Genomic DNA, 93,479 nt, shown 5'->3' on the forward strand with positions numbered 1-93,479 from the left:
GCTGTTGCACTTCGTTTACGGCGTGCTCAAGTCGGGTCAACCCTTTGACCCGAAACTTGCGCTTGCCCGGTGAGGCTCAAGACGGTATCTACGGGGATGATCGGGTTAGGGATTGAAGATTGTTATCACGCGGAGCGGGGACGATCAGGTTAGGGGTTGAAGATTGTTATCACGCGGAGTGGGAACGATCACGGGAGGGGGGGAGATCGTTCCGTGTGGGGTGTGGGAATGATCAATCAGCCGGGGGAGAGGGCGTGACTTGGTGGTCATCGTGCTTAAAAAGCGCTTCATCTTCTGCTAACGCTGTGCAACGGTGGCGTTCTGGGTTTAAGCCGCTACACTGCGCCAGCGTTCATTTTTCTTTTGGGGCTTGAGCATGAAATTTCGTTTTCTTCTCTGGATGATGGGCTTGCTGATGCGCAAGGCCAGTCGGACCAATCCGGCGTTTCAGCAGCAGTTGGGTGATAAAGAACTGGTGTTCCAGTTGCAGACGCTGGACGGCAAGGTGGCGCGGCACTTCGTGGTGAAGGATCAGCGCATTAGCAGCAAGGCGGGGGTGTATGCGGAGCCGGCGTTTGCGATTGCCTTTAAAGATGCCGCTTACGGCTTTGCCACGATGCAGGCGAAGAACAAGCAGTTGGCGTTCATGACCGGGATTCAGGACAAGTCGATTCAGATCAAGGGCAACCCGGCGCTGGTGATGTGGTTCCAGGGGCTGACCAAGTATTTGAGGCCGAGGAAGGCTAAGGCTTGAGGTTGGTCAGGTAGACCGAGGTGGGTTCATCGCGGGCAAGCCTTGCTCCTACGGATCACACAATCCTGTAGGAGCAAGGCTTGCCCGCGATGCTTTTTAGGGCTGGGTGAACTGCGAGGCGAGTTCGCGTAGCAGGACTTCGGCTTCGAGGACTTTGCTGACGACGTCTTCGGCTTTGGCGCGGCTCAGGCCGAGGCGCTCCAGCAGGGCGTCGGGGATTTCTTCGTCGGGGCCGGAGCCGATGCCGCGGCTGCGAAGCAGGCGTACGGCCAGGCAGACGAGGTTCGGGTACTCGGCGTAGGCGCCGTCGTAGCTCGGGTCGTGCTGGAAGCGCAGGGCGGTGGCCAGTTCGTCGGGCATGTCCCAGTAGCGCATCAGCCACGCGCCGATCTGTTCACGGCTGATGCCCAGCAGGTGTTGCTCGACAAAGCTGTGGCACAGGTGCGGGTTGACCTCCAGGTGCCGGCAGATCAGCGAGAAGTGCGGCGGGAAGACGTGGGCCAGCAGCAAGTAGCCAAAGTTGTGCAGCAGGCCGGCGAGGTAGGTCAGGCCGGCTTCCGGGCGCTGGGTGCGCGGCATGGCGCGGGTCAGGCCTTCGATGACGGCGGCGGTGTAGATCGATTGCTGCCAGTACGGCGTGGTGTGTTGCGGGTGGTCCTTGGGCAGGCTCAGGGTTTTGCCCAGGGCCAGGCCCAGCGCCAGGTTGATCACCAGATCAAAGCCCAGCACGCGGACGATCGCGTCTTCCACTGAACGAATCTTGCCCGGCGAGGCGTAGTACGGCGACGCCGCCCAGCTGACGACTTGCGCGGCCAGGGCCGGGTCGGTTTCAACGACGCCGGTGATGTCGTCGATGGTGGCGTTGGGGTCGACCCGCAGTTTGATGATTTTTTGCGCGGTTTCGGCCAGTGGCGGAATCTCGATGGTCGCTTCCAGGCGCTGCTGGATGCGTCGCGCCGTGAAGGCCTGCACCGCTTGGGTGATTTCCTCGCGGTCATCGTCGGGGCGATCGAGGTTCGGGCGGATGAGGCTCAGGGCTTCGCCGAAGTTCGCGGCGCTGGCCTTGGTCAGCATGCTTTTGAAGTCTTCGCTGGAAATTTCCAGCAGCACGCCGGGCTCACCGGAGTTGATCAGCAACTGCGGTTCGCGCAGAAGGCTTTCTTCGTACAGGCATGGCGAGCTGGTGAGCGCCGGCAGGCCGGGCAGAAAGCTCAGGTTGTGTTTGCCGAGCATGCGCTCCAGGCGTTCGGTCGGCACGGCGGTGAGCCGGCGGCCGGTGAGTTCGGCGAGGCGGTTGAGGTCCAGCAACTGGCTCTGCGGGAACAGCACCATGAGCGCGCCGACGGCGTCGTCGAGCAACACCGCTTGCACCTTGCGTGCGGGGTTGAGGCCCGGGCGATCGAGCACTTCGGCGTAGCTGATGCCCAGCTTGCCGAGCAGCAGCCGGATAACAGACGGGGCGTGCGGGGCTTCGGGTGCGAGGGCAACTTCGGTCATGGCCTGTATCCGTTTTCAAACAATTGCAGGAGTATAACCAGCTTGTTTAAAACCATCGCCCAGAAACTGAGACGGTGCTCACACTTGGCCGTATTGCTGCCCATGACGTAGCCAGCGGTCGAGCAACGGGCTGACGTGATGCGGCCACCGCTCCAGCAATGCCTGGGCCGCGTCGCGCACCGCTGGCAGCAGGTCGGCGTCGCGCATCAGGTCGGCGACCTTGAATTGCAGCAGGCCGGTTTGCCGGGTGCCGAGCATCTCGCCGGGGCCGCGCAGTTCGAGGTCTTTTTCGGCGATCACGAAGCCGTCGTTGGTCTCGCGCATGATGCCCAGGCGCTGCCGACCGATCTGCGACAGCGGCGGATGGTAGAGCAGCACGCAGTGACTGGCGGCGCTGCCCCGGCCCACTCGACCGCGTAACTGGTGCAGTTGCGCCAGGCCCAGGCGTTCCGGGTTTTCGATGATCATCAGGCTGGCGTTGGGCACGTCGACGCCGACTTCGATCACTGTGGTCGCCACCAGCAGTTGCAGCGCGCCGGCCTTGAACTGCGCCATGACGTCGGCTTTCTCGGCGGGCTTCATGCGGCCGTGGATCAGGCCAACCTTCAGTTCGCCGAGGGCGGCGGTGAGGTCTTCATAGGTGGTTTCGGCGGCCTGGCAGGTGAGCTCTTCCGACTCTTCGATCAGCGTGCACACCCAATACGCCTGACGCCCTTCGGCGCACGCGGCGCGAACCCGTTCGATCACTTCAACCCGGCGCGTGTCGGTAACCAGCACGGTGTTCACCGGAGTTCGGCCGGGCGGTAGTTCGTCGAGGATCGAGGTATCGAGGTCGGCGTAGGCGCTCATGGCCAGGGTTCGTGGAATCGGCGTGGCGGTCATGATCAGTTGGTGCGGACACATCCGTCCGCCAACGCCTTTCTGCCGCAGCGCCAGCCGTTGCTGTACACCGAAGCGGTGTTGTTCGTCGATGATCACCAGTGCGAGGTTCTTGAACTGCACTTCGTCCTGAAACAAGGCGTGAGTGCCGACCACCATCGGCGTGCCGCTGGCGATTTGTTCCAGTGCGGCGACACGGTTTTTGCCCTTGAGCTTGCCGGCCAACCAGGCGACCTCCAGGCCCAGCGGTTCGAGCCAGCGCTTGAAGGTGATGAAGTGCTGCTCGGCGAGGATTTCGGTCGGTGCCATTAGCGCGACTTGATAGCCGGCCTCCAGCGCCTGCAATGCTGCGAGGGCAGCGACCACGGTTTTACCGGCGCCCACGTCGCCCTGAATCAGCCGCAGCATCGGCTCGTGCTGGCTCATGTCGTAGGCGATTTCATTGCCCACCCGTTGCTGCGCGCCAGTCGGCGGGAAGCCGAGGTTGGCCAGATACTGGGCCGGCAGCTTGGTGGCTTTGGGCATGGCCGGCGCCCGCAGCGCGCGCATGCTTTCGCGCAGGCGTTGCTGCGACAGCTGATGGGTCAGCAGTTCTTCAAAGGCCAGACGGTGCTGCGCCCAGTGATGGCCGAGGGCGAGTTCGTCGACATCGGCATCGGCGGGCGGGTGATGCAAGTAGCGGATTGCGTCGGCCAATGGCGCGAGTTGGTAGTCCCGCGCCAACTCTTGTGGCAGCCAGTCAGGCAGGCTGCTGGGGCCGAGCAGCGTCAGGGTTTGCATGCACAGTTGGCGCAGACGTTGTTGGGTCAGGCCTTCGGTGAGCGGGTAGACCGGCGTCAGGGTTTCATCCACCGGCGGCGGTTCGTCGCCGGTGATGGCGCGGTATTCCGGGTGGTAGATTTCCAGTCCCGAAGCACCGGGCCGGGCCTCGCCGTAGCAGCGCACGCGGGTGCCGCGTTTCAGGCCTTCCTTTTGCGCGTTGCTGAAATGGTAGAAGCGCAGGCTGAGCCCGCCGGTACCGTCCTGCAGGCGTACGACCAGACTGCGGCGCCTGCCCATGACCACATCGGCGCCGCTGACGGTGCCTTCGATTACCGCGTCCTGACCCGGTCGCAAGTGGCCGATCGGCACCACGCGGGTGCGATCCTGGTAACGCAGCGGCAGGTGGAACAGCACGTCCTGGAGGTTTTCCAGGCCGACCTTGGCGAGTTTTTCGGCCATGGCTTCGCCGACACCCTTGAGTGCCGTGACCGACACCTGCGACAGCTCAGTCATTGCGAACGCTTAACCCGCAACCGCTGGCGACTTGGCCACCGAGCACAGGCGGATCGAGTCAGCGAGGATTTCAATCGCTTTCGGCCGTGGGAAGCTGGCGCGCCAGGCGATGGCCACGGTGCGGAACGGCACCGGCGGCGACAGTGGGCGCACTTCGATCACGCCGGGCGCGTAGTGGTGGCTGTCGACGGCCGAGAGCGGCAGGATCGAGATGCCGAGGCCGGAGGCGACCATGTGCCGAATGGTTTCCAGGGAGCTGGATTCGACCGTGGTGTGCTTGGCGCCGTCGTTGCCCTTGGCGAGGGTCGGGCAGGCTTCGAGCACCTGATCGCGGAAGCAGTGGCCTTCGCCGAGCAGCAGCAGGCTCTTGTCGTTAAGCAGGCTGGCGTCGATGGATTCTTTCTCGGTCCACGGGTGCTGGGCCGGCATCAGGACGTAGAACGGCTCGTCGTAGAGTTGCAGGGTCAGCACGTCGGCTTCGTTGAACGGCAGGGCGATGATGATCGCGTCCAGCTCGCCGTTGCGCAGTTTGTCGCGCAGCACGTGGGTGAAGTTTTCTTCGATGTACAACGGCATCTGCGGGGCGACCCGGTGCAGTTGTGGAATCAGGTGGGGGAACAGGTATGGGCCGACGGTGTAGATCGCGCCGACTTTCAGCGGGGCGGTCAGCTGGTTTTTGCCGGCCTGGGCCAGTTCGCGAATGCCTTGGGCCTGTTCGAGGACTTTCTGGGCCTGGGCGACGATGCCTTCGCCGACCGGGGTCAGGCGCACCGCGCTTTTGCTGCGCTCGAAAATCAGCACACCGAGTTCGTCTTCAAGCTTTTTCACGCCCACCGACAGGGTCGGCTGGCTGACGTGGCAACGCTCGGCCGCGTGGCCGAAGTGCTGCTCTTGGGCGAGGGTAACGATGTAGCGTAATTCTGTGAGGGTCATAGCGGGCGTCCATGATGATGCGGCCAAGCATACCGGCTGCAATCGATAGACGCACGTTATCAGACAGAGGGAGGAGAGCGACACTGGGCAATGCCTGTTTGGCGCTGGCAGATATGCAAAAGGCACCTTTTGGTGCCTTCCGGGAGGATCAGCGACGCCGTTTCCGGTCGATCACGTAGTTGAAAGGGGCAGTGATTTCGATGCTGCCATTGGAGAGTATGTCTGCCGGTGGTTTTGGCAGGGGCTGGGCCTCACGGATCAAATCCAGGGTAGCCTGGTCAAGCAACGTATTGCCGGAACGGCTCACCATTTCATAGGACAACACCATGCCTTGTGCGTTGATAGCGAAGCGCAGGGTATTGATGCCCGCCTTGTTACGGCGTTCAGCCTCTTCCGGATAGCGCATGTGTTTCGCCAGGTGGGCTTTCAGCTCGCCTAGCCAGTTGGCCTTGGCGGCGATTTGCGCCGGCGTCGGGCCTGGGGCAGGTTGTGCAGATTTCTCTGTCGGAGCGTTGGTCGGCGGCGCGTCGCTGGGTTTTTCCTCGGCCGGTTTTTCTTTCGGCGGCTCGGGCTTCTTCTCCACAGGCTTGGGCGGTTGAGGCTTGGGCTTGGGTTTGACCGGCTTGGGCACCGAGATCGTCGGTTTTGGCGCTTCGGCGAGTTTCGGCAATGGCAGCTCTTCCACCGGAGCCGGTGGCGGCGGCGTTACGACCTTGGGCGGTGCGGGAGGCGGTGGGGCCGGAACCGGCGCTAACTCAACCATCATCGCCATTGGCGGCAGCTTGACAGGCGGTGAGGACTTCCAGTTGAGCGCGAGCAGAATCGCGACCGCATGGACGCCCAGCACCACGGCCAGGCTAGCGCCGTAACGCGTCAGCTTTTGGCGCGTCGTGATCATTTCTTGGCTGCCGTCTCAAGTCCGACCAGGCCGACTTTCAGGTAGCCGGCGGCCCGCAGGGCATCCATCACGTGCATCAGGTCGCCGTAGTCCACGCCTTTATCGGCCTGGAAGAAGATGGTCGTGTCCTTCTTGCCGTGGGTTCGCGCATCGAGGGTCGCGCCGAGGGTTTCGGCGTTGACTTCGTCTTCGCCCAGGTACAGGCGTTGGTCGGCCTTGACGCTGAGGAACACCGGCTTCTCTGGCCGCGGCGCCGGTTTGGCGGTCGAGGCAGGGAGGTCAACCTTGATGTCCACGGTGGCCAGCGGGGCGGCCACCATGAAGATGATCAGCAGTACCAGCATCACGTCGATGAACGGCGTGACGTTGATTTCGTGGTTCTCGGCGAGATCGTCGTCCACGCCTTCCTTTAAATGCAAGCCCATGGCGGATTACCCTACTTTGACCATGTGCGGTTGCGAGGCGGTGCGCTCGGGCGGCAGGTGATCGAGGTCGCGGCTGACCAGCAGCAGCACTTCTGCCGACGCGTCGGAGACTTGAGCCTTGTAACCGGCGATGGAGCGAGCGAAGACGTTGTAGATCACGACCGCAGGAATCGCGGCCACCAGGCCCAGCGCGGTGGCCAGCAGGGCTTCGGCGATGCCGGGAGCGACGACGGCGAGGTTGGTGGTCTGGGTTTTGGCGATGCCGATGAAGCTGTTCATGATGCCCCACACGGTGCCGAACAGGCCGACGAACGGTGCAGTGGAACCGATGGTGGCGAGCACGCCGGTGCCGCTGCTCATGTTGCGACCACAGGCTGCCACCAAACGCTCAAGACGGAAACTGACGCGTTCCTTGATGCCTTCTTTTTCACGGCTGTTGGCCGACAGGCGCATTTCTTCCAGGGCATCGTGGACCAGCAGGTTGGCGAGGGTGCCTTCCTTGGCCGCGCTGACGCTGGCTTCTTTAAGGGTGGTGGCTTTTTTCAGGTTGGCGATTTCGCCGCGCAGACGACGTTTGGCGCCCAGCAACTCAAGACCCTTGGCGATCCAGAGGGTCCAGGTGATGATCGACGCGATGGCCAGGCCGATCATCACGATTTTCACGATGATGTCGGCGTTCTGGTACATGCCCCACGGCGACAGGTCATGGGCCATGCCCAGGGTGTTGTCGGCTTCGAGGACTTCAGGTGCGTCAGCGGCAGCGTCTTCGGTGGCGACGGGCGTCACGACCGGGGCAGCGTGGTCGGCGTTTGCATGAACGGCTGGCGCGGAGGCTGTTGCAGCCGGTGCGGTGGCAGTAGTCGGCTCATCGGCGAGCGCGGTCGGGGGCAGTAGCAGGCTGAACAACAGCGCGGCGACGGCGCTCAGGGCGCGAGTTGGACGAGCAAGCGTGGTTGGCGAAGCGGAGAGAGGATTACGTGTCATGCTGGCCGGACCTGAGAGAAAAAGAGGGTTTAATGTCCTTCCAGGCCTCGTAGGCCGAGAACAAAAGTGGCAGGCATTATTGCAAGTAATTCTTGTTAACAAAAGTAATAGAGTCTCTTTTTTTCTTCGATTGCTAGCCGCACGTCCTATGCCGAGGCTAGCCTGTACCTTTCTGATGGGAGAATTTTGATGTCCACGCCTTCTGTTTTGATCGCCGGTTGTGGTGATGTCGGCGGCCGTCTGGCCACTCAATTGCTGGCCTCGGGGTGGGAGGTTCATGGCTTGCGGCGTGACATTTCACGTCTGCCCGAGGGCGTTATTGGCGTTGCCGGCGACTTGTTCAATGAAGACTGCCCGGCAACCTGGCCCGTCGGTGCGGTGGATTACCTGGTGTATTGCGCGACCGCCACCGATCACGATGAAGCCGGCTACCGCGCCGCTTATGTCCAGGGCTTGCAGCATGTGCTGGAGTGGCTGAACGACTACGGTCAGGCGCCCAAGCGCTTGCTGTTCGTTTCCAGCAGTAGCGTTTACGGGCAGCAGAATGGTGAATGGATCGATGAAACTTCGCCGACTCAAGCGGACGGCTATTCCGGGCGAGTGATGCTGGAAGCTGAGCAGGTTGCTTTAAACAGCGGCATCGCTGCCAGTCTGGTGCGCTTGACCGGGATTTACGGCCCGGGCCGCGAGCGGCTGCTGACGCAGGTGCGCGGAGGTTATCGCGTGGCCATCGACCCGCCGCTGTATGCCAATCGTATTCATGCCGACGATGCGGCAGGCTTGCTGGCGTTTTTGCTCAAGGCGGATTGGCAGGGTGCCGTACTGGATGACTGCTATATCGGCGTCGACGATGCACCCGCGCCACTGGCGGACGTGGTGGGCTGGTTGCGTGAGTACCTTGGAGTGACCGAATGGTCCGAGGACGCCAGCGTGCGCCGTACTGGCAGCAAGCGTTGCAGCAACGCCCGCGCTAAAGCGCTGGGCTGGACACCGCGCTATCCGAGCTACCGCGAAGGGTATGTGGCGATTCTTGAAGACCGCTGCTGACAGCCAAACACCGCGATAAAAATGTGGGAGCGGGCTTGCTCGCGAAGAGGCCATCACATCCAACATCCATGTTGACTGATACACCGCCTTCGCGAGCAAGCCCGCTCCCACATTGGATCTTCGTTGCAATTAGAGCGGAATCACTGTTTTTCCAGTGTCCATTGGTGATTGCCAGGGGAGAACGAAGGCACTTCGTCCGCCTGGGATCCGTTGACCGCCTGGAAGATCTCCATCTGTTTGCCGTTGCGGGTGAAGATCCACGGGTTGCCCTGTCCGCTCAGTTGCAGCCAGACAGTGTCGTGGCCGCCGCTCATCGAGGCGCAGTCGCCGGCCAGGCACAGCGCGTAACGGTCAGCGCCGGGCAGGCCCTGAACGGCACCATCGGCCTGGAACTGAACGGTGCTGCCTTCGCCTGGGCCGTTGACGATCTTCCAGCTGCCACCCAGGTACGCGGAGTACAGCGCCCGCTCGAAGCTGGCACCCAGTGGCGCGCCTTCAGGAGCGGCGTCTTTGGCGCGGTCAAACAGTTGCTCTGGCTCGTTGTCGTTGGCCACTTGCTGCAGTTGTTTGCCGTCGCGCTTCAATACGGTGGCAGGGCTGCCATAAATTTCGACGTTCCAGGCGCCGGACTGCTCGCCCAGTACCTTGCCTTCGATTTTCTCGAAGCCATTGCTGTAGCGCGCCTGGCCGGCCTTGGTGTTGACGTCCCACTCCAGGTTCGGGCCATAGGCTTGCAGTGCTTCACGCAACGGGCCGCCCTTGGACGCAGCATCGATTGCTGACTGGTTGATCCAGATGCCACTGATGTCGCGGTCGGCAGGGTTGCTGGCACAGCCACCGAGAAACACCGCGAGCAACGAGAGAGCTAGCGCTTTGCGCATGAGGAGATCCTTACAGAACGAAGTCGGCGCAACCCGAGGGGCTGCGCCGTGCGTATTACTCGATGACCAGAATGGCATCCATTTCAACCTGCGAACCCTTTGGCAGGGCAGCCACGCCGATGGCGGCGCGAGCCGGGTACGGCTGGTCGAAGTACTTGCCCATGATCTCGTTGACCTTGGCGAAGTGGCTCAGGTCGGTGAGGAAGATGTTCAGTTTGACGATGTCCTTGAACGAACCGCCAGCGGCTTCGGCCACGGCTTTCAGGTTCTCGAACACCTGGACGGTCTGGGCTTCGAAGCCTTCGACCAGTTCCATGGTTTTTGGATCAAGCGGGATCTGACCGGACATGTAAACGGTGTTGCCAGCCTTGATCGCCTGGGAGTAAGTACCGATGGCGGCCGGGGCCTTGTCGCTGGTTATAACAGTCTTGGTCATGAATGACTCCTTGTTATGGGGGGGCTATATGGACGAGCTATGCGCGCATGCGGGTGATGCGAATCACCCCGGTCAAGGCACGCAGTTTCTTGATCACGCGGGCCAGGTGTACACGGTCGTGCACGCTGACCACCAGTTGGACCACGCTGATACGACCGTCGCGTTCGTCCATGCTGATTTTTTCGATGTTGCCGTCGGCGGCGTTGACGCTGCTGGCCAGCAGGGCAATCAGGCCGCGCTGATGTTCCAGCTCGACGCGCAGTTCGACATTGAATTCGCCGGTGACATCCTTGGCCCACGAGAGCTGGATGCATTTTTCCGGATTGTGACGGATTTCGCTGATGTTGCGGCAGTTGTCCAGGTGCACGACCATGCCTTTGCCCGCGGACAGGTGGCCGACAATCGGGTCTCCAGGAATCGGCGTGCAACACTTGGCGTAGCTGAGCACCAGGCCTTCGGTGCCGCGAATGGCCAGCGGACCTTCCGGGCTTGGTAGCTGTTCGCCTTCGCCGAGCAGGCGGCGCGCCACGACGTAGGCCATGCGATTGCCCAGGCCGATGTCTTCGAGCAGGTCTTCGATCAGTTCGAGGCGGTATTCGTTGAGCATCACCTTGATGCGCTCGGCCGGGACTTTTTCCAGCGAGCTGGCGAAACCGTTGAGTACCTTGTTCAGCAGGCGTTCGCCCAGGCTGATGGACTCGGAGCGGCGCTGCAGTTTAAGCGCGTGACGAATGTGCGTGCGGGCCTTGCCGGTGACCACGAAGTTGAGCCACGCCGGGTTCGGCCGTGCGCCCGGGGCGCTGACGATCTCGACCGTCGAGCCGCTTTGCAGCGGTTCGGACAGCGGCGCCAGTCGACGATTGATCCGGCAGGCGATGCAGCTGTTGCCGACGTCGGTGTGTACCGCGTAAGCGAAGTCGACCGCTGTGGAGCCTTTTGGCAGCTCCATGATCCGGCCTTTCGGCGTGAACACGTAGACCTCGTCCGGGAACAGGTCGATCTTCACGCTTTCAATGAATTCCAGCGAGTTGCCGGCGCGTTGCTGCATTTCCAGTACGCCTTTGACCCACTGGCGGGCGCGGGCGTGAGTGCCTTTTGGCTGCTCGTCGCCGCTGGATTTGTACAGCCAATGGGCGGCGATGCCGTTGTTGGCCATCTCTTCCATTTCACGGGTGCGGATCTGGATTTCGATCGGTACGCCGTGCATGCCGAAGAGCGTGGTGTGCAGTGACTGATAGCCGTTGGCCTTGGGAATTGCGATGTAATCCTTGAAGCGCCCCGGCAATGGTTTGTACAAATTATGCACAGCACCCAGCACGCGGTAGCAGGTATCGACCTTGTCGACGATGATCCGGAAGGCGTAGACGTCCATGATCTCGTTGAAGGCCCGACGCTTGCCGCGCATCTTCGTGTAGATGCCGTAGAGGTGTTTCTGGCGACCGCTGACCTCGCCCTGAATGCCGTCGATGGCCAGGCAGTGGCTGAGGGATTCTTCGATCTTGTTGACGATCTCCTTGCGGTTGCCCCGGGCGCGTTTGACCGCCTGGTAGATCCGCGCGGAACGCATCGGGTGCATGGCCTTGAAGCCCAGGTCTTCGAATTCTATGCGGATGGCGTGCATGCCCAGCCGGTTGGCGATGGGCGCATAGATTTCCAGGGTTTCCTTGGCGATCCGCCGGCGCTTTTCACCGGACAGGACTTCCAGCGTGCGCATGTTGTGCAGGCGGTCGGCCAGTTTGACCAGGATCACGCGAATGTCGCGCGCCATGGCCATGGCCATTTTCTGGAAGTTTTCGGCTTGGGCTTCGGCTTTGGTCTCGAAGTTCATCTGGGTCAGTTTGCTGACCCCGTCGACCAGTTCGGCCACGGTTTCGCCAAACTGCGCAGAGAGCGCTTCCTTGGCAATACCGGTATCTTCGATCACGTCATGCAGCATCGCGGCCATCAGGCTCTGATGGTCCATGTGCATGTCGGCAAGAATGTTCGCGACCGCTAACGGGTGCGTGACGTACGCCTCACCGCTGCGACGGCGTTGGCCGTCGTGTGCTTGTTCGGCGTAGAAGTACGCTCGGCGGACCAGGTTGACCTGGTCAGTGCCGAGGTAGGTCGATAAGCGATCGGCGAGGGCGTCTATGCTCGGCATGATGACTCCTGCCGATGGCTGTGACCCCGCGCCGTGCTACGTCGACCAGGCATGGATTAGACCGCCTCGTTGGACTCGTCCTCGAACGCTGCGAACAGCGGTTCGTCTTCGACGATTTCAGCATTGGCAATGAACTCGTAGCTCATCAGGCCTTCAGCGATTTCACGCAGGGCTACAACGGTAGGCTTGTCGTTTTCCCACTGGACCAGCGGCTCTTTGCCACCGGTGGCCAGTTGACGGGCACGCTTGGTAGAGAGCATGACCAACAAAAAGACGTAATACACGAGTTCTAAACATTCTTCAACGGTTACGCGGGCCATGGTATTCCTCGGAGCGAATGCAAAATGCGCGCTGCCCGGTTGGGCGAGCGGACTCAACAGTTTAAAAAATCACCAGCGATTAGGGAAGCGCTGATTTTTTAACCAAGCCCTTCAACGCGCTGCAAGTACCAATGTAAAGCCCTTGCAGCGGTTTTGGGAAGAGCTGTTTAGCCGAGCAATTCGGCCAAAAGTTTTCCGTGAAGCTGCTGCTGACGCTTCTGGTGCAGCTGATTGGCACGGAAAATCGCCTTCAAATCGTGCAGCGCATGGGCGAAATCGTCGTTGATGATCAGGTAGTCGTAGTCGACGTAATGGCTCATCTCGCTGACGGCTTCACGCATACGGCCTTCAATGATCTCGTCGCTGTCCTGGCCGCGATTGGTCAGGCGCTGGTGCAAGGCCTGCAGGGACGGCGGCAGAATGAAGATCGAGCGGGCCTTGGGCATCAGTTGACGCACTTGCTCGGCACCCTGCCAGTCGATTTCCAGAATCAGGTCGTGGCCTTCGTCCAGGGTCTGCTGCAGGTGGCTTTGCGAGGTGCCGTAGAGATTGCCGAACACTTCGGCGCGCTCGAGGAAATCCCCGTGCTCGATCATCTTCACGAACTCGCTGCGTTCGACGAAGTGATAGTTCACGCCGTTCACTTCACCGGGGCGCATGGCACGGGTGGTGTGGGAGACCGAGACGCGGATCTTTTGATCAGCGTCGGTCAGGGCCTTGACCAGGCTGCTCTTGCCCGCGCCCGAAGGGGCAGAAATGATGTACAGGGTGCCGGTGCTGTGGGTCATGTCGGGGTAGCCTTACTCAATGTTCTGCACTTGTTCGCGCATCTGCTCGATCAACACTTTGAGGTTGACCGCAGCCTGGGTGCTGCGCGGGTCGAAGGCTTTGGAGCCCAGTGTATTGGCTTCGCGGTTGAGTTCCTGCATCAGGAAGTCGAGGCGCCGACCGGCAGCGCCACCGGACTTGAGCACGCGGCGAACTTCAATGATGTGGGTGCTCAGGCGGTCCAGTTCTTCGGCGACGTCGCTCTTTTGCGCGAGCATGACCATTTCCTGTTCCAGGCGCTGCGGGTCGAGCTCGGCCTTCATGTCGGCAAAGCGGTCGAGCACCTTCTGGCGCTGGGTGGCAAGCATCTGCGGAACCAGTTCGCGCAGGGTCACTACGTCTTCTTCAATGGAGGTCAGGCGTTCGTTGATCAGTCGGGCCAGCTCCGCGCCTTCGCGCTCGCGGCCAGCCTTGAGTTCTTTGAGACCTTCATTGAACAGTGCCAGTGCCTCGGCATTGAGCGCTTGCGGGTCGCTCGCGTCGGCGACCAGCACGCCCGGCCAGGCCAGCACTTCCAGCGGGTTGAGGGCTGAGGGATTTTTGATCAGGCTGGCGACGGTTTCGGCGGCGGCGACCAGTTGCGCGGCGCGTTCACGATCAACTTGCAGTGGTTTGCCGGTGGTTTCTTCGGTGAAGCGCAGCGTGCATTCAAGCTTACCGCGCGACAGGCCCTGGCGCAGCGCTTCGCGCACGTTGCCTTCGAGGTCGCGAAAGGACTCTGGCAGGCGCAGGTGCGGTTCCAGGTAGCGGCTGTTGACCGAGCGCAGCTCCCAGCTCAGGGTGCCCTGGCTGCCGGCTTTTTCGGCGCGGGCGAAGGCGGTCATGCTGTGCACCATGGAGGTACCTCGCGATTCAGGCCGGTGCCGAACCCTGCGGGCTCAACGGACCTGATTAGATGAATTAAAGCCCACAGGCTGTAAAGGCGCAGGATTGTAGCGCAGTGCGGCGGATGCTCCCAAATGGCGCGTGTGACAAAGCGCTGCAAGTCGTCGCGGAGCGCTGTTCAGAGCCCTCGCTCGTCGCCCGGGTTTTTTAGAAGTGCCCAGTCGCGCCCGGTCGCCCTATAATGCTCGGCAGATTTCCGTCCTCCGTACAGGTGTTCCTCTATGAAACGTCCAAGTGGTCGCGCTGCCGATCAGCTCCGCTCGATCCGCATCACCCGCAACTACACCAAACACGCCGAGGGATCTGTACTGGTCGAGTTCGGTGATACCAAGGTGATTTGCACCGTCAGCGTCGAAAACGGTGTGCCGCGCTTCCTCAAGGGGCAGGGCCAAGGCTGGTTGACCGCCGAATACGGCATGCTGCCGCGCGCCACTGGCGAGCGTAACCAGCGTGAAGCGAGCCGTGGCAAGCAAGGCGGTCGCACCCTGGAAATCCAGCGCCTGATCGGCCGTTCCCTGCGCGCTGCGCTGGACATGTCCAAGCTGGGCGACATCACCCTGTACGTCGACTGCGACGTGATTCAGGCCGATGGCGGTACGCGTACTGCCTCGATCACCGGCGCCATGGTTGCGCTGGTTGACGCCTTGAAAGTGATCAAGAAGCGCGGCGGCCTGAAAGGTGGTGACCCGCTCAAGCAGATGATTGCTGCAGTGTCCGTGGGCATGTATCAGGGTGAGCCAGTGCTTGATCTGGACTACCTGGAAGACTCGGCTGCCGAGACCGACCTGAACGTAGTGATGACCAGCACCGGTGGTTTCATTGAAGTGCAGGGCACCGCTGAAGGCGCGCCGTTCCAGCCTGAAGAGCTGAACGCGATGCTGGAGCTGGCGAAAAAAGGCATGAACGAAATTTTCGACCTGCAAAAAGCTGCGTTGGCTGACTGATTGCTCCAACATCCAGGTTCCGATGTCCAGCAAGGAGAGCGTCATGAGTGATGAGCAACTACCGCTGCCAGTGCCGAGCCGAGAGGTTCGTCAGTGGGCAATGTTCTGTCATCTCTCGGCCTTGCTGGGGATCTGGGTGCCGTTCGGTTCGTTGATCGGGCCGCTGATCCTCTGGCAACTGAAGCGCGAGATGGACCCGTTCATCGATGACCAGGGCAAGGAGGCGCTGAACTTTCAGATCAGCGTGGCCATTGCTTCGGCGATCTGCCTGCTGCTGATGGTGGTGGTGATCGGCTTCTTCCTGTTTGGCCTTGTGGCCATCGGTGCGCTGGTGCTGACGATCATCGCCGGGGTAAAGGCCAATGAAGGGCAGCTGTATCGCTATCCGTTCACCTGGCGGTTGATCAAGTAACACCCGCGACCCGTAGGAGCTGCCGCAGGCTGCGATCTTTGACGGTGGTCGAATACATCAGCAAACATCAAAAGATCGCAGCCTGCGGCAGCTCCTACGGGGCAGCGCACACAAAAAAGCCGACAGTGATGTCGGCTTTTTTGTGGCTGAGAAAAGCGCTTAGATCGTCAGCGTCCAGTCGTAGTCCACGATCAACGGCGCGTGTTGCGAGAACCGCGGCTGACGCGGCAGGCGAGCGCTGCGTACAAAGCGGCGCAGGCCCGGGGTCAGCAGTTGGTAGTCGAAACGCCAGCCCAGGTTGAGCATCTCGGCCTGTTCGTTGTCCGGCCACCAGCTGTACTGATCGCCTTCGCGGCTGACTTCACGCAGGGCATCGACATAACCCATGTTGCCGACAATCTCGTCCATCCAGGCGCGCTCTGGCGCCAGGAAGCCCGGGGATTGCTGGCTGTCGCGCCAGTTCTTGATATCCAGCTTCTGTTGCGCCACGTACAGCGAGCCACAATAAATGTACTCACGACGTTTGCGCCGCTGTTTATCCAGATAACGGGCGAAGTCGTCCATTAGCTTGAACTTCTGGTTCAAGTCTTCATCGCCATTCTGCCCCGAAGGGAGCAGCAAGGTCGCGATGCTGACCTTGTCGAAATCGGCTTGCAGGTAGCGCCCGTAGCGGTCGGCCGTCTCGAAGCCGAGACCGCTGATGACAGCCTTCGGTTGCAACCGCGAGTACAAAGCCACGCCACCTTGGGCGGGAACTTCGGCATCGCAGGCATAAAGGAAGTAGCCATCCAGTTGGAAGGCTGGATCGTCCAGTTCAAAGGCGGAGGCGCGGGTGTCCTGCAGGCAGATGACGTCGGCATTCTGTGCTTGCAGCCAACTGAGCAAACCACGCTCGACTGCAGCCTGAATACCATTGACGTTCACACTGATGATCCGCATAAATGGCCCCAAAAATCGCGTGCGTGTATGATACACGGCGTCTACCTAATTAGCTAAATCCGTGGTATTTGGGGTTTTTTTCATGCAAGCGTATCAGCGCGACTTCATTCGTTTTGCCATCGATCGCGGCGTTTTGCGCTTCGGTGAGTTCACCCTGAAGTCCGGGCGTACCAGTCCTTACTTCTTCAATGCCGGCCTTTTCAACTCAGGTTCTGCGCTGGCGCAGCTGGGTCGTTTTTATGCGGCGGCCATCGTCGAGAGCGGAATTGCGTTCGACGTGCTCTTTGGCCCTGCGTACAAAGGCATTCCTTTGGCAGCGACCACTGCGGTGGCTTTGGCCGAGCACCACAACCGCGATCTGCCATGGTGCTTCAACCGTAAGGAAGCCAAGGCTCACGGCGAAGGCGGTAGCCTGGTCGGCGCGCCGCTGACTGGCGAAGTGCTGATCATCGACGACGTGATCACCGCCGGTACCGCGATCCGTGAAGTGATGCAGATCATCGCTTCCCAGGACGGCGCCAAGGCGGCCGGCGTGCTGATCGCGCTGAACCGTCAGGAGCGCGGCAACGGTGAGCTGTCGGCAATCCAGGAAGTGGAACGCGACTTCGGTATCCCGGTGGTCAGCATTGTTTCGTTGAATCAGGTGCTGGAATTTCTCGCCGATGATCCGCAGCTCAAGCAGCATTTGCCGGCGGTAGAAGCCTACCGCGCCCAGTTCGGCGTCTAACGCCATCCCTTTGTGGGAGCGGGCTTGCTCGCGAAGGCGTCGTGTCAGATAGCATCAATGTGAATGACACACCGCTTTCGCGAGCAAGCCCGCTCCCACAGGATCGGTGAAAAAAAAAGACCCCGCTCAGCCAGGCTGAGCGGGGTCTTTTTGTTTGTGCTGTTTAAGAACGCTTGCGATTGCTGATCAAAGTGCCCACACCGGTGTCGGTGAAGATTTCCAGCAGAATCGCGTTCGGAACCCGGCCATCGATGATCAGCGAGCTTCCCACGCCGCCTTGCACCGCTTCCAGCGCGCAACGGATCTTCGGCAGCATGCCGCCGTAGATGGTGCCGTCGGCGATCAGCTCGTCGACCTGTTGGGTGCTCAGGCCGGTCAAGACCTTGCCGGATTTGTCCATCAGGCCGGCGATATTGGTCAGCAGCATCAGCTTTTCGGCTTTCAGCGCTTCGGCCACTTTACCGGCCACCAGATCGGCGTTGATGTTGTACGACTCGCCGTTGGCGCCGACGCCGATTGGCGCGATCACCGGGATGAAATCGCCTTTAACCAGCAGGTTCAGCAGGTCGGTGTTGATGCCGACCACTTCGCCGACCTGGCCGATGTCGATGATTTCCGGTTGGGTCATCTCCGGCGTCTGACGGGTCACGGTGAGCTTCTTCGCGCGAATCAGCTCGGCGTCTTTGCCGGTCAGGCCGATGGCGCTGCCGCCATGGCGGTTGATCAGGTTGACGATGTCCTTGTTCACCTGGCCGCCGAGGACCATTTCCACCACGTCCATGGTCTGGGCATCGGTGACACGCATGCCGTCGATGAAGTGGCTCTCGATCGACAGACGCTTGAGCAGATCGCCGATTTGCGGGCCGCCACCGTGAACCACCACCGGGTTAATACCGACGGCTTTCATCAGCACGATGTCGCGGGCGAAGCCGGTTTTCAGCTCCTCGCTTTCCATTGCATTGCCGCCGTATTTGATCACCAGCGTCTTGCCGACATAGCGGCGAATGTAAGGCAGCGCTTCGGACAGGACCTTGGCGGTGTTGGCGGCGGCTTCGCGTTCGAGGGTCATTCAGGGCTCCGGCACTTCAGAAAAAGGCGCTTCAAAAAATCAAAACGGTAGTTGGAGGTCAGGTGCAACACGTTTCAGTTGGGTGTGGAACACGTCCTTGATGCGCTGCAGTTCGGCGTCGTTATCGGCCTCGAAACGCAGGACCAGCACCGGTGTGGTGTTGGACGCGCGCACCAGGCCCCAGCCTTTGGCGTAATCGACTCGCACACCGTCGATGGTGGTCAGTTCGGCACCGATGCCCCAGCGGGCATCGTGCAGTGCATCAATGATGCTGAATTTGCTCTCTTCGGTCACATGGATATTGATTTCTGGCGTAGAAATATCGTTCGGGAAGGTCTCGAACAGCTCTTGCGCACTGGTTTTTTCCCTGCTGAGGATCTCCAGCAGTCGCGCAGCGCTGTAAATACCGTCGTCGAAACCGAACCAGCGTTCCTTGAAGAAGATGTGCCCGCTCATTTCGCCTGCGAGCAGGGAGCCGGTTTGCTTCATCTTCTTTTTGATCAACGAATGACCGGTTTTCCACATGAGCGGACGGCCACCGTATTCCTTGATCAGCGGGGTCAGGCGCCGGGTGCATTTGACGTCGAAGATGATTTCCGCGTCGGGGTTACGCGCCAGTACGTCCTTGGCAAACAGCATCAGCAGGCGGTCTGGAAAGACAATGCTGCCGGTGTTGGTCACTACGCCCACGCGGTCGCCGTCGCCGTCGAAGGCCAGGCCCAGGTCGGCCTTGGTTTCCTTGACCTTGGCGATCAGGTCCACCAGGTTCTCAGGCTTGCCCGGATCCGGATGGTGGTTCGGGAAGTTGCCGTCGACTTCGCAGAACAGCGGGATGACCTCGCAGTTCAGCGCTTCGATCAGCTGTGGTGCGATAACGCCGGCGGCGCCGTTACCGCAGTCGACCACCACTTTCAGGCGGCGGGCGAGTTTGATGTCCTGGACGATTTCGGTGGTGTAGCGGTCGAGGATTTCGACTTTGGTGATGCTGCCCTTGCCGCTGCTCAGGTTGTTGGTCTTGAGGCGTTCATGCAGGGCCTGAATCTGTTCGTTGGCCAGGGTGTCGCCGGCAATAACGATTTTGAAGCCGTTGTAGTTCGACGGGTTGTGGCTGCCGGTGAGCATCACGCCGGACTTGCCGGCCAGCACGTTGGCCGCGTAATAGAGCGCCGGGGTTGGCACCAGTCCGACATCGCTGACGTGGCAGCCGCTGTCGTGCAGGCCCTGGATCAACTGCTCGACCAACTCCGGGCCAGATAGGCGTCCGTCACGACCAACAGAAATGTTTGGCTCGTCCTTGGCCAGTGTTTCGGAGCCAATGGCGCGACCGATCCAATAAGCGGTTTCAGCGGTGAGGGTTTCCGGGACGACACCACGAATATCGTAGGCGCGAAAGATGCTGTCGGGGAACGTGGGGGCGACTCGGGCTGCGTTGCTCATCACTGGGGCTGCTCCAACTCAAAGGTTGCTGGACGGGCCGACGAACGGGTCATCGGCGGGCTCAACTGAAGGGTATGACGGCGCTTTTGGCAGAGAGTTCGTGGTGCGCAAGTGCCATGCTTGGGGCTTTAGCCTGCGCGGGGTCATCTAGTGCCTTGATTTCGACCGGTAAACCTTAAAGTAGAGGTCTGCGCAATATTCATCCTGAAATGCAAAGCGTTGTGCTCGGGCCGGGCTGGGCGCCCGGCCTGAAAGGGTGCAATCAGTGGCTGCCGGAGTGACCGAAACCACCGGTGCCGCGTTGGGTTTCGTCGAACTCTTCGACCAACTCGAAGTGCGCTTGAACCACCGGCACCAGCACCAGTTGGGCAAGGCGTTCGCCAACCACGATGTTGAAGTCGGTCTGTCCACGGTTCCAGCAGGAGACCATCAGCGGCCCCTGGTAATCGGAGTCGATCAGCCCGACCAGGTTGCCCAGCACGATGCCGTGCTTATGGCCCAGGCCCGAGCGCGGCAGGATCAGTGCGGCAAGGCCCGGGTCGCCGATGTACACCGACAGACCGGTCGGGATCAGCAGGGTTTCACCCGGTTTGATGACGGTGTCCTGTTCCAGCATCGCCCGCAGGTCGAGGCCGGCGGAGCCTGGTGTGGCGTATAGCGGCAGCGGGAATTCGCTGCCAATGCGTGGGTCGAGGATCTTGGCTTGTAAAGCGTGCATGCGAATTAAACCTGGTTCAGACGTTCGGCGATAAAAGTGATCAGCTGGCGGGCGATTTTGCCCTTGCTGGTCTGGGCGAAGAGCGTTGCGTGCAACTCACGGTCGATCACGCTGCAAGCGTTTTCCTCGCTGTTGAAGCCAATGCTCGGGTTGGCCACGTCGTTGGCGACGATCAGGTCGAGGTTTTTGTCTTTCAGTTTGCGTGCAGCGTAGTCGAGCAAGTGTTCGGTTTCAGCGGCGAAACCGACACTGAACGGACGGTCGGGGCGTGTGGCAATGGTCGCCAGAATGTCTGGGTTACGGACCATTTGCAGCAACAAACCGTCGCCGTTCGTAGGGTCTTTCTTGAGTTTTTGTGGGGCGACGACTTCCGGGCGATAGTCCGCAACCGCAGCAGAAGCGATGAACAGGTCGCAAGGGATCGCGGCTTCGCAGGCGGCGAGCATGTCGCGGGCACTGACCACGTCGATCCGGGTGACGCGATCCGGGGTCGGCAGGTGTACAGGGCCGGTGATCAAGGTCACTCGAGCGCCGGCTTCAACCGCGGCTTCGGCCAGGGCAAAGCCCATTTTTCCGGAGCTGTGGTTGGTGATGTAGCGCACCGGGTCGATGTTTTCCTGGGTCGGGCCGGCGGTGATCAGCACGTGTTTGCCGGTCAGTGCCTGGCGCTGGAAGCAATCGGCGGCGCACTGTGCCAGATCGTCGGCTTCGAGCATGCGGCCCATGCCGACGTCGCCGCAGGCCTGGCTGCCGGAGGCCGGGCCAAAGACCTGGAAGCCACGGCTTTCGAGCAACTGGGTGTTGGCCTGGGTGGCCGGGTCGCGCCACATGGCCTGGTTCATCGCCGGGGCCAGCGCAACGGTGGCGTCGGTGGCCAGCACCAGGGTGGTCAGCAGGTCGTTGGCGATGCCTTGGGCCAGGCGTGCGATCAAGTCGGCGGTGGCCGGGGCGATCAGCACCAGGTCAGCCCACTTGGCCAGCTCGATGTGGCCCATCGCGGCTTCAGCCGCCGGGTCCAGCAGGTCCAGGTGGACCGGGTGCCCGGAGAGTGCCTGCATGGTCAGCGGGGTGATGAACTCGCTGCCGCCGCGGGTCATGACCACGCGCACTTCGGCGCCCTGGTCGATGAGTCGGCGAACCAGCTCGGCGCTCTTGTAGGCGGCGATGCCACCGCCGACGCCGAGAACGATGCGTTTCCGATACAGCCGCTGCATAGGCCTGCCTTTCAATTCGTTGATGACTACGTGGCGAAACCCCCTCCCCAGGGTGAAATCGCCCGCAAAATAGATGGGCTACGATATCACAGCGACCGCTACGGAACAGCGGCGCCCACACACATGGAGGTGCTATGAGTATTCGCGATTGGCCGGCGGCGGAGCGCCCGCGGGAGAAGCTTCTGGAACAGGGTTCGGCGAGTCTTTCGGACGCCGAATTGCTGGCCATCTTTCTACGCACCGGGGTGACCGGCAAAAGCGCGGTAGATCTGGCGCGACACCTGTTGCATCAATTCGGCAGCCTGCGCGCGTTGCTGGAGGCAGACCAGCAGACGTTCGGCAGTCAGCTTGGGCTGGGACCAGCGAAGTTTGCCCAGTTGCAGGCCGTGCTGGAGATGGCGCGGCGGCATCTGGCGGAACGCTTGCGTCGCGACTCGGTGCTCAAGAGCCCGATCGAAGTGCGCAATTACCTGAAGGCGATGTTGCGCCATGAGCCTCATGAGGTGTTCGGCTGCCTGTTTCTGGACTCCCGGCATCGGGTGCTGGCATTCGAGATACTGTTTCGCGGCTCGATCGACAGCGCCAGCGTTTACCCGCGTCAGGTGGTCAAGCGTGCACTGGCGCACAACGCCGCGGCACTGATCCTGTGCCACAACCATCCGTCAGGGAGTGCCGAGCCCAGTCAGGCGGATCGAGCGCTGACCAAGCGCCTGCAAGAGGCGCTGGACCTGGTCGATGTGCGGGTACTCGACCATTTCATCGTCGGCGACGGCGATCCGCTATCGATGGCCGAGTACGGGTGGATGTAGAGGGGCAGCTGCAAGTTTCAAGCTTCAAGCGGCAAGCTCAAAACAGTATGCGTACCGCTCTGGCTTGCCGCTTGAAGCTTATGGCTTAAAGCTGACTTTAGAATAATCCTGGCGGCCGAATGGGCTGACCTGGTAGCCCTGAACTTCCTTGCGCGTCAGCGCGTAGGCGGTCGGGTGTGCCAGTGGCAGCCACAGCGCCTGCTGCTGGATCTGCGTCTGGGCCTGTTCGTAGAGCTTGCTGCGCACACCTTGTTCGGTGGTGGTCTTGCCGGCGCTGATGACCTTGTCCAGGCCCTGGTCGCAGTAGCGGGCGAAGTTGGTCCCGGACTTGACCGCCGCGCAGGAGAACTGCGGCGTGAGGAAGTTATCGGGATCGCCGTTGTCGCCGGCCCAGCCCATGAACAGCAGGTCGTGTTCGCCGGCCTTGGCGCGGCGGATCAGCTCGCCCCATTCAATCACCCGGATTTCCGCCTGAATCCCGACTTCAGCCAGGTCCGCCTGCAACAGCTGGGCGCCAAGGCTTGGGTTTGGATTGAGCAGGCTGCCGGAAGGGCGGGTCCAGATGGTGGTTTTAAAACCCTCCTTGAGCCCGACCTTGGCCAGCAGCGCGCGCGCTTTGGCGAGGTCTTTTGGATAGCCTGGCAGATCCTTGGCGTAGCTCCAGGTGGTGGGTGGGTACGGGCCGTTGGCGGCTTGCGCGGTGTCTTCGAAGACCGCCTTCAGATAGCTGGCCTTGTCGAAGGCGAGGTTGATCGCCTGGCGCACTTCGGGTCTATCCAGCGGTGGGTGCTGACTGTTGATGGCCACGAAGGCGGTCATGAACGCCGGCGTGCTCTCGATCCTGAGGGCCGGTTCCTGGGCGGCGGCCTGTACGTCCAGTGGTTTGGGCGACAGGGCGATCTGGCACTCGTTGCGCCGTAGTTTTTGCAAGCGCACGTTGGCGTCCGGAGTGATGGCGAACACCAGGCTGTCCACCGCCGGTTTGCCGGCAAAATAATCGCGGTTGGCCTTGTAGCGAATCGACGCATCTTTCTGGAAGCGCCCGAAGATGAACGGGCCGCTGCCGATTGGCTGGCTGTTGAGCTTCTCGGGTGTGCCGGCCTTGAGCAACTGGTCGGCATACTCCACCGAGTAGATCGAGGCAAAACCCATGGTCAGGGTGGCAAGGAAGGTCGAGTCGGGGTGGTCCAGTGTGAAGCGCACTGTCAGCGGATCCAGCGCATCGATCTTCTTGATCAGTGCGGGCAACTGCATCGATTGAGCGTGCGGGAAGCCGCTTTGGGCAACCTGGTGCCAAGGGTTGGCCGGGTCGAGCATGCGGTCGAAGCTGAACTTCACGTCTTCTGCACTCAGGTCGCGAGTGGGGCTGAAGTACTCGGTGTGGTGAAATTTCACCTGCGGGTGCAGCTTGAAGACGTAAGTCAGGCCGTCGGTCGAGACTTCCCAGCTGTCGGCCAGGCTGGCGACCACTTTGCCACTGGCGGTGTCGAAGTCCACCAGGCGGTTCATCAGCACGTCGGCCGAGGCGTTGGTGGTCGTCAGCGAGTTGTATTGAACGACATCGAACCCTTCCGGGCTGGCCTCGGTGCAGACGCTTAAAGCGGCAGCCTGGGCCAATGGGCTCAGCAAAAGTGGGGCGAGCAACAACGGTAGGGCAGCGAGGCGCATGTGTGAATTCCTGTGCAGATCGAAGGCCCATCTGCAAGTGCAGTCTGGAAAAGGCTTACCCTAGTGGGCTCTTTTACAAATGACTATCCCCTTTTTCATTTTAAGGGGACTATGTGCGATTGTTTTCGGTGAGTGCTGCCCGAGGAAAACCCTGGATTGGCCTGTTGGCCGATTCTCTGCGACGAGCGGTCGCCATCGACGACAGCCTTTGTTCAAGGCGCTCGGAGCCCGAAAAATAGGGGTTTTGTTAATTCAATGCACACCGATTGTTGTTGCTCTCTAGTCTTTCTGGTATAAAGCAGCGCTCTTTTCTAGGGGCCCGGTTCCTTCGTTTGTAGGTGTAGCCGGTAAGACCCCTAAAGAAACGCGGCGCCTGGCGCCAAATGACTGAGAGATTAAGCGGCCAACCCATGCCGGGTTGGGCATGTGGTTTTAGAGGGCTGAGGCATGTCGAGAGTCTGTCAAGTTACCGGTAAGGGTCCGGTGACTGGGAATAACATTTCCCACGCAAACAACAAAACCCGTCGTCGTTTCCTGCCGAACCTGCAGCATCACCGCTTCTGGGTTGAAGAAGAGAAACGTTTCGTGCGTCTGCGCGTATCTGCCAAAGGCATGCGTATCATCGACAAGCGTGGCATCACTGTCGTGCTGGCCGAAATCCGCAAAGCTGGCAAGATCTAAGGGAGCTAATCATGCGTGAATTGATTCGTTTGATTTCGAGCGCCGGTACTGGTCACTTCTACACTACCGACAAGAACAAGCGCACTACTCCGGACAAAATCGAGATCAAGAAATTTGATCCGGTTGTTCGCAAGCACGTGATCTACAAAGAAGGCAAAATCAAGTAATTGATTTTTCCCTCTTAAGAAAAAGGCCCATATCGCGAGATACGGGCCTTTTTCGTTGTGGCTCGGAAAAGCCTCAGGCCTTCTGTTCAAACGCCACATAGATCTTGCGGCACGGCTCCAGCACTTCCCAGGTGCCCCGGAAGCCGGCCGGGATGACAAAGCGATCGCCAGCGCGCAGCGTTTTGGCATTGCCGTCGTGGTCGCGCAGCACCGAAACCCCCTGCACGATTTCGCAGTATTCGTGTTCAGTGAAGTTCACCATCCATTGCCCGACTTCACCTTCCCACACGCCAGCGTTCAACTGACCGCAAGGGCTGTTGTAGTGGTTGTAGACGGCCTGCTCAGGGTCGCCTTTGAGGACTTTTGCGGCGTCCGGGCGGTAACGCTCGGCGGGTGTGGTGGCCTGGCTGAAGTCGACGATGTCCTGGATGCTCATTCTTGTAATCCCCCGTGATTGCGGCGCGAGTGGCTGGAAAGCCCAAAGTCTATGTTTATTAAAATGAACATCGCAAGGCCGTTTACCGCTCTTGTGTCAAATATATTGAAACATGAGGGGTCGCTGGTTTAGGGTGGCAGTTGCCTTGGGCCGATTTGTAGGCTGGCGGGCAGAATTCCTGAAAGTGCCTGCGTAGATCGCGTGGCGCTCGTATTCAATAAGAGGAGGACACTCGTATGACCACCCTGACTCGTGCCGACTGGGAACAACGCGCCCGCGACCTGAAAATCGAAGGCCGTGCCTACATCAATGGCGAATACACCGCAGCCGTCTCCGGCGAGACCTTCGACTGCATCAGCCCTGTCGATGGCCGTCTGCTGGGCAAGATTGCCAGCTGTGATGCCGCCGACGCCAAGCATGCCGTCGACAACGCCCGCGCCACGTTCAACTCGGGCGTCTGGTCGCGTCTGGCGCCGGCCAAGCGCAAAGCCACCATGATTCGTTTCGCCGGCCTGCTCAAGCAGCACGCCGAAGAGCTGGCGCTGCTTGAAACCCTGGACATGGGCAAGCCGATCAGCGACTCCCTGTACATCGACGTTCCGGGCGCGGCGCAAGCGCTGAGCTGGAGCGGTGAAGCCATCGACAAGATCTACGACGAAGTGGCCGCTACCCCGCATGACCAACTAGGTCTGGTGACCCGTGAGCCAGTCGGTGTGGTGGGCGCCATCGTGCCATGGAACTTCCCGCTGATGATGGCGTGCTGGAAACTCGGTCCGGCGCTGTCCACCGGTAACTCGGTGATCCTCAAGCCGTCCGAAAAATCCCCGCTGACCGCCATCCGCCTTGCGGCGTTGGCCGTTGAAGCCGGTATCCCGAAAGGCGTGCTGAACGTGCTGCCAGGCTACGGCCACACCGTTGGCAAGGCGCTGGCCTTGCACATGGACGTCGACACGCTGGTGTTCACCGGTTCGACCAAGATCGCCAAGCAACTGATGATTTATTCCGGCGAATCGAACATGAAGCGCGTCTGGCTCGAAGCCGGCGGCAAGAGCCCGAACATCGTGTTTGCCGATGCGCCGGACCTGCAAGCCGCAGCCGAATCGGCGGCCAGTGCCATCGCGTTCAACCAGGGCGAAGTCTGCACCGCCGGTTCGCGTCTGCTGGTCGAGCGTTCGATCAAGGACAAGTTCCTGCCACTGGTGATCGAGGCCCTGAAAACCTGGAAGCCGGGCAATCCGCTGGATCCGGCCACCAACGTCGGCGCGCTGGTCGACACGCAACAGATGAACACCGTGCTGTCCTACATCGAATCCGGTCACTCTGATGGCGCCAAACTGGTGGCTGGCGGCAAGCGTATCCTTCAGGAAACCGGTGGCACCTACGTTGAACCGACGATTTTCGATGGTGTGAGCAATGCCATGAAGATCGCCCAGGAAGAGATCTTTGGCCCGGTGCTGTCGGTCATCACCTTCGACAGCGTCGAGGAAGCGATTCAGATCGCCAACGACACGCCGTATGGTCTGGCTGCTGCAGTCTGGACCTCGGATATCTCCAAGGGTCATCTGACCGCCAAGGCCCTGCGCGCCGGTAGCGTGTGGATCAACCAGTACGATGGCGGCGATATGACCGCACCGTTTGGTGGTTTCAAACAGTCGGGCAACGGTCGTGACAAGTCGCTGCATGCGTTCGACAAGTACACCGAGCTGAAGGCGACCTGGATCAAGCTGTAAACCTGTGAAGGGCCCCGGTAGTAAATCGGGCTCCTGAACGAAGCAGATCCCCTGTGGGAGCGGGCTTGCTCGCGAAGGCGGTGTAACAGTCAACATTGATGTTGAATGTGCCGGCCTCTTCGCGAGCAAGCCCGCTCCCACATTTGTTTTGTGCCGTTTGTAAAAAATAATTATCCACAGGAGCGTGGAAATGCGTTGGGCGACTTACTTCGCCGTTTTGGCGTCTGTCCTGAGTGTCGGCCTGGCCCTGGGCGTCAGCATGCCGCTGGTATCGTTGCGTCTGGAAAGCTGGGGTTACGGCTCGTTTGCGATTGGCGTGATGGCGGCGATGCCGGCGATTGGCGTGCTGCTGGGGGCCAAGGTCTCAAGCCATTTGGCGGCACGTTTCGGCACTGCCAATTTGATGCGCCTATGCCTGTGGGCCGGGGCGTTTTCCATCGGCTTGCTGGCGCTGTTGCCGAGCTACCCGATCTGGTTGGTGCTGCGGCTGATGATCGGGGTGATCCTGACTCTCGTGTTCATTCTCGGCGAGAGTTGGATCAACCAATTGGTGGTCGAGCAATGGCGTGGGCGACTGGTGGCGCTATATGGCAGCAGTTATGCCCTGAGTCAGCTCTCCGGGCCGTTGCTGCTGGGTGCGCTGGGCACCGACAACGATTTCGGTTTCTGGGTCGGTGTCGGCTTGCTGGTGACGTCGCCGCTGTTGCTGTTGGGACGTAGCGGCGCGCCGAGCAGCGAAGCCTGCAGCGTGACGTTCAGCGACTTGCTGAGCTTTTGCCGTGGCTTGCCAGCGATTGCCTGGGCGGTGTCGTTGTTTGCGGCCTTCGAGGCAATGATCCTGACCTTGCTACCGGTTTACTGCCTGCGCCAGGGCTTTACCGCGGAAATCGCCCTGGCGATGGTCAGCACCGTGGTGGTTGGCGATGCGTTGCTGCAATTGCCGATTGGCGCGCTGGCGGATCGGCTGTCGCGGCGCACCTTGTTTGCCGGTTGCGCGGTGATCCTGATGCTCTCGAGCCTGGCGATTCCACTGTTGATCGAGACTTTGCTGATCTGGCCGTTGTGGGTGCTGTTCGGTGCCAGTGCCGGCGGCTTGTTCACCTTGTCGCTGATTTTGATCGGCGAGCGTTACCGCGACGATGCCCTCGTTCGGGCCAATGCCCACATCGCGCAATTGTGGGGCATCGGTTGCCTGATCGGTCCACTGGCGGCCGGTGCCGGCAGCCAATGGATCAGCGGGCACGCCTTGCCGTTGCTGATGGCGGCGGGGGCGTTTGGGCTAGTGATCCTGCTGATGCGCCAAGGGGCGTTTGGCACGGTACAGCCGGCATAGTGGTTTGGCGATGCTCAGTGAATGCTCAGGCGTCGGTTGATAACGTCATTTGTCCCGTTGAGTGCTGTTGTGATGCTCGGCCAGCAGCTTGATTGCCGCCGCGCCAACCTTGCGTACGGCCTCTTCAATCTGCGGTGTCGGCTTGGTCGAGTAGTTCATGCGCAGGCAATTGCGGTACTTGCCCGAGGCGGAAAAAATGCTGCCGACGGCAATCTGTACGCCTTGGTCGATCAGCGCACGATTCAGTTTCAGCGTGTCGAAACCTTCCGGTAACTCTACCCAGAGCATGAAGCTGCCTTGCGGACGGCTGGCGCGAGTACCGGCGGGGAAGTAGTGGCTGACCCAGTCGAGCATCAGGTCGCGATTACGCTGGTATTGCGTACGCATTCTCCGCAAATGCGGTTCGAAGTGGCCGTCTTTGAGAAACTCGGCAATCGCGATTTGCGGTTGTGGCGCGGTAGAGCCGGTGCTGATGTATTTCATGTGCAGCACTCGTTCCAGATACCGGCCCGGCGCGACCCAGCCGATGCGAAGTCCTGGGGCCAGCGTCTTGGAGAACGAGCTGCACAACAGGACGCGGCCGTCTTCGTCGAAGGATTTGATCGTGCGGGGGCGTGGGTAGGTGTAAGCCAGTTCGCCATACACATCGTCTTCGATGATTGCCACGTCGAAGCGCTGTGCCAGGGTCAGCAGCGCCCGTTTGCGCGCCTCCGGCATGATGTAGCCCAGTGGATTGTTGCAGTTGGGGGTCAACTGTATGGCTTTGATCGGCCACTGTTCCAGGGCCAGTTCCAGCGCATCGAGGCTGATCCCGGTGAGCGGATCGGTGGGAATCTCCAGGGCTTTCATGCCCAACCCTTTGAGTGTCTGCATGGCGCCGTGAAAGCTCGGTGAGTCGACGGCAACGATGTCGCCCGGCTCGCAGATCGCACGAATGCTGGTGGACAGCGCTTCGTGGCAACCGGTGGTGATCACCAGGTCGTTGGCGCTCAGTTGACAGCCGGAGTCGAGCATCAGGCGGGCAATCTGTTCGCGCAGTTCGAGGATGCCGTAGATGTTGTCGTAATACAGGCCGCGCATGTCCTGCCGCCGGCTGATCTGCGCCAGCCCGCGCAGCAGAGGCTTCATGGTCGGCGTGGTGACGTCAGGCATGCCGCGACCGAGCTGCACGACGTCTTTACGCGGGACGGCGCGAATCAGCTCCAGCACCTGATCCCACTGGGAAATGTCCACCGGACGCTGGGCTGGACGGCCAACGACCGGCAGCTCCGGCAACTCGCGCCCGGCCGGGACGAAGTAGCCGGACTTCGGCTTCGGCATCGCCAGCCCGCTGTCTTCCAGCACCCGATAAGCCTGCTGCACCGTGCTTAGGCTGACCCCGTGCTCGACGCTTAATGCCCGCACCGACGGCAGTCGGTCACCCGGACGGTAAAAGCCCTGTTCGATACGTGTGCCGAGCAATTCGGCGAGGTTGACGTAAAGAGTCATGGTGCAGCCTCGGTGAGGAGATTCAGGGAACCAGTACAGATTGGGAAAAAATACAGGATTCAGTCGGTAAAACGGAAAATCTGTATGTAATTAATACAGCTCTGTTGGATCTGTAACGGTTTTGCTCGCCCGCGCATCATGGAATCTCTGGCTACCCAAGTAAACAGGAGCAATCAAAATGAACGGCTTGAGCGATGTGCGGCTGACGTTACACAGTCAGGAACTGGTGGCAGGGCAGGAAAAGGGCATGCGTGCGGCAACTATTCGCAATGCCCCGTCCGGTCTCGGTCGCTGGGGTCTGTTCTGGCATCGTCTGCACACGCGCAAAACCTTGCTTGAACTCACGCCTGAACAGTTGCGCGATGTGGGCTTGAGTCGTGAGCAGGCGCGGGAGGAGGGCTTGAAGCCGTTTTGGCGGATGTAAACCGAAATGCGGTTCCCCGTAGGAGCTGCCGCAGGCTGCGATCGTTTGATCTGGGCTGCGTGGTGCTGCAAAAAAGATCGCAGCCTGCGGCAGCTCCTACGGGGGTCGGGTCGGGTCGGGTCGGGTTTGGATTCGGGTTCGGGCTCGGGCTCAGGTCAGTTCTTTGAACCTGTGCCACAACATCCCCAACGCCAACAACGGCGAGCGCAGGTACTTACCGCCTGGGAACGTAATGTGCGGCACCTTGGCGAACAGGTCGAAACCGCCGCTTTGCTGACCGCTGATGGCTTCCGCCAGGAGCTTGCCGGCCAGATGGGTGGCGTTCACTCCATGGCCGGAGTAGGCCTGGGCGTAATACACATTCGGCTGGTCCTTGAGCCGGCCGATCTGCGGCAGGCGGTTGGCGCCGATGCCGATCATCCCGCCCCATTGATAGTCGATCCTCACCCCGGCCAGTTGCGGGAAGACGTCGAGCATCTTCGGTCGCATATACGCGGCGATGTCCGATGGATCACGGCCGGAATAGTGACAGGCACCGCCGAACAGCAAGCGCCGATCCGCCGAGAGTCGGTAGTAGTCCAGCGCCACTCGCTGATCGCAGACCGCCATGTTCTGCGGCAGTAATGCGTGCGCCTGTGCTTCGCTCAAGGGTTCGGTGGCGATGATGTAACTGCCGGCGGGCAGTACTTTGCCGCTGAGCTCGGGGTTCAGGTTGTTGAGGTAGGCGTTGCAGCCCAGCACCAGGGTCTTGGCGCGGACTGAGCCTTGTGCGGTGTGGACCTTGACCTCGCTGCCATAGTCGATGCGGGTCACGGCCGATTGTTCGAACAGCTTCACGCCCAGTTGTTGCGCTGCCGCTGCTTCGCCCAAGGCCAGGTTCAGCGGGTGCAGATGCCCGGAACCCATGTCGATCAAACCACCGACGTAGCGGTCGGAGCCGACCACGCTGTGCATTTCATTGGCTTGCAGTAACCGGGTTTCGTAGCGATAGCCAAGGCTGCGCAGTTCGGCCGCGTCTTCGGCGAAACCGTCGAGGTCGCGGGGTTTGTTGGCCAGGTCGCAGTAACCCCACGTCAGGTCGCAGGCGATCTGAAAATGCTCGATCCGTTGCCGGACGATTTCCACCGCTTCCAGCCCCATGAGCTTCATCTGCCGGACGCCGTCCGCGCCGATTACATTGGCAAACTGATCGAGGCCATGACCGACCCCGCGAATCAGTTGCCCGCCATTGCGTCCACTGGCGCCCCAGCCGATTTTGTGCGCTTCGAGCAGCACCACGCTGAGGCCGCGTTCGGCCAGTTCGATGGCGGTGTTCAGCCCTGAGAACCCGCCGCCCACTACGCACACGTCAGCCAGCAGTTCACCTTTGAGCTCCGGATAATCGGGCTGCGGCAGGCTGCTGGCGGCGTAGTAAGACGCGGCGTGCAGATGGCTCGGAACAGGTTGCTGAGCCCCGGCGTTCATGTACGTCATCCTGATTTTGTGTGTTGAGTAAATTTTACGGAGCATAAGCCGGACCTTTCGGCCTGGGCAACATTGGTCGGCTGGTGCTGTCTGGAGCGAGGCTTTTAGGGCAGAATCCCACCCCGTTCACTTTCCCGGTACTCGCTTCGATGAGCTGCAACCGCCAGATAATTCGCACACTCCGGCAGCAGATCCCCTCGTTCGAGTGCGTGCCCGGCTGCCATGACTGCTGTGGTCCAGTGACCACTTCGCCGGAAGAAATGTCCCGCCTGCCGCGTAAGACCAAGGCTGAGCAAGACGCCGCAATGGATGAACTGAACTGTGTGCACCTGGGCCCCAATGGTTGCACCGTGTATGACGAACGACCGCTGATTTGTCGGCTGTTCGGCACCACGAAGACCTTGCCGTGCCCCAACGGCCGCCGCCCGGTGGAGTTGATTCATCCTCGGGTCGAAAAGCAGATTCATGAATACATGGCCAGCACCCGACAAGTCCTGGTTTAGAGGCGCCGTTGCTTCAGGTAGACCGAGTCGCTGCCTTCGCGAGCAAGCCCACTCCCACACTCGAATTCTGTCGTACACAATCCTGTGCCCACTGAAGATCAAATGTGGGAGCGGGCTTGCTCGCGAAAGCGCCCGTCGAGACGACCATTCCGTTGAGGAAAATCTCAATCCGGAATCGGCAAGCTCAGGCTCTCTTTCACTTCTTCCATCACGATATAGCTCTTGGACTCACGCACGTGGGGCAGCTTGAGCAGGATGTCGCCCAGCAGTTTGCGGTACGAGGCCATCTCGGAAATCCGCGCTTTCACCAGGTAGTCGAAATCCCCTGACACCAGGTGGCATTCCAGTACGTGAGGCAGTTTCAGCACCGCGCGTCGGAACTCTTCGAAGGTATCGCCGGATTTGTAGTCGAGGCTGATCTCGACGAACACCAGCAGGCTACCCTTGAGGTGCTGCGGGTTGAGCCGGGCGTTGTAGCCCATGATGATCCCTTCGCGCTCCAGGCGTCGCACCCGCTCAGTACACGGCGTGGTCGACAACCCGACTTTCTCCCCAAGCTCCGTAAACGAAATCCGCCCGTCCGCCTGAAGGATGCGCAGGATATTACGGTCGATCTTGTCCAGCTCGCGTTTGGTCTGAGTATTGGTCCGCATAGGGGATGCGCCTCCGTGAAAAGGGATTTTACCGAGAATTGTCGCCAAATATAGGCACTTATATAGTGAAAAGCACTGGCAAATGTTTTTTACACTGCGCGCATCTGTGCTTTGAACAACAAACGTCAGCGGTAAGCCGCGATGAGGGATATGAAAATGCGCGTTCTGGTCTTGGGTAGCGGCGTCATCGGTACCGCCAGTGCCTACTATCTGGCTCGGGCCGGCTTTGAAGTAACGGTCGTCGACCGTCAACCGGCCGCTGCCATGGAAACCAGTTTCGCCAACGCCGGTCAGGTTTCGCCGGGTTATGCCTCGCCATGGGCCGCGCCGGGCGTGCCGCTCAAAGCCATCAAGTGGTTGCTGCAACGCCACGCACCGCTGGCGATCAAGGCCACCGCCGATATCGACCAATACCTGTGGATGGCGCAGATGCTGCGCAACTGCACCGCCAGCCGTTATGCGGTGAACAAAGAGCGCATGGTCCGCCTGTCCGAGTACAGCCGTGACTGCCTCGATGAACTGCGGGCTGAAACCGGCATTGCCTACGAAGGCCGCAGCCTGGGGACTACTCAACTGTTCCGCACTCAGGCGCAGCTGGATGGCGCGGCAAAAGACATCGCCGTCCTGCAAGAGTCCGGCGTGCCGTTTGAACTGCTCGACCGCGCCGGCATTGCCCGCGTTGAACCGGCGCTGGCCAGTGTGACTGATATCCTCGCTGGTGCCCTGCGCCTGCCGAACGACCAGACTGGCGACTGCCAGATCTTCACCACGCGCCTGGCCGAAATGGCCGTGAAACTGGGTGTGGAATTCCGCTTTGGCCAGGACATTCAGCGCCTCGACTACGCCGGTGACCGGATCAACGGCGTGTGGATCGACGGCAAGTTGGAAACCGCCGACCGTTACGTATTGGCACTCGGCAGCTACTCGCCGCAGTTGCTCAAGCCGCTGGGCATCAAGGCTCCGGTGTATCCGCTCAAGGGCTACTCGCTGACCGTGCCGATCACCAATCCGGCGATGGCCCCGACGTCGACTATTCTCGATGAAACCTACAAGGTCGCGATCACCCGTTTCGACAACCGCATTCGTGTGGGCGGCATGGCTGAGATAGCCGGTTTTGACCTGTCGCTGAACCCGCGTCGACGCGAAACGCTGGAGATGATCGTCAACGATCTTTATCCTCAGGGCGGCGACCTGGCCCAGGCGAGTTTCTGGACCGGTCTGCGTCCGACCACACCGGACGGCACGCCGATTGTCGGCGCCACTCCGTTCAAGAACCTGTTCCTGAACACCGGTCACGGCACACTCGGCTGGACCATGGCGTGCGGCTCTGGCCGCTTGCTGGCTGACCTGATGGCGAAGAAAACGCCGCAGATCAGTGCAGAAGGCCTCGATATTTCCCGTTATGACAAGACCCATCAGGAGCCTGAAAAACATGTCAATCCAGCGCCAGCTCACCAATGAGCGCATGAGCCAGATCGTTGTCCACAGCGGTACCGTGTACCTGGCAGGGCAAGTCGGCGACGATATGAGTGCCGGGATTGAGCAGCAGACTCGTGAAACCCTCGCCAACATCGAGCGATTGCTGGATCTGGCCGGTACCGACAAAACCAGGCTGCTGTCGGTGACGATTTACCTGAAAGACATTGATGCCCATTTTGAGGGCATGAACAGTGTCTGGGACACTTGGCTGCCAAAGAACGTCGCGCCAGCCCGTGCGACGGTCGAAGCCAAACTGTGTGAACCGGAAATTCTGGTTGAGCTGTCGGTAGTGGCCGCTCTGCCTTAAACAATGATCCCTCTCCCGGCGCTACTGATGGTTCACGCCGTTAGTCTGCGCCGGTTTTTTCTTCCTCAAGACCGCCTAGAAGTCTGCCGCCATGCGTCCTGCCCGTGCCCTGATCGATCTTCAAGCCCTGCGTCATAACTACCAACTGGCCCGAGAAGTCTCGGGGGCTCGCGCCCTCGCGGTGATCAAGGCCGATGCCTATGGCCATGGCGCGGTGCGCTGTGCCCAGGCCCTGGAGGCCGAGGCGGACGGTTTTGCCGTGGCTTGCATCGAAGAAGCCCTGGAGCTGCGCACCGCCGGCATTCGTGCGCCGGTCCTGTTGCTCGAAGGCTTTTTCGAAGCCGATGAGCTGTCGCTGATCGTTGAGCATGATTTCTGGTGCGTGGTGCATTCGCTGTGGCAGCTCGAAGCAATCGAGAAAGCTGCGTTGAGCAAGCCGATCACGGTCTGGCTCAAGCTTGATTCGGGTATGCATCGGGTTGGCTTGCATCCGGCGGATTATCAGGCGGGCTACCAGCGTCTGCTGGCCAGCGGCAAAGTTTCGAAGATCGTGTTGATGAGCCACTTTGCGCGTGCCGATGAGCTTCATAGCAGCAGCGCGGCGGAGCAGGTTGCGGTGTTTGAAGCGGCGCGTCAGGGCTTATCGGCGCAGGTCAGCTTGCGCAACTCGCCAGCGGTGCTGGGCTGGCCGCAGGTGCCGAGCGATTGGGTTCGTCCGGGTATCATGCTCTATGGCGCGACACCTTTCGAAGAAGCCAATCCCGTGGCGGCACGCTTGCAACCGGTGATGACCCTGGAATCGAAGGTCATCAGCGTACGCGAGTTGCCGGCCGGTGAGCCGGTAGGCTATGGGGCGAAGTTCATCACCCCGAAGCCGATGCGCATCGGCGTGGTCGCGATGGGATATGCCGACGGTTATCCGCGTCAGGCACCTACCGGAACACCAGTGTTGGTGGCCGGGCAGCGCAGCCAACTGCTGGGACGGGTGTCGATGGACATGCTCTGCATCGATTTGACCGATGTACCGCAGGCCGGCCTCGGTTCGACGGTCGAATTGTGGGGTAAAAACATCCTGGCCAGCGACGTCGCAATGGCTGCCGGGACCATTCCCTACCAGATCTTCTGCAACCTGCGTCGCGTGCCGCTGCTCTATTCCGGGAGCTGATGGCTGGCGCTCGATACCAGAAGTCGCTTTGCTGAACGGGATTCAGACCCAAGTGTTGTAAATACTGAACGCTGTCGCCATGATAACGCTCACTATCCACACAATCTGAATCCTGGGAGGCTAATGCATTGGACGTCGGTGAACGACTGCAATCGATCCGTAAACTGAAAGGTCTTTCCCAGCGAGAGCTCGCCAAGCGCGCGGGTGTTACCAATAGCACCATTTCGATGATCGAGAAAAACAGCGTCAGTCCCTCGATCAGTTCGCTGAGGAAGGTACTTGGCGGCATTCCCATGTCCATGGTCGAGTTCTTTTCCGAAGAAATTCTCCAGGAAAAACCGACGCAGATCGTCTACAAAGCCAATGAGCTGATCGATATCTCCGATGGCGCCGTGACCATGAAACTGGTCGGTAAGGCTCATCCCAGCCGTGCTATCGCGTTCCTCAACGAGATCTACCCGCCAGGCGCCGATACCGGTGAAGAGATGCTCACGCATGAGGGCGAGGAAACCGGGATTCTGCTCGAAGGTCGGCTGGAGCTGGTGGTCGGGCTAGAGACATTCGTGCTCGAGGCCGGTGACAGCTACTATTTCGAAAGCACCAAACCGCACCGTTTCCGAAATCCGTTCGATGCGCCTGCGCGACTAATTAGCGCAGCCACTCCCGCGAATTTCTAAGAAAAGAGGCGTCCGGCAAGGTTTTGCGAGTCGCCCATGCTGTATTTCGTCACGACTTAATACCCCTTGGACTTTAAGGGTTGTTTCAGTGTGGCGGGCTAACCGCTATACTTGCGCCCGCCTGCGAAACCGTGGCCGTGGGCGTGACTAGCCACCATTGAGGGTGTACGCGTGAACCTAATTATGAAAATGCTGGCCGCACCAGCAACCGTATTGGCCCTTTGGGCAGTCAGCGCTCAAGCGTCGACCACTGACGACATCGCCAAGCGCCTTGAACCCGTCGGCCAGGTTTGTGTGCAAGGTCAAGAGTGCAAAGGGATGGAAGTCGCTGCTTCGGTAGGCGGTGGCGGGGCGAAAACCCCTGATGAAATCATTGCCAAACATTGCAATGCTTGCCATGGCACTGGCCTGTTGGGCGCACCGAAAATCGGTGATGCTGCGGACTGGAAAAAACGCGCCGATAAAGAAGGCGGCACCGCTGCTGGTCTGGCGAAGGTAGCGTTGACAGGGCTCAACGCAATGCCGCCAAAAGGCACGTGCAGTGACTGCGAAGTGAAAGACCTTGAAGGCGCCATCCAGAAGATGTCCGGCCTGAAATAAGCCCCATCTTCAGCGAAAAAGCCGCTTGCGAGCGGCTTTTTTGTGCCTGGGATTTGACCTTGAGACTGGTCATAACCATCAGGACCCGGCAAGCTCGGACCCACCTCAATTCATGGACAGGTCGGGAGGGTCTGATGGTGCAGTCGGTATCAATCGAACAGGCAGTCGATGATGTGCTCGCACGTTTGCCTGCGCATATTCACCTCGGCCTGCCCCTGGGGCTGGGCAAACCCAACCGTTTCGTCAACGCGCTCTATCAGCGCATCGCCCAACTGCCCGAGCGGCAGCTGACGGTGTACACCGCGTTGAGCCTGGGTCGTCCGTCATTGGGCGACGGCTTGCAGCGGCGCTTTCTGGAACCCTTCGTCGAGCGAGTGTTTGGCGACTATCCCGAGCTGGACTTTCTCGCCGACCTGCACCGTGACAGCCTGCCGGCGAACATTCATATCGAGCAGTTCTTCATGCAGCCCGGCAGCTTGCTGCATAGCGCATCGGCGCAGCAGGACTACATCAGCAGCAACTACAGCCACGCCGCCCGCGACATCAACGCGGCCGGGTTAAACCTGGTGGCGCAACTGGTGGCCCATGACCCGCAGCAGTCGGAGCGGCTGAGTCTGAGCTGCAACCCGGACATCACCCTTGACCTGTTGCCGATGATCGCCAAGCGTCGCGCTGCCGGAGAAACCATTCTGCTGCTCGGCCAGGTTCACCGGGATCTGCCGTACATGCCGGGAGACTCGGAAGTCGAGCGCGAGGCGTTCGATCTGCTGATCGACGAGGAGGAGGGCAGCACGCTGTTTTCCACGCCAAACATGCCGGTGGGTTTTCAGGATCACTTCATCGGCCTGCACGCCAGCACCCTGGTGCGGGACGGCGGAACCCTGCAAATCGGCATCGGTGCCATGGGCGACGCACTGACCGCCGCGTTGCTGTCACGGCAGGCGAATAACGACGGTTATCGTGCACTGCTGACGGATCTCGATGCGCATTACTGGGCGTCACTGATTAGTCGTGAAGGCGGTGTGGAGCCCTTCGCCAAGGGGCTTTATGGTTGCAGCGAGATGTTCGTCAACGGTCTGCTGGTGTTGTCTGACGCCGGGATCGTGCGGCGTAAGGTTTATCCGAGCGTTGCCCTGCAACAGCACGCCAATGCCGGCACTCTGGATGAATCGGCGCAAACAGGCGGCGTCTCGATACACGGTGGATTTTTCCTTGGGCCGCGCAGTTTCTATCAGCGGCTGCGGGATTTACCCCACAGCAAGCTCGCCGAATTCAACATGACCGCCATCAGCTATATCAACGAGCTGTACGGTCATGAGGCGCTCAAACGCTTGCAGCGCCTGGATGCGCGTTTCATCAACAGCGCTTTCACCATGACCCTGCTCGGTGCTGGAGTCGCTGATCAGCTGGAAGACGGGCGGGTGCTCAGCGGTGTCGGCGGGCAATACAACTTTGTCGCCCAAGGTCACGCACTGGAAGGCGCGCGCTCGATTCTGATCCTGCGCAGCTGGCGTGAGTCGGGCGGTGAAGTGAGCTCGAACATGGTCTGGGAGTACGGCCACTGCACGATTCCACGGCACTTGCGCGACATTGTGATCACCGAATACGGCATCGCCGATTTGCGCGGCAAGACCGACGCCAAGGTGATCGAAGCGTTGCTCAACATCAGCGATTCACGCTTCCAGCCAGGCTTGATCGAACAGGCACAGAAGGTCGGCAAACTGCCGAAGGATTTTCGCCTCGATCCGCGTTTCACCGACAACAACCCACAGCGCTTGCAGGCCATTGCTGCACGGTACCCGCAGCTGTTTCCGGAGTATCCGCTGGGCAGTGATTTCAGCAGCGATGAGCAGGATTTGTTGCGGGCTCTGAACTGGCTCAAGAGCAAGTTCAAACTCACGGAGATTCTGGAGTTGGGCAAAGCCGCACTGGATGCGCCGGAGCCGTCGGAGTATCCGGTGCATCTGGAACGGATGCAGCTGACGAAGCCGGAAGGCTTGAAGGAGGATTTGTATCAGCGGTTGCTGCTGGCAGGCCTGAAGGCCACCAAGCAATAGCCTGAATCCCGTGGCGCTTGCCCGCGATGAACGATAATGCGGTCTGCCTGAAGGGCTGCGTCGCCTTCATCGCGAGCAAGCTTTGCTCCTACAGGAATGTCACAACGCCGCCGGCCAGGGATTTGACCCGGGCCAGGGACTCGACGCGATAGCCTTGCGAATCCAGTTCGGCACGGCCGCCCTGGAACGACTTCTCGATCACGATACCCAGACCTGCCACGGTGGCGCCGGCCTGTTTGATGATCGAGATCAGCGCCTGCGAAGCCTTACCGTTGGCCAGGAAGTCGTCGATGATCAGCACGCGGTCGCTGCTGGTCAGGTGACGTGGGGAAATGGCTACGGTGCTTTCGGTCTGCTTGGTGAACGAGTACACGGTCGCCGACAGCAGGTTTTCAGTCAGGGTCAGGGACTGGTGCTTGCGGGCGAAAATCACCGGCACGCCCAGATTCAGACCGGTCATGATCGCTGGTGCAATGCCCGACGCCTCGATGGTAACGATCTTGGTGACGCCCGAGTCCTTGAACAGCGTGGCGAATTCGTCGCCGATCAGCTTCATCAGTGCCGGGTCGATCTGGTGGTTCAGAAAGGCGTCGACTTTCAGAACCTGGTCGGAAAGCACGATGCCTTCTTCGCGAATTTTCTTGTGCAGTGCTTCCATGAGGCTTCCTCATAAAGCGCGTTGAGCGCCAAAAGTCGGTTAAAAAGTGGTCAGTTCTAGCGCTTTAACATCGCGCGTATATCCGCCAGTGCGCTGTTGCCACGCACGGCTTTGACTTCGGTCGGGGTGTCGTCGTTGCCTTCCCAGGCCAGGTCATCCGGCGGCAGTTCATCGAGGAACCGGCTCGGCGAGCAGTCGATGATTTCACCGTACTGCTTGCGCTTGGCGGCAAAGGTGAAGGCCAGGGTCTGACGTGCGCGGGTAATCCCGACGTAGGCCAGGCGGCGTTCTTCTTCGATGGTGTCGGCTTCGATACTGGAACGGTGCGGGAGGATTTCCTCCTCCATGCCCATGATAAACACGTAGGGGAATTCCAGACCCTTGGAGGCGTGCAAGGTCATCATCTGCACGCCTTCGGCGCCGTCTTCCTCTTCCTGCTGACGCTCCAGCATGTCGCGCAGGACGAGTTTGCCGATCGCGTCTTCGACGGTCATTTCGCCGTCTTCGTCTTTTTCCAGGGTGTTCTTCAGCGCCTCGATCAGGAACCAGACGTTACCCATGCGGTAGTCGGCGGCCTTGTCGCTGGAGCTGTTGGTACGCAGCCAGTTCTCGTAGTCGATGTCCATGACCATGCTGCGCAGGGCGGAGATCGGGTCTTCGCCGGCACACTGTTCACGCACGCGGTCCATGAAGCGCTTGAAGCGCGCCAGACGATCCGTGAAGCGGTTGTCCAGGTGTTCGCCCAGGCCGATTTCGTCGGTGGCGGCATACATCGAGATCTTGCGTTCGGTCGCGTAGTTGCCGAGCTTCTCCAGCGTGGTCGAACCGATTTCCCGGCGTGGGACATTGATCACCCGCAGGAAGGCGTTGTCGTCATCCGGGTTCACGATCAGGCGGAAGTAGGCCATCAGGTCTTTGACTTCCTGACGTCCGAAGAAACTGTTGCCACCGGAAAGGCGATAAGGGATCTGGTGATGTTGCAGCTTCAGCTCGATCAGCTTGGCCTGGTAGTTACCGCGATACAGGATCGCGAAATCGCTGTACGGGCGGTCGGTGCGCAGGTGCAGGCTGAGGATTTCCACGGCCACGCGCTCGGCTTCGGCGTCTTCGTTGCGGCAGCGGATCACGCGGATCTCGTCGCCGTGGCCCATCTCGCTCCACAGCTGTTTTTCAAATTCGTGGGGGTTGTTCGAGATCAATACGTTGGCGCAGCGCAGGATGCGGCTGGTGGAGCGGTAGTTCTGCTCCAGCATCACCACTTTCAGGGACGGATAGTCGTCCTTGAGCAGCATCAGGTTTTCCGGGCGAGCGCCGCGCCAGGCATAGATCGACTGGTCATCGTCGCCGACCACGGTGAACTGGTTGCGCGTACCGATCAGCAATTTCACCAGCAAGTACTGGCTGGCGTTGGTGTCCTGATATTCGTCCACCAGCAGGTAGCGGACTTTGTTCTGCCACTTTTCGTGGATGTCGGCGTGTTCCTGGAACAGCTTCACCGGCAGCAGGATCAGGTCGTCGAAGTCCACCGCGTTGAACGCCTTGAGCGTGCGCTGATAGTGGGTGTAGACGATGGCGGCGGTCTGTTCCTTGGGGTTACGGGCGTTTTCCAGGGCTTCGGGCGGCAGGATCAGGTCGTTCTTCCAGGCGCCGATCATGTTCTTGATCTCGTCGACGCCGTCGTCGCCCGAATATTCCTTTTGCATGATGTCGGTCATCAGGGCTTTGACGTCGGTCTCGTCGAAAATCGAGAAACCGGGTTTGTAGCCCAGCCGCACATGCTCCTTGCGGATGATGTTCAGCCCAAGGTTGTGGAATGTGCACACCGTCAGGCCGCGCCCTTCACCACCCTTGAGCAAGGTGCCGACCCGCTCTTTCATCTCGCGTGCGGCCTTGTTGGTAAAGGTCATGGCGACGATGTACTGCGCGCGAATGCCGCAGCTCTGGATCAGGTGAGCGATTTTGCGAGTGATTACACTGGTCTTGCCGGAGCCAGCACCGGCGAGCACCAAAAGAGGGCCGCCGACGTAGCTCACGGCTTCTTGCTGCCGGGGATTGAGTCGGGACATGACGGAAAAGGGAGTCGTTTGCGAAAAGGGCGGGCATTTTAACAGGATGCACAGATTCTGCCGCCTCTCTCCGACTTGTGACGCAGCACGCTATCTAAATTTGCCGGTTTTGTTACTTTCCCGCAGGATGCGTGCTGAATTTGCGACTAATGTTCGATTTTAAGCGGTACAACAGAGTGTTTGATAAGCAATATCATTGGTCGTTGTTTATCTGCGCGTCATAATGCCCGCCGCCAACATCTTTTGCAGAGTCTAGGGAGCTAGCTTGTCTACGCCTGTCGAACCCTTGCGTTTGCTGCTACTGGCTGAAGAGCCAGCGTGGGCAGCGTTGTTACGCGAGTGTCTGGCTCCTATGGGGAGCTCGGCTGTGCTGATCAGTGCACCGACCTGGGAGTCGGTGAGCAGTCTATTTGCCGACAACCGCAGTGCGGTGCTGCTGACTGTTCCATCTCTTCAACCGGAGCCGGGCCGTTGCAGCCTGCCGACGGTGCTGTTGCTCGAACATGAACCGCCTACCCCACCGGACGGTGTCAGCGACTGGCTGGTTCGCGATGTGCTGGATGTGGATACCTTGCGCCGCTGCCTGCGCCATGTGCGCGAGCGCGGGGTGTTGGAAAACACTTTGCAGCGCCTCGCCGAGCAGGATCCGCTGACCGGCATTGCCAACCGCCAGGGGTTTCAGACCCTGCTGGCGGCGCGTCTGGCGGAGAATGACGGCCGTGGCCTGGCGCTCGGACACCTCGACCTCGACAACTTCCGGCATGCCAACGACGCGCTCGGTCATCAGGCCGGTGACCGGCTGATCCTGCAAGTGGTCTCGCGGCTCAAGAGCCAGCTTGAGGCCGGTGATCAACTGGCGCGTCTGGGCAGCGACGAATTCGCCTTGCTCATCGACACCCGCCGCGCACCGCAACGCGCCGAGTGGATGGCCGAACGCATCACCGAAGTCATGGCCGAGCCCTACTGGGTCGACGGCGAAAGCCTGTTGATCGGTTGCAGCCTGGGCATCGCCCACGCGCGTGCGCAGGCCGGCGCCGACCCGCTGATGTGGCACGCGCACATCGCCATGCAGCAGGCCAAAAGCACCCAAGGCTGCACCTTTCACATCTTCAATGAACGCATCAACCGCAATGCGCGCAGCCTTGCCGATCTTGAAAGCGAACTGCGTCGGGCCTTGCGTCGCGATGAGCTGGAACTGCATTACCAGCCGCGGCTGAATCTGGACGACGGGCAGATTGTCGGCCTGGAAGCGCTGGTGCGTTGGCGTCATGGCGAGCGCGGACTGTTGCCGCCGAGCGAGTTCGTGCCGCTGGCCGAGCAGAGCGGTTTGATCGTGCCGCTGGGGTACTGGGTAATTTCCCGTGCCTTGCGTGACATGCAGGCGTTACGCGAGCGCGGTCTGCCGCCGTTGCACATGGCCGTGAACCTGTCGTTCCGGCAGTTCCAGGACAGTCAGCTGCTGTCGACCTTGAGTCGGCTGATTGCCGAACGCGGCGTTGAAGCGCAGTGGCTGGAATTCGAACTGACGGAAACTGCAGTGATGCGCCGTAGTGATCTGGTCAAACAGACCATGGATGCTTTGGGGCGTCTGGGCGTGCGCTTCTCTCTGGACGACTTTGGCACCGGTTTCTCGTCGTTCGTGCACCTCAACAGCCTGCCGATTGCCTTGCTGAAGATCGACAAAAGCTTTGTCGGTGGCATGGAGATGCGTGAGGAAAATCGCAAGCTGGTCCACGCCATGATCAACCTGGCCCACAACCTCAACCTGGAAGTGGTCGCCGAGGGCGTTGAAACCCCTGAACAGCTTGAGCTGCTGCGCGGCTTTGGTTGTGATCAGGTGCAGGGTTACCTGATCAGCAAACCGCTGCCGTTGGCCGAGCTGGTTGAGTATCTGACGTTCGGGTCCAGCCAGCAGGCGCTGGAAGTGGTGGGTTAACGACAAAACAATGTGGGAGCGGGCTTGCTCGCGAATGCGGAGCGTCAGCCGACATCAACGTTGACTGACACGGCCTCTTCGCGAGCAAGCCCGCTCCCACAGGGATCTCAGTCTGGCTGGGCGATCTCGAAACGTTGTGACGAAGGTTCACGCCGAATCATCCGCTTCATCTTCCATTCGAACGCCAGCGTCAAACTCACCGCCGAGCAGGCCAGCCCCAGCGCCAGACCCCACCAGACGCCCGTCGGTCCCCAATTGAGGTGGAAAGCCATCCACCACGCAGCTGGCGCGCCGATCAGCCAATAGCAAGCGAGGCCAACCAGGAAAGTGGTTTTGGCGTCCTTCAGACCACGAATACAGCCCATGGCGATGGTCTGGGTGCCGTCGAACAGCTCAAACCATGCCGCCACTGCCAGCAGGCTCACGGCAAGGTTGATCACCTCGCGAAACGCCGGGTCGTTATGGTCGAGGAACAACCCGACCAATGGGTTCGGCAGCAGCCAGAAGACCATGGCAAACCCGAGCATCGCCGCGCCGCCAAAGGCAATCCCGACCCGCCCGGCCAGACGCGCATCGAGCAATTGCCCTGCACCGTAATGTTGACCGATGCGCATGGTGATCGCATACGACAACCCCGCCGGAATCATGAACGCCACCGAGACGATTTGCAGGGCGATCTGATGCGCCGCCAATTGCGTGCTGCCCATGGTGCCCATGCACAACGCAGCGAACGCAAACAGGCCGACCTCTACCGCGTAGGTGCCGCCAATCGGCAGGCCCAGACGCCACAGCTCACGCAGGTACTGCCGGTTCGGCCGTGACAGGCCCTTGCGCAGCGGATACGCGTTGTAAGCCGGATGCCGGCGAATATGCCAGGCCAGACCGAGTGCCATGCAGTTGGCAACAATGGCGGTGACCAGACCGATCCCCATCAAACCCATTTTCGGCAGGCCGAACATGCCAGTGATCAGCGCATAGTTGAGCAGGAAGTTGGCCACGGTCCCGACGAGGCTGATGACCATCACCGGCGTCGTCCGGCCGATGGCGCTGGTAAAACCGCGCAAGGCCATGAAACTCAGGTAGCCGGGCAGGGCGAACGGCAGAATCAACAGGAACTGGCCGGCCGCATGCACGTTGCTTTCGGTCTGGCCGAACAGCAGCAACACCGGTTTGAGGTTCCACAGCAGCAGGCCTGCCACCAACGCCATCAACCACGCCAGCCAAAGTCCGGCCTGGGTCAACCGCGTGGCGCCTTCGATGTCACCGGCGCCCTGACGGATTGCCACCAGCGTGCCGACCGCCGCGATCACGCCGATGCAGAAAATCGACACGAACGAATAGGTCGCCGCGCCCAGGCCACCACCGGCCAGCGCCTCCGGACTGAGTCGGGCCATCATCAAGGTATCGGTGAGGATCATCAGCATGTGCGCCAACTGCGAGGCAATCAACGGCCCCGCCAGCCGCAGGATGGCCCAGAGTTCGGTACGTGCTGGATGCTGCATGATCATCACGCTCATTTAGTCTGACAAAGTGGGAAGGGCTGATTCTCGGCGCTCTCAGGCGATTGCACAAAGGGATAAAAACGATTGCTCGCATGATTAAAACTCATGCTGGAGAGTTTCTGATAAGGTTTCAGGGTCGCGCTATAGGAGCTTTCCTGATGTCTCGTCGTCTTCCTCCGCTTTATGCCCTTCGCGCTTTCGAAGCCGCGGCACGGCACAGTTCGTTTACCCGTGCGGCTGAAGAGCTGTCGATTACCCAAAGTGCCGTCAGTCGACATGTGCGTACGCTGGAGGAGCATTTTGCCTGTCGGCTGTTTCAGCGCAGCGGGCGCAATCTGCAACTGACCGAGGCCGCGCGTTTGCTGTTGCCGGGCGTGCGTGAAGGCTTTGGTGCGTTGGAGCGGGCCTGCAATACCTTGCGCGCCGAAGATGACGTCTTGCGCATGAAAGCCCCTTCGACCCTGACCATGCGCTGGCTGCTGGCGCGACTCAGCCGTTTCCGGCATTTGCAGCCGGGCAACGAAGTGCAGTTGACCAGCGCCTGGATGGACGTCGACTCGGTGGACTTCAATCACGAACCGTTTGATTGCGCGGTGCTGCTGAGCAACGGGCATTTTCCACCGGACTGGGAAGCCAGTTATCTGTTTCCAGAGTTGTTGATCCCGGTCGGTGCACCGAATCTGTTGAATGATCAGCCGTGGGATGTCGAGCGACTGGCCAGCACCGAATTGCTTCACCCGACCCCGGACCGTCGCGACTGGCGCAGTTGGCTGGAGTGCATGGGCCTGTCCGAGCAGGTGTCGCTCAAGGGCGGGCAGGTGTTCGACACGCTGGAGCTGGGGATGATTGCCGCCGCCCGAGGTTACGGGGTGTCGATGGGAGACTTGTTGATGGTGGCCGAAGATGTGGCTCAGGGACGTCTGAGTTTGCCGTGGCCAACCGCCGTCGCCAGTGGTCTGAATTATTACCTGGTCTGGCCGAAAACCCGTCCCGGCGGTGAACGTTTACGCCGTCTCAGCGACTTCCTTCAAGGCGAAGTTCAGGCCATGGAATTGCCGGACGTCGAGCGCCTCGGCTGAATCGATGTGATCGCCACAATGGCGGCGTTGTTAGCTGCTGATCGAGTGGGGGCGAGCTGAGTGATGGTTTGCGGTAGTTATGCCGTTTTTAAGCTTGCTGAATCGTTTCATCAGCGCTATAAAAATTGCACAACTCCAAGAAAGGCTCTTCTCATGACCCCGCTCAAACTGATCGTTGCCCTCAGCACGTTGACCGCTGCATCCCACGTCATGGCCTGGGACTACGTGCTGCTCGATACCGACAAGGCTGCCGAGAACCTGCAGATCACCAGCCAGAAGCTCGGTGTGAAAACCGACAAACCCTTCTCCGTGACCCTGCGCACCCTGCACGGCGGCCGGCAGGAGGGCGTCAGCATCGTCGACATTGATAACGGCACGATGAAACTGTCGGTGGTGCCGACCCGCGGGATGAACGTTCTACAGGCGTCGGTAGGTAATGTGCGCATGGGCTGGGATTCGCCGGTCAAGGACGTGGTCAATCCGTCGTTCATCGAACTCAACGGCCGTGGCGGACTGGGCTGGCTGGAAGGCTTCAACGAACTGGTCGCCCGCTGCGGCTACGAATGGGTCGGCCACCCTGGCATGGACAACGGCGAACTGCTGACCCTTCATGGCCGCGCCGCTAACATCCCGGCCAGCAAAGTTACTCTGCACATCGATGAAAAACCGCCCTACGCCATCAGCCTGCGCGGCGAGCTGAAAGAGCAGGCGTTCAAGAAAGTCGACTTCTCGGTGATCACCGAACTGGTCACCGAACCCGGCAGCGTACGCTTCGCTCTCAACGACACCCTGACCAACAACGGCGACTATCCGAAGGAATACCAGGCGCTCTATCACAGCAATTTCAGCACCCCGTTCCTGGAACAGGGCGCCCGCTTTGCCGCGCCGGTGAAACAGGTGTCGCCGTTCAACGACAAGGCCAAGGCGGATTTGCCCGAGTGGCAAACCTACCGTGCGCCGACCAAGGACTACGACGAAACCGTCTACAACGTCGTGCCATATGCCGACGCCAAGGGCGACACGCTGACGGTGTTGCATAACAAGGCGGGCAGCCTCGGGGTGTCGGTTGGTTTTAATACCCGGCAATTGCCGGTGTTTTCCCTGTGGAAAAACACTGATACCCAAGGGCAGGGTTATGTCACGGGGCTGGAGCCGGGGACGAGTTTTTCCTATAACCGTCGGTATCAGCGGCCACTGAATCTGGTGCCGACGATTGCGGCCAAGGAGCAGAAGCAGTTCCGGATCAGCTACAGCTTGCTGGCGGATAAAGCGGCTGTGGATAAAGCGTTGACGCGGGTGAGCGAGATTCAGGGTGGACGGGAGACTGAGGTGCGGCAAACACCGTTGGTGGATCTCAGTAAGGAATAACCTCGACTAGTGGGTGGTCGGTCGATACTGCAGTGCTTCGGCCAGGTGCTCTCGGGTGATGCTATCGACTTGCTCAAGGTCCGCCAGGGTGCGCGCCACCTTGAGCAGTCGGTGCGCGGCCCTCAGCGACAAGGTCAAGCGCTCGCATGCGGTTTCCAGCCAGTTTTCGTCGGTTGTGGATAACTTGCAGTGTCGGCGCAGGCCCGGCAGGTCGAGGAAGGCATTGGCGCACCCCTGGCGTTTGTGTTGCCGCTCCCTTGCGTCCGCGACCAGGGCAGCGGCGGTTACGGTGTCATCACCAGGTTTTAGCGCAGGATTCAAAGCTGTCGCTTCGCGGGCAACCGTCAGGTGCAGATCAATTCGGTCCAGCAGCGGCCCTGACAGCTTGTTGCGATAACGCTGGATCTGGTCCGCAGAACAACGGCAGCGGCCGCTCGGCTCGCCAAGATATCCACAGGGGCAGGGATTCATCGCCGCCACCAGTTGAAAGCGCGCCGGAAAACGCACGCGGTCACGGGCTCGGGAAATCACGATGCATCCCGATTCCAACGGCTCTCTCAGCACCTCCAGCACCTTGCGATCAAACTCCGGCAGCTCATCGAGGAACAGCACGCCATGGTGGGCAAGGGTGATTTCACCGGGCTGTGGTTTCGAACCTCCGCCCACCAGTGCCGGGCCGGACGCCGAATGGTGCGGTTGGCGGAACGGTCGTTGAGGCCAATGGCTCAACGGCACACAACTGGTGACCGATTGAATCGCCGCGACTTCCAGCGCTTCACTCTCGGCCAGTGGCGGCAGCAGGCCAGGCAAGCGACTCGCCAGCAAAGTTTTCCCCGTCCCCGGTGGCCCACTGAACAGCAGGTTGTGAGCGCCCGCAGCGGCGATCAGCAAGGCGCGTTTGGCGGCGAGTTGGCCCTGCACCTCGCTCAGGTCGGGATACGGCTTGCTGACGTGCAGCAACCCATTGGAGACATAAGGCTCGATGGGTGTATGACCGTTGAAATGTGCGACCACCTCCAACAGATGATCGACCGCGATCACCTTCAAGCCCGAAGCCAGGCACGCCTCTTCGGCATTCGCCCGCGGCACCACCAGCGTGCGCCCGGCCTTGCGCGCTGCCAGTGCCGCCGGCAATACGCCTTTGACCGGTCGAATCGTCCCGGATAACGCCAACTCACCCAGAAACTCGACATCTTCCAGCGCCAGCGTCGGCACTTGAACACTCGCCGCCAGCAGCCCCAAGGCGATCGCCAGATCAAAACGCCCACCGTCCTTCGGTAAATCGGCCGGGGCGAGATTCAAGGTGATGCGCCGCGCCGGAAATTGCAGCCCGGAATTGATGATCGCACTGCGCACCCGGTCCTTGCTTTCTTTCACCGCTGCCTCCGGCAAACCCACCATCGTCAGCGACGGTAAGCCGTTGGCCAGATGGACTTCTACGGTGACGGCGGGTGCTTCGACGCCGACCTGGGCGCGGCTATGGACGATGGCCAGAGACATGATCATTCCTTGATGACGGCAGCCGCGTCCTGCGGCGTGATCAAGGATAGTCAGGGCCGGGAAGAGGGCGGGGGCAGAACTTCTACGGCATGTGTCTTGATCGGCAGAGATCGCTCGTAACTGCTCAATGTCGAGTCCAGCAGGCACGCCCCCAAGCACGCCCTGGCTGAACAGGATGTGCGGCAACGACGGCTACGATAGTAGCCGTGCGGTGCTCAAATCCAGAAAACCGACTCAAGCCGAGGTGGTTCGTGACCTCAATATCGGTATGGCAACCATGAAGGAAGCGTCACGGGAACAAGGGTTAAGCTTTGGGCGGAGAAATGCTAGGTGTTGGTTGATTCGCTTCGGCGGCGCGAACATGAACTTGCATGTAAGGCATGGATGAAAAAGCCTTGGAAAACATAGGTGCCAGCAGGCGACCGCCAAGCGCATTAAGATGATTATCATCTAAATATAGCGGTTCCCCACTTTTGCTTCCATAACAGACTTTTTCATCGCAGAGGTAGGGCAGCGGATCAAGAATGTGCACACCGCATTGCTCATGGGCTTGATCTTGAATGCTCCAGACAAAATCATTGCGCGCTTTATATTCTTCACGACTGAGGGTGAAGTCGCGCGGACTACCCAACAGCATCTCCTTGCCGACCGCATCCGGTACTTCAACCTTCATTTCCGGTATTGGACGCATGAGGTAAACCGGGCGCTTTTTAGCCATGGCGCACGCACCCTCAATATAGAGTTGACCGAATTCCTTTAGCGAGTCAGAAGAAGGCTCATCAACGGGTGTTGAGGCATAGGCCTGTGGTTTGCGCTTCAGTGTTTGATCAATGCCGTTGTATCCAAGTGGATACATGGACGTTCGGTTGATTATAATCAGCGGCACCTGGCTCATTTCTGTTTCCAGCGTTTTTGCAAGCTGCTCTTTCATGTGGATGCAAGGATCATCATGATTGTTGCTGAAGTGTTCTCTGATGTTCAAGCCGGGAACTGGCAAGCAACCGGGAGCCGCTTCAAAATAAATTCCCTGCTCCGGCGTGGACAGAACGCCTTGTGCGACTGTTACCAAGGCCGACGCATGACTATCGCCGATGATGATTGCCTTGATGTCCGGCCCCCCATACACACAGGGAACCCCTTTAGCCAGGCATTCCCCGCCGCGGGGATTATTTCCGATCTGGGCCTTCTCTATCATCTGGATGATTTCCGCAGGCATGCGGTCAGATAAGCCGTCCTTGTTCACTACAAACTGAGCCGCGCTCACACTCAAGATCACCAGGCCTGCCAGGGACGCTACAGCACGAGGTAGACTCGATTGCTGCAACCCACGCCTCACCGGCTGCTCCACCATCCGATAGGAAAGTTCGCTCATTAGCAACGCCAGCAGAATCGCCCCGGTTATCCAGAGGGTATTGTCCTGCTGATAAAAAAAGAATAATCCGGCCACCAGAGGCCAATGCCATAGGTACAAAGAATAAGAGCGCGTGCCCAGCCATTTGGTAATCCGATTGTTACTCCACAGAGAATCCTCACGCTTCGCCGCCAGCACCATCACTGCGCCTATTGTCGGGAGCAGCGCCAGAAACCCGGGCCATGCATCAGAAGATTCTAACGAAAATATCGAGGCTACAATCAAGAACAGCCCGCCAGACTCCAATGCTCTGCGAGCAATCAGCGACAGCTTCAGTTCCGACACAAGCAGGAAGCACAGGCCGCCAAGAAGCATTTCCCAGGCCCGTGACTGTAAAAGATAAAATGCTTGTTGCTGCGAAGTGTTAGTCAGCCATAGACAGGTTGAAAATGAGCAAGCCAGCGCAATCAAGTGAACAAAGATCATTGCCTTCTTGCCTGGGAAAAACTTCCATACGGCGGTCAACAAAATTGGCAGTAACAGGTAGAACTGCCATTCGACGGACAATGACCATGTATGGAGCAGCCATTTACTATGGCTCGCGCTGTCGAAATATCCCGACTCTCTCAGGTAACTAATATTGGACAGGAAGTATAAGGATTGACGAGCATGTTTTGCGAGCAACTTGTATTCATTGGGCGCCAGGAAAAACCAGCCCAATACCAGCAAAATGGCGGCAACAACGATGAGTGCGGGTATTATGCGTTTTGCTCGCGACCAGTAAAATGCAAATATGGAGAAATTACCCTGTTGCAATCCTCTGGCAATAATGCCTGACATCAGGAAGCCTGAGATGACAAAAAAGACATCGACTCCAACAAACCCTCCATGCAGTCCGCCAATATTGAAGTGAAAGAGTACAACCGCAGTGACCGCTAAGGCTCTTAATCCATTTATATCTCGCCGGAACGCATTGCCCTCTGCACTAAATCTTCCATTACACATCGTGTTCAGGATTTCCAGCCAGCGTCTGATCAAGTTCATGTTTCAGCTTTGCTCGAGATAAAAAGGCAGCAAGATAATGCCTTATTATTTTTAAATCAATAAAATGATTGGGGTTGGGTAGGCGCTTTGTGTTGGTATTAGGGGGTGGTCTAAGAATAACTTCCTAATCTGGTGAAATAGGCCCTGCCATCTGGAGCATCGTTCGATGCAGCAGCTGTCCTTTGCCGATGGCGAGCACTCCGGCAAGCGCAAGTAAACCCGCCGCGAGAGATTCCTGATTGAGAGGGTTCAGGTCGTGCCGTGGCAGGCCCAGACAGTATTGATCAAGTCCTTTGGTCGGCCAGTCTATCCGTTAGCGGCGATGCCCAATTGGTGCCTTACGATGGGTGTATTGCTATACAACATAAGCAAGTTATGAGCCCCTGTCGTGGCAATCAGCAGTGCGCGCTTGGCCGCAAGTTGGCCCTGTACTTCATTTAAGTCTGGATAAGGCTTGCTGGCGTAGAGCAAACCATAGGAAACAAACGGTTCTACGGGCGTGTGGCCATTGAAGTGCGCGACCGCCTCCAGCAGATGATCGACAGCATTACCTTTAATCCTGACGCCAGGCACGCTTGCTCGGCATTTGCCCGCGGCACCATTAGCGATCGTCCGGCCTTGCGCGCCGCGAGTGCCGCCGGCAATACACCACGAACCGCTTGCACCGCGCCTGATCGCTGTCTGGATTGATCGAACCCCACGCCAAGAACGTGGGGTTCTTTTTTGGAGGTTCAGAATGCTTGGAGCATTCTCGAAGCGCGTTTCCACCACGGGGCATTGACTGTACGTCGTGGCCGTTCCTCATCAGGCAACATGTGCGGAACATCTTGCAGCCGAATCCACGGCTGGTTGTTCCAGTGCAGCAAGCTCAGCGACATTTCCGGCCAGTTCAACAGGCTCAGTATCGGGCGTTCGGTTGTGGCGGGTTGTTGGGCATCTCTGAGGGCTGGAACCACGTCGTGGGTCAGCCATTCGCGCAAGCCTCGGTATTCGGGGCAGTAGTGATAAACCAGCAGCGCATACACGCCGGACTCGCTGATCAAGAGCGTATGTTCGATGCAGCCGTGGATGTGCATTGTCACGGTTTGGTGTTGATCAGGATCGAGTTTGCGTAGCGCTCGTTCGTCGAGGAATAGCCGAAGCAACCGACCGAGGTCACGGGCACTGAACCAGGGTTGGTTTTCCAGCAGCAGGGCGTGGAGGTGGAGTTTGTGGCGGGTGAAGACGTGGGGGATCAGATAATTTTCATCCATGGTGCAGTACCCAAATTCGCTTGAGGGAAACTGCCACTGATCGTCGCCAAACAATAAGGGTGGCAGCTGTGCGCGGGTTGGCGAACCGGTGCAAGCGAATACCGGCAGACCCGAAGATCTCCCACACACAGCCGCCATAATTTGAGTCGGGAAAAAATGCCCGGTATCAGATGTGGTCGCGGTGCATCGCAAGCTTTCCAGGTCGCCAAACCCAGTGCTGAACATTCAGCTGAGGTGAGCTTAGAAACCGGGGCTGTGCGGCGCAATCGGAAAGCGGTGGTGGTTTTTGTAGGAAAGGGCCGGGATGTTGGCGCGGCAAAGATCAAAGGATCGCAGCCTGCGGCAGCTCCTACGCCGGTGGATTCAACCTGGCTTCCAGCTCGGCGACTTTCGTCTCAAGACTCTCCAGCCGTGCCCGGGTACGCGCCAGGACGACCATCTGGCTGTCGAATTCTTCTCTGCTCACTAGATCAAGCTTGCTGAACCCGCTTTGCAGCAGGGCTTTGAACTGGCTTTCGATTTCACTTTTTGGCAGCGAGGTTTCGCCGCTGAACAGGCGGGTGGCGTGGCCGCTCAGGGCGTCGAGGAGGTCTTTGGGCGCGAGCATGGTGGAAGTCCTTAAAACTGATGGCGGCAGTGTATCACGCAGCGTCTATAGTCATTTGCGCGGGCACGGATGCACGCTTTTCGCGCATGTTGCCGGGCGTTGTTGCACCGTTGTTGTGCGTATCGGTGGTGGCGATTGGGTATTGGCGCCCGCAGTATCGACCAAATGATTGAAATCAGTGGTTTCTCACGAGATGGCAAGCTTTCTGCTTAGTCCCTTGTGAACCATGCACTGATGCAGTCGCTGTGACGAATGCAGTGCGGCAGGCGGAGCGGGGAGTTTCGTCAGGAGCGGTTAACTGGCGTCAGTCGGGAGAGTAGGGCCGACGATGCGTTACAAAGCCAGGCACTGCGCTTAGACTTGAGTCGGGTTTGTTTTCCTGGGGCAAGTCCACCAATTCGGGAGAGAGTTTTCATGAAGCTAGTCACTGCCATCATCAAGCCGTTCAAACTGGATGACGTACGCGAGTCGTTGTCCGAAATCGGCGTGCAGGGCATTACCGTTACTGAGGTCAAAGGCTTCGGTCGGCAGAAGGGTCACACCGAGCTGTATCGCGGCGCGGAGTATGTGGTCGATTTCCTGCCCAAGGTGAAGATTGATGTCGCCATTGACGACAAGGATCTTGACCGGGTTATCGAGGCGATAACCAAGGCGGCCAACACCGGCAAGATTGGTGACGGCAAGATCTTCGTAGTCAATCTGGAACAGGCTATTCGAATCCGTACCGGCGAAACCGATACCGACGCAATCTAAGCCGCCAAACCCAACGCCCCAGGAGAAAACAAAATGACTCTGCGTAAATTCGCAGGGCTAGGAGCCCTGTTGTCCATCGTAATGCCCGGCCTGGCCATGGCGGCAGATCCGGTGGCTCCTCCAGTCCTCAACTCCGGCGATACCGCCTGGATGTTGACCTCTACCGCCCTCGTGCTGTTCATGACGATTCCAGGCCTCGCGCTGTTCTACGGCGGCATGGTTCGTTCCAAAAACGTTCTTTCGTTGATGATGCAGTGCTTCGCCATTACCGGCCTGGTCACCATCCTGTGGTTCATTTATGGCTACAGCATGGCGTTTGACACGACGGGCATGGAAGCAAACGTCGTCAACCTCAACTCCTTTGTCGGCAGCTTCGCCAAGGCCTTCCTCGCCGGCATCACGCCTGCCAGTATTACTGGCCCTACGGCGCTGTTTCCCGAGGCGGTGTTCGTCACCTATCAGATGACGTTCGCGATCATCACCCCGGCGCTGATCGTCGGTGCGTTCGCCGAGCGGATGAAGTTCTCCGCGATGATGGTGTTCATGGGCCTCTGGTTCACCCTGATTTACGCGCCGATCGCGCACATGGTCTGGAGCGGTCCGGGTTCGCTGTTGGGCGACTGGGGCGTGCTCGACTTCGCGGGCGGCACCGTGGTCCACATCAACGCCGGTGTCGCAGGTCTGGTGGCGTGCCTGGTACTGGGCAAGCGCAAAGGCTTCCCGACCACGCCGATGGCTCCGCACAACCTCGGTTACACCCTGATGGGCGCCGCGATGTTGTGGGTCGGCTGGTTCGGCTTCAACGCCGGTTCCGCTTCAGCCGCCAACGGCACTGCCGGTATGGCCATGCTGGTGACTCAGATCGCTACCGCCGCAGCGGCCCTGGGCTGGATGTTCGCCGAGTGGCTGACCCACGGCAAACCTAGCGCGCTGGGTATCGCTTCGGGCGTGGTCGCAGGTTTAGTGGCGATCACTCCGGCTGCGGGCACCGTTGGCCCGATGGGCTCGCTGATCATCGGTCTGGCAGCGGGCGTGGTGTGCTTCTTCTGCGCCACGACCCTGAAACGCAAACTGGGTTACGACGACTCCCTCGACGCCTTTGGCGTGCACGGCATCGGCGGTATCCTTGGCGCGATTCTCACCGGTGTATTCGCGGCTCCTTCGCTGGGTGGCTTCGGCACCGTGACCGATATCGCGGCACAAGTCTGGATTCAGTGCAAAGGCGTGGGCTTCACGGTGATCTACACCGCGATCGGCACCTTCATCATTCTCAAGGTGCTGGATGCCGTCATGGGTCTGCGAATCACCGATGAGGAAGAAGCGGTCGGCATCGACCTGGCTCTGCACAACGAGCGCGGCTACAACATGTAAGTTTGCGAAAAAAAAGTGCCCGGCTTGCCGGGCATTTTTTTGTCCGGGATTTGTCATTACAGGAACAGCTGAAAGGATTTTTCATACGCCATAAGTAGTGTTTACGGTGGCGGTTTTTCTTGGGCCAATGGCTTACAGCATTGCAGGAATATTAGGGCCTTTGTTTTTTCCCAGAGCGCGCTAGAATGCGCCCCGAACGTGCGGAGAACTGTATGTGGCAACAGACTCTGATAACCCTGCGGGCGCGGCCCCGGGGCTTTCATCTGGTAACGGACGAGTTACTCGCCGGCCTGCCTGAACTCAAGGCATGTCGGGTCGGTCTGTTGCATTTGTGGCTGCAGCATACCTCGGCGTCGTTGACCATCAACGAGAACGCCGATCCGGCGGTACGTCGCGACTTCGAACGGTTTTTCAATCGGCTGATCCCACAAGGAACAGCCGGCTATGAGCATAACGACGAAGGCCTGGACGACCTCCCGGCGCACTTCAAGGCCAGTTTGCTAGGCTGTCAGTTGAGTTTGCCGATAATGGCGGGCCGATTGGCGTTAGGTAGCTGGCAAGGTGTTTATCTGGGTGAGCACCGCGATCATGGCGGTGCTCGCAAAGTCCTCGCCACCGTGCACGGTGAAGAGGCATAAACCGCTGGTTACCAGTGGATGTTGAATTTTTTCCGGCGGTCGTCGACAGACGACAAAGCTGGGCTATAACTAATCTGCTTTTCGCAAGTCATGAGGTAGAACATGAGCGACGATGATCTGGAAAACGACGACCTCGAAGTAGGCGACGAAGACGAGACCGAAGAAGGCCTGGAAGCAGCGGCGGAAGACGTTGCTGACGACGATGGCGGTGATGACACACCGGTCCCGACCGCCAAAGGCAAGGCCAAGGCTGCGGTGTCGGTAGACGAGCTGCCGAGTGTCGAAGCCAAGAACAAAGAGCGTGATGCTCTGGCACGCGCGATGGAAGAGTTCCTTGCCAAAGGTGGCAAGGTTCAGGAAGTCGAGGCCAACGTGGTGGCAGATCCGCCAAAGAAGCCTGATAACAAGTACGGCAGCCGGCCTATCTAAGCGCCTGCTACGTGCTTGCTGAAAAAGCCCGCCGTCGCTGCGGGCTTTTTCATGGGTGAAACAAAGTCAAAAGATCGCAGCCTGCGGCAGCTCCTACGCCGATCAATGTAGGAGCTGCCGAAGGCTGCGATCTTTTCAGGCACCACTCAAATCTTGGCCGTGTTCCACCGGGCCAACAACGCTGGCAACTCGGTCAAACTGCGAATCTCGGCATCTGGCGCCTTGTCGGCTTCCCACACCTTGCCCGCCGGGTTGAACCAGATTGCCCGCAACCCTGCCTGCTGAGCACCGGCAATGTCATCGCCCGGATGATCGCCGATATGCACTGCGGTTTCTGCAGTCGCGCCGCCGCGTTTCAGGGCTTCGTGGAACAGTCGGGCATCGGGTTTGGCGATGCCGATATCCTCTGCGCACAAGATGAACTTGAAGTAATCCGCCAACCCCAGCCGTCGCACATCCGCATTGCCGTTGGTGACCACGCCCAAGGCGTAGTGATTGGCCAGAATCTCCAGCGTCGGTTGCACCTCGGGGAAGATTTCCAGCTGATGCCGTGCATGCAAAAACACTTCGAAGCCCTGATCCGCCAGTTCGGTAGCGTGTTCATGGGCGTAACCGGCTTCTTCCAGTGCGTGAAACAGCACCCGGCGACGCAGGGCGCTGATACGGTGCTTGAGGTGTGGTTCGTGGCTCAATACCCGCTCACGAATGGTCCACAAATGATCTACCGGCAAGGCACCGAGGTTCGGCGTGTGCTCGGCCAGCCACTGGCGCAGCACCGCTTCAGCGCTGACGATCACCGGGGCGGTGTCCCACAGGGTGTCGTCGAGGTCGAAGGTGATCAGTTGGATTGTCATTGCTCATCGCCTTTGATGCGTTTGGCCCTTGGATGGGCGCTGTCGTAGACCGTGGCCAGGTGCTGGAAGTCCAGGTGGGTGTAGATCTGCGTGGTTTTGATGTCCGAGTGGCCGAGCAACTCCTGAACCGCGCGCAAATCTTGCGAGGACTCCAGCAAGTGGCTGGCGAAGGAGTGTCGCAACATGTGCGGGTGCAGGTTTTGCCCCAGTTCGCGTTCGCCGACAGCTTTGACCCGCGCCTGAACGGCCCGTGAGCCGAGGCGCCGGCCCTTCTGGCTGACGAATACCGCATCGTCCACCGGGTTCGCCATAGCTCGCAGTGGCAGCCACAATTCCAGGGCTTCGCGAGCTTTTTTGCCGACTGGCAGCACTCGGGTTTTGCTGCCTTTGCCAAGCACTTGCACCAGGCCGTCTGCCAGGTCGAGCTGTTCAAGGTTGAGCCCGGTCAGCTCCGACAGGCGCAAACCGGACGAGTAAAACAGCTCAAGAATTGCCTGGTCGCGGCGGGCCATGAAGTCGTCTTCAACGGCACCATCGAGCAGTTGCAGCGCACGGTCGGTGTCGAGGGTTTTCGGCAGGCGGCGCTCGCCCTTGGGGGGCGCCAGGCCGTTGGCTGGGTCGTGGTCGCAGAGGCCTTCGCGGTTCAGGTAGTTATAGAGCCCGCGTACTGCCGAAAGTAGCCGCGCCAGGCTGCGCGAAGATTGTCCTTGCGAGTGCAAACGGGCGATCAGGCTGCGCAGGCGCTGGATGTCCAGCGCGGTCCAGCTGTCGATGTTCTGTTTCTTGCAGTGCGCCAGGACCTTGTTCAGGTCGCGACGGTAGGCTTCAAGTGTGTGAGGCGACACCTGACGCTCACTGCGCAGGTGCTCGCAGTAGGCGTCCAGTTGTCGTTCCATGGTCAGCGTACCGAGCGTAGCGAAGTGTTGACCCGTGGCAGCACGCGGCCCATGACTTCAGCGATATAGCTGAGGAACAACGTGCCCACCGAACTTTTGTAGTGCTGCGGATCGCGACTGGCGATGGCCAGGACACCGTGCAGGCCTTGATGGCTGATGGTGACCACGGCGGTGGAGCCGATCTGCTTGCGCTGTTCTTCGCCAAACAGGAAGTCCAGCTCGTGTTCGCGCAGGCTGCCGCTGACGCTTTTGCCTTCCGACAACAAGCCGCCGATTGCCTTTTGCGCTTCGGCATCGGTCACCCAACGGCCGACTTGCAAGGGTTCGTCGCTGAACAGGATCAGGCTGACAAAGGGCACCTGGAAGTCCTGACGCAGGCTGTCTTCGACGCTGATGACCACATCGTCCAGGCTGCCGGCGTCCATCAACGCGAGCGTCAGTCGCCGGGTCTTGTCGAACAGCCGGTCGTTGTCGCGGGCGACGTCCATCAGCTGCGAGAGGCGATGGCGCATCTCGATGTTGCGTTCGCGCAGGATTTTCATCTGGCGTTCGACCAACGAGATGGTGTCGCCGCGCTGGTGCGGAATGCGCAGCGCCGGGAGCAGTTCTTCGTGCTCGACGAAGAAATCCGGATGAGCCTCCAGGTACGCGGCGATCGCCGCCGCCTCAAGGCTTTCGGAAGGGGATTCGTCGGGCTGTGGGGCTGGAACCTGAGGCTGATCAGTCATGTATTTCGCTCACTCAAAGACGCACTTGTCCTTCGTATACGCGCACTGCCGGGCCGGTCATCATCACCGGTTGGCCAGGGCCTGCCCACTCAATGGACAAGCGCCCGCCGGGCAGGTCGATCAATAGCGGCGAATCCATCCACCCCTGGCTGATCGCGGCCACTGCGGCAGCGCAGGCACCGGTCCCGCAGGCCTGGGTTTCCCCGGCGCCGCGTTCCCAGACGCGCAACTGCGCACGGCTCCGGTCGATGACCTGGAGAAAACCGACATTGACCCGTGCGGGGAAGCGCGGATGATTTTCGATCTTCGGTCCCAGCTCATGCACCGGTGCGTTGTTGATGTCACTGACCCGCACTACGGCGTGGGGGTTACCCATGGATACTGCGGCGAGCTCGACAGTTTGACCATCGACTTCGACCTGATAACTCAAGGCCTGAGCCGGCGCCTGGAACGGAATGTCAGCCGGCACCAGTCGCGGTGCGCCCATGTTGACGCCGATCTGGCCGTCGCTGCGGATATCCAGCTCAATGATGCCGCTTTTGGTCTCGACGCGAATCTGCCGCTTGGCGGTCAGGCGCTTGTCCAGAACGAAGCGCGCGAAGCAGCGCGCACCGTTACCGCATTGCTCCACTTCGGAACCGTCGGCGTTGAAGATCCGGTAACGGAAATCCACGTCCGGGTTGCTCGGCGCTTCGACGATCAGCAACTGGTCGAAACCGACACCGGTGTGCCGGTCGCCCCATTGTTTGGCGTGCTTGGGCAGAATGTGCGCGTGCTGGCTGACCAGGTCGAGGACCATGAAGTCGTTGCCCAGGCCGTGCATCTTGGTAAAACGCAGCAGCATGGCTTACTCCGGCAGCAGGCTTTCGCCAGCAAACAACTCGGCTACCGTCTCGCGGCGACGCACTTCAAATGCCTGATCACCGTCCACCAGCACTTCGGCGGTGCGGCCGCGAGTGTTGTAGTTGGAGCTCATGACAAACCCGTAGGCACCGGCCGAATGCACGGCCAGCAAGTCGCCTTCTTCCAGCGCCAGTTGACGGTCCTTGGCGAGGAAGTCGCCGGTTTCGCAGATCGGTCCGACGATGTCGTAGGCGCGCGCTGGAGTTGCACGCGGGCGCACGGCCGTGACGTCCATCCAGGCCTGATACAGCGCTGGGCGGATCAGGTCGTTCATGGCCGCGTCGACGATGGCGAAGTCTTTGTGTTCGGTGTGCTTGAGGTACTCGACCTGAGTCAGCAACACGCCGGCGTTGGCGACGATGAAGCGGCCCGGCTCGAACACCAGCGCCAGATCGCGACCATCGATGCGTTCGCGTACGGCTTTGATGTAGTCGGCAGCCAATGGCGGCTCTTCATCGCGATAACGCACGCCCAAACCACCACCGAGGTCGATGTGGCGCAGGTAGATCCCGCAATCGCTCAGGCGGTCGATCAACGCCAGCAGGCGGTCGAGGGCATCGATGAAGGGCGCCAGGGTGGTCAGTTGCGAACCGATGTGGCAGTCGACGCCGACCACGTCCAGGTTAGGCAATTGGGCGGCACGGATGTACACGTCTTCGGCGTCGGCAATAGCGATGCCGAACTTGTTTTCTTTAAGACCGGTAGAAATGTATGGGTGTGTGCCGGCATCGACGTCCGGGTTGACCCGAAGCGAGATCGGCGCGCGAACACCGAGTTCGGCAGCGACGACTTGCAGGCGTTCGAGTTCGTCGGTGGACTCGACGTTGAAGCAGTGCACACCGACTTCCAGGGCGCGACGCATGTCGTCACGGGTCTTGCCGACACCGGAGAAAACGATCTTGTCGGGCTGGCCACCGGCGGCCAGAACACGTTCCAGCTCACCACGGGAGACGATGTCGAAACCAGCGCCCAAACGCGCCAGGACATTCAGTACACCCAGGTTGGAGTTGGCCTTGACCGCAAAGCAGATCAGGTGCGGCGTGCCGGCCAGAGCATCGGCGTACGCCAGATACTGGGCTTCGATGTGCGCGCGGGAGTAGACGTAGGTGGGTGTGCCAAAGCGCTCGGCGATGGCGGACAGGGCAACACCTTCCGCGAACAGCTCCCCGTCACGGTAGTTAAAAGCGTCCATGATGTTCCCTTAGTAGGTGCTGGTGCTGTGCTGGTGCGCTTTGGACTGCGACGACTTCGCCTGTTCTTCAGGAGATTTGCTGTCATCGGGCAGATACAGCGGACCTTTTTGACCACAGGCAGTGACAAGGCAGGCAACCGCGACGAGCGCAGCAAGGGAAGAGATCAGGCGCTTCATGGCGAAATCCTTGAAAATGCGTTAATTGCGCCGGAGTATACCGGCCACCCGGCAGCTTGCCTATGCGATGGACCACCCGTCCGGCGGGCCTTTGCCTGTGGCTGGTGGTCAAGCGGCGCGAGGCGCGCGGATATTTTCCACCCTAGTCCGCTGCTTGGTCGGTATCCTTTGCAATCGCTGGGGCTCGGCCGTATCTTGCGGCGCTTGAGCGTGAGTAGACACTTTTTGAGGTTCCTGCAATGAGTTTGACTGAAGCCCGTTTCCACGATCTGGTCGATGCCACCCAGCAGACGCTGGAAGATATTTTCGATGAGAGTGGCCTGGATGTTGATCTGGAAAGCTCGGCCGGTGTGCTCACCGTCAAGTTCGAAGGCGGCAGCCAGTTGATCTTCAGTCGCCAGGAGCCCTTGCGTCAGCTGTGGCTGGCGGCAGTGTCCGGCGGCTTCCACTTCGACTACGACGAAGAAAGCGAGCGCTGGATGTGCGACAAGAGCGAAGAGCAACTTGGCGAGATGCTCGAGCGCATTGTCGGCGAGCAGGCCGGCACCAAGCTTGATTTTGAAGGTCTGTGATCTTGTGACCGAGGCAGCTCCTGCCCGCCCGCCAAAGCCGCTGTACAGCAACGTCAGCGCGGCTGTGCCGTCGCCATGCACCAGCGTTTGTCGACTGGACGAGCAGAAAGTCTGCCTCGGTTGTTTTCGCCACGTCGAAGATATCCGCGAATGGCGCTCTGCCGACGATGATCGACGCCGGGTGATTTGCGCCCAGGCCCAACAGCGCAAGGCCGCAAACCACCCGTAGGAGCTGCCGCAGGCTGCGATCTTTTGATCTTGCCCTTTACAGACTTCTGCACCAATCGCGACACGCCGGAAAGATCGCAGCCTTCGGCAGCTCCTACAGGGATCGTGCGGGCTGTCCGGTGCTGGCTTGTATATTTATTGAGCTGTGATAGTGTCCGGATACGCCTCAACTCATCGAGGTCCGTGAAAACCCCGCCTATTTCTGGCGGGGTTTTGCTTTTGTCGTGCAGAAAAAAGGAGTCTGCCTCAATCATGACCGCACCTTCCATCATCCTTACCCGCCTGGACGTGCAACGTCTGGAGCGTTTGATCGACAGCCTGGATGACTCGCTGCCAGGTGTTATCGCGCTGCAAACCGAACTGGATCGCGCCGATACACTGGTCGGTCACGATGAAGTGCCAGCCGATGTCGTGACCATGAACTCGCGTGTGCATTGCCGTGAAGAAAGCAGCGGCAAGGACTATCACCTGACCCTGGTTTATCCACAGGACGCGAATGCCGACGAAGGCAGGATTTCCATTCTTGCGCCGGTAGGCAGCGCATTGCTTGGTCTGAAAGTTGGCCAGCACATCGATTGGCCGGCACCGGGTGGCAAGACCCTGAAGCTGACACTGCTTGAAGTCGAATCGCAGCCAAAGAACGGCGGCGACTGCAAGTTCTGAATAGACCCTGGCCTCAGACCTGTTCAAGAGCCTTGTTCAATGCGCGCTCCAGGTCTGCCTTGTAGCGCAGGTAAAGATTGCTTGAGCTCTGACCATCACCGAGCAGGCCGGACAGGTCCAGGTCGGTGATGTAGCAGCGATAGTGTTGCGTCTCGCGACGTTGCCCGACAATCTCCTGCGCGACCACGGCAAATAGCTGGTCGCCGTTCTCCAGTTCGGAAAACTCTCGCTGATTGCAATACAGGGTGACCTGTCCTTGCCCCGGTACGGCTTTGCCGACTATCGCCTGGACGTCGTAGAACGGCTTGTTCACCGGTGTCTGCGGTGCCGGCCGTGGTTCGACCCGGCGTGCACGGCTGGTGCCGGATGGCAGCAGTTGGTAGTACAGGGTTTCCAGCGTCGTCACCGATTGGGCGGCGTCCATCGGCAGCAGCGCGTCACGGCGATACAGGATCGATTGCAGGAAGCGTTGCAGTGGCACCAGCAGGCTTTGCTCGTCGTGATACGGCTGGCGCTGTTGCCACAGGGCATTGAACTCATCCAGCACGTACAACTCGGCGTAGGCATCGTGGATGCGGTAGAACACCTGAATGCAGTCGGGCTGGCCCATTGGCAGGATCAGCGCCAGGTCGTGATCCTCCAGCGCCATCGGGTCCAGTTGCAGCGGGCTGTAGCGAGTCAGGTCTTCGCTCAGGTAATCGAGCAGAGCCGGCAAGCTGGCCAGCGCGACATGCTTGACCTGGCCGGGCACCAGTTCCAGCACGTGGTAATGCTGCTGGACCTGAATCAGGTAGCGATGATTGAGCTGGCTGAGCAGCAGGTTCTGCGCGGTATCGAGGATTTCTTCGACACGTTGGGCGATGAACTGCGCACGGTTATGGCAGAAGCAGCGCACTCGCAGTCGAGGTTGCTCCGGGCCCCTCGGCAGGTTGTTGAGGTAATCGCACAGGCAGTCGAGCAGGGCGTGGGCGCCGTCGTAGCGGCTGACCAGCACTTCGTTCCAGCTGTTGAGCGTGACCTGATCGAGGGTCAGCACCAGGTTCTCGCGCACCCCGGCGTAGCTCAGCGAGTCAGTGCGCTCGGTGGTCATCAGGATGTTCAGGTCGCGGTGGTGCTTGAGCGGGTCGACGCCAACGTTCACCAGGATCAGCACCTCGCTCGGCACGCTGGCGCGCAGCAGTTGTTCTTCGCTGACGCTGGTCAGGGGCAGGGCGATAGTCTGTTGCAGGCTGCCCAGCAGGTTGAACAGCTCGAACTCACTCAGGTCGCTGTTGCCAGGGTGTAAGGCCAGGCGAGTGCTGCTGTCGATCACGCCGTTGCGGTGGCACCAGGTCAGCAGTTCCAACAGTTCGCGGCTGCGCTTGATCGGCGCGAAATGCTCCCACTCCAGATTGCTCAGGTTGCCATTGTACAAACCCCAGTGGGTCTGCCTCCGCTCTTTCTTGTTCGCTGACTGGACGAGGGTCAGTGTGTCTTCGGCAAGATCCGGTGCGATGCCGGGGTTGATGAACTCGATCTTGTCGGCCTTGCGTTCGAAGGCGGCATACAGCCTGCGGCCCAGCACATTGAGGTCGCGCTTGTTGATCAGGCTGACGCTCTGCTCGGTACGGGCGAACTGGGTCAGGAAGCGATAGCTGTAGTTGAGCTCGTTGACCAGGGCCCGGCGTTCGGCGCTGACCTGACGGACCTTCCATTGGCTGCGGCTGTCGAGCATCGCCAATTGCCGATGATCCCAGCCCCATTCTTGAGCCAGCCGCTCAAGCAGCAACCGCTGCCAGCTTTTGTTGCGCTGGCCACTGTTGCCGGTCAGCTTGCGATTGACCTTGAGGTATAGGGCGCGCCGAACCAGTTCCAGGCGCTCTGGTTCACCTCGAGTCGTGAGGTACTCCTCGATGCGCCGATAGACCACGATGTACGGGTCGAGCTCATCCAGATCGAGGCGGTTGGCGAACACGGCTTGCTTGAAGCGCAGGCTCAGGCATTCGACGTTCGGATGTTCGCTGGCGTAGACCTCGGTCAGTAGCAGTTTGAGCACCGACTTGTAAGGTGACTCGATACCTTTGAACAACTGCCAGAGCCCGGCCCCGATGTACTCGCCGGGCGGAATGTGCGCCAGGTGGCCGAGATCGAGGGTTTCGTCGGCGCGGATAAAGCGCTTGGATAGCAGTGTATGGGTGTACTGATCGTAACCGGCCTCTTCGTATACCGGCACCAGCCACCAGATCGGCGTGCGCCCGGCGAGCCAGATGGCAGTGCGATAGAACTCGTCCAGCAGCAAGTAGTGCTGCGTAGTGCCGCAGTTGTCGGAGCTCAATTGGCTGTCGCGTTCGCCACGGACGAAACGTTGCGGGTCGATCAGAAAGAAATGCGCCTCGGCGCCCTGGCTGGCGGCCCAGACTTCCAGCAACTGGCACTTTTTACGCAGTTCGGCGAGTTCGTTTTCACTCAAGTCCGAGGCGTGGCAGACCCACACGTCCATGTCGCTCTGATCGGCCTGGGCGAGGGTGCCGAGGCTACCCATCAGGAACAGGCCATGAATCGGTCGCGGCGGATTGCCGTGGCGGGGCTTGTAGGAGAAGGAGCGGGTCAGGCGTTGCGCTTCGGCGAGCGCCGTGGCGTCAGGCTCGAAGCTCGACAGCCCGGCCGGCGTGCTGCCCGAGACGTAACCTGGCAACAGCGGGTGATTGACGTGGAAGAACAGCGGCAGCAGGGTCAAAACCCCTTGTTGGCGGGGCGACAGCCCTTCCATGGCTCTGGCCAAGCGGCCGTCATTGAGCTTCAGAAAGCGCGCGCGCAACTGGCTCAGAACCTTGCGATCGATTCCGTCGTCCAGATCGGGGCGGATTTCATGGGTGCGGGTCATGTCAGCTCAAACCGGCTCGAAGTGCTCGAACGTGGGAAGGTCTCAGGGCGGTGGGCAGTTTACAGCCTGACGCTCAGGACTTTTAAGCTGAATTTTGGATTCTGGCGTCAATTTTCTATCGATGGGCGACAGTCTGCCCGCGGAAATCCCGTAGCAGGGGTTTCCGTGGGCGATGCAGCAGCGATTATGCGGTTTCTTCGACAGACAGAATGGTCAGAACTGTCTGAACATTTTGTGCAGCGTCACGGCCCAGGCTGGTCAGATAACCGCCATCGGGCTGGGTGATCAGTTCTTTGTCGAACAGGCGTTGTGCGGCGGCAATGGCTTTCGGGGCAGCGGTCTGATGGATTTTCAAACCTTCCTGGGAACTGTCCAGGTTGAAGAGTGCAAGGATTTCCAGTTCGGCAACCAGCTCAGGGGTAAGCGACATAAGGACTCCAGACTTTCTAGGAATAGACGACAGCGCCCCTAAGGTGAACGCACTCGGGCGAGCTGTCCAGTGTTGGCTGTAGGAGCAAGGCTTGCCCGCGATGAACGATGACGCGTTTTATCTGTTAGACGGCGGTGCGGCTATCGCGGGCAAGCCTTGCTCCTACGGATTGATCTGGTGATTTACTTCTTTTCTGGCGGCAACTCTGGCAGTGCGCGCAGTGCGGTTTCATACCATTGGGTATTGAACGCGCGGTCTTCTTCGAGGATTGCGTCGATTTCAACGGCCAGCACATGGGCCATCAGTTGCAGGATTTCTTCACGCTCGTAACCGACCAGGGTCAGTTTGTTGAACGTTGCCTTGGCCGCTGGCGGGTTGTCGCTTTCGATCTGGTTTTCGATCGCTTCGATCAGGGTGGTTTCGGCGAACTCTTCTTCGTCGATGTCGTCGTCTTTGTTGGTGCCGGGGATTGGCTCGCTCATGGCAGGCTCCTCAAGGAAAGGTCGCCAGTTTACCTGCATTCAGCAGTGTGATGCTGGCGAGAGCGGCGCTGACGTTCTATAACAGTCGCTGCCAACCCCCTGCACGGCCTGGAGGCCATGTGATGCTCAAACTTTATGGATTTTCCGTCAGCAACTACTACAACATGGTCAAACACGCGTTGCTGGAGAAGGGCCTGCCCTTTGAGGAAGTAGCGTTTTACGCCGGGCAAAGCCCTGAGGCGTTGGCCATCAGCCCGCGCGGCAAGGTTCCGGTGCTGGGTGTCGAGCAAGGTTTCATCAACGAGACCAGCGTGATTCTTCAGTACCTCGAAGAGACGCAATCGGGTCCTGCGCTTCTGCCCAAAACACCCTTCGAGCGGGCTCAGGTTCTGGCGCTGGCCAAGGAAATCGAGCTGTACATCGAACTGCCGGCTCGCGCCTGTTTCGCTGAGGCCTTCTTCGGCATGTCGGTGCCGGACGCGATCAAGGAAAAAGCCAAGGCCGAGCTGCTGCTGGGGATTGCGTCACTGGGGCGTCATGGCAAGTTCGCGCCGTATGTGGCAGGCGCAAGTTTTAGCGTGGCGGATCTGTACTTCCTCTACAGCATCATTCCGGCCTGCGCGGTCGCTAAAAAGCTCTTCGATCTGGATCTGTTGGCCGAGTTGCCAGCCGCCAGGGCGTTGCTTGAGCAACTGGAGCAGACACCGCATGCCAAACGCATCGCGGCAGACAAGGACGCGGCGATGCCGGCGTTTTTGGCGATGATCGCCGCCAAGAAGTAGGTCTTGTGGTGATCTGAAGTCAGTCATCGCGGGCAAGCCTTGCTCCTACAGGATTTACGTCGTACCGCAAACACGTGAACGACACGAATCTGTAGGAGCAAGGCTTGCCCGCGATGCTTTTAACGATTAACGGCTGGCCAGCAGTGTCTGACCGCGAACCACAGCTGCCTTCACCTGCGTCGGCGCGGTGCCGCCGATGTGGTCGCGGGCATTCACCGAGCCTTCCAGGGTCAGAACGGCAAACACATCCTGCTCGATCTGATCGCTGAACTTGCGCAGTTCTTCCAGACTCATCTCCGCCAGATCCTTGCCGGTTTCCACGCCGTACTTCACCGCATGACCGACGATTTCGTGGCAGTCACGGAACGGCAGGCCGCGGCGCACCAGATAATCCGCCAGATCGGTGGCTGTGGAGAAACCGCGCAGTGCCGCTTCACGCATGATGGCGTGCTTTGGCTTGATCGCCGGGATCATGTCGGCAAAGGCCCGCAGCGAGTCGCGCAAGGTATCGGCGGCGTCGAACAGCGGTTCCTTGTCTTCCTGGTTGTCCTTGTTGTAGGCCAGTGGCTGGCCTTTCATCAGGGTCAGCAGGCCCATCAGCGCGCCGAACACCCGGCCGCTTTTACCGCGTACCAGTTCCGGGACATCAGGGTTTTTCTTTTGCGGCATGATCGAGCTGCCGGTGCAGAAGCGGTCAGGCAGATCGATGAACTGGAACTGCGCGCTGGTCCACAGCACCAACTCTTCGGAGAAGCGCGACAGGTGCATCATCGCGATGCTCGCAGCCGAGCAGAATTCGATGGCGAAGTCGCGATCCGAGACGTTGTCCAGCGAATTGCCGCCAACAGCGTCGAAGCCGAGCAGTTGGGCAGTCAGCTCGCGGTCGATCGGATACGTGGTACCGGCCAGTGCGGCGCTGCCGAGCGGCATGCGATTGGTGCGCTTGCGGCAATCCACCAGACGCTCGTAGTCGCGGCTGAGCATTTCGAACCAGGCCAGCATGTGATGACCGAAGGTCACGGGCTGTGCGGTTTGCAGGTGGGTGAAGCCGGGCATGATGGTGCCGGATTCGCGCTCTGCCTGTTCCAGCAGACCTTTTTGCAGGCGGGTGATTTCGCCGAGGATCAGGTCGATCTCGTCACGCAGCCACAGGCGGATATCGGTAGCCACCTGGTCGTTGCGGCTGCGGCCGGTGTGCAGCTTCTTGCCGGTGACGCCGATGCGGTCGGTCAGACGCGCTTCGATGTTCATGTGCACGTCTTCAAGGTCGATGCGCCAGTCGAAGGTGCCGGCCTCGATTTCGCTTTGAATGCTCTTCAGGCCGTCGATGATGCTGTCGCGCTCGGCATCGGTCAGCACGCCGACCTTGGCCAGCATGGTGGCGTGGGCGACGGAGCCCATGATGTCGTGACGATAGAGGCGCTGGTCGAAAGTGACGGAGGCGGTGAAGCGGGCGACGAAGGCGTCGACGGGTTCACTGAAGCGGCCGCCCCAGGACTGATTGGTCTTGTCAGTGCTCATGAATTCGCTCGTGATCGGCTGAAGGAAGATGGCGTTAAAACCTGCTGCGGATAATAACAGGGTTGCCAATCCTGTCGGTGACGCTGGTCCATACGTTTTTTTCTTATTTGACCGGCCATACTCAAAGGGCCACCTCTGTGTTTACGCAACGATATTTATCAAATGGGCACTTTCGTCGTGGCAAACGTCTACAGTTGGACTTGAGGGTCAGCGCAATTATCGATCGTGTGGCGGGCCTCATCCGCATTGCTGCAAAGCGCGCTACGGTCAGCGTCGAAGCCGACTATAAAAGAAGGGGGGTGTTCATATTGTGTATCAGCAAACCCTACGGTGACGTCACGCCGCGGCAGGCTTCGAACGGAACTGCGCAGGCACCGGTAAATATTGCAACCCGACGTGCGGCACTTTTTGGCGCTCGCGCTAGTCTTAGCGTGGATCGCGGTGACGGACGTCACTTCACCTGTCTACGCTATCCTTGTGCGAGACTCACGCAGGAATCCAGCGCAATATGAATGTCCTGATCGTTGATGACGAACCCCAAGCCCGCGAGCGCCTGAGCCGTATGGTCGGCGAGCTCGAGGGATACAGTGTCCTGGAGCCCAGCGCCACCAATGGCGATGAGGCGTTGACCCTGATCGACAGCCTGAAGCCCGATATCGTGCTGCTCGACATCCGCATGTCTGGCCTCGACGGTTTGCAAGTCGCTGCAAGGTTGTGCGAGCGCGAGACGCCACCGGCGGTGGTGTTTTGTACGGCCCAGGATGAATTTGCAATAGACGCCCTGCAAACCAGCGCGGTGGGTTACCTAGTCAAACCGGTGCGTTCGGAGCTGCTGCTCGATGCCTTGAAAAAGGCCGAGCGTCCCAACCGCGTTCAGCTCGCGGCGCTGACCCGGCCGGCGGCAGAAAGCGGCAGTGGCCCACGCAGCCATATCAGTGCGCGAACCCGCAAAGGCATCGAGCTGATCCCGTTGGCTCAAGTGGTCTATTTTATCGCCGACCACAAATACGTGACCTTGCGCCACGAAGCGGGCGAGGTTCTGCTGGACGAGCCATTGAAAGCCCTCGAAGACGAATTTGGTGACCGCTTTGTGCGTATTCACCGCAATGCACTGGTGGCACGTGAGCGTATCGAGCGGTTGCAGCGCACGCCGCTCGGGCACTTCCAGCTGTTTCTCAAGGGCCTTAACGGTGACGCGCTGATTGTCAGCCGACGTCATGTCGCGGGTGTGCGCAAGATGATGCAACAGCTTTAGCCCGCTGTTCGCACACGGATTTCACTCCCCGTTGCCGGGCGGGTGAGGCCAGGGAGGCTGCTCTGTTTCTGATACAAGTCAAAGCGGATTTGGCTGAGCTGTTATTATCTGCCGTATCTATTCAGTACGGATTGATCCATGTCCCCTCGCGAAATCCGCATCGCTACCCGCAAAAGTGCCTTGGCCTTGTGGCAGGCCGAATACGTCAAAGCTCGTCTGGAACAAACCCACCCGGGTCTGGTCGTGACGCTGGTGCCTATGGTCAGTCGCGGCGACAAGCTACTCGATTCGCCACTGTCGAAAATCGGCGGCAAGGGCCTGTTCGTCAAAGAGCTGGAAACCGCGTTGCTCGACAACGAAGCCGACATTGCCGTGCACTCGATGAAAGACGTGCCGATGGACTTCCCCGAAGGCCTGGGTCTGTTTTGCATCTGTGAGCGTGAAGACCCGCGTGACGCCTTCGTTTCCAACACCTATGCCAGCCTCGACGAACTGCCTCAGGGCAGCGTGGTCGGTACTTCCAGCCTGCGTCGCCAGGCACAGCTGCTGACCCGTCGCCCGGACCTGCAAATCCGCTTCCTGCGTGGCAACGTCAACACGCGCCTGGCCAAGCTCGACGCCGGTGAGTACGACGCGATCATCCTCGCGGCAGCCGGTTTGATTCGCCTGGGTTTCGAAAATCGCATCGCCTCTTCGATCAGCGTTGACGACAGTCTTCCAGCAGGTGGTCAGGGCGCGGTCGGTATCGAATGCCGCAGCGCTGACAGCGACATTCACGCCTTGCTTGCCCCTCTGCATCACCAGGACACCGCCACGCGGGTCACTGCCGAGCGTGCGCTGAACAAGCATTTGAACGGCGGCTGTCAGGTGCCGATCGCTTGTTATGCGGTGCTCGAAGGCGAGCAGATCTGGCTGCGTGGTCTGGTGGGTGATCCGAAGGGTGGTCTGCTGCTGACTGCAGAGGCTCGCGGTCCGCAAAGTGCGGCAGCGGCGCTGGGGGTTCAGGTTGCTGAAGACCTGTTGGCACAGGGTGCCGATGACATTCTGCGTGCGGTTTACGGCGAGGCCGATCCGGAGTGACGGGCTGGCGCTTGCTGCTGACGCGCCCAATCGATGAGTCGGTGGCGCTGGCGACAGTTCTGGCCGAAGCCGGGGTGTTCAGCAGTAGCCTGCCGTTGCTGGACATTGAACCTCTGCCGATTGCTGATGCGCAGCGGACGATGATTCTTGCGCTGGATCAGTATTGCGCGGTGATTGTGGTGAGCAAGCCGGCAGCGCGGATCGGGCTGGACCTGGTCGGTCAGTATTGGCCGCAGCCGCCGACTCAGAGCTGGTTCAGCGTGGGCGCGGCGACGGCGCAGATCCTCGTGGATTACGGTCTCGATGTGAGCTGCCCCCATGAGGGCGATGACAGCGAAGCATTGCTTGAACTGAGGCAATTGCGCGAGGCTATCGCACGGCCCGACGCTCGTGTGTTGATCATGCGCGGCGAGGGTGGGCGTGAACTGCTCGCAGAGCGTTTGCGCGAGCAAGGTGCTAGTGTCGATTATCTGGAGTTGTACCGTCGCGGCTTGCCGCGGTATGCCGAGGGGGCGTTGCCTGAGCGGATTCATGCGGAACGCCTGAACGGCCTGGTGGTCAGCAGTGGACAGGGTTTTGAGCACCTGCGCCTATTGGCGGGCAGTGCCTGGCCTGAGTTGGCGCGGTTGCCATTGTTTGTTCCGAGCCCACGGGTAGCCGAGATGGCGTTGGCCGCAGGCGCCCAAACAGTTGTGGATTGTCGTGGCGCCAGTGCCACGGCTTTGCTAACGGCGTTGCGGGAAACCCGGCCCGTTCTCTAATGCAAAGGATGGATACGTGAGCGAAACAGCCTTGCCTAAAGATGACGTTCAGCCTGCGCTCGATGCGCCGGTTGAAGCTGTGAAGAAGCCTGAGCCGCGCCGCGGCAACGGGCTGGTGATCCTGGCGATGTTGCTGGGCGCCGCGGGTGTTGCCGCTGGTGGTTGGGGGATCTGGCAGGTGCGTAGCCTGCAAGCCAACAACCAGCAACAACTGGGGCAATTGCAGGCCCTGAATGATCAGGCGCAAAGCCTCAAGCTCAATGAGCAGCGTCTGACGGCCCGGCTTGAACAATTACCGCCTGCCGATGAACTGGAAGACCGGCGACGCCTGGTGATTCAGTTGCAGGGCGACCAGCAGCGCTTGAATCAGCGTCTGGAAACGGTTCTGGGCGCCAGCCGCAAGGATTGGCGTTTGGCCGAGGCCGAGCACTTGCTGCGTCTGGCCAGTTTGCGTCTGTCTGCCTTGCAGGACATCAGCAGCGCTCAGGCGCTGGTGCAAGGAGCCGATGAAATTCTCCGCGAGCAGAATGACCCGGGCTCTTTCGCCGCCCGCGAGCAGATTGCAAAGAGTCTTGCTGCACTGCGCAGTACCGAGCAACCGGACCGCACCGGGTTGTTCCTGCAGTTGGGGGCCCTGCGTGATCAAGTGGTCGAGCTCAGCGAACTGGCCCCCGAATTTCATGAGCGCGATTCGCTGTCGAGCCTGACTGCCGAAGGCGATGGCGCCAGTCGCTGGGCGCAATGGTGGGACCAGATCTCGCGCTACGTGCGCATCGATTTCAACGCCGATAAAAATATCCGTCCATTGCTCGCCGGGCAAAGCCTGACTCAGGTCCGTCTGGCTTTGAGCCTGGCGCTTGAGCAAGCGCAATGGGCTGCGCTCAACGGCCAGGCGCCGGTGTACACCCAGGCGCTGGTTGAGGCGCGGGATGTGCTCAAGGGCAGCTTCAATCAGGACAATCCGCAAAGCAAAGCAATGATCGAGCGGGTTGCCGAGTTGAGCAGGCAACCGGTAACGGTCATCACTCCTGACCTGACGACCACCCTGAGCACGGTGCAGGCTTACCTGGAGCGGCGTAACGTCAGTGCCGAGGATTCGGTGAAAGCAGTTGCCAAACCTGCCGTGAGTACCACGCCGGGGACCAGCCCATGAAGCGACTTTATGTGATTGTGTTTTTGCTCATCACCGCCGCCGGGGCGTTGGGGCTGGCCATCGCCCAGCACTCGGGTTACGTGCTGATCGCCTACAAGACCTTCCGCTACGAATCGAGCCTGTGGGCGACGCTGGCACTGGTGGCGGTGATCTGGCTGGTGCTGTGGGGGATCAAGATGCTGATCGAGTTGGTGGCGACTTCCAGTGGTGTGGTCAACCCATGGTCGAACCGCAACCGCAGTCGTCGTGTGCAAGTGGCGATCGAGCACGGCCAACTGGACCTCGCTGAAGGTCGTTGGGCCAGCGCTCAGCGTCACTTGTATCGCGCCGCGGAAGCCGAACGCCAGCCGCTGCTCTATTACCTGGGGGCCGCACGAGCGGCGAACGAGCAGGGCCACTATGACGAAAGTGACAGCCTGCTGGAGCGTGCGCTGGAGCGTCAGCCTCAGGCCGAGTTGGCGATTGCCTTGAGTCACGCGCAGTTGCAGACCGACCGTGGTGATACCGACGGTGCGCTGACAACCCTTCAGGCCATGCACGAACGTCATCCTCGCAGCATCCAGGTCTTGCGTCAGTTGCAACGTTTGCTTCAGCAGCGCGGCGACTGGTCGGCGGTCATCCGCCTGTTGCCGGAATTGCGCAAGGACAAAGTTCTGCCGGCCAGCGAGCTGGCGGAGCTGGAGCGTCGGGCCTGGGGTGAAAACCTCACCTTGGCCGCTCGCCGGGAGGAAGACGGCGCCGTTGGCTTGCAGGCGCTCAATCGCGCCTGGCAACAGCTGACGTCTGCTCAGCGCCAAGAGCCGCAGCTGGTGCTTGCCTATGCCGAACAGTTGCGACAACTGGGCGCGGAGGTCGAGGCGGAGGAAGTTCTGCGCGGGGCACTCAAGCGTAAATATGACAGCCATCTGGCGCGACTGTATGGCTTGCTGCGTGGCAGCGATCCGGCGCGGCAACTGCAAACGGCTGAGGGCTGGTTGAAGGATCATCCTGGTGACCCGAGCTTGCTGCTGACCCTGGGTCGGTTGTGCTTGCAAAGCAGCCTGTGGGGCAAGGCGCGGGACTATCTGGAAAGCAGCCTGCGGGTTCAGCGTAACCCCGAGGCCTGTGCCGAGCTTGCCCGCCTGCTGGCTCAGCTGGGTGATACCGAGCGTAGTAATCAGCTCTTCCAGGAAGGCCTGGGCCTGCTGGACAAGCGCCTGCTGGCCTCGCCTTTGCCGGTGCCTGCGCGCGCGTAAGGTGCGGGGCGGCCGGGTCGCACAAGCAGGCGACCTGGCCGTTGGCACATCGCGAATTCTTCCCTGTCATGCTGGCTATAGGCAGCGTCTTACAAGAGACTACATTTGGTCCTGTCTCTTCTGTCGGGAATTCCCTACACCTGTGGCGAAGTCTCCACACTGCCTTGCCTTGAAAGGCCAGAGGGCTTTCCTCTACCGTAACTGCCTGTCTCTTCTGTTACGGATAAGCCATGTCTTTGGCCAGCACACGCTCATTGTTTTTCATGGCCTTCATCGCGGGTGCCCTGGCCTTGGGCGCTTCGTACTATCTGGAATACGCAATCGGGCTCAAGCCATGCGGGCTGTGCCTGTTGCAGCGGTTTTTTCTGGCCCTGTTCACAAGCGTCTGCCTGGTTGCCGCGCTGCACGGGCCCAGGCGCCTGGGCTGTTTACTGTATTGGTTGCTCAGCCTGTTCAGCAGCCTGGCGGGGATGGTGACGGCGTGGCGCCAGGTGGTATTGCAAAGCGATCCGGCTCAACAGGTGTCGGGGTGCTCTACCAGCCTGGAAGGTCTGTTCGCAAACATGCCCGGGTTGCGTGTTGTGGAGCGGGTATTCAATGGAACTGCTGACTGCGCGGAAATTTCCTGGACGCTGTTCGACCTGAGTATCCCCGAGTGGAGTCTGTTGTTTTTTGTCGGAGTGACAATTCTCGGGGCTTATCAGATCTTGCGACTGGCCTGGTACGCGTATCAGCGACCGCCCAGCGGCGAGTCATCGCACGGGGGGCAGGGCGGGTGATTAAACACTTGTATGAACTTTATCTCGTGCGTACCTTGAAGCTGTTGTCGTGCGGGCATAATCTGGCCCGCACGTATCATTGGAATTATGTTGCTCGATGATGCTCTGCCTGGCCAAATCTTGATCTTCAAGTCTTGCGGCGAGTGCGGGCGGCATTACCCATAAGGGAAGAGAGATCACCATGCTCGAAAGTTGTCAGAATGCTCAGGAACGCTGGGGTGGAGTGCATCTGCTGATCGATCGTTGGTTGCAGGAGCGTCACGAACTGGTTCGAGCCTATGATGCTCTCGGCGCCAAGCCTGAGGCTCTGGGCGAAAACCGCAAGCCGTTGCAGGAGTTCTGTGGTGTCCTGGTCGATTACGTCTCTGCCGGCCACTTCGAAATCTACGAACAGCTGACGGGTGAAGCCAAGGCGTTCGGTGACACGCGCGGGCTTGAATTGGCCGAAACCATTTACCCGCGCATCGATGTGATCACCGAGAAGCTGCTGGCTTTCAACGATCTCTGCGATCAAGGCAAGTGCGTTGCCGAGAAATTCCAGGAGCTCGGTGGTCTGTTGCACGAGCGCTTCGAACTCGAAGATTGCCTGATCGAAGTGCTGCACACGGCTCACAAGGAAGAAACTCCAGAACAAGCCTGAGTTTCCCCTTGTTGTAAGTGATCCCTGAAACGGTGCGCTCTGCGCACCGTTTTTCGTTTGGGCGATTGCTCAGCCAGCCGCGCCGAGTAATTCGATTTCAAACACCAGAGGTGTGAACGGCGCGATCAGGTCCCCCGCGCCATCGGCACCGTAGGCTTGCGCGGATGGAATCACCAGCCGCCATTTCGCACCTACCGGCATCTGTTGCAGTGCACTGCGCCAGCCACTGATCACGCTGTCGAGGCTGAACCATTGCGCCTGACTGTTCTGATCGAACACCGTGCCATCAGGCAGCTTGCCAATGTAGCGAACCTGCACCTTGCCACCAGGTCCGGCCTTGGCTCCGTTGCCTGCGACCAGTTCGGTCAGCAGGATGCCATCCGCCAGTTCGCGAACCCCGGGTTTTGCCTTCTCGGCCGTCAGGAAGCGTTGTTCCTTGTCCAGAGCAACTTCGCTTTGCGGTATTGCTGGCTGCTCGGCAATTTGCGCTTCGTGCTCGGCCAGGATTTTTTCGATCTGCTGATCTTTCAGCGCCAGTGGCTTGCCTTGATAGGCCTGCTGCAAGCCTTCGACCAGTGCCTGAATCTGCAGATCGGGAACCTCTTGGCGCAGACGTTCACCCAGACTTGCACCCAAGCTGTAGGCGAGGTCATGGGCGTCATTTTCCGTGGCTTTTTCCGCGGCTTGAGCCAACGAAAAAAACACGCACAAGGGTAAAAAAAGGTAACGCGACATGGGCACTCTCCCGCCTGAGATGCGGAGGATTATGCCAGTGAGAATGCCGTGAACGGTGAACTGCTTTGAAGTGCGCGCAGAACATTTTCAATTCGGTGCAACGCACAGCAATCGATACTGTCAACATGCCCTAGCGGCGGTAGCAGCAGAGGTCTAGTATGAGCCGCACTCACGTCAGCCAGGAGGTAAACCATGTCGGCCAATAAGAAGCCTGTAAATACTCCGTTGCACCTACTCCATCAGCTTTCGGGCAGCTTGCTCGAGCATTTGGAAAACGCTTGTTCCCAAGCCTTGGCTGATGCTGAAAAACTGCTCGCCAAACTGGAAAAGCAGCGCGGAAAAGCACAGGAAAAACTGCACAAATCTCGCACCAAATTGCAGGACGCTGCGGCGGCCGGCAAAGCCAAGGCACAAGCCAAGGCTAAAGATGCGGTACAAGAACTTGAAGATCTGCTTGATGCGCTCAAGGATCGTCAGTCCGAGACGCGTGGCTACATTCTGCAACTCAAGCGCGATGCCCAGGAAAGCCTGAAACTGGCCCAGGGTATTGGTCGCGTGAAAGAGGCTGTCGGCAAAACGCTGACCCTGCGTTCGGCCAAGCCAGCCACCAGTGCTGGTGCCGCGAAAAAACCGGCTGCCAAACCGGTAGCTGCCAAGGCTCCAGCGAAAGCAGCAGCCAAACCTGCAGTGAAGAAACCAGTCGCTGCCAGCGCCGCTAAACCGGCTGCCAAATCTGCTGTGGCCAAACCAGCAGCAAAACCTGTTGCTAAAACTGCCGCCGCCAAACCGGCCGCAAAACCTGCAGTAGCGAAAACCGCCGCAGCCAAACCTGCTGCCAAACCAGCAGCAAAAACCGCCGCGGCGAAACCGGCTGCTGCAAAACCAGCCGCCAAACCAGCCGCCAAACCCGCAGCTGCCAAAGCGCCGGCCAAGCCTGCCACTAAACCAGCCGTCGCTGCCAAGCCTGCTGCTCCCAAGCCAGCGGTGAAAAAGCCAGTCGTGGCAAAACCTGCTGCCGCCAAACCAGTGGCTGCAAAACCGGCAACCGCACCAGCGGCCGCCAAACCAGCGACGCCGGCACCGGCTGCATCGCCAGCTCCAGCCGCTTCGCCGGCACCGGCAGCTGCTGCAAGTACTACCAGCACCCCGACCAGCGCTTCCTAAGTGTCGGTCACCGCGACGCGCAGCTGATGCAGCGCGTCGCGGTTCAGGTTGGCGGCGCTCGCCGCCAATCCTTCCAGCCACACGGCCAAGTCTTCGGCTTGACCCTGCGGCCATGCTCGCGCCGCATTCTCAAGGCGCAACAACAGTTGCCGCTCCGCTTCCAGCTCCAGAGCTTTGACTTGCGCTCGTAACGTGTTCAGTTCCTCGTCGGCGAGGGCAGCGGCCTTCCACTGCGTACGCAGCTGTCGAAGCGGTTGCACGACTTCCGTATGCCACGGCCCGGCCAGGTGCTGGAGTTGTTGCAGGCGTTGCGCATTGCATCTTACGCCGCGCTGTCCAAGCCAGGCTGCGCACAACAGCAGGCAAACGTTGGCCCCGGCTGCTTGCAGCTTCAGGCAGGCTTCTTCAACACCCGGTCGGGTGTAGAGGGTGAGGGAAAAGCTCCACAGGTCAGAGGACATAGTGCTACTCGCGCCAGTTGCGAGCGAAGCTGGTAGACTCCGCCGCCATTATGATTCGACTTCAGAACCTGACTTTACAACGTGGCCCGCAACGTCTGCTAGAAGACGCCGAGCTGACCCTGCACGCCGGTCACAAAGCCGGCCTGATCGGTGCCAACGGCGCCGGCAAATCGAGCCTGTTCGCCTTGCTTCTGGGTGACCTGCACCCGGACTCGGGTGACTGCTTCTTGCCGGCCGACTGGCGCATCGCCCACATGCGCCAAGAGATCGACACCCTCGATCGCATCGCGGTCGACTATGTGCTCGATGGTGACCTGCGTCTGCGCGAGGTGCAACGCGACCTCGCCGCAGCCGAAGCGGCCCATGACGGTGCTGCTCAGGCCCGTCTGCACGCAGAGCTCGACAGCGCCGACGGGTACACCGCCGACGCCCGGGCGCGCAAGTTGCTCGCAGGCCTGGGCTTCACCAACGAACAGATGGATCGTCAGGTCGGAGATTTCTCCGGTGGCTGGCGGATGCGCCTGAACCTGGCGCAGGCGCTGATGTGCCCGTCGGACCTGTTGTTGCTCGACGAACCGACCAACCACTTGGACCTCGACGCGATTATCTGGCTGGAAGAGTGGCTCAAGAGCTACCCCGGCACCCTGCTGCTGATTTCCCACGACCGCGACTTCCTCGACGCCGTGGTCGATCACGTGGCTCACGTCGATCAGCGCAAGATTACCCTCTATCGCGGTGGCTACTCGGCGTTTGAGCGTGCCCGTGCCGAACGCCTGGCCCAGCAACAACAGGCCTACGAGAAGCAACAGGCGCAACGTGCGCACATGGAAAGCTACATCGCCCGCTTCAAGGCCCAGGCCACCAAGGCCCGTCAGGCCCAGAGCCGGATCAAGGCGCTGGAGCGGATGGAAGAGTTGTCCGCGGCCCACGTCGATTCGCCGTTCGACTTCGTCTTCCGCGAGTCGGTGAAAATTTCCAGCCCGTTGATCGACCTCTCCGATGCCCGTTTGGGTTACGGCGAGAGAGCCGTGCTGGAGAAGGTCAAGCTGCAACTGACTCCCGGCGCGCGGATCGGTTTGCTCGGCCCCAACGGTGCGGGTAAATCGACGCTGATCAAAAACCTCGCCGGTGAACTCGAGCCGTTGTCGGGCCGACTGACCCGTGGCGAGAACACTGTCGTCGGTTACTTCGCCCAGCATCAGCTGGACTCGCTGGATTCCAAGGCCAGCCCGTTGCTGCACTTGCAGCGTCTGGCGCCGACCGAACGTGAGCAGACCCTGCGCGACTTCCTCGGTGGTTTCGACTTCCGTGGTGCGCGGATCGACGAGCCGGTGCTGAATTTCTCCGGCGGCGAAAAGGCCCGACTGGCACTGGCGTTGATCGCCTGGGACCGGCCGAACTTGTTGCTGCTCGATGAACCGACCAACCACCTGGACCTGGAAATGCGCCTAGCGCTGACCATGGCCTTGCAAGAATTCAGTGGCGCGGTGCTGGTGGTCTCTCACGACCGTCATCTGCTCAAAAGCACCACGGATAACTTTTTCCTGGTGGCTGATGGCAAGGTCGAAGAGTTCGATGGCGATCTGGAAGACTACGCCCGTTGGCTGGTCGATTATCGCCAGCGCAATGCGCCGGTGAACAACTCACCGGTCAACCCGGACAAGACCGACAAGAAAGCCCAGCGTCAGGCCGCTGCTGCGTTGCGGCAGCAACTGGCACCGCACAAGCGCGAAGCCGACAAGCTCGAAGCCGAGTTGGGCAAGTTGCACGAGAAGCTGGCGAAGATCGAAACCAGCCTCGGCGACAGTGCCGTCTACGAAGCCGCGCGCAAGGATGAGCTGCGTGATCTGCTGGCCGAACAGGCCAAGCTGAAAGTTCGCGAAGCCGAGCTTGAAGAAACCTGGATGGAAGCCCTGGAGCTGCTCGAAAGCATGCAGGCAGAGCTGGAAGCGCTGTCCTGATAGAGGCCTGCCAGCGCTCGGTACGACGCTGGCGCGGCAACGACGTGTTGTCGAGCGGCTTCGAAAAGTAGCCGGACTGCCGGTAACGCTGGTCGGCAGGGCCATTTTTCTGCAAAAAATCGATAGTCATTCACAAGCCAGCGCATTAGCTTAGACGTCTATAACGAGTCTGAGTCGAGGTGTGCGATGGTGCTTGAGACATGGCTGGCGTTTTTTGCCGCCTGTTGGGTGATCAGTCTTTCCCCGGGCGCCGGCGCCATTGCGTCGATGTCCTGCGGTTTGCAGTATGGTTTCTGGCGCGGCTACTGGAACGCCCTTGGCCTGCAACTGGGGCTGGCGATGCAGATTGCGATTGTCGCCGCCGGTGTGGGCGCAATCCTCGCCACGTCGGCCACGGCTTTCTACGCGATCAAATGGTTTGGCGTGGCATACCTGGTGTATCTGGCGGTCAAGCAATGGCGCGCACTGCCCAGCAACATGAACGATGACGCGGCCATTCGGCCGATCGGCAAACCGCTGGCGCTGGTGTTTCGCGGTTTCCTGGTGAATGTCAGCAACCCCAAGGCGTTGGTGTTCATGCTTGCGGTGCTGCCGCAGTTCATCGACCCACACGCGCCGCTGGTGGCGCAGTACCTGATCCTGGGTGTAACCATGATCTGCGTCGACCTGATCGTGATGGCCGGCTACACCGGTCTCGCTTCCAAGGTTCTGCGACTGCTGCGCACACCCAAGCAACAACGACGGATGAACCGCACGTTTGCCGGACTGTTCATTGGTGCCGCCGGGCTGCTGGCGACCATTCGTAGAGCCGCGGTGTAAAACCCGTAAGGCACAAAAAAGGCGACCTCAAAAGGTCGCCTTTTTCGTTCCCGCGCAGGTTGCTCAGCGCAGAATAACCGGCGCCGTATCCTGCGGCAGGTTATTGCGCATTGGCGCTTGCCCCGGCTGTTGCTGAGCGCCGCGACCGAGTTGTTCGCTCAACTGACGGGCCACGTCCTCACCCAGCGACTTGGACACGTCACGCACCACCCGTGGGCGGTTCAGCGAGACTTTGACGTCTTCGCCGTTCACCAGTTTGGTGTCCTGACCGTCACCCATGGCGGTGAATGCCGAGGTGATTTCGAAGGTCCGGGTGTTGATCAGGCTGAAGTCCGCCGTCAGGCTCAGGCCGAGAATCGCCGAATAGCTGTCGGTGTTGGCCAGCGAGGTGATGTCGCGGGTGAAGTCGATATCCGACAGGGTGCCGAACAACACATAGTCGGCGCCCTTGTAGTTACCGGCCTTGATCCGCTTGATCACGTCGTAGACGTCTTCCTTGGACTTGGCAGTGTGCGGCGTGCCTTGCACCAGCTGGAACATCCCGGACTTGAGAATCTCGCCCTTGATGTCGCCGGTGAACTTGCGAAGCTCGCCTTGCTCGATATAGCTGCTGCTGGCCTCGATCTCGTTGTAGCTCGACGAACCACTGGCGTTGTACATGCTCGCCTGCATGTTGCTCTGCGCTGAAACGATGTGGATGTACTGCTCCACCCGCTCTTGATAGGCGAGGTCGGTGACCGCGATTTTCGGGGCCGCCTGCGCGCCAAACGCGCAGGCCAGGGCCATGATGCCAATCCATGCACGCATTGCTTAACGCTCCGTGGTTTTGCGGATCTCTTTCTCGTCCATCCACTCGGCCAGACCGCTTTCAACGTCGATCAGTTGCAGGCTGAACTTGTAGAAAACGTCCTTGTAGTCGCTGCTGCGCTTGACGATCGAGCTGATCGAACCTTCAAGACGGTATTTGGCAGCGACCATGTTGCCGGTCTTGGCCACGGTGCCTTTCTTGTACAGGCCGCTCTGGTTTTGCAGCTTGAGCTGGTCGACCTGGCTCTGCATCGCGGTGTTGTCGCTGGCAAAACGGGCGGTGCCGGACTTCATCAGCTGAGTCTTGATGCTGGTGGTGATTTCGCGGGTATCGATGTATTCGCTGGTCTTGTTCTTCACGTCGTAGACCTGCACGACCGGGCGGCCCTGCAAGATGCCGGATTGGGCCAGGGAGCGGGTCATGGACTCTGCAATCATCTGCAGGTCAGTGGAACCGAACTCGTTGGTCACCAGCTCAACAGCCTTGCTGTCGCCGTAACCGATGTTTTTCCCGCCCAGAACCGGCGAGTTGTTGGCGCAGCCACTGGCCAGAAGGGCGACCACGGCGAGGAACGAAAAGCGTACAAACATGGGAATGTCTCTCTGTCACGAAATAGGGGGGCTTAAGGGGTTTTGACTTCAAGGCGGAAGTCGGTGGCCTTGGGCACTGGCGCAATGGCCGGCAGGAACGTGGCCTGCGCGGCATACAGGTTCAAGGTTTTCCAGCTTTCTTCATCGGCCACCGGGAAGCCGTCGTCGCCCAGCCAGACGAAGCGGTAGTACATCGTCATGTTGGTGTGGCTGGTGTTGTTCAGCGCGACCTTGACGGTCAGGAAGCCGTTTTCACGGGCTACCCGCATCGCGCCGATGGCGATGTTGTTGAATTTGTTCATCACCACGACTTTGCTCGCGGCACTGCCAGGCGCAGGGGGCGGCGGAGTGGCGCAACCGGCCAGCAGAGCCAGGGCGGCGACAGCAATCAGTTTGAAACGCATGGAGAAGCTCCGCTTAAGGTTGTTTGACGCTGGCCACGACTTGCGGGGTGGCGCTTGGGATCACATGGGCGGCGACGCCACTGGCGAATACCTGATTGCCCACCGTACGCAGGCTGATAACCTGGTAGCGCTGATCGACCTTGACCGTGATTCGCGAACCGCCCAGAGCGTTCGGCAGGCTCAGTTGGTGCTCGCCTTTGGCCAGGCGCAGGCGCACAACCTGGGTGTTGTCGGGCAGGGTGCGCCAGGTGCGGGTATCCGCCCCCTCCATCACCGCCGACGAAATGCCTACGGCCAGACCGGCCAGTGGGTTGGTCTCGTTGATCTTCTTTTGCGCCACGGCGCGAGTCACGGCCCGTACGGTGGTGCGCAGGATGATCCCCGGCATATCGTCACGCAGGGCGCGGCGGGACATGGTGGTGGTGCTGTTGAGCTGGGTCAGGTTCTGTTGCTGGCCGTCGACACCGATCTGGGCATACGTCACGGTCGAGGTGTCAGGCTTGATCACCGGGAACGACAGTGGGGTGATCACCACGTTGTTACTGATCGGCAGTGGCAAGGGAATGCGAATGGAATCACGAGCCGGTGCCAGGCCGCTTTGCACGACGATCAGGATGTCGCTCTCATCGTTTTTGCCGGCCGGTTTGTCCAGGTTCAGCAGCGCTTGTTCGAGCAGCGGAGTGTTGGGGCGCAGTTCGGCGGCTTTGCGATAACCCGGCGCGGCCAGGTCCTTTTCACCCAGGGCTTCGTAGACGAAACCGGCCAGGTAATGACTGAACGCACTCTGATAGCTGTTCTTCAGGCCGACCACATCAGGCGCGTCGAGGCTCGCCACCGGGTAACCCTGCAGGTCCTTGTATTGAGTCTTGACGCCTTGCTTCTCGGCTTCGTCTTCGCGCTTGAGGTATTCCTTGTCCCGCAGTTCGGCGATCACCGCTTCACGTTCGTGGGTCTTCTTGATTTCGGTACGGGCACCGTCGAAATCGTTCACTGCCAGCAGGTTCAGGGCCATTTGCGTGGTCAGCATGACTTTTTCGTAGTCATACCCTTCATAGCGGCGGACCTTGTCATTGACCAGAAAACTGCCGAACTGAGCCAGGTACTTGTCGGTGTCCAGCTTGACCGACTCTTCCCAGGTACCCACTACCTGGTCCGCGCTTCTCCACGCGGTCTGGCTGCCGGTCAGGTCGCCCTTGGCGCGCAGCAGTTCACCTTTCTCGAAGTAATAGAGCAGGTCTTTGTTTTCACCTGTGTTGTTTTTTTCCAGCAACGTCAGTGCGGCGTCGACATTACCGCTGACCAACTGCTGGTTGGTTTCTTGCAGTTCTGTGTCGTAGCTGCGAAAGGCCGAACAACCGGCAAGCAAAGTGACCGCGCTGAGCGCGATCGAGGTGAGGGCGCGGGATGCCATGGGGTACTTCTTCCCTGAGTTTAAACAGCCGAGCGTGCTGGTCGGGCTGGGTGAACCAATCGACAGGGAAGATGGCTTTCCATGCCAATTCCTCATAAAAAGAGGAGCTTAAATACCCGATCGCAATAACGAGGGCGCGGCATTATAGACAGGGGATAATGGCCATGTAATGGCTTTTTAATTTCATTTTTTCTATAGATGCCACCATATGAGAGGAGTCTGAATCCGCGAGCAGTGGGCGACAAAGCTTGAGCGGAGGGCATTGAGAGTGAACAATGCGTTACTTCGTATTATCAATTGAGATTCATTCATGATTGCCCCGTCCCGTTTTCTGGCCTGGCTGGTCTTCCCTTTGTTTGCCCTGTGCAGTTTCAACCTGCTGGCCGACACGGTGGAAGGTGCGCCACAGGCACTGCATTTGCTCGATTACATTGGTGCCGATTATCCGGCGACCGTCGAGGCGGGCCAGGTCATCGATGACGGCGAATACCGCGAGCAGTTGGAGTTTCTCGGTGTCTTGCAGGGGCTGATCGCTGCGCTGCCGGCCAAACCCGAGCACGCGGAGCTTGAGCAGGGCGTGAGCAATCTGCGTAACGCGGTGACCCAGCGTCAGGACGGTACCGATGTGGCCCGTCTGGCGCGGCAACTGGGCGCGAAACTGGCGGTGGCCTATGAAGTCAGCCAGGCGCCGATCATTACCCCGGACCCCACGCGTGGTGCGCCGTTGTACGCACAGCACTGCTCGGTGTGCCATGGCGACGCCGGTGCAGGTGATGGTCCCGCAGGTGTTGGCCTGACACCGCCACCCGCCAATCTGCGCGATTCCACGCGGCTGGACCGCCTGAGCCTGTACGCGATCTACAGCACGTTGGGGCAGGGCATCGAAGGCACGGACATGCCGGCTTTCGCCGATCAACTCGACGAGCGTCAGCGCTGGGACCTGGCGACCTATATCGCCGCGTTCAGCGCCGATCCGACCACTGCGAAAAGCGAAAAGAACTTCAACCTCGCCGACCTGGCCCGACAGACCCCGGCTGAAGTGCTGGCGGCCGAAGGTTCTGAAGCGGCGGCGACGTTCCGTGCTCAGCGCGCCCAACCACCGCAAGTCAAACGGGGGTCGGCGCAGTTGCTCGATTACACTGCAGCGACCCTCGACAAGAGCATCGCCGCTTACCGTGCCGGCGAGCGCGATCAGGCCTATGACCTGTCGGTGGCGGCGTATCTGGAGGGCTTCGAACTGGTCGAAAGTTCGCTCGATAACGTCAACACCGTAGTGCGCAAAGATACTGAAAAATCCCTGATGGCTTACCGTCAGTCGTTGCAGGACGGGCTGCCGATCGAGCAAGCCGAGCAACGTCTGGCGTTTGCCAAGGCCAAGTTGAAAGAGTCTGCGGATTTGCTTGGCAGTGATGGCCTGAGCTGGTCACTGAGCTATATCTCCGGCCTGCTGATTTTGCTGCGTGAGGGGCTGGAAGCGATTCTGGTGCTGGCTGCGGTGCTGGCGTTCTTGCGCAACACCGGCCAGCAGTCGGCGATTCGCAGCGTCAATATTGGCTGGGGCCTGGCGCTGGTAGCGGGGTTGGCGACCTGGGCGCTGGCGGCGTATGTGATCGATGTCAGCGGTGCCCAGCGTGAGCTGCTCGAAGGCTGCACCGCGCTGTTCGCCAGTGTCATGGTGCTCTGGCTTGGGGTCTGGATGCATGATCGTCGCCACGCGGCGGCCTGGCAGGATTACATCAAGAGCAGCCTGGTCAGCGGCGGCGGGCGTTTCGGTTTTGCGGCGCTGGCGTTTTTCTCGGTCTACCGCGAGCTGTTCGAAGTGGTGCTGTTTTACGAGACCCTGTGGTTGCAAGCAGGCCCGGCTGGGCATAACGCGGTACTGGCGGGTGGCGCCACGGCGCTGGTGCTGTTGATCGGTCTGGCCTGGGTGATCCTGCGCGGCTCGGCGAAACTGCCACTGGCGCTGTTTTTCGGGATCAATGCCGGATTGCTCTGCGCGCTGTCGGTGGTGTTCGCCGGGCATGGCGTCAAGGCCTTGCAGGAAGCCGGGATCTTCGGCATCCGCCCGGTGGCATTCTTTGACTTCGACTGGCTGGGGATTCACGCTGATGCCTATTCGCTGAGCGCGCAGGCGGTGGCGATTCTGGCGATTGTCGTGCTGTACAGTCGCAGTCGTATGACCGAGAAGCGGCGGGTGCACGCTTCCTGATCGAGTGATTCTTTAAAAGATCGCAGCCTGCGGCAGCTCCTACGCGGATAATCTGTAGGAGCCGCCGCAGGCTGCGATCTTTTGCTTTCAAGAGGAAACACACAATGCGTGTCTGGATCGATGCCGACGCCTGCCCTCGGGCGGCCAAGGATCTGGTGGTGAAGTTCGCCCTCAAGCGTCAGTTTGAAGTAGTGATGGTGGCTGGGCAGCCGCAGATCAAACCGGGTCTCGCCCTGGTGAAGTTGATCGTGGTGCCCAGCGGTCCGGATGCGGCCGACGATTACCTGGTGGAGCACGCGGTACCGGGTGAGTTGGTGATTTGCAGCGATGTGCCGCTGGCCGACCGTTTGGTGAAGAAGGGCGTGGCGGCGCTGGATCCGCGGGGCAAGGAGTTCGATGCGCAGAACATGGGGGATCGGTTGGCGGTGCGCAACCTGTTCACCGACCTGCGCGAGCAGGGGCAGATGAGCGGCGGGCCAGCGCCGTTTGGTGATCGAGAGAAGCAGGCGTTTGCGAATGCGCTGGACCGGATCATCACCCGGCTGACCCGCAAGTCTTGAGCCTGGTGGTGAACCCTGTGGGAGCGGGCTTGCTCGCGAAAGCGGTCTGACAGTCGACATCATTGTTGAATGTGCTGGCCCCTTCGCGAGCAAGCCCGCTCCCACATTTAAACCGTGTCAGACCTCATCCTCGTGAGTCAGCTCCAGCACCCGGTCAACCAGTTTGTTGATTCCTGAAGCCGCTTCGCTGATCGATTGAGCGAGCATGTAGGCCGGGGTGCTGACCAGTTTGCGTGCCTTGTCTTCGATGATATCGCTGACGGTGCAATCGACATGGGTCGCGCCCATTCGGGTCATTGCAGCGGCAGTGTCGGCGTCGTTGCCGACAGTGCAGGTCACGCCCGGGCCGTAGATCTTTGCCGCCAATGCCGGCGAGATGCAGATCAGGCCAACCGGTTTTCCGGCTTCGGCAAAGGCTTCGGCCAGCGCCAGGACTTCAGCCTGAATGACGCAACCGGCGCCTTCGCTGGCAAAGTTGGACAGGTTCTTCGCCGCGCCAAAACCGCCAGGTACGATCAACGCGTCGAAGTCCTCGGCGTTGGCCTCACACAAGTCTTTCACTTGCCCGCGGGCAATGCGCGCCGACTCCACCAGCACGTTGCGCGACTCGGGCATTTCTTCGCCCGTCAGGTGGTTGATCACATGCAATTGCGCAATATCAGGGGCGAAGCACTGGACCAGCGCGCCGTGCTGGTCGAGGCGTAGCAGGGTAATCACGCTTTCATGGATCTCGGCACCGTCATACACGCCACAGCCGGAAAGTATCACTGCAACTTTTTTGCTCATGGGTTCTTCTCCAGATTCATGGCGTTAAATGTCCACTAATTTGTCACTCGTTGCCATAGGGTTATTTCACGGCTACACCTAGGATCTGTCATCACAATTGCGATCAGGTCGCGTCATGGACTTCATTCTGTATGCGGTGCCGTTCTTCTTTGTATTGATAGCCGTCGAGCTGCTGGCGGACCGCTGGCGCGGGGTGAGTAATTATCGCCTGGCCGATGCGATCAACAGCCTCAGCACCGGCGTGTTGTCGACCACCACCGGCCTGTTGACCAAAGGTGTGGGGCTGGTGACGTACGCGTTTGCCCTGAAGCATCTGGCGCTGTTCGAGTTGTCGGCCGAGAGTATCCGGGTCTGGTTGTTCGCCTTTGTCCTCTATGACTTCTGCTACTACTGGCTGCACCGTATGGGCCATGAACGCAACATCCTCTGGGCGGCGCATTCGGTGCACCATCAAAGCGAGGACTACAACCTCTCCACGGCGCTGCGTCAAACCAGCACCGGGTTCCTGCTGAGCTGGATTTTCTACCTGCCGATGGCGGTGCTCGGTGTGCCGCTGCTGGTGTTCGTCAGCGTCGCGGCGCTGAACCTGCTGTACCAATTCTGGGTTCACACCAAACACATCCCCAAGCTCGGCTGGTTCGAATGGTTCTTCGTCACGCCATCCAACCATCGAGCCCACCATGCGCAGAACGCGCTCTACATGGATCGCAACTATGGTGGGGTGTTCATTATCTGGGACCGGCTATTTGGCTCGTTCCAGGAAGAGGACGACAACGAGCCGGTAATTTTTGGTGTGACCACACCTTTGGCGAGCTGGAATCCGTTGTGGGCGAACGTGCAGTTCTATGCACAGTTATGGGATGACGCACGACGTGCCGAGAGCTTGTGGGACAAGCTGCGGATCTGGTTCATGCGCACCGGCTGGCGGCCAGCGGACGTGGCAGTGAAGTACCCAATGAACAAGCCGGACCTGAGTCAGTTCCGTAAATTCGAGGTGCCGCTGGACGGGCGACAGCAGTTGTATATCGCGCTGCAGTTTTGCGTGTACATCGCCTTGGGCAGCTACTTGATGAATCTTGCGCAAAGCTTGCCGGCTGCAGCCCTGGTGTTGGGCTGGGGGGCGGTGGCGGTGGGTTTGTTTGTGCTGGGCGTGGCCCTGGAGAATCGCCCGCAGGCGTTGAAGCTGGAGCTGCTGCGGCTGGCGCTGAACCTGCCGCTGGTGTGGCTGGCGCCGCTGGCAGGGCTATGGCCGGCCAGCGCGGTGGGCTGGGTCGGCCTGCTCAGTTACAGCCTGCTCAGCGGCATCGGTCTCTACTGCTGTAGAAACCGCATCACTCGACTGGCGTCGTAGGTTCGCTGGTCTTGGCCTTTTCGGCCTGCTGGACCTGCTCGTCTTCGTAGATCTGCTTGGCGAGGCGAGCGTTCTTGAAGCGCCGCCGCAGCCACAGGCAGAGGCCCAGCACCAGCAGGGCGCCCAGTACCCACAGCTCGTACTTCTTGACGCTGCCGAGCATGCCTTCGAGCACCGCGCCGAAGTGGTAGGCCGCCGCCGCCAGGGCCGCGGCCCAGATTGCCGCGCCGATACCGTTGAGCAGCAGGTAGCGTCCCGGCGGATAACCCGACAGGCCGATGGCCACGGGCATCACCGTGCGCAAGCCGTAGACGAAGCGAAAGCTCAGCACCCAGATGTCCGGGTGCCTGCGGATATGTTCCAGCGCCCGATCACCCATCAGTTGCCAGCGTGGTTTGCGCGCCAGCAGTTTGCGGCCGTGCTTGCGCCCCAGGAAGTACCACAGCTGATCGCCGGCGTAACTGCCGAAGAACGCCACGACCACCACCAGGTTGATGTCCATGTATCCGCGGAACGCGAGGAAGCCTGCGAGTACCAGAATGGTTTCGCCTTCGAAGAACGTGCCGAGGAAAAGGGCAAAGTAGCCGAAGTCATGCAGAAATTGTTGGAGCATTGTCTGGGTGCTGGCGAAATGAACGCGCAGCCTAACCCTTCAGACACATTCAGGAAAGTGTCGAAATGTGTCTCGACGTGAACATTTCCTACAAGGACAATGGTTGCGACTACAGGTCACAGGGGTGCACATAACTGTAATGTGTTGGTCATAATGGGCGCTTATAACTGTCACGCTCGCCCGCCAGCGCGGGCTCAGGAGTCTGCCGTGAGCTTCACCCCCGCCAACCGTTTGTTTCCTGCAACCCGCCTGCGCCGCAACCGTCGTGATGAATTTTCGCGCCGTCTGGTCCGTGAAAACGTCCTGACCACCAATGACCTGATTCTTCCGGTATTTGTGCTGGACGGTGAAAACCGTCGCGAAGCGGTCGCCTCGATGCCAGGCGTCGAACGTCTGACTATCGACCTGTTGCTCGAAGAAGCGGCCCAGTGGGTCGAGTTGGGTATCCCGGCCGTGGCACTGTTCCCGGTGACGCCAGCCGAACTCAAATCCCTTGATGCCGCTGAAGCCTGGAACCCGGAGGGTATCGCCCAGCGCGCCACCCGTGCCCTGCGTGCACGCTTCCCGGAGCTGGGGGTGATTACCGACGTAGCGCTGGACCCGTTCACCACCCACGGCCAGGACGGTATTCTGGATGAAGAAGGCTACGTGCAGAACGACATCACCGTCGATGCGCTGGTCAAACAGGCTTTGTCCCATGCCGCTGCCGGTGCGCAGGTGGTTGCTCCGTCGGACATGATGGATGGCCGGATCCAGGCGATCCGTGAAGCGCTGGAACTGGCCGATCACGTCAACGTGCGGATCATGGCTTACTCGGCCAAGTACGCCAGTGCCTACTATGGCCCGTTCCGCGATGCCGTCGGTTCGGCGCTGAACCTGGGCAAGGCGAACAAGGCGTCCTATCAAATGGACCCGGCCAACGGCAACGAAGCGTTGCACGAAGTGGCCAGCGACTTGTCAGAAGGCGCGGATATGGTCATGGTCAAGCCAGGCATGCCGTACCTGGATATCCTTTACCGCGTCAAAGAAGAATTTAAAGTGCCGACCTTTGTCTATCAGGTCAGCGGTGAATATGCGATGCACATGGCAGCGATCCAGAATGGCTGGTTGAGCGAAGGGGTTATTCTTGAATCCCTGACCGCTTTTAAACGTGCTGGCGCTGATGGCATCCTGACTTACTTTGCCGTACGTGCCGCTCAATTGTTACGAGAGCAACAATAGCCCTCCCAGGAACATTCGATGAATACCGAAGGACTCTCTGAAGTTGCCGTAAAAGAAGCTCAACCCGTGGTTGAGCCTGTCGTCGAAACCCCGCCGGAGCTGGAGCCTGCTCCACCGGCGGTGGTAGCCGACGCTGCGCCAGCTCTGCCGGCGATCGCGATTCCGGGTCTGGATGACAGCAGTCTGTACATCCATCGCGAGCTGTCGCAACTGCAGTTCAATATCCGCGTGCTGGAGCAGGCGCTGGATGAGTCCTATCCCTTGCTGGAGCGGCTGAAGTTTTTGCTGATCTTCTCCAGCAACCTGGACGAGTTCTTCGAGATTCGCGTTGCAGGGCTGAAGAAGCAGATCACCTTCGCCCGTGAACAGGCCGGTGCCGATGGTCTGCAACCGCATCAGGCGCTGGCACGCATCAGTGATCTGGTGCACGGCCACGTCGATCGCCAATACGCGATTCTCAACGACATTCTGTTGCCGGAACTGGAGAAACATCAGGTCCGCTTCATCCGTCGCCGCTACTGGACCACCAAGCTCAAGACCTGGGTGCGCCGCTATTTTCGCGACGAGATTGCGCCGATTATCACCCCGATCGGTCTCGACCCGACGCACCCGTTCCCGTTACTGGTGAACAAGAGCTTGAACTTCATCGTCGAACTCGAAGGTATCGATGCGTTCGGTCGCGATTCCGGTCTGGCGATCATCCCGGCACCGCGTTTGCTGCCGCGGGTCATCAAGGTGCCGGAAGAGGTGGGTGGCACGGGTGACAACTACGTGTTTCTGTCGTCGATGATCCACGCTCACGCCGATGACCTGTTCCAGGGCATGAAGGTCAAGGGCTGCTACCAGTTCCGTCTGACCCGCAACGCTGACCTGGCGGTCGATACCGAAGACGTCGAAGACCTGGCTCGCGCCTTGCGCGGCGAGCTGTTCTCGCGTCGTTATGGTGATGCGGTGCGTCTGGAAGTGGCGGACACCTGCCCGAAACACCTGTCCGACTACCTGCTCAAGCAGTTCAACCTGAGCGAGACCGAGCTGTATCAGGTCAACGGTCCGGTGAACCTGACGCGGCTGTTCAGCATCACCGGTCTGGACAGTCACCCGGAGCTGCAATACACGCCGTTCACCCCGCAGATCCCGAAACTGCTGCAGAACAGCGAGAACATTTTCAGCGTGATCAGCAAGCAGGACATCCTGCTGCTGCACCCGTTCGAGTCGTTCACCCCGGTGGTCGACCTGCTGCGCCAGGCGGCCAAGGACCCGCACGTGTTAGCGGTCCGTCAGACCCTCTACCGCAGCGGCGCCAACTCGGAGATCGTCGATGCCCTGGTCGACGCTGCGCGTAACGGCAAGGAAGTCACTGCGGTGATCGAATTGCGTGCGCGGTTCGACGAAGAGTCCAACCTGCAACTGGCCAGCCGTCTGCAAGCCGCCGGCGCGGTGGTGATCTACGGTGTGGTGGGCTTCAAGACCCACGCCAAGATGATGCTGATTCTGCGTCGCGAGGCCGGCGAGATTGTCCGTTACGCCCACTTGGGTACCGGCAACTACCACGCGGCCAACGCCCGTCTGTACACCGACTACAGCCTGCTGACCTCCGATGACGCTTTGTGTGAAGACGTCGGCAAACTGTTCAGTCAGTTGATCGGCATGGGTAAAACCCTGCGCATGAAGAAGCTGCTGCACGCGCCGTTCACCCTGAAGAAGGGCATGCTCGACATGATTGCCCGCGAGACCCAGTTCGCCCTCGACGGCAAACCGGCGCACATCATCGCCAAGTTCAACTCGCTGACCGACCCGAAGGTCATCCGCGCGCTGTACAAGGCCAGCCAGTCAGGGGTGCGGATCGATCTGGTGATCCGTGGCATGTGCTGCCTGCGGCCGGGCATCGCCGGGGTTTCGCACAACATCCACGTGCGCTCGATCATTGGCCGCTTCCTGGAGCACACGCGGGTCTTCTACTTCCTCAACGGCGGCGAAGAGCAGATGTTCCTGTCGAGTGCCGACTGGATGGAGCGCAACCTCGATAAACGCGTCGAGACCTGCTTCCCGGTCGAGGGCAAGAAGCTGATTTTGCGGGTCAAGAAAGAGCTGGAAAGTTATCTCACCGATAACACCCACAGCTGGATCCTGCAGTCGGACGGTCGTTACATCCGCAGCACGCCGACCGGCAACCAGAACCCGCGCAGTGCGCAGGCGACGTTGCTTGAGCGTCTGAGCAGCCCGGTGTTGAGCGTTCGTTAACGCGAATCTCCCTGTGTAGATACCGTCTTGAGCCTCACCGGGCAAGCGCAAGTTTCGGGTCAAAGGGTTGACCCGACTTGAGCACGCCGTAAACGAAGTGCAACAGCTTA

Annotated in this window: 90 protein-coding genes and 4 pseudogenes; 46 read left to right on the forward strand and 48 right to left on the reverse strand. The window is 60.0% G+C overall.

Annotated elements, in window-relative coordinates:
- Positions 1 to 376 precede the first annotated feature (376 nt).
- Positions 377 to 754: an SCP2 sterol-binding domain-containing protein gene (locus ACIPIN_RS15035; RefSeq protein ID WP_401119873.1), complete on the forward strand. Its 378-nt coding sequence runs from the start codon at positions 377 to 379 to the stop codon at positions 752 to 754.
- 96 nt (positions 755 to 850) lie between these two features.
- Here ACIPIN_RS15035 and ACIPIN_RS15040 read toward each other — a convergent pair whose 3' ends face one another.
- The 6 genes from ACIPIN_RS15040 to exbB form a co-directional block, all read right to left on the reverse strand.
- Positions 851 to 2,251: an HDOD domain-containing protein gene (locus ACIPIN_RS15040; protein ID WP_401119874.1), complete on the reverse strand. Its 1,401-nt coding sequence runs from the start codon at positions 2,249 to 2,251 to the stop codon at positions 851 to 853.
- Positions 2,252 to 2,329: 78 nt separating this feature from the next.
- The gene (gene recG / locus ACIPIN_RS15045; protein WP_401119876.1) at positions 2,330 to 4,405 is read right to left on the reverse strand and encodes an ATP-dependent DNA helicase RecG; all 2,076 of its coding nucleotides are present in this window, start codon (positions 4,403 to 4,405) and stop codon (positions 2,330 to 2,332) included.
- Between the two features lie 9 nt (positions 4,406 to 4,414).
- On the reverse strand, positions 4,415 to 5,338 hold the full coding sequence (locus ACIPIN_RS15050) for a LysR substrate-binding domain-containing protein (protein ID WP_401119878.1): 924 nt from the start codon (positions 5,336 to 5,338) through the stop codon (positions 4,415 to 4,417).
- Positions 5,339 to 5,486: 148 nt separating this feature from the next.
- Positions 5,487 to 6,236, reverse strand: coding sequence for an energy transducer TonB (locus ACIPIN_RS15055; protein WP_401119880.1), 750 nt, complete (start codon positions 6,234 to 6,236; stop codon positions 5,487 to 5,489).
- A complete protein-coding gene (gene exbD / locus ACIPIN_RS15060; protein ID WP_401119881.1) occupies positions 6,233 to 6,661 on the reverse strand; it encodes a TonB system transport protein ExbD in 429 nt (142 codons plus the stop codon). Before exbD ends, ACIPIN_RS15055 begins: the two co-directional genes overlap by 4 nt.
- Before the next feature lie 6 nt (positions 6,662 to 6,667).
- Positions 6,668 to 7,645, reverse strand: coding sequence for a tonB-system energizer ExbB (gene exbB / locus ACIPIN_RS15065; protein WP_401119882.1), 978 nt, complete (start codon positions 7,643 to 7,645; stop codon positions 6,668 to 6,670).
- Positions 7,646 to 7,834: 189 nt separating this feature from the next.
- On the opposite strand from exbB, the gene ACIPIN_RS15070 reads away from it, so the two are divergent.
- Positions 7,835 to 8,692 (forward strand): SDR family oxidoreductase, encoded by an 858-nt coding sequence (locus ACIPIN_RS15070; protein ID WP_401119884.1) that lies wholly within the window; start codon positions 7,835 to 7,837, stop codon positions 8,690 to 8,692.
- A 140-nt stretch (positions 8,693 to 8,832) separates the two neighbouring features.
- On the opposite strand, the gene ACIPIN_RS15075 is transcribed toward ACIPIN_RS15070, so the two are convergent.
- The 6 genes from ACIPIN_RS15075 to ACIPIN_RS15100 form a co-directional block, all read right to left on the reverse strand.
- Positions 8,833 to 9,573 (reverse strand): hypothetical protein, encoded by a 741-nt coding sequence (locus ACIPIN_RS15075; protein WP_401119886.1) that lies wholly within the window; start codon positions 9,571 to 9,573, stop codon positions 8,833 to 8,835.
- Positions 9,574 to 9,628: 55 nt separating this feature from the next.
- On the reverse strand, positions 9,629 to 10,009 hold the full coding sequence (locus tag ACIPIN_RS15080) for a RidA family protein (RefSeq protein WP_003229509.1): 381 nt from the start codon (positions 10,007 to 10,009) through the stop codon (positions 9,629 to 9,631).
- A gap of 37 nt (positions 10,010 to 10,046) precedes the next feature.
- Entirely contained in the window at positions 10,047 to 12,152 is a 2,106-nt protein-coding gene (gene spoT / locus ACIPIN_RS15085; RefSeq protein WP_401119887.1) for a bifunctional GTP diphosphokinase/guanosine-3',5'-bis pyrophosphate 3'-pyrophosphohydrolase, read from the reverse strand.
- 56 nt (positions 12,153 to 12,208) lie between these two features.
- Positions 12,209 to 12,472: a DNA-directed RNA polymerase subunit omega gene (gene rpoZ, locus ACIPIN_RS15090; protein ID WP_401119889.1), complete on the reverse strand. Its 264-nt coding sequence runs from the start codon at positions 12,470 to 12,472 to the stop codon at positions 12,209 to 12,211.
- A gap of 167 nt (positions 12,473 to 12,639) precedes the next feature.
- A complete protein-coding gene (gene gmk / locus ACIPIN_RS15095) occupies positions 12,640 to 13,260 on the reverse strand; it encodes a guanylate kinase (RefSeq protein ID WP_123426168.1) in 621 nt (206 codons plus the stop codon).
- Positions 13,261 to 13,272: 12 nt separating this feature from the next.
- Positions 13,273 to 14,136 carry a YicC/YloC family endoribonuclease gene (locus ACIPIN_RS15100; RefSeq protein ID WP_401119891.1) on the reverse strand — a complete coding sequence of 288 codons (864 nt, stop codon included), beginning with the start codon at positions 14,134 to 14,136 and terminating at the stop codon, positions 13,273 to 13,275.
- A 270-nt stretch (positions 14,137 to 14,406) separates the two neighbouring features.
- On the opposite strand from ACIPIN_RS15100, the gene rph reads away from it, so the two are divergent.
- The gene (rph, locus tag ACIPIN_RS15105; protein ID WP_123426170.1) at positions 14,407 to 15,129 is read left to right on the forward strand and encodes a ribonuclease PH; all 723 of its coding nucleotides are present in this window, start codon (positions 14,407 to 14,409) and stop codon (positions 15,127 to 15,129) included.
- 43 nt (positions 15,130 to 15,172) lie between these two features.
- The gene (locus tag ACIPIN_RS15110) at positions 15,173 to 15,541 is read left to right on the forward strand and encodes a DUF4870 domain-containing protein (RefSeq protein ID WP_019694276.1); all 369 of its coding nucleotides are present in this window, start codon (positions 15,173 to 15,175) and stop codon (positions 15,539 to 15,541) included.
- 159 nt (positions 15,542 to 15,700) lie between these two features.
- Here the strand turns inward: ACIPIN_RS15110 and ACIPIN_RS15115 are convergent, their stop codons facing one another.
- Positions 15,701 to 16,480, reverse strand: a complete 780-nt coding sequence (locus ACIPIN_RS15115) for an exodeoxyribonuclease III (protein WP_003176915.1) — start codon at positions 16,478 to 16,480, stop codon at positions 15,701 to 15,703.
- 82 nt (positions 16,481 to 16,562) lie between these two features.
- On the opposite strand from ACIPIN_RS15115, the gene pyrE reads away from it, so the two are divergent.
- Positions 16,563 to 17,207, forward strand: coding sequence for an orotate phosphoribosyltransferase (gene pyrE / locus ACIPIN_RS15120; RefSeq protein WP_123426173.1), 645 nt, complete (start codon positions 16,563 to 16,565; stop codon positions 17,205 to 17,207).
- 163 nt (positions 17,208 to 17,370) lie between these two features.
- On the opposite strand, the gene argB is transcribed toward pyrE, so the two are convergent.
- The 4 genes and pseudogenes from argB to coaBC form a co-directional block, all read right to left on the reverse strand.
- Positions 17,371 to 18,276, reverse strand: coding sequence for an acetylglutamate kinase (argB, locus tag ACIPIN_RS15125; protein WP_401119892.1), 906 nt, complete (start codon positions 18,274 to 18,276; stop codon positions 17,371 to 17,373).
- Between the two features lie 39 nt (positions 18,277 to 18,315).
- A pseudogene (locus ACIPIN_RS15130) lies at positions 18,316 to 19,719 on the reverse strand (phosphomannomutase/phosphoglucomutase); the annotation flags it as partial.
- Positions 19,720 to 19,975: 256 nt separating this feature from the next.
- Complete coding sequence (gene dut, locus ACIPIN_RS15135; RefSeq protein WP_401119893.1) at positions 19,976 to 20,431, reverse strand: dUTP diphosphatase; 456 nt, start codon at positions 20,429 to 20,431, stop codon at positions 19,976 to 19,978.
- A 5-nt stretch (positions 20,432 to 20,436) separates the two neighbouring features.
- On the reverse strand, positions 20,437 to 21,645 hold the full coding sequence (gene coaBC / locus ACIPIN_RS15140; protein ID WP_401119894.1) for a bifunctional phosphopantothenoylcysteine decarboxylase/phosphopantothenate--cysteine ligase CoaBC: 1,209 nt from the start codon (positions 21,643 to 21,645) through the stop codon (positions 20,437 to 20,439).
- Between the two features lie 134 nt (positions 21,646 to 21,779).
- Here coaBC and radC point away from each other — a divergent pair, with 134 nt between their 5' ends.
- The gene (gene radC, locus ACIPIN_RS15145) at positions 21,780 to 22,454 is read left to right on the forward strand and encodes a DNA repair protein RadC (RefSeq protein ID WP_401119895.1); all 675 of its coding nucleotides are present in this window, start codon (positions 21,780 to 21,782) and stop codon (positions 22,452 to 22,454) included.
- 78 nt (positions 22,455 to 22,532) lie between these two features.
- On the opposite strand, the gene ACIPIN_RS15150 is transcribed toward radC, so the two are convergent.
- Positions 22,533 to 24,122, reverse strand: a complete 1,590-nt coding sequence (locus ACIPIN_RS15150; protein ID WP_401119897.1) for an ABC transporter substrate-binding protein — start codon at positions 24,120 to 24,122, stop codon at positions 22,533 to 22,535.
- Positions 24,123 to 24,569: 447 nt separating this feature from the next.
- On the opposite strand from ACIPIN_RS15150, the gene rpmB reads away from it, so the two are divergent.
- Complete coding sequence (gene rpmB / locus ACIPIN_RS15155; protein WP_007894701.1) at positions 24,570 to 24,803, forward strand: 50S ribosomal protein L28; 234 nt, start codon at positions 24,570 to 24,572, stop codon at positions 24,801 to 24,803.
- 11 nt (positions 24,804 to 24,814) lie between these two features.
- A complete protein-coding gene (gene rpmG / locus ACIPIN_RS15160; protein WP_007894709.1) occupies positions 24,815 to 24,970 on the forward strand; it encodes a 50S ribosomal protein L33 in 156 nt (51 codons plus the stop codon).
- A gap of 73 nt (positions 24,971 to 25,043) precedes the next feature.
- Here the strand turns inward: rpmG and ACIPIN_RS15165 are convergent, their stop codons facing one another.
- Positions 25,044 to 25,406: a cupin domain-containing protein gene (locus ACIPIN_RS15165; RefSeq protein ID WP_401119898.1), complete on the reverse strand. Its 363-nt coding sequence runs from the start codon at positions 25,404 to 25,406 to the stop codon at positions 25,044 to 25,046.
- Positions 25,407 to 25,642: 236 nt separating this feature from the next.
- Here ACIPIN_RS15165 and ACIPIN_RS15170 point away from each other — a divergent pair, with 236 nt between their 5' ends.
- Positions 25,643 to 27,136: an aldehyde dehydrogenase gene (locus tag ACIPIN_RS15170; protein ID WP_401119899.1), complete on the forward strand. Its 1,494-nt coding sequence runs from the start codon at positions 25,643 to 25,645 to the stop codon at positions 27,134 to 27,136.
- Between the two features lie 190 nt (positions 27,137 to 27,326).
- The gene (locus ACIPIN_RS15175) at positions 27,327 to 28,469 is read left to right on the forward strand and encodes an MFS transporter (protein ID WP_401119901.1); all 1,143 of its coding nucleotides are present in this window, start codon (positions 27,327 to 27,329) and stop codon (positions 28,467 to 28,469) included.
- Positions 28,470 to 28,514: 45 nt separating this feature from the next.
- Here the strand turns inward: ACIPIN_RS15175 and ACIPIN_RS15180 are convergent, their stop codons facing one another.
- The gene (locus ACIPIN_RS15180; protein ID WP_401119903.1) at positions 28,515 to 29,957 is read right to left on the reverse strand and encodes a PLP-dependent aminotransferase family protein; all 1,443 of its coding nucleotides are present in this window, start codon (positions 29,955 to 29,957) and stop codon (positions 28,515 to 28,517) included.
- Positions 29,958 to 30,135: 178 nt separating this feature from the next.
- On the opposite strand from ACIPIN_RS15180, the gene ACIPIN_RS15185 reads away from it, so the two are divergent.
- Positions 30,136 to 30,381, forward strand: coding sequence for a DUF1127 domain-containing protein (locus ACIPIN_RS15185; RefSeq protein WP_401119905.1), 246 nt, complete (start codon positions 30,136 to 30,138; stop codon positions 30,379 to 30,381).
- A 150-nt stretch (positions 30,382 to 30,531) separates the two neighbouring features.
- On the opposite strand, the gene ACIPIN_RS15190 is transcribed toward ACIPIN_RS15185, so the two are convergent.
- A complete protein-coding gene (locus ACIPIN_RS15190; protein WP_401119906.1) occupies positions 30,532 to 31,845 on the reverse strand; it encodes an NAD(P)/FAD-dependent oxidoreductase in 1,314 nt (437 codons plus the stop codon).
- 149 nt (positions 31,846 to 31,994) lie between these two features.
- On the opposite strand from ACIPIN_RS15190, the gene ACIPIN_RS15195 reads away from it, so the two are divergent.
- Positions 31,995 to 32,348: a YkgJ family cysteine cluster protein gene (locus ACIPIN_RS15195; RefSeq protein WP_401119907.1), complete on the forward strand. Its 354-nt coding sequence runs from the start codon at positions 31,995 to 31,997 to the stop codon at positions 32,346 to 32,348.
- Positions 32,349 to 32,512: 164 nt separating this feature from the next.
- On the opposite strand, the gene ACIPIN_RS15200 is transcribed toward ACIPIN_RS15195, so the two are convergent.
- Positions 32,513 to 33,001, reverse strand: a complete 489-nt coding sequence (locus ACIPIN_RS15200; RefSeq protein WP_003177284.1) for an Lrp/AsnC ligand binding domain-containing protein — start codon at positions 32,999 to 33,001, stop codon at positions 32,513 to 32,515.
- Positions 33,002 to 33,157: 156 nt separating this feature from the next.
- Between ACIPIN_RS15200 and dadA the strand changes: the two genes are divergently transcribed.
- The 6 genes from dadA (at position 33,158) to ACIPIN_RS15230 (ending at position 39,286) form a co-directional block, all read left to right on the forward strand.
- On the forward strand, positions 33,158 to 34,462 hold the full coding sequence (gene dadA / locus ACIPIN_RS15205) for a D-amino acid dehydrogenase (RefSeq protein ID WP_401119909.1): 1,305 nt from the start codon (positions 33,158 to 33,160) through the stop codon (positions 34,460 to 34,462).
- Complete coding sequence (locus ACIPIN_RS15210) at positions 34,434 to 34,787, forward strand: RidA family protein (protein ID WP_401119911.1); 354 nt, start codon at positions 34,434 to 34,436, stop codon at positions 34,785 to 34,787. Before dadA ends, ACIPIN_RS15210 begins: the two co-directional genes overlap by 29 nt.
- A 91-nt stretch (positions 34,788 to 34,878) precedes the next feature.
- Positions 34,879 to 35,952, forward strand: a complete 1,074-nt coding sequence (alr, locus tag ACIPIN_RS15215; RefSeq protein WP_401119912.1) for an alanine racemase — start codon at positions 34,879 to 34,881, stop codon at positions 35,950 to 35,952.
- A gap of 128 nt (positions 35,953 to 36,080) precedes the next feature.
- Positions 36,081 to 36,629, forward strand: a complete 549-nt coding sequence (locus ACIPIN_RS15220) for a cupin domain-containing protein (RefSeq protein ID WP_019694258.1) — start codon at positions 36,081 to 36,083, stop codon at positions 36,627 to 36,629.
- A 183-nt stretch (positions 36,630 to 36,812) separates the two neighbouring features.
- Complete coding sequence (locus tag ACIPIN_RS15225) at positions 36,813 to 37,229, forward strand: c-type cytochrome (RefSeq protein WP_401119980.1); 417 nt, start codon at positions 36,813 to 36,815, stop codon at positions 37,227 to 37,229.
- 134 nt (positions 37,230 to 37,363) lie between these two features.
- Positions 37,364 to 39,286 carry an acetyl-CoA hydrolase/transferase C-terminal domain-containing protein gene (locus ACIPIN_RS15230; RefSeq protein WP_401119914.1) on the forward strand — a complete coding sequence of 641 codons (1,923 nt, stop codon included), beginning with the start codon at positions 37,364 to 37,366 and terminating at the stop codon, positions 39,284 to 39,286.
- An 88-nt stretch (positions 39,287 to 39,374) separates the two neighbouring features.
- Here the strand turns inward: ACIPIN_RS15230 and ACIPIN_RS15235 are convergent, their stop codons facing one another.
- Together ACIPIN_RS15235 and rep are read right to left on the reverse strand one after the other, a co-directional pair.
- Complete coding sequence (locus tag ACIPIN_RS15235; protein WP_401119915.1) at positions 39,375 to 39,944, reverse strand: xanthine phosphoribosyltransferase; 570 nt, start codon at positions 39,942 to 39,944, stop codon at positions 39,375 to 39,377.
- A 56-nt stretch (positions 39,945 to 40,000) separates the two neighbouring features.
- A complete protein-coding gene (gene rep, locus ACIPIN_RS15240) occupies positions 40,001 to 42,010 on the reverse strand; it encodes a DNA helicase Rep (RefSeq protein WP_401119916.1) in 2,010 nt (669 codons plus the stop codon).
- Positions 42,011 to 42,275: 265 nt separating this feature from the next.
- On the opposite strand from rep, the gene ACIPIN_RS15245 reads away from it, so the two are divergent.
- Positions 42,276 to 43,946 carry a putative bifunctional diguanylate cyclase/phosphodiesterase gene (locus ACIPIN_RS15245; RefSeq protein WP_401119917.1) on the forward strand — a complete coding sequence of 557 codons (1,671 nt, stop codon included), beginning with the start codon at positions 42,276 to 42,278 and terminating at the stop codon, positions 43,944 to 43,946.
- Between the two features lie 107 nt (positions 43,947 to 44,053).
- Here ACIPIN_RS15245 and ACIPIN_RS15250 read toward each other — a convergent pair whose 3' ends face one another.
- Positions 44,054 to 45,448 (reverse strand): NorM family multidrug efflux MATE transporter, encoded by a 1,395-nt coding sequence (locus tag ACIPIN_RS15250; RefSeq protein WP_401119919.1) that lies wholly within the window; start codon positions 45,446 to 45,448, stop codon positions 44,054 to 44,056.
- A gap of 158 nt (positions 45,449 to 45,606) precedes the next feature.
- On the opposite strand from ACIPIN_RS15250, the gene ACIPIN_RS15255 reads away from it, so the two are divergent.
- Both ACIPIN_RS15255 and ACIPIN_RS15260 read left to right on the forward strand, forming a co-directional pair.
- Positions 45,607 to 46,527 carry a LysR substrate-binding domain-containing protein gene (locus tag ACIPIN_RS15255; protein ID WP_054594627.1) on the forward strand — a complete coding sequence of 307 codons (921 nt, stop codon included), beginning with the start codon at positions 45,607 to 45,609 and terminating at the stop codon, positions 46,525 to 46,527.
- A 153-nt stretch (positions 46,528 to 46,680) separates the two neighbouring features.
- Entirely contained in the window at positions 46,681 to 47,895 is a 1,215-nt protein-coding gene (locus ACIPIN_RS15260; protein ID WP_401119921.1) for an aldose 1-epimerase family protein, read from the forward strand.
- Between the two features lie 6 nt (positions 47,896 to 47,901).
- On the opposite strand, the gene ACIPIN_RS15265 is transcribed toward ACIPIN_RS15260, so the two are convergent.
- Both ACIPIN_RS15265 and ACIPIN_RS15270 read right to left on the reverse strand, forming a co-directional pair.
- Positions 47,902 to 49,395, reverse strand: coding sequence for a YifB family Mg chelatase-like AAA ATPase (locus tag ACIPIN_RS15265; RefSeq protein WP_401119923.1), 1,494 nt, complete (start codon positions 49,393 to 49,395; stop codon positions 47,902 to 47,904).
- A 304-nt stretch (positions 49,396 to 49,699) separates the two neighbouring features.
- Positions 49,700 to 51,790: an acyltransferase family protein gene (locus ACIPIN_RS15270; protein ID WP_401119925.1), complete on the reverse strand. Its 2,091-nt coding sequence runs from the start codon at positions 51,788 to 51,790 to the stop codon at positions 49,700 to 49,702.
- Between the two features lie 166 nt (positions 51,791 to 51,956).
- On the opposite strand from ACIPIN_RS15270, the pseudogene ACIPIN_RS15275 reads away from it, so the two are divergent.
- Positions 51,957 to 52,115: pseudogene (locus ACIPIN_RS15275) on the forward strand (IS5/IS1182 family transposase); the annotation flags it as partial.
- A 41-nt stretch (positions 52,116 to 52,156) separates the two neighbouring features.
- Here ACIPIN_RS15275 and ACIPIN_RS15280 read toward each other — a convergent pair.
- From ACIPIN_RS15280 to ACIPIN_RS15290, 3 genes and pseudogenes are all read right to left on the reverse strand, one after another.
- Positions 52,157 to 52,464, reverse strand: a pseudogene (locus ACIPIN_RS15280) (ATP-binding protein); the annotation flags it as partial.
- Positions 52,465 to 52,521: 57 nt separating this feature from the next.
- Positions 52,522 to 53,043 carry a Bro-N domain-containing protein gene (locus ACIPIN_RS15285; RefSeq protein ID WP_401119927.1) on the reverse strand — a complete coding sequence of 174 codons (522 nt, stop codon included), beginning with the start codon at positions 53,041 to 53,043 and terminating at the stop codon, positions 52,522 to 52,524.
- A gap of 349 nt (positions 53,044 to 53,392) precedes the next feature.
- On the reverse strand, positions 53,393 to 53,650 hold the full coding sequence (locus ACIPIN_RS15290; protein ID WP_401119928.1) for an accessory factor UbiK family protein: 258 nt from the start codon (positions 53,648 to 53,650) through the stop codon (positions 53,393 to 53,395).
- 414 nt (positions 53,651 to 54,064) lie between these two features.
- Here ACIPIN_RS15290 and glnK point away from each other — a divergent pair, with 414 nt between their 5' ends.
- From glnK to sutA, 4 genes are all read left to right on the forward strand, one after another.
- A complete protein-coding gene (gene glnK / locus ACIPIN_RS15295) occupies positions 54,065 to 54,403 on the forward strand; it encodes a P-II family nitrogen regulator (RefSeq protein WP_002555808.1) in 339 nt (112 codons plus the stop codon).
- A 33-nt stretch (positions 54,404 to 54,436) separates the two neighbouring features.
- Positions 54,437 to 55,774 (forward strand): ammonium transporter, encoded by a 1,338-nt coding sequence (locus ACIPIN_RS15300; RefSeq protein ID WP_401119930.1) that lies wholly within the window; start codon positions 54,437 to 54,439, stop codon positions 55,772 to 55,774.
- 212 nt (positions 55,775 to 55,986) lie between these two features.
- Positions 55,987 to 56,412, forward strand: a complete 426-nt coding sequence (locus ACIPIN_RS15305) for a secondary thiamine-phosphate synthase enzyme YjbQ (protein ID WP_401119931.1) — start codon at positions 55,987 to 55,989, stop codon at positions 56,410 to 56,412.
- A gap of 102 nt (positions 56,413 to 56,514) precedes the next feature.
- Positions 56,515 to 56,841, forward strand: a complete 327-nt coding sequence (gene sutA / locus ACIPIN_RS15310) for a transcriptional regulator SutA (RefSeq protein ID WP_019694242.1) — start codon at positions 56,515 to 56,517, stop codon at positions 56,839 to 56,841.
- Positions 56,842 to 56,987: 146 nt separating this feature from the next.
- Here sutA and ACIPIN_RS15315 read toward each other — a convergent pair whose 3' ends face one another.
- Genes ACIPIN_RS15315 through ACIPIN_RS15340 form a run of 6 tightly spaced genes read right to left on the reverse strand, consistent with a single transcriptional unit; the run spans position 56,988 to position 61,591 of the window.
- Complete coding sequence (locus tag ACIPIN_RS15315; RefSeq protein WP_401119933.1) at positions 56,988 to 57,695, reverse strand: HAD family hydrolase; 708 nt, start codon at positions 57,693 to 57,695, stop codon at positions 56,988 to 56,990.
- The gene (xerC, locus tag ACIPIN_RS15320; protein WP_401119935.1) at positions 57,692 to 58,591 is read right to left on the reverse strand and encodes a tyrosine recombinase XerC; all 900 of its coding nucleotides are present in this window, start codon (positions 58,589 to 58,591) and stop codon (positions 57,692 to 57,694) included. Before xerC ends, ACIPIN_RS15315 begins: the two co-directional genes overlap by 4 nt.
- 2 nt (positions 58,592 to 58,593) lie before the next feature.
- The gene (locus tag ACIPIN_RS15325; RefSeq protein ID WP_401119937.1) at positions 58,594 to 59,319 is read right to left on the reverse strand and encodes a DUF484 family protein; all 726 of its coding nucleotides are present in this window, start codon (positions 59,317 to 59,319) and stop codon (positions 58,594 to 58,596) included.
- 13 nt (positions 59,320 to 59,332) lie between these two features.
- Positions 59,333 to 60,163 carry a diaminopimelate epimerase gene (gene dapF, locus ACIPIN_RS15330; protein ID WP_071552818.1) on the reverse strand — a complete coding sequence of 277 codons (831 nt, stop codon included), beginning with the start codon at positions 60,161 to 60,163 and terminating at the stop codon, positions 59,333 to 59,335.
- A 3-nt stretch (positions 60,164 to 60,166) separates the two neighbouring features.
- Positions 60,167 to 61,414: a diaminopimelate decarboxylase gene (gene lysA, locus ACIPIN_RS15335; RefSeq protein WP_401119939.1), complete on the reverse strand. Its 1,248-nt coding sequence runs from the start codon at positions 61,412 to 61,414 to the stop codon at positions 60,167 to 60,169.
- 9 nt (positions 61,415 to 61,423) lie between these two features.
- Complete coding sequence (locus tag ACIPIN_RS15340; RefSeq protein WP_401119941.1) at positions 61,424 to 61,591, reverse strand: lipoprotein; 168 nt, start codon at positions 61,589 to 61,591, stop codon at positions 61,424 to 61,426.
- Between the two features lie 239 nt (positions 61,592 to 61,830).
- Here ACIPIN_RS15340 and cyaY point away from each other — a divergent pair, with 239 nt between their 5' ends.
- The 3 genes from cyaY to rnk all read left to right on the forward strand — a co-directional run bounded on the left by cyaY (position 61,831) and on the right by rnk (position 63,054).
- Positions 61,831 to 62,163: an iron donor protein CyaY gene (gene cyaY / locus ACIPIN_RS15345; protein WP_401119942.1), complete on the forward strand. Its 333-nt coding sequence runs from the start codon at positions 61,831 to 61,833 to the stop codon at positions 62,161 to 62,163.
- Positions 62,164 to 62,167: 4 nt separating this feature from the next.
- The gene (locus ACIPIN_RS15350; RefSeq protein ID WP_401119944.1) at positions 62,168 to 62,392 is read left to right on the forward strand and encodes a DUF1289 domain-containing protein; all 225 of its coding nucleotides are present in this window, start codon (positions 62,168 to 62,170) and stop codon (positions 62,390 to 62,392) included.
- Positions 62,393 to 62,643: 251 nt separating this feature from the next.
- Entirely contained in the window at positions 62,644 to 63,054 is a 411-nt protein-coding gene (gene rnk / locus ACIPIN_RS15355; protein ID WP_071552822.1) for a nucleoside diphosphate kinase regulator, read from the forward strand.
- Positions 63,055 to 63,067: 13 nt separating this feature from the next.
- Here rnk and ACIPIN_RS15360 read toward each other — a convergent pair whose 3' ends face one another.
- From ACIPIN_RS15360 to ACIPIN_RS15370, 3 genes are all read right to left on the reverse strand, one after another.
- Positions 63,068 to 65,917 carry a class I adenylate cyclase gene (locus ACIPIN_RS15360; RefSeq protein WP_401119945.1) on the reverse strand — a complete coding sequence of 950 codons (2,850 nt, stop codon included), beginning with the start codon at positions 65,915 to 65,917 and terminating at the stop codon, positions 63,068 to 63,070.
- Between the two features lie 184 nt (positions 65,918 to 66,101).
- Positions 66,102 to 66,347: a TIGR02647 family protein gene (locus ACIPIN_RS15365; protein ID WP_071552824.1), complete on the reverse strand. Its 246-nt coding sequence runs from the start codon at positions 66,345 to 66,347 to the stop codon at positions 66,102 to 66,104.
- A 182-nt stretch (positions 66,348 to 66,529) separates the two neighbouring features.
- Entirely contained in the window at positions 66,530 to 66,829 is a 300-nt protein-coding gene (locus ACIPIN_RS15370; protein ID WP_401119947.1) for a hypothetical protein, read from the reverse strand.
- Positions 66,830 to 66,951: 122 nt separating this feature from the next.
- Between ACIPIN_RS15370 and ACIPIN_RS15375 the strand changes: the two genes are divergently transcribed.
- On the forward strand, positions 66,952 to 67,611 hold the full coding sequence (locus tag ACIPIN_RS15375; RefSeq protein WP_401119948.1) for a glutathione S-transferase family protein: 660 nt from the start codon (positions 66,952 to 66,954) through the stop codon (positions 67,609 to 67,611).
- Positions 67,612 to 67,737: 126 nt separating this feature from the next.
- Here ACIPIN_RS15375 and argH read toward each other — a convergent pair whose 3' ends face one another.
- Positions 67,738 to 69,132, reverse strand: coding sequence for an argininosuccinate lyase (gene argH / locus ACIPIN_RS15380; RefSeq protein ID WP_401119949.1), 1,395 nt, complete (start codon positions 69,130 to 69,132; stop codon positions 67,738 to 67,740).
- A 146-nt stretch (positions 69,133 to 69,278) separates the two neighbouring features.
- Here argH and ACIPIN_RS15385 point away from each other — a divergent pair.
- From ACIPIN_RS15385 to rsd, 8 genes and pseudogenes are all read left to right on the forward strand, one after another.
- Positions 69,279 to 69,644 (forward strand): annotated as a pseudogene (locus ACIPIN_RS15385) (sensor histidine kinase); the annotation flags it as partial.
- Complete coding sequence (locus ACIPIN_RS15390; RefSeq protein ID WP_401119951.1) at positions 69,641 to 70,387, forward strand: LytR/AlgR family response regulator transcription factor; 747 nt, start codon at positions 69,641 to 69,643, stop codon at positions 70,385 to 70,387. The pseudogene ACIPIN_RS15385 and the gene ACIPIN_RS15390, both read left to right, overlap by 4 nt.
- A gap of 138 nt (positions 70,388 to 70,525) precedes the next feature.
- A complete protein-coding gene (gene hemC / locus ACIPIN_RS15395; RefSeq protein ID WP_401119952.1) occupies positions 70,526 to 71,467 on the forward strand; it encodes a hydroxymethylbilane synthase in 942 nt (313 codons plus the stop codon).
- The gene (locus ACIPIN_RS15400; RefSeq protein WP_401119953.1) at positions 71,464 to 72,228 is read left to right on the forward strand and encodes a uroporphyrinogen-III synthase; all 765 of its coding nucleotides are present in this window, start codon (positions 71,464 to 71,466) and stop codon (positions 72,226 to 72,228) included. The genes hemC and ACIPIN_RS15400 overlap by 4 nt, the downstream gene beginning before the upstream one ends.
- Positions 72,229 to 72,244: 16 nt before the next feature.
- Positions 72,245 to 73,381, forward strand: coding sequence for a uroporphyrinogen-III C-methyltransferase (locus ACIPIN_RS15405; protein ID WP_401119955.1), 1,137 nt, complete (start codon positions 72,245 to 72,247; stop codon positions 73,379 to 73,381).
- On the forward strand, positions 73,378 to 74,616 hold the full coding sequence (locus ACIPIN_RS15410) for a heme biosynthesis protein HemY (protein ID WP_401119957.1): 1,239 nt from the start codon (positions 73,378 to 73,380) through the stop codon (positions 74,614 to 74,616). Before ACIPIN_RS15405 ends, ACIPIN_RS15410 begins: the two co-directional genes overlap by 4 nt.
- A 230-nt stretch (positions 74,617 to 74,846) precedes the next feature.
- Positions 74,847 to 75,395, forward strand: coding sequence for a disulfide bond formation protein B (locus tag ACIPIN_RS15415; RefSeq protein WP_401119958.1), 549 nt, complete (start codon positions 74,847 to 74,849; stop codon positions 75,393 to 75,395).
- A gap of 181 nt (positions 75,396 to 75,576) precedes the next feature.
- Positions 75,577 to 76,035, forward strand: coding sequence for a sigma D regulator (gene rsd / locus ACIPIN_RS15420; RefSeq protein ID WP_401119960.1), 459 nt, complete (start codon positions 75,577 to 75,579; stop codon positions 76,033 to 76,035).
- Between the two features lie 69 nt (positions 76,036 to 76,104).
- Here rsd and ACIPIN_RS15425 read toward each other — a convergent pair whose 3' ends face one another.
- Entirely contained in the window at positions 76,105 to 76,770 is a 666-nt protein-coding gene (locus tag ACIPIN_RS15425; protein ID WP_401119962.1) for an FKBP-type peptidyl-prolyl cis-trans isomerase, read from the reverse strand.
- 192 nt (positions 76,771 to 76,962) lie between these two features.
- On the opposite strand from ACIPIN_RS15425, the gene ACIPIN_RS15430 reads away from it, so the two are divergent.
- Positions 76,963 to 77,934 carry an AlgP family protein gene (locus tag ACIPIN_RS15430; protein WP_401119963.1) on the forward strand — a complete coding sequence of 324 codons (972 nt, stop codon included), beginning with the start codon at positions 76,963 to 76,965 and terminating at the stop codon, positions 77,932 to 77,934.
- Here ACIPIN_RS15430 and ACIPIN_RS15435 read toward each other — a convergent pair.
- Positions 77,931 to 78,395 (reverse strand): TIGR02444 family protein, encoded by a 465-nt coding sequence (locus tag ACIPIN_RS15435; protein WP_401119965.1) that lies wholly within the window; start codon positions 78,393 to 78,395, stop codon positions 77,931 to 77,933. The two genes, ACIPIN_RS15430 and ACIPIN_RS15435, sit on opposite strands and share 4 nt — an antisense overlap.
- Positions 78,396 to 78,445: 50 nt before the next feature.
- On the opposite strand from ACIPIN_RS15435, the gene ACIPIN_RS15440 reads away from it, so the two are divergent.
- The gene (locus ACIPIN_RS15440; RefSeq protein WP_401119966.1) at positions 78,446 to 80,356 is read left to right on the forward strand and encodes an ATP-binding cassette domain-containing protein; all 1,911 of its coding nucleotides are present in this window, start codon (positions 78,446 to 78,448) and stop codon (positions 80,354 to 80,356) included.
- A gap of 186 nt (positions 80,357 to 80,542) precedes the next feature.
- Entirely contained in the window at positions 80,543 to 81,175 is a 633-nt protein-coding gene (locus tag ACIPIN_RS15445; protein ID WP_401119967.1) for a LysE family transporter, read from the forward strand.
- 63 nt (positions 81,176 to 81,238) lie between these two features.
- On the opposite strand, the gene ACIPIN_RS15450 is transcribed toward ACIPIN_RS15445, so the two are convergent.
- Genes ACIPIN_RS15450 through ACIPIN_RS15465 form a run of 4 tightly spaced genes read right to left on the reverse strand, consistent with a single transcriptional unit; the run spans position 81,239 to position 84,388 of the window.
- Entirely contained in the window at positions 81,239 to 81,982 is a 744-nt protein-coding gene (locus tag ACIPIN_RS15450; RefSeq protein WP_401119968.1) for a penicillin-binding protein activator LpoB, read from the reverse strand.
- Positions 81,983 to 81,985: 3 nt separating this feature from the next.
- Positions 81,986 to 82,573, reverse strand: a complete 588-nt coding sequence (gene lpoB, locus ACIPIN_RS15455; protein WP_071552841.1) for a penicillin-binding protein activator LpoB — start codon at positions 82,571 to 82,573, stop codon at positions 81,986 to 81,988.
- Between the two features lie 32 nt (positions 82,574 to 82,605).
- Positions 82,606 to 82,977, reverse strand: a complete 372-nt coding sequence (locus tag ACIPIN_RS15460) for a YcfL family protein (RefSeq protein WP_054594595.1) — start codon at positions 82,975 to 82,977, stop codon at positions 82,606 to 82,608.
- 13 nt (positions 82,978 to 82,990) lie between these two features.
- Positions 82,991 to 84,388, reverse strand: coding sequence for a COG3014 family protein (locus ACIPIN_RS15465; protein WP_401119969.1), 1,398 nt, complete (start codon positions 84,386 to 84,388; stop codon positions 82,991 to 82,993).
- 310 nt (positions 84,389 to 84,698) lie between these two features.
- Between ACIPIN_RS15465 and ACIPIN_RS15470 the strand changes: the two genes are divergently transcribed.
- Together ACIPIN_RS15470 and ACIPIN_RS15475 are read left to right on the forward strand one after the other, a co-directional pair.
- Positions 84,699 to 86,597 carry an FTR1 family protein gene (locus tag ACIPIN_RS15470; RefSeq protein ID WP_401119970.1) on the forward strand — a complete coding sequence of 633 codons (1,899 nt, stop codon included), beginning with the start codon at positions 84,699 to 84,701 and terminating at the stop codon, positions 86,595 to 86,597.
- Positions 86,598 to 86,701: 104 nt separating this feature from the next.
- Positions 86,702 to 87,157 carry a YaiI/YqxD family protein gene (locus ACIPIN_RS15475; protein WP_401119972.1) on the forward strand — a complete coding sequence of 152 codons (456 nt, stop codon included), beginning with the start codon at positions 86,702 to 86,704 and terminating at the stop codon, positions 87,155 to 87,157.
- 117 nt (positions 87,158 to 87,274) lie between these two features.
- On the opposite strand, the gene elbB is transcribed toward ACIPIN_RS15475, so the two are convergent.
- Positions 87,275 to 87,943 carry an isoprenoid biosynthesis glyoxalase ElbB gene (gene elbB, locus ACIPIN_RS15480; protein WP_401119974.1) on the reverse strand — a complete coding sequence of 223 codons (669 nt, stop codon included), beginning with the start codon at positions 87,941 to 87,943 and terminating at the stop codon, positions 87,275 to 87,277.
- A 115-nt stretch (positions 87,944 to 88,058) separates the two neighbouring features.
- On the opposite strand from elbB, the gene ACIPIN_RS15485 reads away from it, so the two are divergent.
- A complete protein-coding gene (locus tag ACIPIN_RS15485) occupies positions 88,059 to 89,294 on the forward strand; it encodes a sterol desaturase family protein (RefSeq protein ID WP_401119975.1) in 1,236 nt (411 codons plus the stop codon).
- Here ACIPIN_RS15485 and ACIPIN_RS15490 read toward each other — a convergent pair.
- Entirely contained in the window at positions 89,275 to 89,907 is a 633-nt protein-coding gene (locus ACIPIN_RS15490; RefSeq protein WP_401119976.1) for a DedA family protein, read from the reverse strand. The genes ACIPIN_RS15485 and ACIPIN_RS15490 overlap by 20 nt on opposite strands.
- A gap of 207 nt (positions 89,908 to 90,114) precedes the next feature.
- Here ACIPIN_RS15490 and hemB point away from each other — a divergent pair, with 207 nt between their 5' ends.
- Positions 90,115 to 91,128 carry a porphobilinogen synthase gene (gene hemB / locus ACIPIN_RS15495; protein WP_401119977.1) on the forward strand — a complete coding sequence of 338 codons (1,014 nt, stop codon included), beginning with the start codon at positions 90,115 to 90,117 and terminating at the stop codon, positions 91,126 to 91,128.
- Between the two features lie 18 nt (positions 91,129 to 91,146).
- Positions 91,147 to 93,369, forward strand: a complete 2,223-nt coding sequence (gene ppk1, locus ACIPIN_RS15500; protein WP_401119978.1) for a polyphosphate kinase 1 — start codon at positions 91,147 to 91,149, stop codon at positions 93,367 to 93,369.
- The last annotated feature ends 110 nt before the right edge of the window (positions 93,370 to 93,479 follow it).

Origin of the sequence: Pseudomonas sp. NPDC087697 (genome assembly GCF_044743155.1) — a bacterium.
Taxonomy (GTDB): domain Bacteria; phylum Pseudomonadota; class Gammaproteobacteria; order Pseudomonadales; family Pseudomonadaceae; genus Aquipseudomonas.

Excerpts from the sequence above, each read along its gene's own strand:
- ACIPIN_RS15035 (WP_401119873.1), top strand. The coding sequence starts at position 377 with ATGAAATTTCGTTTTCTTCTCTGGATGATGGGCTTGCTGATGCGCAAG.
- ACIPIN_RS15040 (WP_401119874.1), bottom strand. The coding sequence starts at position 2,251 with ATGACCGAAGTTGCCCTCGCACCCGAAGCCCCGCACGCCCCGTCTGTT.
- recG (WP_401119876.1), bottom strand. The coding sequence starts at position 4,405 with ATGACTGAGCTGTCGCAGGTGTCGGTCACGGCACTCAAGGGTGTCGGC.
- ACIPIN_RS15050 (WP_401119878.1), bottom strand. The coding sequence starts at position 5,338 with ATGACCCTCACAGAATTACGCTACATCGTTACCCTCGCCCAAGAGCAG.
- ACIPIN_RS15055 (WP_401119880.1), bottom strand. The coding sequence starts at position 6,236 with ATGATCACGACGCGCCAAAAGCTGACGCGTTACGGCGCTAGCCTGGCC.
- exbD (WP_401119881.1), bottom strand. The coding sequence starts at position 6,661 with ATGGGCTTGCATTTAAAGGAAGGCGTGGACGACGATCTCGCCGAGAAC.
- exbB (WP_401119882.1), bottom strand. The coding sequence starts at position 7,645 with ATGACACGTAATCCTCTCTCCGCTTCGCCAACCACGCTTGCTCGTCCA.
- ACIPIN_RS15070 (WP_401119884.1), top strand. The coding sequence starts at position 7,835 with ATGTCCACGCCTTCTGTTTTGATCGCCGGTTGTGGTGATGTCGGCGGC.
- ACIPIN_RS15075 (WP_401119886.1), bottom strand. The coding sequence starts at position 9,573 with ATGCGCAAAGCGCTAGCTCTCTCGTTGCTCGCGGTGTTTCTCGGTGGC.
- ACIPIN_RS15080 (WP_003229509.1), bottom strand. The coding sequence starts at position 10,009 with ATGACCAAGACTGTTATAACCAGCGACAAGGCCCCGGCCGCCATCGGT.
- spoT (WP_401119887.1), bottom strand. The coding sequence starts at position 12,152 with ATGCCGAGCATAGACGCCCTCGCCGATCGCTTATCGACCTACCTCGGC.
- rpoZ (WP_401119889.1), bottom strand. The coding sequence starts at position 12,472 with ATGGCCCGCGTAACCGTTGAAGAATGTTTAGAACTCGTGTATTACGTC.
- gmk (WP_123426168.1), bottom strand. The coding sequence starts at position 13,260 with ATGACCCACAGCACCGGCACCCTGTACATCATTTCTGCCCCTTCGGGC.
- ACIPIN_RS15100 (WP_401119891.1), bottom strand. The coding sequence starts at position 14,136 with ATGGTGCACAGCATGACCGCCTTCGCCCGCGCCGAAAAAGCCGGCAGC.
- rph (WP_123426170.1), top strand. The coding sequence starts at position 14,407 with ATGAAACGTCCAAGTGGTCGCGCTGCCGATCAGCTCCGCTCGATCCGC.
- ACIPIN_RS15110 (WP_019694276.1), top strand. The coding sequence starts at position 15,173 with ATGAGTGATGAGCAACTACCGCTGCCAGTGCCGAGCCGAGAGGTTCGT.
- ACIPIN_RS15115 (WP_003176915.1), bottom strand. The coding sequence starts at position 16,480 with ATGCGGATCATCAGTGTGAACGTCAATGGTATTCAGGCTGCAGTCGAG.
- pyrE (WP_123426173.1), top strand. The coding sequence starts at position 16,563 with ATGCAAGCGTATCAGCGCGACTTCATTCGTTTTGCCATCGATCGCGGC.
- argB (WP_401119892.1), bottom strand. The coding sequence starts at position 18,276 with ATGACCCTCGAACGCGAAGCCGCCGCCAACACCGCCAAGGTCCTGTCC.
- dut (WP_401119893.1), bottom strand. The coding sequence starts at position 20,431 with ATGCACGCTTTACAAGCCAAGATCCTCGACCCACGCATTGGCAGCGAA.
- coaBC (WP_401119894.1), bottom strand. The coding sequence starts at position 21,645 with ATGCAGCGGCTGTATCGGAAACGCATCGTTCTCGGCGTCGGCGGTGGC.
- radC (WP_401119895.1), top strand. The coding sequence starts at position 21,780 with ATGAGTATTCGCGATTGGCCGGCGGCGGAGCGCCCGCGGGAGAAGCTT.
- ACIPIN_RS15150 (WP_401119897.1), bottom strand. The coding sequence starts at position 24,122 with ATGCGCCTCGCTGCCCTACCGTTGTTGCTCGCCCCACTTTTGCTGAGC.
- rpmB (WP_007894701.1), top strand. The coding sequence starts at position 24,570 with ATGTCGAGAGTCTGTCAAGTTACCGGTAAGGGTCCGGTGACTGGGAAT.
- rpmG (WP_007894709.1), top strand. The coding sequence starts at position 24,815 with ATGCGTGAATTGATTCGTTTGATTTCGAGCGCCGGTACTGGTCACTTC.
- ACIPIN_RS15165 (WP_401119898.1), bottom strand. The coding sequence starts at position 25,406 with ATGAGCATCCAGGACATCGTCGACTTCAGCCAGGCCACCACACCCGCC.
- ACIPIN_RS15170 (WP_401119899.1), top strand. The coding sequence starts at position 25,643 with ATGACCACCCTGACTCGTGCCGACTGGGAACAACGCGCCCGCGACCTG.
- ACIPIN_RS15175 (WP_401119901.1), top strand. The coding sequence starts at position 27,327 with ATGCGTTGGGCGACTTACTTCGCCGTTTTGGCGTCTGTCCTGAGTGTC.
- ACIPIN_RS15180 (WP_401119903.1), bottom strand. The coding sequence starts at position 29,957 with ATGACTCTTTACGTCAACCTCGCCGAATTGCTCGGCACACGTATCGAA.
- ACIPIN_RS15185 (WP_401119905.1), top strand. The coding sequence starts at position 30,136 with ATGAACGGCTTGAGCGATGTGCGGCTGACGTTACACAGTCAGGAACTG.
- ACIPIN_RS15190 (WP_401119906.1), bottom strand. The coding sequence starts at position 31,845 with ATGAACGCCGGGGCTCAGCAACCTGTTCCGAGCCATCTGCACGCCGCG.
- ACIPIN_RS15195 (WP_401119907.1), top strand. The coding sequence starts at position 31,995 with ATGAGCTGCAACCGCCAGATAATTCGCACACTCCGGCAGCAGATCCCC.
- ACIPIN_RS15200 (WP_003177284.1), bottom strand. The coding sequence starts at position 33,001 with ATGCGGACCAATACTCAGACCAAACGCGAGCTGGACAAGATCGACCGT.
- dadA (WP_401119909.1), top strand. The coding sequence starts at position 33,158 with ATGCGCGTTCTGGTCTTGGGTAGCGGCGTCATCGGTACCGCCAGTGCC.
- ACIPIN_RS15210 (WP_401119911.1), top strand. The coding sequence starts at position 34,434 with ATGTCAATCCAGCGCCAGCTCACCAATGAGCGCATGAGCCAGATCGTT.
- alr (WP_401119912.1), top strand. The coding sequence starts at position 34,879 with ATGCGTCCTGCCCGTGCCCTGATCGATCTTCAAGCCCTGCGTCATAAC.
- ACIPIN_RS15225 (WP_401119980.1), top strand. The coding sequence starts at position 36,813 with ATGAAAATGCTGGCCGCACCAGCAACCGTATTGGCCCTTTGGGCAGTC.
- ACIPIN_RS15230 (WP_401119914.1), top strand. The coding sequence starts at position 37,364 with ATGGTGCAGTCGGTATCAATCGAACAGGCAGTCGATGATGTGCTCGCA.
- ACIPIN_RS15235 (WP_401119915.1), bottom strand. The coding sequence starts at position 39,944 with ATGGAAGCACTGCACAAGAAAATTCGCGAAGAAGGCATCGTGCTTTCC.
- rep (WP_401119916.1), bottom strand. The coding sequence starts at position 42,010 with ATGTCCCGACTCAATCCCCGGCAGCAAGAAGCCGTGAGCTACGTCGGC.
- ACIPIN_RS15250 (WP_401119919.1), bottom strand. The coding sequence starts at position 45,448 with ATGCAGCATCCAGCACGTACCGAACTCTGGGCCATCCTGCGGCTGGCG.
- ACIPIN_RS15255 (WP_054594627.1), top strand. The coding sequence starts at position 45,607 with ATGTCTCGTCGTCTTCCTCCGCTTTATGCCCTTCGCGCTTTCGAAGCC.
- ACIPIN_RS15260 (WP_401119921.1), top strand. The coding sequence starts at position 46,681 with ATGACCCCGCTCAAACTGATCGTTGCCCTCAGCACGTTGACCGCTGCA.
- ACIPIN_RS15265 (WP_401119923.1), bottom strand. The coding sequence starts at position 49,395 with ATGTCTCTGGCCATCGTCCATAGCCGCGCCCAGGTCGGCGTCGAAGCA.
- ACIPIN_RS15270 (WP_401119925.1), bottom strand. The coding sequence starts at position 51,790 with ATGAACTTGATCAGACGCTGGCTGGAAATCCTGAACACGATGTGTAAT.
- ACIPIN_RS15285 (WP_401119927.1), bottom strand. The coding sequence starts at position 53,043 with ATGGATGAAAATTATCTGATCCCCCACGTCTTCACCCGCCACAAACTC.
- ACIPIN_RS15290 (WP_401119928.1), bottom strand. The coding sequence starts at position 53,650 with ATGCTCGCGCCCAAAGACCTCCTCGACGCCCTGAGCGGCCACGCCACC.
- glnK (WP_002555808.1), top strand. The coding sequence starts at position 54,065 with ATGAAGCTAGTCACTGCCATCATCAAGCCGTTCAAACTGGATGACGTA.
- ACIPIN_RS15300 (WP_401119930.1), top strand. The coding sequence starts at position 54,437 with ATGACTCTGCGTAAATTCGCAGGGCTAGGAGCCCTGTTGTCCATCGTA.
- ACIPIN_RS15305 (WP_401119931.1), top strand. The coding sequence starts at position 55,987 with ATGTGGCAACAGACTCTGATAACCCTGCGGGCGCGGCCCCGGGGCTTT.
- sutA (WP_019694242.1), top strand. The coding sequence starts at position 56,515 with ATGAGCGACGATGATCTGGAAAACGACGACCTCGAAGTAGGCGACGAA.
- ACIPIN_RS15315 (WP_401119933.1), bottom strand. The coding sequence starts at position 57,695 with ATGACAATCCAACTGATCACCTTCGACCTCGACGACACCCTGTGGGAC.
- xerC (WP_401119935.1), bottom strand. The coding sequence starts at position 58,591 with ATGGAACGACAACTGGACGCCTACTGCGAGCACCTGCGCAGTGAGCGT.
- ACIPIN_RS15325 (WP_401119937.1), bottom strand. The coding sequence starts at position 59,319 with ATGACTGATCAGCCTCAGGTTCCAGCCCCACAGCCCGACGAATCCCCT.
- dapF (WP_071552818.1), bottom strand. The coding sequence starts at position 60,163 with ATGCTGCTGCGTTTTACCAAGATGCACGGCCTGGGCAACGACTTCATG.
- lysA (WP_401119939.1), bottom strand. The coding sequence starts at position 61,414 with ATGGACGCTTTTAACTACCGTGACGGGGAGCTGTTCGCGGAAGGTGTT.
- ACIPIN_RS15340 (WP_401119941.1), bottom strand. The coding sequence starts at position 61,591 with ATGAAGCGCCTGATCTCTTCCCTTGCTGCGCTCGTCGCGGTTGCCTGC.
- cyaY (WP_401119942.1), top strand. The coding sequence starts at position 61,831 with ATGAGTTTGACTGAAGCCCGTTTCCACGATCTGGTCGATGCCACCCAG.
- rnk (WP_071552822.1), top strand. The coding sequence starts at position 62,644 with ATGACCGCACCTTCCATCATCCTTACCCGCCTGGACGTGCAACGTCTG.
- ACIPIN_RS15360 (WP_401119945.1), bottom strand. The coding sequence starts at position 65,917 with ATGACCCGCACCCATGAAATCCGCCCCGATCTGGACGACGGAATCGAT.
- ACIPIN_RS15365 (WP_071552824.1), bottom strand. The coding sequence starts at position 66,347 with ATGTCGCTTACCCCTGAGCTGGTTGCCGAACTGGAAATCCTTGCACTC.
- ACIPIN_RS15370 (WP_401119947.1), bottom strand. The coding sequence starts at position 66,829 with ATGAGCGAGCCAATCCCCGGCACCAACAAAGACGACGACATCGACGAA.
- ACIPIN_RS15375 (WP_401119948.1), top strand. The coding sequence starts at position 66,952 with ATGCTCAAACTTTATGGATTTTCCGTCAGCAACTACTACAACATGGTC.
- argH (WP_401119949.1), bottom strand. The coding sequence starts at position 69,132 with ATGAGCACTGACAAGACCAATCAGTCCTGGGGCGGCCGCTTCAGTGAA.
- ACIPIN_RS15390 (WP_401119951.1), top strand. The coding sequence starts at position 69,641 with ATGAATGTCCTGATCGTTGATGACGAACCCCAAGCCCGCGAGCGCCTG.
- hemC (WP_401119952.1), top strand. The coding sequence starts at position 70,526 with ATGTCCCCTCGCGAAATCCGCATCGCTACCCGCAAAAGTGCCTTGGCC.
- ACIPIN_RS15410 (WP_401119957.1), top strand. The coding sequence starts at position 73,378 with ATGAAGCGACTTTATGTGATTGTGTTTTTGCTCATCACCGCCGCCGGG.
- ACIPIN_RS15415 (WP_401119958.1), top strand. The coding sequence starts at position 74,847 with ATGTCTTTGGCCAGCACACGCTCATTGTTTTTCATGGCCTTCATCGCG.
- rsd (WP_401119960.1), top strand. The coding sequence starts at position 75,577 with ATGCTCGAAAGTTGTCAGAATGCTCAGGAACGCTGGGGTGGAGTGCAT.
- ACIPIN_RS15425 (WP_401119962.1), bottom strand. The coding sequence starts at position 76,770 with ATGTCGCGTTACCTTTTTTTACCCTTGTGCGTGTTTTTTTCGTTGGCT.
- ACIPIN_RS15430 (WP_401119963.1), top strand. The coding sequence starts at position 76,963 with ATGTCGGCCAATAAGAAGCCTGTAAATACTCCGTTGCACCTACTCCAT.
- ACIPIN_RS15435 (WP_401119965.1), bottom strand. The coding sequence starts at position 78,395 with ATGTCCTCTGACCTGTGGAGCTTTTCCCTCACCCTCTACACCCGACCG.
- ACIPIN_RS15440 (WP_401119966.1), top strand. The coding sequence starts at position 78,446 with ATGATTCGACTTCAGAACCTGACTTTACAACGTGGCCCGCAACGTCTG.
- ACIPIN_RS15445 (WP_401119967.1), top strand. The coding sequence starts at position 80,543 with ATGGTGCTTGAGACATGGCTGGCGTTTTTTGCCGCCTGTTGGGTGATC.
- ACIPIN_RS15450 (WP_401119968.1), bottom strand. The coding sequence starts at position 81,982 with ATGCGTGCATGGATTGGCATCATGGCCCTGGCCTGCGCGTTTGGCGCG.
- lpoB (WP_071552841.1), bottom strand. The coding sequence starts at position 82,573 with ATGTTTGTACGCTTTTCGTTCCTCGCCGTGGTCGCCCTTCTGGCCAGT.
- ACIPIN_RS15460 (WP_054594595.1), bottom strand. The coding sequence starts at position 82,977 with ATGCGTTTCAAACTGATTGCTGTCGCCGCCCTGGCTCTGCTGGCCGGT.
- ACIPIN_RS15465 (WP_401119969.1), bottom strand. The coding sequence starts at position 84,388 with ATGGCATCCCGCGCCCTCACCTCGATCGCGCTCAGCGCGGTCACTTTG.
- ACIPIN_RS15470 (WP_401119970.1), top strand. The coding sequence starts at position 84,699 with ATGATTGCCCCGTCCCGTTTTCTGGCCTGGCTGGTCTTCCCTTTGTTT.
- ACIPIN_RS15475 (WP_401119972.1), top strand. The coding sequence starts at position 86,702 with ATGCGTGTCTGGATCGATGCCGACGCCTGCCCTCGGGCGGCCAAGGAT.
- elbB (WP_401119974.1), bottom strand. The coding sequence starts at position 87,943 with ATGAGCAAAAAAGTTGCAGTGATACTTTCCGGCTGTGGCGTGTATGAC.
- ACIPIN_RS15485 (WP_401119975.1), top strand. The coding sequence starts at position 88,059 with ATGGACTTCATTCTGTATGCGGTGCCGTTCTTCTTTGTATTGATAGCC.
- ACIPIN_RS15490 (WP_401119976.1), bottom strand. The coding sequence starts at position 89,907 with ATGCTCCAACAATTTCTGCATGACTTCGGCTACTTTGCCCTTTTCCTC.
- ppk1 (WP_401119978.1), top strand. The coding sequence starts at position 91,147 with ATGAATACCGAAGGACTCTCTGAAGTTGCCGTAAAAGAAGCTCAACCC.